Annotated in this window: 84 protein-coding genes and 1 other RNA gene; 24 read left to right on the forward strand and 61 right to left on the reverse strand. The window is 37.2% G+C overall.

Annotation, left to right across the window (positions count from 1 at the left end; all coding sequences use genetic code 11):
• Nucleotides 1–150: 150 nt before the first annotated feature.
• From E2R67_RS07835 to paeA, 5 genes are all read right to left on the reverse strand, one after another.
• Nucleotides 151–1182, reverse strand: a complete 1032-nt coding sequence (locus tag E2R67_RS07835) for an extracellular solute-binding protein (protein ID WP_134290392.1) — start codon at nucleotides 1180–1182, stop codon at nucleotides 151–153.
• Nucleotides 1179–1955 (reverse strand): spermidine/putrescine ABC transporter permease PotC, encoded by a 777-nt coding sequence (gene potC, locus E2R67_RS07840; protein WP_134290393.1) that lies wholly within the window; start codon nucleotides 1953–1955, stop codon nucleotides 1179–1181. Before potC ends, E2R67_RS07835 begins: the two co-directional genes overlap by 4 nt.
• Complete coding sequence (gene potB / locus E2R67_RS07845; RefSeq protein WP_134290394.1) at nucleotides 1939–2811, reverse strand: spermidine/putrescine ABC transporter permease PotB; 873 nt, start codon at nucleotides 2809–2811, stop codon at nucleotides 1939–1941. Before potB ends, potC begins: the two co-directional genes overlap by 17 nt.
• Nucleotides 2795–3901: a spermidine/putrescine ABC transporter ATP-binding protein PotA gene (gene potA / locus E2R67_RS07850; RefSeq protein ID WP_208379498.1), complete on the reverse strand. Its 1107-nt coding sequence runs from the start codon at nucleotides 3899–3901 to the stop codon at nucleotides 2795–2797. The genes potB and potA overlap by 17 nt, the downstream gene beginning before the upstream one ends.
• 470 nt (nucleotides 3902–4371) lie before the next feature.
• Complete coding sequence (paeA, locus tag E2R67_RS07855) at nucleotides 4372–5658, reverse strand: polyamine export protein PaeA (protein WP_134290396.1); 1287 nt, start codon at nucleotides 5656–5658, stop codon at nucleotides 4372–4374.
• A 295-nt stretch (nucleotides 5659–5953) separates the two neighbouring features.
• Here paeA and E2R67_RS16620 point away from each other — a divergent pair, with 295 nt between their 5' ends.
• Complete coding sequence (locus E2R67_RS16620) at nucleotides 5954–6106, forward strand: hypothetical protein (RefSeq protein ID WP_166739343.1); 153 nt, start codon at nucleotides 5954–5956, stop codon at nucleotides 6104–6106.
• 360 nt (nucleotides 6107–6466) lie between these two features.
• On the opposite strand, the gene E2R67_RS07860 is transcribed toward E2R67_RS16620, so the two are convergent.
• The 6 genes from E2R67_RS07860 to E2R67_RS07885 all read right to left on the reverse strand — a co-directional run bounded on the left by E2R67_RS07860 (nucleotide 6467) and on the right by E2R67_RS07885 (nucleotide 15522).
• Entirely contained in the window at nucleotides 6467–8383 is a 1917-nt protein-coding gene (locus E2R67_RS07860) for a methyl-accepting chemotaxis protein (RefSeq protein WP_134290397.1), read from the reverse strand.
• A 225-nt stretch (nucleotides 8384–8608) separates the two neighbouring features.
• Nucleotides 8609–9004 carry a hypothetical protein gene (locus tag E2R67_RS07865; protein ID WP_134290398.1) on the reverse strand — a complete coding sequence of 132 codons (396 nt, stop codon included), beginning with the start codon at nucleotides 9002–9004 and terminating at the stop codon, nucleotides 8609–8611.
• A gap of 117 nt (nucleotides 9005–9121) precedes the next feature.
• Nucleotides 9122–12280, reverse strand: coding sequence for an efflux RND transporter permease subunit (locus E2R67_RS07870; protein ID WP_279587488.1), 3159 nt, complete (start codon nucleotides 12278–12280; stop codon nucleotides 9122–9124).
• A gap of 9 nt (nucleotides 12281–12289) precedes the next feature.
• Nucleotides 12290–13345, reverse strand: coding sequence for an efflux RND transporter periplasmic adaptor subunit (locus E2R67_RS07875; protein WP_134290399.1), 1056 nt, complete (start codon nucleotides 13343–13345; stop codon nucleotides 12290–12292).
• Between the two features lie 448 nt (nucleotides 13346–13793).
• Nucleotides 13794–14078 carry a hypothetical protein gene (locus E2R67_RS07880; RefSeq protein ID WP_134290400.1) on the reverse strand — a complete coding sequence of 95 codons (285 nt, stop codon included), beginning with the start codon at nucleotides 14076–14078 and terminating at the stop codon, nucleotides 13794–13796.
• Between the two features lie 496 nt (nucleotides 14079–14574).
• Nucleotides 14575–15522: a hypothetical protein gene (locus E2R67_RS07885; protein WP_134290401.1), complete on the reverse strand. Its 948-nt coding sequence runs from the start codon at nucleotides 15520–15522 to the stop codon at nucleotides 14575–14577.
• 939 nt (nucleotides 15523–16461) lie between these two features.
• Here E2R67_RS07885 and E2R67_RS07890 point away from each other — a divergent pair.
• Complete coding sequence (locus E2R67_RS07890; RefSeq protein ID WP_134290402.1) at nucleotides 16462–16884, forward strand: hypothetical protein; 423 nt, start codon at nucleotides 16462–16464, stop codon at nucleotides 16882–16884.
• 586 nt (nucleotides 16885–17470) lie between these two features.
• Here the strand turns inward: E2R67_RS07890 and rnpB are convergent.
• Together rnpB and rsmI are read right to left on the reverse strand one after the other, a co-directional pair.
• An RNA gene (rnpB, locus tag E2R67_RS07895) (RNase P RNA component class A) lies at nucleotides 17471–17843 on the reverse strand.
• Nucleotides 17844–17891: 48 nt separating this feature from the next.
• Nucleotides 17892–18752 (reverse strand): 16S rRNA (cytidine(1402)-2'-O)-methyltransferase, encoded by an 861-nt coding sequence (gene rsmI / locus E2R67_RS07900; protein ID WP_134290403.1) that lies wholly within the window; start codon nucleotides 18750–18752, stop codon nucleotides 17892–17894.
• A gap of 199 nt (nucleotides 18753–18951) precedes the next feature.
• Between rsmI and E2R67_RS07905 the strand changes: the two genes are divergently transcribed.
• From E2R67_RS07905 to E2R67_RS07920, 4 genes are read left to right on the forward strand one after another with little or no spacing between them, the layout of a single operon-like run.
• Nucleotides 18952–21114 (forward strand): penicillin-binding protein activator, encoded by a 2163-nt coding sequence (locus E2R67_RS07905; protein WP_134290404.1) that lies wholly within the window; start codon nucleotides 18952–18954, stop codon nucleotides 21112–21114.
• A complete protein-coding gene (locus E2R67_RS07910; protein ID WP_134290405.1) occupies nucleotides 21083–21451 on the forward strand; it encodes a YraN family protein in 369 nt (122 codons plus the stop codon). Before E2R67_RS07905 ends, E2R67_RS07910 begins: the two co-directional genes overlap by 32 nt.
• A gap of 10 nt (nucleotides 21452–21461) precedes the next feature.
• Nucleotides 21462–22046 (forward strand): D-sedoheptulose-7-phosphate isomerase, encoded by a 585-nt coding sequence (locus tag E2R67_RS07915; RefSeq protein WP_134290474.1) that lies wholly within the window; start codon nucleotides 21462–21464, stop codon nucleotides 22044–22046.
• A 7-nt stretch (nucleotides 22047–22053) separates the two neighbouring features.
• Nucleotides 22054–22644, forward strand: a complete 591-nt coding sequence (locus E2R67_RS07920) for a BON domain-containing protein (RefSeq protein WP_134290406.1) — start codon at nucleotides 22054–22056, stop codon at nucleotides 22642–22644.
• A gap of 83 nt (nucleotides 22645–22727) precedes the next feature.
• On the opposite strand, the gene E2R67_RS07925 is transcribed toward E2R67_RS07920, so the two are convergent.
• The 12 genes from E2R67_RS07925 to E2R67_RS07980 form a co-directional block, all read right to left on the reverse strand.
• Nucleotides 22728–22955 (reverse strand): zinc ribbon domain-containing protein, encoded by a 228-nt coding sequence (locus E2R67_RS07925; RefSeq protein WP_134290407.1) that lies wholly within the window; start codon nucleotides 22953–22955, stop codon nucleotides 22728–22730.
• A 3-nt stretch (nucleotides 22956–22958) separates the two neighbouring features.
• Complete coding sequence (gene der / locus E2R67_RS07930) at nucleotides 22959–24428, reverse strand: ribosome biogenesis GTPase Der (RefSeq protein ID WP_134290408.1); 1470 nt, start codon at nucleotides 24426–24428, stop codon at nucleotides 22959–22961.
• A 73-nt stretch (nucleotides 24429–24501) separates the two neighbouring features.
• On the reverse strand, nucleotides 24502–25692 hold the full coding sequence (gene bamB, locus E2R67_RS07935) for an outer membrane protein assembly factor BamB (RefSeq protein WP_134290409.1): 1191 nt from the start codon (nucleotides 25690–25692) through the stop codon (nucleotides 24502–24504).
• Between the two features lie 11 nt (nucleotides 25693–25703).
• Nucleotides 25704–26384, reverse strand: coding sequence for a YfgM family protein (locus E2R67_RS07940; protein WP_134290410.1), 681 nt, complete (start codon nucleotides 26382–26384; stop codon nucleotides 25704–25706).
• Between the two features lie 37 nt (nucleotides 26385–26421).
• Nucleotides 26422–27699 carry a histidine--tRNA ligase gene (hisS, locus tag E2R67_RS07945; RefSeq protein WP_134290411.1) on the reverse strand — a complete coding sequence of 426 codons (1278 nt, stop codon included), beginning with the start codon at nucleotides 27697–27699 and terminating at the stop codon, nucleotides 26422–26424.
• A gap of 240 nt (nucleotides 27700–27939) precedes the next feature.
• On the reverse strand, nucleotides 27940–29049 hold the full coding sequence (ispG, locus tag E2R67_RS07950; protein WP_134290412.1) for a flavodoxin-dependent (E)-4-hydroxy-3-methylbut-2-enyl-diphosphate synthase: 1110 nt from the start codon (nucleotides 29047–29049) through the stop codon (nucleotides 27940–27942).
• A 56-nt stretch (nucleotides 29050–29105) separates the two neighbouring features.
• Nucleotides 29106–30110 carry a helix-turn-helix domain-containing protein gene (locus E2R67_RS07955; RefSeq protein WP_134290413.1) on the reverse strand — a complete coding sequence of 335 codons (1005 nt, stop codon included), beginning with the start codon at nucleotides 30108–30110 and terminating at the stop codon, nucleotides 29106–29108.
• Nucleotides 30103–30885, reverse strand: coding sequence for a type IV pilus biogenesis/stability protein PilW (pilW, locus tag E2R67_RS07960; RefSeq protein WP_134290414.1), 783 nt, complete (start codon nucleotides 30883–30885; stop codon nucleotides 30103–30105). Before pilW ends, E2R67_RS07955 begins: the two co-directional genes overlap by 8 nt.
• Nucleotides 30886–31029: 144 nt before the next feature.
• Nucleotides 31030–32148 carry a dual-specificity RNA methyltransferase RlmN gene (gene rlmN / locus E2R67_RS07965; protein WP_134290415.1) on the reverse strand — a complete coding sequence of 373 codons (1119 nt, stop codon included), beginning with the start codon at nucleotides 32146–32148 and terminating at the stop codon, nucleotides 31030–31032.
• 189 nt (nucleotides 32149–32337) lie between these two features.
• Nucleotides 32338–32568: a FeoC-like transcriptional regulator gene (locus E2R67_RS07970; RefSeq protein ID WP_134290416.1), complete on the reverse strand. Its 231-nt coding sequence runs from the start codon at nucleotides 32566–32568 to the stop codon at nucleotides 32338–32340.
• Between the two features lie 9 nt (nucleotides 32569–32577).
• On the reverse strand, nucleotides 32578–34866 hold the full coding sequence (gene feoB, locus E2R67_RS07975) for a Fe(2+) transporter permease subunit FeoB (RefSeq protein WP_134290417.1): 2289 nt from the start codon (nucleotides 34864–34866) through the stop codon (nucleotides 32578–32580).
• A 1-nt stretch (nucleotide 34867) separates the two neighbouring features.
• Entirely contained in the window at nucleotides 34868–35092 is a 225-nt protein-coding gene (locus tag E2R67_RS07980; RefSeq protein ID WP_134290418.1) for a FeoA family protein, read from the reverse strand.
• Nucleotides 35093–35323: 231 nt separating this feature from the next.
• On the opposite strand from E2R67_RS07980, the gene yciH reads away from it, so the two are divergent.
• Nucleotides 35324–35650, forward strand: a complete 327-nt coding sequence (gene yciH, locus E2R67_RS07985; protein WP_134290419.1) for a stress response translation initiation inhibitor YciH — start codon at nucleotides 35324–35326, stop codon at nucleotides 35648–35650.
• 83 nt (nucleotides 35651–35733) lie between these two features.
• Here yciH and E2R67_RS07990 read toward each other — a convergent pair whose 3' ends face one another.
• The 4 genes from E2R67_RS07990 to coaE all read right to left on the reverse strand — a co-directional run bounded on the left by E2R67_RS07990 (nucleotide 35734) and on the right by coaE (nucleotide 37786).
• Complete coding sequence (locus E2R67_RS07990; protein WP_134290420.1) at nucleotides 35734–36078, reverse strand: HopJ type III effector protein; 345 nt, start codon at nucleotides 36076–36078, stop codon at nucleotides 35734–35736.
• Nucleotides 36079–36093: 15 nt separating this feature from the next.
• Complete coding sequence (yacG, locus tag E2R67_RS07995) at nucleotides 36094–36288, reverse strand: DNA gyrase inhibitor YacG (protein WP_134290421.1); 195 nt, start codon at nucleotides 36286–36288, stop codon at nucleotides 36094–36096.
• A gap of 80 nt (nucleotides 36289–36368) precedes the next feature.
• Nucleotides 36369–37106 (reverse strand): cell division protein ZapD, encoded by a 738-nt coding sequence (locus E2R67_RS08000; protein ID WP_134290422.1) that lies wholly within the window; start codon nucleotides 37104–37106, stop codon nucleotides 36369–36371.
• An 80-nt stretch (nucleotides 37107–37186) separates the two neighbouring features.
• Nucleotides 37187–37786 (reverse strand): dephospho-CoA kinase, encoded by a 600-nt coding sequence (coaE, locus tag E2R67_RS08005; RefSeq protein ID WP_134290423.1) that lies wholly within the window; start codon nucleotides 37784–37786, stop codon nucleotides 37187–37189.
• Nucleotides 37787–37913: 127 nt separating this feature from the next.
• Here coaE and nadC point away from each other — a divergent pair, with 127 nt between their 5' ends.
• Both nadC and E2R67_RS08015 read left to right on the forward strand, forming a co-directional pair.
• Nucleotides 37914–38768, forward strand: coding sequence for a carboxylating nicotinate-nucleotide diphosphorylase (gene nadC / locus E2R67_RS08010; RefSeq protein WP_134290424.1), 855 nt, complete (start codon nucleotides 37914–37916; stop codon nucleotides 38766–38768).
• A gap of 72 nt (nucleotides 38769–38840) precedes the next feature.
• Nucleotides 38841–39728: a DNA ligase gene (locus E2R67_RS08015; RefSeq protein ID WP_134290425.1), complete on the forward strand. Its 888-nt coding sequence runs from the start codon at nucleotides 38841–38843 to the stop codon at nucleotides 39726–39728.
• Nucleotides 39729–39773: 45 nt separating this feature from the next.
• Here the strand turns inward: E2R67_RS08015 and mutT are convergent, their stop codons facing one another.
• From mutT to E2R67_RS08030, 3 genes are all read right to left on the reverse strand, one after another.
• A complete protein-coding gene (mutT, locus tag E2R67_RS08020; RefSeq protein ID WP_134290426.1) occupies nucleotides 39774–40160 on the reverse strand; it encodes an 8-oxo-dGTP diphosphatase MutT in 387 nt (128 codons plus the stop codon).
• Between the two features lie 96 nt (nucleotides 40161–40256).
• A complete protein-coding gene (secA, locus tag E2R67_RS08025) occupies nucleotides 40257–42971 on the reverse strand; it encodes a preprotein translocase subunit SecA (protein WP_134290427.1) in 2715 nt (904 codons plus the stop codon).
• Nucleotides 42972–43012: 41 nt separating this feature from the next.
• A complete protein-coding gene (locus E2R67_RS08030) occupies nucleotides 43013–43942 on the reverse strand; it encodes a M23 family metallopeptidase (protein WP_134290428.1) in 930 nt (309 codons plus the stop codon).
• Between the two features lie 28 nt (nucleotides 43943–43970).
• Here E2R67_RS08030 and E2R67_RS08035 point away from each other — a divergent pair, with 28 nt between their 5' ends.
• Nucleotides 43971–44432: a DUF721 domain-containing protein gene (locus tag E2R67_RS08035; protein WP_134290429.1), complete on the forward strand. Its 462-nt coding sequence runs from the start codon at nucleotides 43971–43973 to the stop codon at nucleotides 44430–44432.
• Between the two features lie 70 nt (nucleotides 44433–44502).
• Here the strand turns inward: E2R67_RS08035 and lpxC are convergent, their stop codons facing one another.
• From lpxC to mraZ, 16 genes are all read right to left on the reverse strand, one after another.
• Nucleotides 44503–45432, reverse strand: coding sequence for a UDP-3-O-acyl-N-acetylglucosamine deacetylase (gene lpxC, locus E2R67_RS08040; RefSeq protein ID WP_134290430.1), 930 nt, complete (start codon nucleotides 45430–45432; stop codon nucleotides 44503–44505).
• A 65-nt stretch (nucleotides 45433–45497) separates the two neighbouring features.
• The gene (ftsZ, locus tag E2R67_RS08045) at nucleotides 45498–46742 is read right to left on the reverse strand and encodes a cell division protein FtsZ (RefSeq protein WP_134290431.1); all 1245 of its coding nucleotides are present in this window, start codon (nucleotides 46740–46742) and stop codon (nucleotides 45498–45500) included.
• Nucleotides 46743–46776: 34 nt separating this feature from the next.
• On the reverse strand, nucleotides 46777–48021 hold the full coding sequence (gene ftsA / locus E2R67_RS08050; protein WP_134290432.1) for a cell division protein FtsA: 1245 nt from the start codon (nucleotides 48019–48021) through the stop codon (nucleotides 46777–46779).
• A 59-nt stretch (nucleotides 48022–48080) separates the two neighbouring features.
• Nucleotides 48081–48818 (reverse strand): cell division protein FtsQ/DivIB, encoded by a 738-nt coding sequence (locus E2R67_RS08055; RefSeq protein ID WP_134290433.1) that lies wholly within the window; start codon nucleotides 48816–48818, stop codon nucleotides 48081–48083.
• 3 nt (nucleotides 48819–48821) lie between these two features.
• Complete coding sequence (locus E2R67_RS08060; RefSeq protein WP_134290434.1) at nucleotides 48822–49742, reverse strand: D-alanine--D-alanine ligase; 921 nt, start codon at nucleotides 49740–49742, stop codon at nucleotides 48822–48824.
• Nucleotides 49742–51202, reverse strand: coding sequence for a UDP-N-acetylmuramate--L-alanine ligase (murC, locus tag E2R67_RS08065; RefSeq protein ID WP_134290435.1), 1461 nt, complete (start codon nucleotides 51200–51202; stop codon nucleotides 49742–49744). The genes E2R67_RS08060 and murC overlap by 1 nt, the downstream gene beginning before the upstream one ends.
• Nucleotides 51203–51221: 19 nt before the next feature.
• On the reverse strand, nucleotides 51222–52289 hold the full coding sequence (gene murG, locus E2R67_RS08070; RefSeq protein WP_134290436.1) for an undecaprenyldiphospho-muramoylpentapeptide beta-N-acetylglucosaminyltransferase: 1068 nt from the start codon (nucleotides 52287–52289) through the stop codon (nucleotides 51222–51224).
• Nucleotides 52282–53556, reverse strand: a complete 1275-nt coding sequence (ftsW, locus tag E2R67_RS08075) for a putative lipid II flippase FtsW (protein WP_134290437.1) — start codon at nucleotides 53554–53556, stop codon at nucleotides 52282–52284. The genes murG and ftsW overlap by 8 nt, the downstream gene beginning before the upstream one ends.
• A gap of 4 nt (nucleotides 53557–53560) precedes the next feature.
• Nucleotides 53561–54886: a UDP-N-acetylmuramoyl-L-alanine--D-glutamate ligase gene (gene murD, locus E2R67_RS08080; RefSeq protein WP_134290438.1), complete on the reverse strand. Its 1326-nt coding sequence runs from the start codon at nucleotides 54884–54886 to the stop codon at nucleotides 53561–53563.
• Nucleotide 54887: 1 nt separating this feature from the next.
• The gene (mraY, locus tag E2R67_RS08085; protein WP_134290439.1) at nucleotides 54888–55970 is read right to left on the reverse strand and encodes a phospho-N-acetylmuramoyl-pentapeptide-transferase; all 1083 of its coding nucleotides are present in this window, start codon (nucleotides 55968–55970) and stop codon (nucleotides 54888–54890) included.
• A 50-nt stretch (nucleotides 55971–56020) separates the two neighbouring features.
• Nucleotides 56021–57487, reverse strand: a complete 1467-nt coding sequence (locus E2R67_RS08090; protein ID WP_134290440.1) for a UDP-N-acetylmuramoyl-tripeptide--D-alanyl-D-alanine ligase — start codon at nucleotides 57485–57487, stop codon at nucleotides 56021–56023.
• Nucleotides 57484–59040: a UDP-N-acetylmuramoyl-L-alanyl-D-glutamate--2,6-diaminopimelate ligase gene (gene murE / locus E2R67_RS08095; protein ID WP_134290441.1), complete on the reverse strand. Its 1557-nt coding sequence runs from the start codon at nucleotides 59038–59040 to the stop codon at nucleotides 57484–57486. The genes E2R67_RS08090 and murE overlap by 4 nt, the downstream gene beginning before the upstream one ends.
• Nucleotides 59040–60872 (reverse strand): peptidoglycan D,D-transpeptidase FtsI family protein, encoded by a 1833-nt coding sequence (locus E2R67_RS08100; protein WP_134290442.1) that lies wholly within the window; start codon nucleotides 60870–60872, stop codon nucleotides 59040–59042. The genes murE and E2R67_RS08100 overlap by 1 nt, the downstream gene beginning before the upstream one ends.
• A complete protein-coding gene (gene ftsL, locus E2R67_RS08105; RefSeq protein ID WP_134290443.1) occupies nucleotides 60869–61180 on the reverse strand; it encodes a cell division protein FtsL in 312 nt (103 codons plus the stop codon). Before ftsL ends, E2R67_RS08100 begins: the two co-directional genes overlap by 4 nt.
• A complete protein-coding gene (gene rsmH / locus E2R67_RS08110; RefSeq protein WP_134290444.1) occupies nucleotides 61180–62127 on the reverse strand; it encodes a 16S rRNA (cytosine(1402)-N(4))-methyltransferase RsmH in 948 nt (315 codons plus the stop codon). The genes ftsL and rsmH overlap by 1 nt, the downstream gene beginning before the upstream one ends.
• Nucleotides 62127–62588, reverse strand: a complete 462-nt coding sequence (mraZ, locus tag E2R67_RS08115; protein ID WP_134290445.1) for a division/cell wall cluster transcriptional repressor MraZ — start codon at nucleotides 62586–62588, stop codon at nucleotides 62127–62129. The genes rsmH and mraZ overlap by 1 nt, the downstream gene beginning before the upstream one ends.
• A gap of 300 nt (nucleotides 62589–62888) precedes the next feature.
• Between mraZ and rsfS the strand changes: the two genes are divergently transcribed.
• The 6 genes from rsfS (at nucleotide 62889) to E2R67_RS08145 (ending at nucleotide 68700) form a co-directional block, all read left to right on the forward strand.
• Nucleotides 62889–63215: a ribosome silencing factor gene (gene rsfS / locus E2R67_RS08120; protein WP_134290446.1), complete on the forward strand. Its 327-nt coding sequence runs from the start codon at nucleotides 62889–62891 to the stop codon at nucleotides 63213–63215.
• Nucleotides 63215–63685, forward strand: a complete 471-nt coding sequence (gene rlmH, locus E2R67_RS08125) for a 23S rRNA (pseudouridine(1915)-N(3))-methyltransferase RlmH (RefSeq protein WP_134290447.1) — start codon at nucleotides 63215–63217, stop codon at nucleotides 63683–63685. Before rsfS ends, rlmH begins: the two co-directional genes overlap by 1 nt.
• Nucleotides 63686–63741: 56 nt before the next feature.
• The gene (gene mrdA / locus E2R67_RS08130) at nucleotides 63742–65568 is read left to right on the forward strand and encodes a penicillin-binding protein 2 (protein ID WP_445177034.1); all 1827 of its coding nucleotides are present in this window, start codon (nucleotides 63742–63744) and stop codon (nucleotides 65566–65568) included.
• 2 nt (nucleotides 65569–65570) lie between these two features.
• Nucleotides 65571–66674: a rod shape-determining protein RodA gene (gene rodA, locus E2R67_RS08135; RefSeq protein WP_134290449.1), complete on the forward strand. Its 1104-nt coding sequence runs from the start codon at nucleotides 65571–65573 to the stop codon at nucleotides 66672–66674.
• Between the two features lie 6 nt (nucleotides 66675–66680).
• A complete protein-coding gene (locus E2R67_RS08140; protein ID WP_134290450.1) occupies nucleotides 66681–67484 on the forward strand; it encodes a septal ring lytic transglycosylase RlpA family protein in 804 nt (267 codons plus the stop codon).
• 169 nt (nucleotides 67485–67653) lie between these two features.
• Complete coding sequence (locus tag E2R67_RS08145; RefSeq protein WP_134290451.1) at nucleotides 67654–68700, forward strand: alkene reductase; 1047 nt, start codon at nucleotides 67654–67656, stop codon at nucleotides 68698–68700.
• Nucleotides 68701–68776: 76 nt separating this feature from the next.
• On the opposite strand, the gene pmbA is transcribed toward E2R67_RS08145, so the two are convergent.
• A complete protein-coding gene (pmbA, locus tag E2R67_RS08150; RefSeq protein ID WP_134290452.1) occupies nucleotides 68777–70102 on the reverse strand; it encodes a metalloprotease PmbA in 1326 nt (441 codons plus the stop codon).
• 122 nt (nucleotides 70103–70224) lie between these two features.
• Here pmbA and yjgA point away from each other — a divergent pair, with 122 nt between their 5' ends.
• A complete protein-coding gene (gene yjgA, locus E2R67_RS08155) occupies nucleotides 70225–70734 on the forward strand; it encodes a ribosome biogenesis factor YjgA (RefSeq protein WP_134290453.1) in 510 nt (169 codons plus the stop codon).
• A gap of 111 nt (nucleotides 70735–70845) precedes the next feature.
• On the opposite strand, the gene tldD is transcribed toward yjgA, so the two are convergent.
• From tldD to E2R67_RS08195, 8 genes are read right to left on the reverse strand one after another with little or no spacing between them, the layout of a single operon-like run.
• Nucleotides 70846–72291 (reverse strand): metalloprotease TldD, encoded by a 1446-nt coding sequence (gene tldD / locus E2R67_RS08160; RefSeq protein ID WP_134290454.1) that lies wholly within the window; start codon nucleotides 72289–72291, stop codon nucleotides 70846–70848.
• Between the two features lie 14 nt (nucleotides 72292–72305).
• Entirely contained in the window at nucleotides 72306–73172 is an 867-nt protein-coding gene (locus E2R67_RS08165; RefSeq protein ID WP_208379499.1) for a carbon-nitrogen hydrolase family protein, read from the reverse strand.
• The gene (locus E2R67_RS08170; protein WP_134290456.1) at nucleotides 73165–77103 is read right to left on the reverse strand and encodes a YhdP family protein; all 3939 of its coding nucleotides are present in this window, start codon (nucleotides 77101–77103) and stop codon (nucleotides 73165–73167) included. The genes E2R67_RS08165 and E2R67_RS08170 overlap by 8 nt, the downstream gene beginning before the upstream one ends.
• Before the next feature lie 30 nt (nucleotides 77104–77133).
• Nucleotides 77134–78606 carry a ribonuclease G gene (rng, locus tag E2R67_RS08175; RefSeq protein ID WP_134290457.1) on the reverse strand — a complete coding sequence of 491 codons (1473 nt, stop codon included), beginning with the start codon at nucleotides 78604–78606 and terminating at the stop codon, nucleotides 77134–77136.
• Nucleotides 78596–79171 (reverse strand): Maf family protein, encoded by a 576-nt coding sequence (locus E2R67_RS08180; protein WP_279587489.1) that lies wholly within the window; start codon nucleotides 79169–79171, stop codon nucleotides 78596–78598. The genes rng and E2R67_RS08180 overlap by 11 nt, the downstream gene beginning before the upstream one ends.
• Nucleotides 79172–79176: 5 nt before the next feature.
• Nucleotides 79177–79659, reverse strand: coding sequence for a rod shape-determining protein MreD (gene mreD, locus E2R67_RS08185; RefSeq protein ID WP_134290459.1), 483 nt, complete (start codon nucleotides 79657–79659; stop codon nucleotides 79177–79179).
• A gap of 4 nt (nucleotides 79660–79663) precedes the next feature.
• Nucleotides 79664–80524 carry a rod shape-determining protein MreC gene (mreC, locus tag E2R67_RS08190; protein ID WP_134290460.1) on the reverse strand — a complete coding sequence of 287 codons (861 nt, stop codon included), beginning with the start codon at nucleotides 80522–80524 and terminating at the stop codon, nucleotides 79664–79666.
• 48 nt (nucleotides 80525–80572) lie between these two features.
• Nucleotides 80573–81610 carry a rod shape-determining protein gene (locus E2R67_RS08195; protein ID WP_134290461.1) on the reverse strand — a complete coding sequence of 346 codons (1038 nt, stop codon included), beginning with the start codon at nucleotides 81608–81610 and terminating at the stop codon, nucleotides 80573–80575.
• 525 nt (nucleotides 81611–82135) lie between these two features.
• Between E2R67_RS08195 and E2R67_RS08200 the strand changes: the two genes are divergently transcribed.
• The 5 genes from E2R67_RS08200 to E2R67_RS08220 all read left to right on the forward strand — a co-directional run bounded on the left by E2R67_RS08200 (nucleotide 82136) and on the right by E2R67_RS08220 (nucleotide 89058).
• The gene (locus tag E2R67_RS08200; RefSeq protein WP_134290462.1) at nucleotides 82136–82897 is read left to right on the forward strand and encodes an IS5 family transposase; all 762 of its coding nucleotides are present in this window, start codon (nucleotides 82136–82138) and stop codon (nucleotides 82895–82897) included.
• Nucleotides 82898–83044: 147 nt separating this feature from the next.
• Nucleotides 83045–84724 (forward strand): aminotransferase class III-fold pyridoxal phosphate-dependent enzyme, encoded by a 1680-nt coding sequence (locus E2R67_RS08205; protein WP_134290463.1) that lies wholly within the window; start codon nucleotides 83045–83047, stop codon nucleotides 84722–84724.
• A gap of 54 nt (nucleotides 84725–84778) precedes the next feature.
• Nucleotides 84779–87487 carry a glycosyltransferase gene (locus tag E2R67_RS08210; RefSeq protein ID WP_134290464.1) on the forward strand — a complete coding sequence of 903 codons (2709 nt, stop codon included), beginning with the start codon at nucleotides 84779–84781 and terminating at the stop codon, nucleotides 87485–87487.
• Between the two features lies 1 nt (nucleotide 87488).
• Nucleotides 87489–88367, forward strand: a complete 879-nt coding sequence (gene asd / locus E2R67_RS08215; RefSeq protein WP_134290465.1) for an archaetidylserine decarboxylase — start codon at nucleotides 87489–87491, stop codon at nucleotides 88365–88367.
• A gap of 64 nt (nucleotides 88368–88431) precedes the next feature.
• Nucleotides 88432–89058, forward strand: a complete 627-nt coding sequence (locus E2R67_RS08220; RefSeq protein ID WP_134290466.1) for a hypothetical protein — start codon at nucleotides 88432–88434, stop codon at nucleotides 89056–89058.
• Nucleotides 89059–89152: 94 nt separating this feature from the next.
• Here the strand turns inward: E2R67_RS08220 and aroA are convergent, their stop codons facing one another.
• From aroA to gyrA, 4 genes are all read right to left on the reverse strand, one after another.
• Nucleotides 89153–90445, reverse strand: a complete 1293-nt coding sequence (gene aroA / locus E2R67_RS08225) for a 3-phosphoshikimate 1-carboxyvinyltransferase (protein ID WP_134290467.1) — start codon at nucleotides 90443–90445, stop codon at nucleotides 89153–89155.
• 14 nt (nucleotides 90446–90459) lie between these two features.
• Nucleotides 90460–91566, reverse strand: coding sequence for a histidinol-phosphate transaminase (hisC, locus tag E2R67_RS08230; protein ID WP_134290468.1), 1107 nt, complete (start codon nucleotides 91564–91566; stop codon nucleotides 90460–90462).
• 77 nt (nucleotides 91567–91643) lie between these two features.
• Entirely contained in the window at nucleotides 91644–92732 is a 1089-nt protein-coding gene (gene serC / locus E2R67_RS08235; protein ID WP_134290469.1) for a 3-phosphoserine/phosphohydroxythreonine transaminase, read from the reverse strand.
• Nucleotides 92733–92842: 110 nt separating this feature from the next.
• A complete protein-coding gene (gene gyrA / locus E2R67_RS08240; protein ID WP_134290470.1) occupies nucleotides 92843–95569 on the reverse strand; it encodes a DNA topoisomerase (ATP-hydrolyzing) subunit A in 2727 nt (908 codons plus the stop codon).
• Nucleotides 95570–95925: 356 nt separating this feature from the next.
• Between gyrA and ubiG the strand changes: the two genes are divergently transcribed.
• Nucleotides 95926–96660: a bifunctional 2-polyprenyl-6-hydroxyphenol methylase/3-demethylubiquinol 3-O-methyltransferase UbiG gene (gene ubiG, locus E2R67_RS08245; protein WP_279587490.1), complete on the forward strand. Its 735-nt coding sequence runs from the start codon at nucleotides 95926–95928 to the stop codon at nucleotides 96658–96660.
• Nucleotides 96661–96826: 166 nt separating this feature from the next.
• Complete coding sequence (locus E2R67_RS08250; RefSeq protein WP_134290472.1) at nucleotides 96827–97513, forward strand: lysophospholipid acyltransferase family protein; 687 nt, start codon at nucleotides 96827–96829, stop codon at nucleotides 97511–97513.
• Nucleotides 97514–97786 lie beyond the last annotated feature (273 nt).

Raw genomic sequence — 97786 nt, forward strand, 5'->3', positions numbered from 1 at the left:
GCACAATTTAAGTTGGAGGGAAAACGTGAGCGAAGTTATCCGAGGTGTTTAAAAGCGTCTAAAAATCGATATCCAGTGGCGAAAAGTAAATATGCCGTTCACCTTAAGTGAACGGCATTACTCAAAGGAGCGGTTTTTATTGCTGTTAAATTATGATTTTGATTGTTTCAACATTTGCCAATATTTTTCATAAATAGCATTCGCCTCACCTAAATCACGATGGTAAGTTCCTTTTTTAATCACATCAGCTGGCGGAACGACCATTGGGTTATTACGCATTTCCTCACTTAATAAAGAAATAGTCGCTTTATTAGGTGTTGAATTACCCACTTCCTCTAATATAGTTTTTCCAATATCAGCACGCAATATGTAGTCGATAAGCTTATGCGCATTTTCAACATTCTCTGCACCTTTAGGGATAACTAAACTATCTACCCAAAGTGTTACACCTTCACTTGGATAAACATATTCCATGGTGCCCATTTCGCGTTGAGCCATATACGTTTCACCATTCCACATAACGCCAATAGGTACGTTACCTTGGATAAATGGAAGTTTAGGCGAATCAGATAAAAACAGTTTTACGTTAGGTAATAATTCTACCAAGGCTTCATAAGCTTGACGGATTTCATCTTCATTTGTTGTATTGTTTTCAAAGCCTTTAACTTTTAATGCCATGACAAAAATATCACGAACATCGTCTAGTAATAGAAGCTGATCTTTAAATTCAGGCTTCCACAGATCTTTCCATGATGTTATTGATTTCGCATCTATCTCATCAGTGTTAACGGCAACAGCAGTACTCCCCCAAAGGTAAGGAACGCTATATTTATTATCAGGATCGTAAGCTTGATTTAATAAATTAGGGTCAATATTACCCAAGTTTTTTAATTTGGACTTATCAATCGTTTGAATTAAATCTGCACGCTTCATACGTTCAATAAAATAAGTCGTCGGGACAGCTAAATCATAACCTTTACCATTCACTAATTGTAATTTAGCAAACATCGTTTCATTGCTATCAAAAGTAGCCACTTCCACTTTAATGCCAGTTTCTTTAGTAAATGATTTTAATACTTGATCTGGAATGTAATCAGCCCAGTTATACAAAACCACTTTTTCTTGCGCAACCACTGAAAAACTAATCAGCATTGTTGCTGTAAGTGTTAACCATTTTTTCATTTCCAACTTCCTCTTTTACGCAGTAATAGCTGCGATATCACAATTAAAACTACCGAACCTACAAATAGTAAGGTAGAAATAGCATTAACCTCTGGCGAGACACCAACACGCACCATGGAATATATTTTTAGAGGTAATATTTCATAGCCTGGTCCCGTTACAAAGGAACTTACAATCACATCATCTATTGATAACGTGAAACTTAATAACCAACCAGATGCTACTGCAGGCAGTATCATTGGTAAGATAACTTTACTAAACACTTGCCATTCATTTGCACCTAAATCACGTGCAGCTTCCGTTACCGACATGTCCATGCCTTTTAAACGAGAAAAAACACTAATGATCACAAAGGGCAAACAAAAGGTAATGTGGGCAATTAATAACGAGATATAACCTAACTCAATCCCTAATGTTATAAATAAAATAAGCAATGCAATTGCCATTACAATATCCGGAGTCAACATAGTCACAAACACTAATGAAGAAACCGCTCCTTTACCGTAAAAACGGTAACGTTGTAATGCCACTGCAGCTAACGTTCCAATGACAGTTGCCGCTGTTGCGCTTGTTAATCCAACTTGCAAAGTGTGCCAACCTGCTTGCATTAACGAGTCGTTCTCAAATAACTTTTCATACCAGTTAAAAGTAAACCCATTCCATTTATTGCCATAACGAGAGGCATTAAAAGAGTTAACCACTAAAATCATAATCGGCGTGTACACGTAAAGCAGTACCAACCCAATAAAACCTAATTTAAAAATTCGAGTCATTGATGCCTCCTTCACGGTTAGACATTTTAGTTGCACGGTAATAAAGCCAAAGCATGAAAGATAATAATAAAATCATTAAAACACTCAGAGCAGCACCAAAAGGCCAATCTCGTGTTTGGATAAATTGATTTTTTATCACATTACCTAATAAAGCATGCTTTGAACCGCCTAATAAATCAGATACAAAGAACATCCCCATAGCAGGTAAAACAACCATCAAGAACCCAGCAATAATTCCAGGCAAAGTTAATGGTAAAGTAATACGCAACAAACGCTGTTTTGTGGTTGCACCTAAGTCTTTAGCTGCATCAAGTAATCTAAAATCCAGCCTTTCCATAGAAGAATAAATAGGCAGAATCATAAAAGGTAACAGGATGTAACTTAATCCAAATATCACTGCAAATTGGCTGTACAACATATCCAATGGTTTATCTATCAATCCAATAAATTGAAGTGCTTCATTAATCAGCCCTTTTTTGCCTAATAAAAACTGAATCGCATAAATACGCACCAATGAATTAGTCCAAAATGGCACAATCAATAAGAACAGCACAATGCCACGCCAACGTTGTGGTAATCCCATCAAACACATTACAAAAGGGTAAGCTACCATTAAGCAGATCACCGCAGTGATCATGGACATTGATAACGAATCCCATAACAACGCAATAAAATTAGGATCAAAAACACTTTCCCAACCCGCTAAACTAAACTCAAATTTAATTAAAAAATCGACATCACGAGTTAAAAAACTGACCACTAATACCATTAAGCTTGGCACTAAAACAAACAATGCCAGCCAGCTTGTTGCTAGGCCAATTGCCCAAAAACGGAACTGGTTAAATTGTTTGTTCATATGGCAATACCACTTCCCAACCTGTTATCCATTGTAATGCGACTTTTTGACCTAAACGGTAATCAAAGTCAGGATCATCTTCATCAAAGAACTCACTCGCAATCACATTAGTTCCACTTGATAAACGGATATAGGAATCCAATGTTTTACCTTTATAGTTACATTCGTGAATATGCCCTTCGATATGCACAGTTCCTTCGGCTAATTGCGGCTTGGTTAAACGCACATCTTCAGGACGTAACAACACATGCACTTTATCGTCAGCAACAAAAGGATGATCCGTTTGTACAACCCAATCAGCACCTTCAGCTAATACTTCAACATGTTTATCATCAATTCGACGTACAACATGCCCATCAAATTGGTTAATTTCACCAATAAAACGTGCAACAAATAAATTAATCGGCGTTTCATATATTTCACGCGGCGTACCAATTTGCTGCACTTTGCCTTTGTTCAATACCACGATACGGTCAGACATTGATAACGCTTCTTCTTGATCATGTGTGACATAAACAAAAGTAATATTTAACTGACGTTGTAAACGTTTTAATTCTATTTGCATTTCTTGACGTAGCTTGTAATCAAGCGCACTTAAAGACTCATCAAGTAATAATAAACGAGGGCGATTCACTACCGCGCGAGCAATTGCAACACGCTGTTGTTGACCACCAGATAATTGGTCAGGTTTACGCTGAGCAAAACTTTCTAAGCGCACCATACTCAATGCTTCAAGTACTCTTTCATTAATCTCGGCTTTAGGCACTTTATGCATTAACAAACCAAAGGCAATATTGTCATAGACACTCATATGAGGAAATAAAGCGTAACTTTGGAACACCGTATTCACAGGGCGATGTTCAGCCTTAAGAATAGAGATATCGTTTTCATCAAGCATTACTTGCCCTTGGTCTTCTTTCTCAAAGCCAGCAATAATACGTAACACAGTGGTTTTTCCACAGCCCGATGGCCCCAATAGGGTTAAGAACTCACCATCGTAAATAGTAAGATCTAGCGTGTCTAACACTGTGTTATCTGCATAGGTTTTACTTACCCCGCGCAGTTGTAAAAGAGGTTTACACTCAGTCACATGCAATATTCCAAATATCGAGCCATATCGGCTGTTAAAATAATCTTAAGCAGTTGCTTAAGCCTTGTTTTCTCTAGTAAATTTAACGACGTATAAAAACGCAGCATGTGTGTTTTAAGCCATATTTATCTAGTCATATTTTGATCGGACGGATTATTGGTGAATAAGGCATCTAGGTCTATCAAATTATTTTTATCATCTTGATAAATAAAAGTGACCAGTGAATAAAAGAGTCATTTAAAGGGGGATTATTGAGCAAGCTAAAATCGATAAAGTGCCGAATACACTGGTTTTATTTGATTGCTTTAGAAGAGATATTGAAGTTAGTTGAGACGGGAAATAATTTAAAAAAGAAAATTTTTTAATAAAAATAATATCCGCCAATAAAAAAGGCTTAGAAAATTATGCAAAACATAACTTAGTAAGCCCTTGCCGCGATAAAAATTTTAATAAGCTTAAAATAAAAGGTCTTAATTCTTTACCTTCATTTTAGTCACTAAAACTTGTTCTACGCGAACACCTTCTAGGTCTAACACTTCAAACTTATAACCTTGATGAATAAAATTGTCTGTACGTTTTGGTAAGCGTTTTAAAATGTAAATCATAAACCCTGCGATGGTTTCGTATTGATTACGTTCAGGAAGATCTTCAATATCGAGGCTACGCATTACGTCGTTAATAGGTGTTAAGCCTTCTATTAACCATGATGCTTCATCCCTCTGCACAATTTGCTCTTCATCTTGTGGCGTGATCAATTCCCCCATAAAACTACTTAACAAATCTTTAACTGTAACGATACCAACCACAGTCGCGTATTCGTTAACAATGACAGCAAAAGGCTGAGTCGCCACTTTGAATGCGTTTAATGCTTCAGATAAGGTTAGCGTTTCAGGTAGATAGAAAATATCTTTATCAATCTGTGTTGGGTTAATTTGTGCAAGTTCACCTTTAAGTACCAAACGTAAAATCTCTTTGGATTCAATGCTACCCTGAATTTTATCTAAGCCACCGTCACACACTAAAAAATCATTATGTGGTTGTTCTATGATTTTTTGGCTTATATCGTCACTGCTATCATCTAAATCAAAATATATAATTTGATCGCGCGGTGTCATCGCACTACCAATAGTACGCAGCTCTAAATCAAATACATTACCAATCAATTGATATTCTTGTTTTTGCAAACTACCGTCTTCTGCGCCAGCATCCATCATGGCAACAATATCTTCAGTAGTCACTAATTCAGTACGCTCTGTTGGGAAATTAAGTAGGCGTAACATAATATTGGTTAATCCGTTAAATAAAAAAACGGCTGGCATTAATAAAAAGGTTATCCAGCGCATTAACGACACAATTCGTAATGCAACAGCTTCAGGCATAATAATGGCGAGTCGTTTAGGTAATAAGTCAGCAAACAAAATAAATAAAGAGGTCAAACAAATAAATGATAGGGTAAAACTAATTTCACTTAATAAAGGGCCTTGATAAAATAAGCTTATCATTTGTCGAATATAAGGTGTGAGAGCTTGCTCACCGATAATTCCACCCAGAATTGAAATACCGTTTAACGCAATTTGCATCATCGCAAAAAAGTTACCCGGTTGCTGCTGTAGCTTGATCACTTCAAGCGCTTTTAAGCTCCCTTCGTCGGCCATAACTCGTAATTTTATTTTTCTCGCCGCAGCAATTGAAATTTCAGACATCGCAAATATAGCACCAGCTACAATTAACAAAACAATACTTAATACATCACTCATCTTTTTACCTTTGATGATAATAGAACTAACACTACTTATGATCACACTTAAGTGAATCATTAACCGTTTTAAAGCGTATAAAAACAGGCGCATTATAGAGTGCAATTTCAGTTCAACAATGCTTATTTTTCAAAATAACATTTTAAATAATAAACAACTTTTTAATTGCTTGAATATAAAAATGAAATTAACATAACGCTCTTTCACACTTGACTTATCATTGATTTAATCAACTATTTACCCTCGCATTATTAACGGTAGTTATTTCAAGCTACTGTATCAATCAAGATAAAATATGAAAAACATGAATATGATGTTCGACTCTGTTGTTTTAACATTTACATTAACAGGTTGTGTAGTCACTTCTAACTTAACTGAAGATCAAAAAGCAGATTTAGTATCTTATCAAACACAATTAGCAAAGGTCTGTGTTGAATACGAAAAATGAAAAGGTGAGAGTGATGCTAGATGTCAGAATAATGCTGAACACACAACTGAAGTCATGCAAAAGTATTACTTGTAATAGAATGAAGATAATATAATTAAAAGTTGTAAAAATGTAAGCGCCGATGCTTACACGGAGTGTCTAAAAACACTCCAAAATAGCCATTATGTAGACTCAATTAATGAGTTAATTGAAAAAACTTATCTTCTATAACAAAAAAGAAGTGAAGATAACGATGATTTTGTTGTTTCTCGCCCTCTTTAAATAAAAACAACTCTAAAATAGATTTAAAATCTAGGGTTTGTTAAGAGAAAAAACTCAATATAGTAGATATTGAGTTTTTAATTAAAAGCCAAAGCCGTTTTAAAGCTTAAACTGACCTATAATATTACCAAGATTTTCATTAATTTTAGCAATATGATGGACCTCTTCATTTTGCCATTGGGCAATATCCGACAGAGTTTCTACCATGCCATGTAATTCAGTAATATTTTCACTAACCATTTGAATCACTCTATTTTGTTCATCTGCCGAACTAGAAATCTCAGTATTCATATCACTGATACCAGCAACATGTTCACTCAATGCTTGCAGTATTTTAGAAACAGACTCAGCATGCTCAACGGTTGTTTCACAAGTACTTTGTGTTCCATTAATCGCCGACACAACATTTGACGCCTCACCCTGTAAGCCATTGATAGCATTACCTATCTCAGTTGTGCTAGTTTGAGTGCGATTAGCTAATGCTCGAACTTCATCTGCAACAACAGCAAAACCACGCCCTTGTTCACCAGCCCTTGCTGCTTCTATAGAAGCATTCAATGCTAAAAGGTTAGTTTGTTCAGCTATGGCGCCTATAACTTCGACTATTGACTGGATACCTACTGTTTTTTGATCCATTTTTTTTACATCATCAGCTGCTTTTAATATTTCAGAAGCTAAAGTTAAGATTTGGTCCTGTGCTTTTTCAAGCATGCTATTAGCATCATTAGTGTTATTTTTAGCATCCATCGCTGAGCTTGCAGCAGACGTTGAATTGTCAGCAACCAAACTAGCAGAGGATGAAAGTTCCTCTACCGCGGTCACTATTTGATCTGTTTCAGAAGCATGCTGAGCTAAAACAGAGGAATTTTTTTCACTTTGTAAGTAGATTTTTTTAACACTTACCGTAAATTGTTCCGTTGAATTTTTCACTTCTTTCATCATCACTTGAAGCTGCTCTATAAAGCGATTGATACCTGATGCAATTTGACTAATATCATCATTCGAATGTACTTCTAAACGCTGTGTTAAATCACCATTGCCTTGCGATAAACCAGTAATTAACTCTCGAAGGGATAAAATAGGTTTGTAAATAAAATGCAAGCTTAATAACAATAGAGTTAATGAAATTACCGTTGTGACACATAATATGAGAAGTAATTGTTCAGTTGCCTCAGCAACGGGCGCAAACACTTTATCTCGCTCAACAACAACAAAGAAATTCCATTGTCCATCATTAACTAAAGGCATTTTCTCTATCATAAATAGTAAATTTTTGCCATGCATTACACGCTCTGCTACCAAACTTTCAGAAGACATTAAGTCCTGTAAAAAGTTATATATTGAAGAGTCTTCGATATACTCTTTAGGTACTACTTCTTCCATTGTAGATGCAATGATCAAACCACTTTTGTCCGTTACAAAATTAATAACACCTTCATCTTCTGTAATACTTTCTAAACGAGACTGTAAATTACTAAAGCGCACATCAGCGGTTAACACGCCATTTAGTAATGTATGAGATACCGCTAATATTGGATCACCACTTTTTGTAAAGAAAGGTTTACTATGAGATAAACCAGGAGAGGCTTTACTTTCTTTATACCAAGGACGGGTTCTTGGATCATATTTAGAAGTAATCCCAACACCACCAGGGAAAGTTTTACTCGATGGTTTTGATACGTACGAAGTACCATCTTCAAAGCCCATCGTTAATTTAGAAACATTACTTGCTTTCGCTGAAATCATTAATGCAGAAGGATAATCACTAGGCCCATACTTTTCCTTGATAAAAAGTTCTGAAACGGATGTTACTGTTTCTTCAGCCCTTTTAAATACAGACAAGATACTATCTGCTTCTTCACTAACCATATAACGCAGGTCACTAATAACATTTTCAGTTACTTGTTCTTTTATCATTTTATAAGAAAAAATTGCAGCAACTGATAATGAAAGCAACAAGACTAATGCTACTGTAATGATTAAATTCCCTTTAAAGCCTTGGTTAAAATGCTTCATAGAACTAAATCTCCATATTTATTCAATTATTTATAAAATAATAATATACCTAGATTACAATAACCTAATAATAAACTAATTAGATTTTATTTAATATCATCTAGTTCTCATATCTGCTTTCCAACACCTTCATAAACATTTTTCCACTAAAAAATAATAAAGCCAACTTTTTAAATACTTTAAAAGTTGGCTTATTGGTTTAGTAGATCGATCGTTCACTAATATTTACTCACAAATGGAGTTAATACTACGACTACTTGAAAAATTATTTAAATTAAGTTCATCACGTGCTTTATCCAATAAAGCGTAATCAAATTTACTTTCAAAATAGATAGAAATAGACAGTTCTGAAGTGCCTTGAGAATAACTATTTGGATTAATAGAAACATCTTGAGACAAGATCTTAAAATTAGCTAATTTGTGTTTTTTACTAAAATTATTCAGTTTATCAATTTGCTTTTTATAAACCTCACTGATTTTTTGATCCGAGTTAACGCTAGAAATAAAATAATAACTAATACTCATCATTTCAATTTCTTTACATTCTTTTTCTGCTTCAGCAGAAAATCCAACAGCTGGATATAAACTAAGCCCTAAGAGCAACGGCGCAATAAATTTCATGTTCTTTCCTTTTCTAATAACAATACATGTGAATATTGGCTGAACAATATCAATAGCCATTTACACAGTCAAATAAAACTAAAAATCATCCAAATAGATACACGTTATAACAGATGATTAGGTAGTCACATTATTCATTTCAATAGAAGGATCTGCTTTTACTAGATCAGCAGGCTCATGATTCGCATCACGATAATGACGACCTTTAGTTAGTCTGTCTCCTAATATCAATAAACAAGGCGTTAAAAATAATGTTAACAAGGTCGCAAAGCTCAACCCACCAGCTATCGCACTAGAAAGCTGTGTCCACCACTGAGTTGAAGGGGCACCAAAACTAATGTGTCTGCCAACTAAATCAATATTCATCGCTAAAACCATTGGCATTAAGCCTAATACGGTAGTAACTGCAGTCAATAAAACTGGACGCAAACGTAAACTCCCAGTTTCAAGCGCCGCCTCAAAGGGTTGATGCCCTTGACGACGTAAATCGTTGTAACAGTCAATCAAGACAATGTTGTTATTTACTACTATACCCGCCAAAGCAATAATACCAACACCAACCATCACAATACTAAAAGTTTGTTGGGTTATGAGTAAACCAAGTAAGACCCCTGCAGTTGAAAAAACTATCGCAGAAAGCACTAAACCAGCTTGATAAAGGCTGTTAAATTGTGTCACTAAAATTAATGCCATTAAAAAAATGGCAATAAAGAAAGCGCTTCCTAAAAAAGTACCTGTCTCATCCTGCTGTTCTTGTTCACCTTTAAAATTAAAACGAATATCCACAGGGAAGGTTTCATCTTTCAATTTTTGCTGCATTTCTATCACAAGATTGTTAAGCAAGAATCCAGAAGCAGGCTCTGCTTGAATTGTAATAACACGTCGGCTATCAACACGCTTTAAAGATCCTATTTTTTGTGCAGGCTCTAAGGTCACAAAATTAGAAAGTGGTACCAAGCCTTGTGTGGTATTAATTTTTAATTGTAATAGTTGGTCAAGGTTACGCTGCTCGGTTGGAAAACGAATACGAATATCCACTTCATCATCTGAAGAATCAGGACGAAATTCAGCCGCTTTGATACCACTTGTCACCATTTGTACAGCACTACCAATCACACTAATATTTGCACCATAACGCGCAGCTTCTTGGCGATCCACCGTCAAACGCCATTCAATCCCAGGTAAAGGTCTATTGTCTTCGATATTAATAAAACCACCTGTTTCTTCCATGGTTTCTCGAATTTTAATAACACTTTCAAAAATATGATCGTTATCTAATCCACTCACTAACAATTTAAAAGGCTTACCTTGGACAGGTCCGTTTTCTTCTTTTTTAAACTCCAATAAAATACCTGCAATATCGCTTGTTCTATCGCGCATATCTTGCAGAATAACCTCCGCTTTTCGACGCTGTTGCCAATCAACAAATTTAAACTGAATCACCCCAATAACATCTTCAGCTAATTGATTACTCGGCTGATTAAAGCTGCGTGCATAAACGGATTTAAGCTCAGTGTAATTTAATAGACGCTGTTCAACTTGAAATAACAGGGCATCTTTTTCATTAATTGATAAATCACCTCGAGCATGAATATGTACTTGAGCTGATTCAGGCTCGGTTTCAGGAAAGAATTCAATACCCGCATTAAACATTCCATAGGCCACATAAGTGAGAACGATAAACAATAAGGATGCTAATAATGTTTTAATGGGATGATGCAATAGTTTTTCAAGGATACGGCGATAGCCTTTATTGAAAGCCGTTTCAGGTAAATCAAACTCATTGTCTAATACATGAGTCACTTTTGAAGCGCCAATAATTCCGCCTAAAACAGGCATAAATAGCAATGCCATTAATAATGAAGCCGTTAAACAGAAGAGAACGGTAATAGGTAAGTACTTCATAAACTGCCCTATTACACCTGGCCAAAAGACTAATGGCATAAATACAACTAAGGTCGTTGCCGTTCCAGCAATAACAGGCCAAGCCATACGACTTGCAGCATAAGCAAAGGCCTCTTTAGCGGTTAAGCCTTGTTGTAATCGCCTGTCGGCTAATTCAATGACAACGATTGCACCATCTACCAACATGCCCACAACAAGAATTAAACTAAATAGCACTACCGTATTTAGTGTATAACCAAATAGGTTAAGCACTAAGATACCAACAAGAAATGATCCCGGAATAGCTAATCCGACAAGCAAAGAAGAACGAAATCCCATCGCTCCTAAAATAATTAACATCACTAATACAATCCCAGTGATCACATTATTTAACAAATCATCAAGCATGGTTTTTACTTGTTCAGATTGGTCGAGAATATAAGAATGCTTAAGTGCAACGGGCCATAATTTCTGATGTTCATCCACTAAAGCTTGCACTTCTTCTATGGTTTCGATGATATTTGCGCCCACTTTCTTTTTCACTTCTAATACCATCGCAGACTTGCCGCCGACTCTTGCAAAGCCTTCAGGATCTTTAAAGGTATTGCGGACCGTTGCAATATCTTTAAAGGTAACCACTTGGTCACCAACGATTTTTACAGGCATATTCAACATATCTTGAATATCGTTAATAACGCCGGGTACTTTTAGCACTTGACGACCATTATTGGTATCAATGGCACCTGCTGCCACTAAGGTATTGTTCAGGTTGATGGTATTTAATAATTCAGAGTAATCTATTTGGTAACTTTCCAGTGCTTGTGGATCAATGATCACTTCCATTAACTCATCTCGGTCACCACCGATATCGACTTCTAATACACCAGTTAACCCTTCAATATTATCTTTTAAATCTTTAGCAATACGTCGAACAATACGCTCAGGAACATCACCAGATAACGCTAAACTAAGCACAGGAAAAAGCGCCACATTAACTTCATGAATTTGTGGTTCGTCTGTCTCTGCAGGTAATTTACTTTTGGCTGTATCAACCTTTTCCCGAACGTCTAACAAGGCTTGGTCTGAATCAAAACCAGCATCAAATTCAAGCGTTACCGACGCATGGCCTTCGCCAGCGATAGCGCGCATTTCTTTAATACCTTCAATAGCTTTCAGTTCTTTTTCCATAGGGCGAACTAATAGACGTTCTGCATCCTCTGGAGAAATACCTTGATAGGTCATAGAGACATAAATAATAGGAATAGCAACATCGGGTTGTGATTCTTTAGGGATTGTCATAAAAGCAATCGCACCACTTGCTAATAAGAAAATCAAAATCATAATAGTCGTTCGACCACGGTCAACGGCAGCATTAATGAATGAACTAATCATAACTTTTCCTTAGCCTTGTTTAGTTGCATTCACAACTTGCCCTGTCACCACAAAATCTTGACCAAGGGTAATTAAATTAACCCTTTCAGGTAAGCCTGAGACCCAAATTTTATTAGCATCAGTACGAATTATGTCAACGAGATAAACCACCACTCTATTTTCATCATCAATACCTTTAACTTGTAAGCGACCTTGATTGTCTAAACTAAGAATTGAAGCACTGACTGAATGTCCGCTTATTTCTTTCACGGGAATAGATAAGGAAGCCGTCATTCCAACAATATGGCGATGAGCACGATTCTCAATGATGATTTCTACACGATAACTTCGAGTCTTGGCATCAGCAGTAGTAGAAATAAAGGATAACGCACCTGTTAATTGTTCACCATTACTTAATGTGGCAGTCACTTGTTGTCCAAGTGATAAACTTTCAACTTGCTGTTGTGGAACCATCGCAGTCATTTTTAATTTGAGATCGTCCACTAAGGATAGTATTTCATGACCACGTTCCACATAATCTCCAATTTCTACAAAACGGCGATCAAACACCCCGGAAAACGGCGCTTTAATATTGGTATTGTCAATATCATAATTGACTTTCTCAAGTGTCGCTTTAGCTGCTTCAACATTCGCTTGGGCAAGGCTTAAACTACTTTCTGATTCTAGCTTTTTAGCAAATAAGTTTTTAGTTGCAGCTAATTCTTGTTCTTGATATTTTAAGTTGGCGACAGCTTGTGCTCTGTCTGACAACAAGGTTTGTAATGATAACTTAGCTAATATTGTTCCAGCTTCAACGCGACTACCTAAGGTAATAGGTAAAGCAATCACTTTGCCTTCCACTTCTGTTTTCAATGAAATGATACGATTGGGTTCAATTTGCCCCTGTACCGTAATTAATTTAGCAACCGGTTGTGCATTCGACTCACTCACAACGACACTCATTAGCGTTTGATCTGCTTCTGACTTTTGAGTGTTAGTCACAGGTTCTTCTTGAGCAAGACCGGTTAACATCCAAACAACAAGAAGCCCCAAAAGAGCTAATGCTAACATGACAGACTTATTCATTTACTTCTCCAAATTCAGAACCTGATATATTGAACCATACCCAAGTTACCCAGTTGTAGTTAATTAATATTTCAATAAAACGTGTTGCTTATCATAGAGGTGGAACCATCAAATATCGACAAGATTAAATATACAATATTGTTTATGCTTGATAATACGAAGCATAGCCATCTAAGATCAATTGATTTATCGATCATTTTTATGACCAATGTTCATCTCAAGTGTTCACTTGTGAACGCTAGATTTAACCATTGAAATAAACGTAAAATATTTAGTGTCAGTATTTATAAAGTCATCAATAGTACACTAATTATAAAATTTTAAGCAATATGAATAAGTGGTAAATAACGCTTAGAAAAATTTAAGCCATTGTATAATTCAATGGCTTAAAATAATTCTAATGATGATGAGATGAAAAATAAAAATGAATAGAAATGAGAGAGTTTGGTTAAGCTATCGCACCTTTTAAATGAGATAGCACTATTTTTAAATACTCAGTTTTAAACTCGTCGCTACCAGGAAGACCAGGTAAAGTACAAAATTGATTGATATTGCCACTTTCAAGTGCAAGCTCAATTGTTGTAATGGTTTCATTTTGTGTCGTTGCATCAAATTCTTGCGTAAATAAATCATAAATATTGTACATATATTGATTAGCACGCGCGTCTTCTAGATTCCTTAAATGAAACAATGCGTACATTACTCCATTTAAACGACCGTTGCGTTTTTTCATTCTATACCTCATATAAATTAACAAACTTTAAAAATGATTTTTCAGGCTTGTTTATTTAAATAAAAAAATACATTAATTCACATTAAGATGAGATTCAATAGATTATACCAATCACGATAAATAGCTTATCTATTTTACTGGCTAAAACAGCTCACTTCTTCGTTATAAATTTCGTAAAGGGAACGACCATTTACGTCAATTTACGCCTTGAATTGAACAGTTTTTTCTTCGCAAAATTTAGATAACATATTTAACGCAATTGGTATTATTACGTTTTAATAACATAATCATTCAATGGGAAGCATTAACTGGATCAATTTCGAATGATTTATTAAATAAATACTGCAATGCATAGAGTTTGTTATGAACAACTAAACAAAAACTTATTCGTCTAGTTATAAAGGTGATTTGATAGATTAAAGCAGCCAAATTGAAAAATTAATAATCTTCAATATTGGCTGCTCATTATATATTTAGAAATAAAGCGACAAAGAGTTTACTCCCCTTCTTTGACAGCCTTTTCAAAACCAGTGATATCAAGCGAGTAACGATTACCATCGAGCCATTGTCCTGCACTCACTTTAGAACCTTCATAGGAAGGCTCTTCACCTGATAATTTACTAGCTAAGGTTTCTAGTGCTTCTTTCTTACTCCCCGCTAATACATAAAGATCAACTTTCTTAGCTTCATTATATTCAAAGCTACCTGCTGCTTGTGGAGTGACAGTCACTGAATATTTTTTACTTTGTCTTTTTGATTCTAAAACTTGATTCTTTTTAACAGGTGACTTTTGAATTTTCACAAGTTTAATGTTTTCATCAGATGATTTTTCTAGATCATCAGAAGCGGCTTTATTTGATGCTTTCGCTGTAGAAGCTTTCTTTTTAGTCGTCGTTTTAGCTTTAGAAGAAGCTGTTTTGGTTGCCACTGTTTTCTTTTTAGTTACAGCTGCCTCATCTTTTTTGGTAGCTTTAGTTGTTGTAGACTCATCTTTCGCAGCAGCTTTCTTACTAGCCGTTGTAGACTCATCTTTTGTAACCGTTTTTTTCTTGGTAGTGGCAGCTTTTTTCTTAGGTTTTGTAGCATCATCTTTTGCTACAGGTTCTTTCTTTTTAGTTGCCGCTTTTTTCTTCTTAACAGTAGGCGCTTCATCTTTCTCGGCGGTTGCCTTCTTCTTAGTCGCCGGTTTCTTTTTAGTGGCAGCTTTAGGCTTCGTTTCAGTTACCTTCTTTTTAGGCTCAATAATGTCATCTGTAGCCGAAGAAACTTCCGTTGTTACTGCATTTGAATTTTCCTGCTCAGGTATTTCTTCAAATTTATCAATAAAGCCTTCTGCTTGAGCAGGTTCCTGCGATGGCACTGTTTCAACTGAGGCTGTCTCAACTTCAGTTGCAGGAATAGGTTCCGACTTTTTAGCGAATAACTTTTTTAAAAACTTTAACATTACTTTCTCCTTGACGCCTCATTAAGAGGCAAAAAATATTGTTGTAAACGAATGAATATAATTCAAAGCTAATTAATTTTTATTTTAGTTTTTAGCATTTGAATCCTCGATTTTGTACTGTCTCTCCAATGTCCTTATTTAGAGTAATTAGTAGGTATTTTTTTATTTTGACAGATTAATGCAGTATTTTTTTTATCAATAATACTTTATTTAATAATATAACGATTAGACATCTATTTTTTACAGTCAGCGTGTTATAGATTTAACTTTAATTATCCAACAACAGATAGCTTTTGACACTAAATGTATAGTTGAAACAACTATCACTTTCAAATATTTAATGACAACACCAATCAGTTAAATTACTCAAACAGGTGAAATCACTATGTAATAATTAAGTTAATAATACGCGGCAAAATAAATAAATCAATTCACCGATTAGAAAGTAAAATCTAAGTCATATAATTAGGTAATTTGCTCTACAAAAACATCTAAAAAAATATAAAAATGAGCTAGATAAAAATTCAGTGTTTTCTTTTTTTGAATGTCATTTAAGTAAAGGCTTAGAATGATTATTCAGCGTCTCCCCAAAAGAATAAAAAACATAAAACATAAAACATAAAACATAAAACATAAAACATAAAACATAAAACATAAAAATACGATTTTTTACAAACCAGTATAGCGAAAAGCCCTGAAGTTTAAGATAATACTTATCTGATGCTATGACTTAATGAAATTGAAAACTACGCTGCTGTGACTTCAAGTCAATTCTTTTACATTGGAAATCAAAAGTAACTCATAATTAAAAGTAAATATAAACTACCTATATCACAATCAAAATATTAACTTACTTCAATAGCTTATATATAAAATGATAGGATTAAATTTATTACACGTTAAATCGTTAACTAAGCTTGATCTTCGGGGAAATTAACAATGCAATACATAGATCCATTTCCAGCACTATGTGAGTTCTGCCATACTAAATCAAACTATGCAGTTAAGGACCTACTTGCTTATAAAGCCAAATGTATTCAATGCGGTAAAGTATTAGAAAAGACAGCTAGCGGTATGCATGAATCTGAAAAAACACATAGAGTCGAAACCTGGCCAATGCATTTTATTTTTGATGGAATAGAAGCTTTTAATATCGATATTGATGATCTCAGCGATGAAGAGTTTGAGGCCATTAAAACCATTCAAGATTTTGTACAACTGGTTGAAAAGATAAAAGGCGAAAATATTACTAACAAAATCCAATCTATGAAAATGATCCAGCCTCTTTTACATCAAATAGAATTGAATAAGCTATTACAATACCAGCTTGAAGAATTAGCATTATTGGCGAACAACACTTAATCAATTTAACTTTTGTAATTAAAATTAGGGCATTCGACGATTGTCGGTAAAGCTCTGCAATCAGTCAGTGATTTATATAAACAACACGCTATAAATGAAAAAGCGGCTGTTTATATACAATAAACAGCCGCTTAAAATGGTTGGAGTTGGCCGATAAGCCGGGTTTTGTCGTGAATCGTCATCCGTTAATTGTCGGTAAAGCTCTGCAATCACCAAGTAATCAGAAATGTAAGTAGTAGAAATGAAAAAAGCTGCTATTTGATTGCTCAAATAGCAGCTCTTAAAATGGTTGGAGTTGGCCGATAAGCCGGGTTTTGTCGTGAATCGTCATTCGTTTATTGTCGGTAAAGCTCTGCAATCACTCTGAGATGTAAATAACCAATAACGCTATAAATAAAAAAGCGGCTGTTTATATGAAATAAACAGCCGCTTAAAATGGTTGGAGTTGGCCGATATGCCGGGGGTTGTCGTGAATCGTCATTCGATTACTGTCGGTAAAGCTCTGCAATCACCAAGTGATCAGAAATGTAAGTAGTAGAAATGAAAAAAGCTGCTATTTGATTGCTCAAATAGCAGCTCTTAAAATAGTTGGAGTTGGCCGATAAGCCGGGTTTTGTCGTGAATCGTCATTCGTCTAGGTCTGCAATCACTCACAGACTCAAGCAACCTACCCGCTTCCAGCATGGGCCATGCCTCAGGAAGCCTATTTGGTCTTGCTTCGGGTGGAGTTTACCTTGCACTAATGATTACCCATTAGCCGGTGCGCTCTTACCGCACCCTTTCACCCTTACCTACTAATAAATTAGCAGGCGGTCTCCTCTCTGCTGCACTTGTCGTTAGCTCGCGCTACCCAGGCGTTACCTGGCACCCTGCCCTTTGAAGCCCGGACTTTCCTCCCCCTCTAAAACCAAAACATCAAGATGTTAAGCGATAAAGGCGGCGACGATCTAGCCAACTCCGCGGCGGATTATACGGAAATGCGAACACATCACAAGTGTTAATGGGTGTTATAAATTCTCTAATCCCCATTTATATAAATCATTTTTTTTGAGGTTGTGGATTTCTGCAGTTATTGCCGCTGCTTTTTTAAGCGGAAGTTCTTTCTTCAATAAAGTTAAAGTATTAATCGCTTCCACAGATAAAGCTCCTTGAGCTTTACTTGCGCCTGCAATCATTAACACAAATTCACCACGACAATGATTGGTATCTTGATTTAGCCAATCTAACATTTCATCAGCAGGTAACACATAATAGGATTCGAACATTTTGGTTAATTCACGTGCGATGACTAATTGTCGCTCTGCCCCCATGATATTAATAATATGTTTAACCGTATCTTGAATACGACGAGGTGACTCATAAAAAATCATCGTTTGCGTTTCTTCAGCTAAAGCAGTCAATTTTTCTGTTTTTGCTTTTTCTTTTACAGGTAAAAAACCTTCAAATGAAAATCGATCAGAAGGTAAGCCTGCGGCAGAAAGCGCAGTAATGGCGGCACAAGCTCCAGGAACAGGAACAACATCAACTCCCGCTTCACGACATTCATTGACTAAATGATAACCTGGGTCACTAATTAACGGGGTGCCAGCATCAGAAATTAACGCAACGGATTGACCTGCTTTTATTTTTTCAATTAATACGCTACCGCGCTGACGTTCGTTATGATCATGCAATGGAAAAGTGGGTTTACTAATTTGATAATAGCTTAATAACTTGCCACTATGGCGTGTATCTTCTGCTGCAATTAAATCGACGCCTTTTAATATTTCGATGGCACGGTAAGTAATATCGCTGATATTGCCTAGTGGAGTAGCAACAATGTATAATTTTGCACTTACTTCGTTATTTAATTGGTCATTTTCAGGCATAATACGCTCTAATAAATTGTTAAGGATTGTTTAACTCAGTCTGCAATATTACACTATAGGTATCTTGATACCTAGATTGAAGTTATCTTGAAACTTAGTTTAATAAATAGATGTCAATATAGACTAACAAACAGATTGAATTTAATCGGAATTATCTGACAACAGATCTCAAATCGGCTTGATTAAAAAGGACAAAAATTTGAACGCTTCAACAATATCACTACGTGCCTTATACCTTCCCTGTATCGCTTTTAGCCTTTTAGTTATTTCTGCTTGTTCTAGCACAACTGAAGGCCCAAAAACACCACCTAAAATCTTTAACCAAGATGCGTCAGTTAAAGCCGAGGTATTACTTAAAAAGGCAGATGAAGCTAACGAAAATGAAAATACCGATTGGCAATTAGCTGCACTACAAGCCTTAACTGAAGAAAATCAATACGTTTTAGCCGATTCTGTAATTGAACATTTAAATAAAAAAACATTAACACCTAAACAGCAAAATGATTTTGCGTTATTGGTTGCTAACAATGAATATACAAAAAACCGCCTAGAGGTTGCATTAATTACCTTAAACAAAATCAACACTGATTTATTATCTGCTGATGCCTATTTACATTACTTAAAATTGAAATCGAGCATTTACATTCGTCATAAAAATCACCAAGCCGCAGTAGATACGTTATTAACATTAACCCCTCTACTAAAAAACAGTGATGAGATTCAGCAATATAACGATACCTTATTTATGCAATTGGTTGCCTTAAGCCCTGAGGTTTTAAATCAATTCCAAACAACTAATTTAACACTGAGCCGAGAGTCAGAAACAGAATCACTCGGCACTGGTGAAAACTCATTAGCAGAACGATTGGCTGCGATTGAAGCGGAAATGAATGCCAATACAAGCCCAAGTCAATTAACCGAAGAAGATATTTTCATTCAAGGTTGGTATGCACTTGCAAGCCTTTATCAGCGTTACCAATTACGTACAAATCAATTATTACGTTCTTTAGAAACATGGCAGAGTAATTACCCAACTCATCCAGCCTTAAGCAACATGCCGACGCCATTACGTAATATTTCAGAAACAAGCCCATATCGCCCAAGTAAAATAGCAGTGCTATTACCTTTATCTGGAAGATTCCAACAACAAGCACAGGCTTTGCAATATGGTATTAGTGATGCATTCTATAATCAGGTTGCGCTACATAAAAAATTAAAACTTGAAGAAGAAGCACTAAAAAACAATATTGCTCGATTATCTGAAAGTAACTTTAATGATAATGTTGTTGATGTGAATGCTTCTGAAGTAAAAAGTGATTTCGATTTCCCAGTACCAAGCTTATTGTTCTTCGATACCAATGAGTTAAGTATGGTTGAAATTGCTCAACAGCTTCAAGATCAAAATATTAATTTTGTTATTGGCCCACTGTTAAAGCCGAACTTAGAACAATTTTTACCTCTAGTAGAAAACATTCCAGTATTAATGTTGAATGCTTTACCTTCAGACAAAAAATTAGACAGTAACGGTGAGCCTAAATTACAAGGTTCTTCATTACACTATTCTTTTGCTCTATCGCCAGAAGGTGAAGCAGAACAAGCTGCGGAATTAATTTCTCAAAACAAACATAAAAAACCATTGATTCTAGCGCCACGTTCGAACTTTGGTCAGCGAGTTGCTGGTGCATTTGAAGCACGTTGGAATAAGCTTAATGTTGAACGCCAAGAGCAATCTGATAATGCCTTAGAAAGCTACCCAGCAGAAACTCACTACTTTACTAGCAAACCAGATTTAGCTCGTTTTATTGATACTACGCTGCAAACGAATAAAAGTAAGGAACGTATTAATCAAATCAAAGGCATTATCGGAAAACCTGTAGAAACAGAAGTTCGAAGCCGTCGTGATGTGGATGCTATTTATTTGGTGAGTGATCGCAGTGAACTGATTTTATTAAAACCTTTCATTTCTGTGTCTATTAGTCCTTTTGCACAACGCATTCCGCTTTATGCAAGCTCTCGTAGCCATGATGTAGATTTAACAAGTCAGCAAAACAAAGAACTATCTAACCTAACTTTTTCTGATATTGCTTTCTTAATGGATGATAAGAGCCAAATTAACCAAGAAGTACAGGCTATCTGGCCAAAACAACGTTTTAGCACTTTAAGACTCTTTGCCCTAGGTTTTGATAGTTACAATTTGATTGAGCAATTAAAACAATTACAAGTTATCGATGGTTATTACTTCCAAGGATTAACGGGTGAGTTAACTTTGGATAAAAGCAATACTATCAATACTAAATTGCAATGGGCAAAATACCAAAAAGGTAGTTTAGTTGAAGTTACCCCGCCTGCTTCAAGCCAGTAATTCCAGTGGCGTAAAATATGAAAAACAAGCCTTGGCGTTTCTAAAACAACAAGGTTTGTTACTCGTATGCCAAAACTTCTATTGCCGCTTTGGTGAAATAGATTTAATTATGTCAGAGCAAGACACATTAATATTTATAGAAGTTCGTTATAGAAAGAATCAAGAATATGGTGGTGCAGAAGCTTCTATCACTCGCCAAAAACAACAAAAAATTATTAAAACAGCTAAACATTATTTATCGCAATTAGAGTATGAACCTTATTGCCGTTTTGATGTGGTCACTATCAGTGAAAAAACAACTCAACCGCAATGGATACAAGATGCATTTCAAGAGTAACCAATAGATGATTAACGAAAAAATTAAAGCCCACTTTGCCGAAAGTATTCAAACTAAAATTGTTGCAGCAGAAGCCCTACCAGAGCAAATTGAATTAGCTGCCGTTATGCTTAAAGAATGTTTGATTAACGGCCACAAGTTACTGATTTGTGGAAATGGCGGTGCAGCAGGACTAGCTCAAATTTTTGCCTCACATTTATTAAATAAATACGAAACTGACCGCCCTGCTTTACCCGCCATCGCCATTACTTCAGATTCATCTTTAGTGTCTGCAATTGCTAGCGACAGTCACTTTGACCAAATCTATGCACGCCAAATTTCAGCCTTAGCCCAACCTGGCGATATTCTAATCACCATAAGTCATGGTGGTAACAGTCGTAATATGGTGAAAGCCGTTGAAACAGCATTAAGTAAAAATTTAAAAATAATTGCTTTAACCGGGGTTGATGGTGGTGAAATTGCAGGTTTATTGGGTACGGAAGATGTGGAAATCCGCGCTCCAAGTGATAAAGGAGCTCGTATTGAAGAAATTCACCTTTTAGTAGTGAACTCTTTGAGTGATTTGATTGACCAACAATTATTCCCACAATACTAGGAACATTATGAAATCCTTTCGTCCTCTTTTAACTATCTTGTTAAGTGCTTTGATATTACAAGGTTGTACTAAAAGCGTTTTAGACACAACAAAAACCGTGGTTAAAGCTGCTACGCCAGTGAATATTGGCACTTACAAACCAACACCTAATGACAGCGATTTATCAATTATCGCACTTGAAAAAATCATTGCCTCTGATGCCTACCAAAAAGGAATGCGCATTAACCTAGTCACAAATGATGGCCGAGTGTTATTAATTGGGCAAGTGGATACAGAAGAAAATCGCGCTAAAATTGAAAAAGAAGTGATCAGTATTAAAGGCGTAAAAGAGGTTTATAACCAACTACGTATAGGTAAACCTATCAGCCTAGTGCAACAAGCTAAAGATAGTTTAACGACGATTAAAGTAAAAGCCAAACTGGCAGGACACAATAAAATAAACGCGCTAAAAATCAAAGTAGTTACAGAGAATGATGAAGTATTTATTATTGGTACAGTAAGTAAAGAGACCGCTTATTACGCCACTTTTGTTACACGGCAAGTTACCGGTGTCGGTAGAGTGATTAAAGTCTTTCAGTTGTTACCTGATGAAGAATAGCTAATTTAATTGAATGATAGATACAAAAAAGGAGTGAAACATCACTCCTTTTTTATTACAACAACTTACTTATTCAAGCCGTTTCATTGCTCAATAAACGTATAAACAGCCGTAGATTTACTCTTTTGCTCATTACAATTATTACACCAGAAACTGACTGCACCACACGCTTTTAACCTTTGTAAAACATCGCCACATTGGTGGCAAGTAATTTCAATATTGAAATCACTATTGCAGCTTTCACAGTGGCGTTTTAACTCGCCACTACGCTCAAGTTCAGCATGACATTTGGGACAGTCTTGTGGTGTCATTATTTAGCTCTTTTTGTTGTTGTAATTCATCATTAGACGTTTACGTTTATACATTTGATGCGGTGTTAATTTATTACGGCGACCTTCAAATGGATTACTACCTTCTCTAAACTCAATACGGATTGGTGTTCCCATAATGCCTAAAGAACGGCGGAAGTAATTCATTAAATAACGCTTGTAAGAATCGGCTAATTTTTTTACTTGGTTACCGTGTATGACGATCAATGGCGGATTATACCCACCCGCATGTGCATAACGTAATTTAACACGACGAGCACCTACCATTGGTGGCTCATGATCTTCTGTTGCCATGCCCATAATACGCGTTAACATTGCCGTTGAAATACGTTTAGTTGAAGAAGTATAAGCTTCCTCTACAGATTCAAATAAATGTCCAACACCGGTTCCGTGCAATGCTGAAATAAAGTGAATTTTTGCAAAGTCGATAAAGCCTAAACGACGATCGAGTTCAGTTTTAACACGCTCTTTATCGTATTCGGTCATACCGTCCCATTTATTCACTGCAATCACTAATGAACGACCAGAGTTTAAAGTGTAACCTAATAAGCTTAAATCTTGCTCTGCAATACCATCTCGGGCATCAATGATTAACATAACAACGTTTGAATCTTCAATCGCTTTTAAGGTTTTAATCACTGAAAACTTCTCAACAGTTTCATGTACTTTCTTACGCTTACGTACACCAGCAGTATCAATTAATACATATTCGCGACCATCACGTTCCATTGGTATATAAATACTGTCACGAGTCGTTCCTGGCATATCGTATACAAGTACACGCTCTTCACCCAGAATACGGTTGGTTAGTGTTGATTTACCTACATTTGGACGACCAATTAAAGCAAGCTTGATAGGTAAAGCAGCTAAACGTTCTTGCTCTTTTGCAATTTCATCTTCGTCTTCATCATCAAGATCTAATGCAAATTCATATTCATCAACTTCATCTGAAACTAGGTTTTGTTCTTGGAAATCTTCAAGTGCCGCATCGATCATTTGGCGTACACCTTTACCATGTGCTGCTGCAATATGGTAAACTTCTCCTAATGCGAGTGCGTAAAATTCACCACAAACCGAATCAGCATCGATTCCATCAGTCTTATTAGCCACAACCATGACTTTTTTGTTTTGTTTACGTAAATGCGTTGCAATGGCTTCATCAGCCACCGTTAATCCTGCACGCGCATCAACAAGAAATAACACTGCATCTGCTTCTTCGATAGCAATTAATGATTGCTCAGCCATTAATGCATCAATGCCTTTTTCATCACCTTCAATACCACCAGTATCAATAACGATAAATTCAAGTTCTTCTACTTTAGCTTGACCATATTTACGGTCACGCGTTAAACCGGGGAAATCGGCTACAATCGCATCTCGAGTGCGTGTTAAACGATTAAAAAGAGTAGATTTACCCACATTTGGGCGACCTACTAAGGCGATGACTGGTAACATATTGGAATCCTATAAAACTAAAAAAGCCCCATGCAAAGCATAGGGCTACAAGTATAGCGCAAACCGCGTTAAATTATTCTACATTTAAGATCGGTTTTTCAATGGCAATCAATTCGCCATTACGTGTTTGTAAGTAAAGGTGAGTCGTCGTAGCGATAGGCTCTTTGTATAAACCACCTTCATCTAAATCTTGTTGTGCAACAAACTGACCAGTAAGGCGATCAAGCCAGTGTAAATAGCCCTCTTCGTCACCTACTACTATATATTCATTGGCAACCGTAACCCCTGTTACATTACGGTAAGCAAGTTCTTTGTTTACCCAGTGCTGCTGTCCATCATCGCGGTCTACAGAGAAAATGTAACCTCTATAATCAGTTAGAAAGATGTCTTGCCCACTTACAGTTAAGTTGCTAAAACCAGAGTATTTTTGAGACCAAATTTCGCGGCCAGTTAATAATTCGATAGCAACTAAGTTACCATTATAAGCTAATGCATAAACAATATTATTAAGCACAACAGGTTTCATATCAACATCAACTAAACGCTCAAGCTCTGTTGCACCATAAGGTCGAGCGATAGGTAATTGCCATCTACTTTGCCCTGTCATTAATAATGCAAGTGCCACATAGCCATCAGAGCGACCGTAAACGATCCCTCCCTGCGCAATGGTAGGTGTTGCATTACCACGTAATGTTAATTTAGGTTGAGAATTTGATAAGTGCCAAACTTGTTCGCCATTATCACTGTTCAATGCAATTAAATCACCACGGGAAGTATGAATAATTACTAATTTATTATCATAAACAGGTTGTGCTAGCACTTCACCAGAAACACGTGTAGACCATTTTACTTTACCGTCAGTGGCATTCAACGCAAACACTTCAGCGTTTTCAGTACCAATAAATAAAGTGTTATCGCCTAAACCCACCCCACCAGAAATACGTGGAGAAGTATTTAATAAATCAGATTCATTTGAAGTTAGGCTTGTCTTCCATAGCAACTTACCACGCTTGATTGAAAACGCTTTTACTGCACCGTTACGCGCTGCAACATAAACAGCTTTTTCATCAACCGCTGGTTGTAACTGTGAATAATAATCACCAATGCCATTCCCAACACTTTGAGTCCAAGCAATTTTTGGTTGATAAGTGGCTTCAAAGATCGGCAATACAGCAGCTTGATTTTCCTCATCAGAAGAAGAACAAGCACTTAACATCAAAGCGGTACTAGCAATGATGGTTATATTCTTAACCCATTTAATCATTATTTGTCTCTTTATTGCGCAGCGTCTAAATTAGGAGCTGAGGCAACATCTACTTTAGCAACGGCTAAATCATCTAACTGTAATTGTAAAACAGGATCAACACGGCCAATACTTGCATCGACAGCAGCTTGAAATGCTAAACGAGCTGACGCTAAATCACCTTGTTTTACATAAACAGTCCCTTTAGTTTGATTCGCTTTAACGATAAAACCTTCTTCTGTAATGTTATCTAGTGTTGCAATCGCTTGGTTATATTCGCCTAATTCAGCTTGTACTCGAGCTAAACGTAATTTGATCACTGGCATTAAAGGCTCGTAATCATTTGTTGCTAATAAATTAGTAAGCTGTGTTTTCGCTAGCTCAAAATTACGCTCTTTTACAGCTTCTTTGACTAATAATAAAGACGCTAACGTCGCGTAATTATTACCTTCGTTATCTGCAATAAAGGCTTGCATATCAGCCGCGCCTTGTTCAGAACTATCCGCTTCAAATTTCACTAAAACTTGTGCGAATTCACTTGAAGCTTGCTCTTGACCAGATAATGTAGCTTCACCGTAATAACGCCACCCCCACAGTCCAGCTAAACCAACAACAGCACCGACGATAAGCATGGTGCCATTCTCGCTCCACCACTTTTTAATCGCATCAACTTGTTGTTCTTCTGTTTCGTAACCTTCAATAATATCAACCACGTGTATTCCTTACTTAATCTATTTTTAATGAGTCTATTTACGCAAAGTAGGTAGGTAATACCTTAACTAAGCTGTCGATTGCAACGGTTTGTTGCTCAGAATTACCTTGTAAATCTTTAATTGTGACGCAGCCACTTTCTAATTCATCTTCACCTATAATTAAAGCAACTGAAGCGCCACTTTTATCTGCGCGTTTCATTTGTTTTTTAAAGTTCCCCGCGCCACAGTGATGCATCATTTTTAGGTGCGGTAATTGATCTCGAATTAACTCTGCCGCTTTAAAACCTGCGATATCCGTTCCTTCCCCTACTAAAATACTGTAGATATCGACATCACCTTTAACGTCACTATTTAGCGCTAATGTTTCAAGCATTAAAATAATACGCTCTAACCCCATTGCAAAGCCAACAGCCGGTGTTGCTTTACCACCAAGTTGTTCTACTAAACCATCGTAACGTCCACCAGCACAAATAGTGCCTTGAGATCCTAAGCTTGATGTCACCCATTCAAATACGGTGCGATTGTAATAATCTAAACCACGTACAATTTTTTCATTGATTACGTATTTAACGCCAGCTGCGTCCAAGTAAGCTTGTACTTTCGCAAAATGCTCTGCAGTTTCGTCACCAAAATAATCAGATAGTTTCGGTGCATCCACTAAAATAGCTTGAACGGCTTCATTTTTGCTATCCAACACACGTAAAGGGTTAGTTAACATACGACGTTTACTATCTTCATCTAGTTTATCTTCATGTAGCTTTAAGAACTCAACCAGTTTACCTTTGTAAATATTGCGCTCTTCGTTACTGCCTAATGAATTAAGCTGTAACTCAACATGTTCTTCAATGCCCAATGCTTTCCATAAGCGAGCAGATAATAAAATAACTTCTGCGTCAATGTCTGCGCTAGCAATACCAAATGTTTCAATGCCCACTTGATGAAATTGACGATAACGCCCTTTTTGCGGACGTTCGTGACGGAACATAGGTCCGATATACCACATTCTACGTTCTTGGTTATATAACAAACCATGTTCGTTACCAGCACGCACACATGATGCAGTGCCTTCTGGACGTAAAGTTAAACTATCACCATTACGATCATCAAAGGTATACATTTCTTTTTCAACGATATCTGTTACTTCACCAATCGAGCGTTTAAAAAGATGTGTACTTTCTACAATGGGCATACGAATCTCAGAATAACCGTAACTGCTTACTGTTTTTCTGATCAACGATTCTAATTTCTGCCAAACAGGAGTCTGTTCAGGAAGGGTATCATTCATACCGCGAATAGCTTGTATCTTCTTTGCCACAATGATTTCCGAATTTTGTAGATGAATAAAAACACACCTAAAGTGTATTTCCAATAAAATTGAGAGTTATTATAAGGAAGTTTGACGGTAGATGGAACAATCCAACTCGGCTTTGCGGGTTTTAATCTTAATAAAAAGCCCAAATATCAAAAACATTTGGGCTTATTGCTTGTTTTTAGTAAAAACGATTAGTTAACTTAAGCTTATTACATCACACAGTTTCAACTTAAGTTAAGAAAACTAACTTTTTATAATAATTTGGCTTGCATCAGTACGGCTAATACGCGCACGTATTTTCGCTTCTAATTGGTCAATCACATTATCATTATCAAAACGGTCACGTTGACGTGTACCATCTTCATAAAAACCGCTTTTATTTTTGCCACCCGTAATACCAATATCAGAGATAAGTGCTTCACCAGGACCATTTACAACACAGCCAATGATTGATACATCCATCGGCATAACCACATCTTCAAGACGCTCTTCTAATGCATTGACGGTTGCAATCACATCAAACTCTTGACGAGAACAAGTTGGACAAGCAATAAAATTAATACCGCGGCTGCGAATGCGTAATGATTTTAGAATATCAAAGCCAACTTTAATTTCTTCAACAGGATCAGCGGCTAATGAAACACGTAATGTATCTCCAATGCCTTGAGATAACAACATACCAAGGCCCACAGCCGATTTCACGCTGCCACTACGTAAACCGCCAGCTTCGGTGATCCCTAAATGTAGCGGTTGAATGATCTGTTTTGCAAGTAATTGGTATGACTCTACAGCGAGTAAAGCATCAGAAGCTTTTACACTAACTTTGAATTGGTCAAAGTTCAAACGGTCTAAGATATCCACATGACGCAATGCAGAATCAACTAATGCTTGTGCAGTCGGCTCTCCATATTTTTCTTGAATATCAGTTTCTAATGACCCGCCATTAACACCAATTCGAATAGGGATGTTATTATCACGCGCACAATCAACAACACTGCGTATACGTTGTTCATTACCAATATTACCTGGGTTGATACGTAAGCAATCAACCCCATATTCAGCGACTTTTAAAGCAATTCGATAGTCAAAATGAATATCAGCAATTAAAGGGATATTGCATTGCTTTTTGATTTCACGAAACGCTTCTGCAGCATTCATAGTAGGAACCGATATACGTACCATATCTGCGCCAACTGCTTCTAATCGTTTAATTTGAGCAACCGTGGCCTCCACATCTGTTGTTAATGTGTTAGTCATCGATTGAACTGTAATTGGGGCACCTCCACCCACAGGAACATTGCCCACCATGATCTGTTTAGATTCGCGGCGTATAATTGTAGAGGTATGACTCATTCTATTTTTACTCTTAAAGTTAACGGATTACTTAGTCGATTCTTCTTTAAACAGGTTTACTCTGGTAAAGAAAAGTTAGCCATTTTGCCTCGAACAAAATTATTTTCAACTAGTTGATCGTCATAATACATTACAACGGCCGTTGGATTACCTATTTTTAATGAAAATGGAGCGCTACCAACAAGGTCTAATTCTTTACCTGCTTGATATAAACCAAATGCAAGACGTTTACCTTTAGCATCTGTAACCACTGCCCAACTTTCTTCTTCAAATAACAATTTTAAAGGAGTCCCTTCAACGATAGGCTGTGCTTGTTCAACAACGGATTCGGGTTGAACAACCGGCGTAACGATAGCCGCAGTTTCAACGACATCTTCTACCACGACTTCTTTTACTTCAGGCGCGACGGTTAATGGTTTCTTGATATCTTCAACAGCAGGTGCGACTACAGCTTCAACGACATCTGGCACTGCAACATATTCTTCAGTTTCAAGTTCTTCAACTTCTTCTTCAACGACTTCAGGTTTTGATACTTCCTGAATGGTTTCTTCTACTTTTTCTGTGCTAGAAGATAGCTGTATAACTGCATTTTCTGATGTGCTTTGTGTAATACTTGGCTCTGATTCAGTAGCACCTTCGCTATCCGTTGAAGTATTGCCAAAATAAGTAACAGCAATACCGCCACCAACAATAAGCAATAGAGTCAGTAAAAGGATTTTCTTAGATAACTTTTGTTTATCTGTAAAAATATAAGTGTTTTGTAAACTAGTAACCGATTCTGATGGATGGCTTAATTTTTGAAATTCAGGATAGGATTCAACGTCAGGAAATTTTAGTTCTTTACTATAGTTAATCAAATAACCACGTAAATAAATTAGAGGGTAAATGCCATCAGAAATGACTTTATCTAAGTTATTCTCAAGATTTAAAATAACCGAGGCTTTTAAATTTAACCTCTGAGCGAGTTCATCCACTGATAAATTTGCAGCTAAACGGAAATCTTTTAGCGCTTGATCAAGTGGAATTGGCTGTTGTTCGTTATGTATATTTTCTTCAGTCATAATATTTTTTATTCACATAATTTAAAACTTGCGGAGTTCCAGGGAATAACTTGATAAGTTGCGCCCCATGCTTAGATACACTTGCTTCATTTCCTTCAGCATAACTCAAACGTACCCATTGCCACAAACTTTCTGCGGTTGGCTTTGAGTCACGCTGAAAAGTAATTAGATTTAATTTTGCAGCTTGGTATTTTTTTACAGTAATATTTAACTTTGCTAAAAACAAGTTTAAATTGATATTATTAGGATTATACGACAACGCATATTCTCCGTAATAAATTGCTTTTTCAAGGTTTTTAGCTTCTTCTGCACAAATTGCCGCATTCTGATATGACTCAGCAATACGCGTATAATTAGGTAATTTAATCGCAGTTAAAAAAGCTTTTTCAGCTTCTTTATAACGCCCTTGCCCACATAAAAAAGCGCCATAATTATGGTAAGTGTCACCATTATCTGGATCCACTAAAAGCGACTTATTATAAAATTCTTCAGCTTTTTTATTATCATTTACCTGTTGATAATAGTAAGCAAAAATACGTAATACATTCGCATCATCTGGCTGATACTGTAAGGCTTTATCTAAATTCTCTTTAGCTTGTTGTATTTGCTTATTTTGAAGATACAGCAAGGCTAACTTGATTCGGGTTTGTGCTGCAGCTTTTGCATCAAACTCTACTTTTAAGCCATTGGGATTATTTAAGGTTGTCGTTGTCTCGCTTGAGACGCAAGCAGACATTAACAAAGCAGCGAAAAGAGTACAAAATAAAAAACGCATACATTCCTCAATGGAGTTAAGCTGCTTACAAGTTCCCCTATAAGCATACTCATTATGGAGTAAGTTTACATTTGATCCATGACTTTTTAATCATTATTGAACTTCGATCATCTTACGTAAAAACAAATACCTGTTTTTACTCGATTAATTCTGTTTAATGTTTATATTTTCGCCATGTTGACGTTTATTCATTGTACGTTTGGTGCGATCAATAACATCACCAACCAATTGTCCACAAGCGGCATCAATATCATCACCACGCGTTTTACGTACAATAACAGTATAGCCATATTCCATTAATACTTTATTAAATCTATCTACACGGCTGTTACTTGGTTTGGTGTAATCATTCCCAGGGAATGGATTGAAAGGGATCAAATTAATTTTACAAGGAGTATCTTTTAATAAATGCGCAAGTTCATGTGCTTGATCCGTTGAGTCATTAACATGATCTAACAATAAATATTCAATGGTCACTTTGCCACGATTTGCATTTGATTTGCTTATGTAGCGTTTTACACCGGCCAAAAAGTCAGCAATGTTATATTTATCATTAATTGGCATCATTTTAGAACGTAATTCATCATTCGGCGCGTGTAAAGAAATCGCTAAAGCAACATCTATTTTATCACCTAAGATATCTAATGCAGGTACCACACCTGATGTTGATAATGTGACACGACGTTTAGAAAGTGCATAACCTAAATCATCTAACATCAGTTCCATTGCTGGTACGACATTATTTAGATTTAATAAAGGTTCTCCCATTCCCATCATCACTACATTAGTGATTGGTCGTGTTCCACTTTCTCCCATCACACCAATAATTTTAGCCGCACGCCATACTTGACCAATAATTTCAGACACGGTTAAATTACGGTTAAAACCTTGCTGTGCAGTTGAACAGAAGTCACAGGCTAACGCACAACCTACTTGTGATGAAACACATAAAGTCGCACGATCTTTTTCTGGAATATAAACCGTTTCAACTTCTTGGTTGCCAACTGTCATCGCCCATTTGATAGTGCCATCTTCACTGCGTTGTTCAACTTTAACTTCTGGCGCAATGATTTCTGCACGTTGCTTAAGTTTCTCACGTAATGCTTTATTAATGTTTGTCATTTGGTCGAAGTCATCACAGCCGAAATGGTAAATCCATTTCATGACTTGCTCTGTACGAAATGGCTTCTCGCCCATTTCTGTGAAAAAATCACGTAAACCTTGACGGTTTAAATCTAACAGGTTTACTTTTTTCTGACTCATGGATGCCTCGACTAGACTGATTCGGTATAAATTGGGTGTGGATTGTACATATTATGAGTAGACGATGCTAGTCACAAATTTGAACTAAAAAAATACCTGAGCAAGTTATTGCGTCAGGTATTTTTAATTTGGACCGATTTAACTAAAAACAAAGTAAAACTAAATCTTCAGGCTTGTCTTAAAAGCAACTTAAATAACCGCTGTCATTGGGATCACCTTTACTTCTTTCCAGCTATAAAAAACCTGAGCAGGAAGGTTTTCACCTCGGTTATTGATTGTTTTTTGTATATGACCATGTGCAATTAATATTTCAATCATTGGTGCTAATCCGCTTTGCTTCAAACGAAAGTGTTTTAATAAATCCTTTTCCTCAACACGCTGCTGTGTCTGTATATAATCTGATAATGCTTTTAATATCATACTCACAACCTATATCGCTTTGTGTTGATGATTAATAGTAATATCAGCAAGTAAATTGCCTTTGCTTTTAAGCCTAAACACCACCACAAACACAATCACAGCAGATGCTAATAAATAGGCCAAACTGCTTGTTGGATGCTGTGCAAAAGTAGCCACTTGGTAATAAGCAGCCGAGGTAATGTAGGCAATAGCCGTTGACCATATCGCAATAAAGCGAGCCCAATTTACACCAACTTCTCTTACAATTGCCCCCATCGCAGCTGCGCAAGGAGCGTATAAAAGAATAAACAGTAAATAAGCAAAGGCAGCCTCTTTGCTTACAAAGGCTTTTTGAATATTACTATAGATAGTCAAATCTACACCTTGATCTTCTGCTGCAGAAGCGAGATCCGCAACATCTCCGACATTAATACCTAATGGATCAGCAATATCAATTCCCATGAGATTTTCAGGGATAGTCGCCAAAGCAAAATTAAACTTATCTAATAGGCTTAATTCAGCTTCCTCTTCTTCTTCGGAACTTGAATAAAGATTATTTAACGTCCCTACTACAGCTTCTTTAGCAAATAATCCAGTAACAATACCTACAGTAGCAGGCCAATTTTCATTATTAATTCCGAGTGGTGATAAAACCGGTGTAATAATTTGAGCTCCTTGGCTAAGCAATGAGCTTTCACTATCTTGATGTCCAAAACTACCATCTAATCCGACTGAATTAAGCACATTCAAAATTGTCACAACGATCACGATAGTTTGACCCGCACCAAATACAAAACCTTTGAGTTTTTGCCATGTTTTAATGACAGTATTTTTGATTGTCGGAATTTCATAATCAGGAATATCTAAAAACATGCTACCACTTTTACCTGGTAAAATAGTCCGACTTAAAATATACCCAGTTAATACGGCAATAAGAATACCGATTAAATAAAGCAAAAATACAATGTTTTGGCCATTATCTGGAAAAAAGGCACTAGCAAATAACGCATACACAGGTAAACGAGCACCACAGGACATAAAAGGAGACATAACCACGGTTAATAAACGCTCGCGTTCTTTTTCTAATGTTCTTGCGGCCATTACCGCTGGTACAGTACAACCAAAGCCAACGATCATGGGAACAAATGATTTCCCTGGTAATCCTATGAATTGCATCGCGCGGTCAATAACAAAAGCTGCTCTTGCTAAGTAACCTGAGCCTTCCAATATAGCTAAAAATAAATACAAACAAGCAATAACAGGAATAAACGTCATCACAGTTTGAATACCATTACCAACACCATACGCAAGTACATTAATAATCCAATCAGGCGTATTGATAACGCCTAACCAATGGGCCGTTTCATCAACAAAAACGGCGCCTGCGGTAATATCAAAAAAGTCGATAAATGCACTACCAATATTGATAGCAAACATAAACATTAAATACATGACCAATAAAAATACTGGAATGCCTGTAAAACTATTCAGTGTGATCGCATCAATTTTTTCAGTTAATGTTTGGCTTAAATGTCCTTTGGTACGCACTGCCTGCTGAGTTAATTGATAAATATAGGTATAGCGAACATCGGCGATCTGTAAATCAAGATCAACACTTAACGTGTTTTTCAATTGTTTCACTTGTTCTTTTTCTGAGTCACTAAAATCTTTCATTACAGATTGGTCACCCTCAATGCATTTTATTGCAAGGGCTTTGTGATTCAATAAAGCAGAAGTTAAAAATTGCGAAGTGTTAGCAATAACACTCTCTAACTCAGCACCGTAATTTAACGAAAAATCATTTTCTAAATCATTAAGGTTGATATGATTTAGCGTATCAGTTAATTGTTTTACTGATTGTTGCTGCAATGCCGAAAGGCAAACAACCGGACAACCTAACTGTTTACTTAATAGTTTTTCATTAATGACAAGATGCTGTTTATCAGCCAAATCCATTTTATTAAGTACAACTAATACGGGCAAACCTAACTCTAATAACTGTAGAGTGAGATATAAACTTCTTTCTAAACAACTTGCGTCAATGATATTCAGTACCATATCAGGGCTGCTTTGCATAATATATTCAAAGGCGACTCGTTCATCTAAAGAAGAGCCTGACTGATCATTATCAAGATTATAAATACCCGGTAAATCAACGACATTTACAACGTCTTTATTAGATAATTTAAATTGTCCTGTTTTTTTCTCAACTGTCACCCCACTCCAATTGCCTACTTTTTGATGTGAGCCTGTGAGTGCATTAAAGAGTGTTGTTTTTCCTGAGTTAGGGTTACCAATCGTTGCAATATTTAAACTCATTTTAACGCTCCACTATAATTTGTTTTGCAACACTTTTACGTAATGCGATAGAACTATTTGCACAACGCACTGCAATGGGATCGCCTAATGGCGCAACACGTAATAATTGAATTTTTGCTTTAGGTAAAAAACCTAAATTGAGTAATTTTTTCCGCATCACGGGCTCAATAGCATTAATATTAATAATATTAGCTGTTTGCCCCACTTTTAATTCTGACAAGAACATTTAATTTCCCTACCCATAGGCGATCAAGATAATCAATAAGCATAAGCTTTGATGATGAAATTAATACAAATCATTATCACTTACAACAAGAGCAGATTAAAAGTATCAACTATAAACAGCGCAGTTGTTTTAGATCAATTAATAGAGAGTAGTAACCATTTTTATGGACGACTTTGCATCTTCAATAGGAACAGGTATAAACTACGAAAAAATAAACAAATAGGAACAATCATGGATTTTGGTGAATTAAATTTAGTGTATTCCACTGACGGCGGCAAGGTGGAGAAAACCAAGCAAACACAAAAAGCCCCTGAAGGTGATGGCATCATACGTTTGCACCGCGAAACTAAAGGTCGCAAAGGTAAAGGAGTTACGTTAATTAAAGGCTTACAACTTGATGAGAAAGCGCTCAAAGCATTAGCTAAAGATATTAAAAAGCGAACAGGTTGTGGTGGCACGGTGAAAGACTTCGTTATTGAGATCCAAACGGATCAACGGGAAGTGATAAAAACGGTGTTAGAGAAGAATGGTTACACGGTGAAATTAGCAGGAAGTTAGTGATTACCCAATGCTATAGCTATAAAAAGTAATTGAACGATTAAACAAGTAAAAAGCCCTTTAATCGTTCAAAGAAATCATTTTTATTTAGCGATTAATGCTTCCGCGCTAAATTGAATACCTGACCAACCGTTAATCATAAATTGGCGGATATTTTGGTGATCATTTGCATCAGGGTGACCTAATACATCATCGCGATAATAAGTACCAAAACAAGCTAGAGTTTTCGCTTCTGATAACCCATTAAGTTTAGCAAATGAAAACAACTTACAAGAGCCTGAATTTTCTCCTGCAGCATTACTTTGTTGCCCATTTGTAAATGCAACTTCAATAAAATCATAAAGATTTTCAATGACAGACATTGTTTCGGTAAATTCAATCGATTCAGGTTTTGTATCGAGTTTTTGTAAAAATTGTTCTAACGTCATGCTCTTCCCTTGTGCTTAATCTTCTTCAAAGTAGATGGTTTTATTTTGAGGTAAGTTTTCTGGGCTTACCGATTCACCTTTAATGCGTTTTTCTTCATCAGCCCACTCACCTAAGTCGATAAGCTGGCAACGTTTGCAACAAAAGGGACGGTATAAACTTTGTTTATCCCAAACCACCTCTTTTTGACAGGTTGGACAATTAACCTTCATTACATTTCCTTAAAAGTACTCAACATTATCTTAAATTTATCATACCTAGACGTTACAAATGCGATTAATCAACAAAAAAATTAACAAATAGTTTGCTCGAACTCGGTAATTGCCGCTTTGTTACGTCGGTTCTCCGCATTCGCATCCATAAAAGTAATAGAATAACGATGACGATGCCCAGAAATCATTGGGTAAACATTTAGGTTAAGATTAACTTTAACTTCAATAAATAAAGCATCTTCTACTTCACCTTGAAAGAAACCATTTTTTGCAAATTGTGTCGTTTTAACACCTTGAAAACGTTTCATTTTCAAAAACAAGGTAAGTGCACGTTCTAAGGGTCTAAAATAATCAAACCATTGTGACGCTTGTTCTCGCCTTGAGGTAATTGGGCGAGTGAGCCAGAAATGATATTCAGGTAAATCAAAATTACAACAGCCACCGGGTATAAAAAAGCGTTGTTTTAAAGCAATTAAAAAACGACTATTTTTAAAAAACTTAAGCTGTTTTGACATCCCGACCAATACATTAATTAATTCATCACTTTCTTTAATGTAGCTTTGAATCACTTCAGTATCAGCTTCTTTATAATTTAGCCATGTTTTCATTTTGTCTGAAAGGATACGTAAATCTTTAATCAGCTCGTGTCGAATATCATTACGATCAGATAGTTCTACTAATTCAAAAAGGGATTTAAAGTAAACAAGAATTTGGTTGTCATTTTCAAGTAAAAGACTTTTGTTTATTTGTGAAAAAAGTAATTCGAAACGGAAATAATCACGACTTTTTTCTGTAAGTGGGTATTCAAAAGAAATCATTTTAATACTTTTCATTTTATTAGGGAATTAAAATGCATTAAAACTAGTACGTCCAACAATTTCACTTCGAAAAAGGCATCTTACTCAAGAAGCGCTAAGAATTGCTGATGCAATAGACTAATGCGATGTTTTAAAGCAACGAGATCTGCACTATTGTTATCAAGAACATAATCGGCTTTTGCTAAACGTGCTTGCCTGCTTAATTGTGAATTCATAATGGCCTGTATTTGTGCGTCATTATTTCCATCACGTTGTGTTGCTCTTTTTATTTGATTTAATTCGGTCACATCAACAACTAAATTGTAATTGGTATATTGATTTAACTTATTTTCAAACAGTAACGGCGCTTCTAATATCACATATTGACTACGCGCTTCAGCAAGTTGAGTTAACATACTTTCCCGGATGAGAGGATGTAATAACTCATTGAGCCATTGCTTTTTTTCTTCACATTGAAAAATAATATCGCGCAACTTAGCTCTATCTAAAGCACCATTAACGTCTATGACTCCTGCCCCAAAAAAGAGTTCAATGTCATGCAACGCATTTTCTCCAGGTGCAACCACTTCACGAGCCACTTGATCAGCATCAATGACTTCAATTCCTAGTGCTTTAAATTCTTTGGCCACTGTTGATTTACCACTACCAATGCCGCCTGTTAAGCCAATTATTAAATTCATACTTTTATTCTCTCTATGATGATCTACTTTGATTGACACTTTTGTTAAAGTTAAGTCGTTAGATCATTGGTATTCGTAGACTGTTAAGGTAATATTCCACTTTTTTATCGCTGTATGGGAATTTACCATGGTTGAACAAGAAATTGCACAAAGTGTTACGTTAGCTTTAAATGAAGATTTGAATGGTCTATCAGCTGCTGAAGGCGATATTACCGCAAATCTGATCCCAGAAAATACACAAGCAGAAGCTGTGGTTATTACACGAGATGATGCTGTTTTTTGTGGTAAAGCATGGACACAAGAAGTGTTTCGCCAATTGGGTGATACTGTCAATATTACTTGGCATGTTGAAGATGGCGATCTTGTTAAAGCAAATAGTCCTTTATTTTCACTGACTGGCCCCGCAAGAACCTTGCTAACGGGTGAGCGTACCGCATTAAACTTCATTCAAACACTGTCTGGTATTGCGACTATTACCAAACAATATACAAGTCTTATTGCATCGACTAATTGTAAGTTATTAGATACACGTAAAACGCTACCAGGCTTACGTAATGCCTCTAAATATGCAGTTGTTTGCGGTGGTGGTCATAATCATCGTATAGGCTTATATGATGCCTATTTAATTAAAGAAAATCATATTATGGCTTGTGGTGGTATTGCAGAAGCGATTGCCTTTGCAAATAAACAGCATCCAGAACGCTGGGTTGAGGTTGAAGTTGAAAATATAGCTGAACTTAAACAAGCGCTAGATGCAGGTGCACAACGTGTAATGCTCGATAACTTCACTATCCCTATGATGTTAGAAGCCGTTTCAATTAATAAAGCGAATCCAGTTCAAGCCGATCTTGAAGTGTCTGGTAATGTTGATAGCAGTACAATTCTAAGTTTTGCAGAAACTGGCGTAGATTACATTTCCGTTGGAGCCTTAACCAAACATGTACATGCAGTGGACTTATCAATGCGATTTGTACAAAAATAAAGCAATTTATAAAAACCCTCCTACACTTTTAAATGCAGTTAAAATCATTTACAAAGTGTAGGAGAAATTGTTATGCCTTTATTGCCCATAAAACAGTTAACACAACATCACTCACTTCCCTTAACATCGCTTTTATTGTTCAGCCTGACACTCTTTACCTTTTCATCACTGACACCAAGTTATGCTCAATCTCCACCGATTCAACTCGCGACTCAATTTCGAGAGGATATTAATGTTAAAGAATATTACGTTAGCGAAAAGCTAGATGGCATTCGAGGTTATTGGAATGGTAGTCAGTTACTATCCAAACAAGGTAACCCTTTTACTGCGCCAGAGTGGTTTACTGAGTTTTTTCCTCATCAACCTTTAGATGGTGAGTTATGGATTGGTAGAGAGCAGTTTGAAGCCGTATCCAGTATTGTCCGCACACAGAACAATAATAATGCTGAATGGAAAAAGATAAAGTTTATGATCTTCGATTTACCAAGCAGCCAACAACCATTTCATGAACGAGTCGCTACAATGCAAAAAATAGTCGCTCAATCAAAAAGCCCTTATTTAAAGGTCATCGAACAAAAGAAAGTGGATAACAACAAAGCATTACAGCAACTATTAGATGATATTGTAAAAATGAAAGGTGAAGGTTTGATGTTACATCATCAAGATGCTTTGTATCAGGTAAAACGTAACCGAGACCTAATGAAGCTTAAAAAGTTTGAGGATGCTGAAGCCACTGTGATCGCTCACCTTCCAGGAAAAGGTAAGTTTGAAGGTATGCTAGGATCAATATTAGTAGAAACTGAGACAGGTATTCGATTTAAAATAGGCTCGGGTTTTAGCGATCAAGAACGTCAAAATCCTCCGCCAATTGGCAGCACAATCACTTATAAATTCACCGGAAAAACAAGTAACAACATTCCTAGGTTTGCCTCCTTTATGCGGATTAGGTACCCGTATTAAAGCAAGCATTTGTTAGATTAAAAACAACAAGGGCATGTATAAGTGTTAACTTAACTTCTTAATAACGCTTATATTTGCCTTTGGAAACTCATAGTTATCTAATTCAGCTAAACTAACCCATTTTAGCTCCTGACCTTCTAAGCCTTTTGCTTCACCTGTAAAATTATTTACTAAAAAGAAGTTCAAACTTAATGCTAATTGATCATATTGAAACTTTAATGAATCAAATAATGTGTACTCAATTGCTGTTAAACCAACTTCTTCTTTTAACTCACGGATCATCGCAACTTCAAGAGATTCTTCACCTTCAACTTTACCACCAGGAAACTCCCATTTACCCGCTAAATGTTGCCCCTTCTGACGACGAGTGATCAAAAACTGTTGCTGTTCATTTTTTACGATAGCAATGCTAATGGTTTCTTTTTTTTGCATAATCAGCTCTATTCCTTGATTGTGATAAAAAGATAGATAATAAAAAAGGTGGTCTTCAATGAAGTACCACCTTTATAGATAAGCCAGAATTATAAACTAACCTAGTTTACCATGACATTGTTTGTATTTTTTGCCTGAGCCACATGGACATGGGTCATTACGTCCGACTTTTTTATCATGACGAACGAATGTATCCGAACCTTCTTCCACAGACTCTTCTTCTTTCTCTGCGCCACCATGCTGATATTGAATATTCGCTTTCGCTTCTTCAGCACGACGTTGTTCTTCAATTGCTTCAGCTTCTTCACGGCTTTGAATTTGTACTTTAGACAGAATTTTAACCACGTCCGTTTTTAAATTCTCAAGCATAGCGATGAACAGTTCAAAAGATTCGCGTTTGTATTCTTGTTTTGGATCTTTTTGTGCGTATCCACGTAAATGAATACCTTGACGAAGATGATCCATTGCAGCTAAGTGTTCTTTCCAAAGCATATCGATGGTTTGTAGCATGACTGATTTTTCAAACCCTGCAATAATGCTTTCGCCCACTTGTTCTTTTTTCTCTTGATAAGCGGCTTTAGCATGCTCAACAATATTTTCGCGAATCGTTTCTTCTTGTAGATTTGCATCATCCGCTAGCCATTGCTGAACAGGTAAATCAATAGCGAAGTCTTGTTTTAGACGGCTTTCTAAGCCAGCTAGATCCCACTGTTCTGTTAACGAATGCAGTGGTACATATTCATCAATACAACTGTTGAATACATCATCCCAAATTAATGCGATATTTTCTGAAATTTCTTCACTATCCATCACACCGTTACGTTGTTGGTAAACGACTTTACGTTGATCATTCGCTACATCATCAAAATCTAGCAATGATTTACGCATATCAAAGTTACGTCCTTCAACTTTACGCTGTGCATTTTCGATTGCGCGGCTTACCCAAGGATGTTCAATCGCTTCACCGTTTTCCATGCCTAATTTTTTCATCATATTAGACACTTTTTCAGATGCGAAGATGCGCATTAATGAATCTTCCATCGATAGGTAAAAACGACTTTCACCAGCATCACCTTGACGACCAGCACGACCACGTAGCTGGTTATCGATACGACGAGATTCATGACGCTCAGTACCAACAATATATAAGCCACCTGCTTCTAATACTGCAGCTTGATCAGCTTTCCATGCGGCTGTTTCAGCTTCAATTTGTGCTTCAGTTAATTCACCTAATTTTTCAAGACGATTTTGTAAGTTACCGCCTAACACAATATCCGTACCGCGGCCGGCCATATTGGTTGCGATAGTCACAGAGCCTAACGCACCAGCTTGCGCAATAATATCAGCTTCTTTTTCATGGAATTTAGCATTTAACACACTATGTTTAATTTTTGCTTTATCCATCAACTGAGATAATAATTCTGAACTTTCGATAGAAACGGTACCGATCAAAACGGGCTGACGACGTTCTAAACGCGCTTTAATATCTTCAATAATCGCTTCATATTTTTCAAGACTGCTTAAGTAAACTAAGTCACCGCGGTCAATACGCGTCATAGGACGGTTAGTTGGAATAACGATCGTTTCTAAACCATAAATAGATTGGAATTCAAAAGCCTCAGTATCGGCTGTACCTGTCATCCCACCTAGTTTTTCATATAAACGGAAGTAATTTTGGAAAGTAATAGAAGCAAGCGTTTGGTTTTCATTTTGAATTTGCACACCTTCTTTCGCTTCAACCGCTTGGTGTAAACCTTCAGACCAGCGACGACCAGGCATTGTACGACCAGTGTGCTCATCAACAATAACAACCTCACCTTGTGCAGTCACAATATATTCAACATCGCGTTCAAATAGTGTGTGAGCACGTAATGCAGCATTAACATGGTGCAATAAGCTGATGCTTGAAGCTGAATATAACGATTCATTTTCTTCTAATAAACCACGCTCTTGTAGAATATTCTCTACTTTTTCTTGGCCACGTTCAGTTAATAACACCTGTTTACTTTTTTCATCAACAGTGAAATCACCTTCGCCAATATATTCTTCAGTATCTTCTTTATCTTGTTTTACAAGCAATGGAATAATGCTATTTAATTTAGTGTAAAGCGTTGCATCGCCATCAGTAGGACCAGAGATGATTAATGGGGTTCTCGCTTCATCGATTAAAATAGAATCCACTTCATCGACAATAGCAAAGTGCAAGCCGCGCATAACACGCTGAGAAGCTTCAAAGGCCATATTGTCACGTAAATAATCGAAACCAAATTCGTTATTTGTTCCGTAAGTAACGTCAGCCGCATACGCTGCAAGTTTTTCATCATGTGACATACCAGACAGGTTAATACCTACTGTTAAGCCTAAAAACTCAAATAACTGAGCATTCCATTCAGCATCACGTCGCGCTAAGTAATCATTTACTGTAATAACGTGAACACCATTACCCGTCAAAGCATTAAGGTAAGCAGGTAACGTTGCTGTTAATGTTTTACCTTCACCAGTACGCATTTCTGCGATTTTATTTTCATTTAAAACCATGCCGCCAATAAGCTGAACATCAAAATGACGCATTCCGAAAACACGTTCTGATGCACTACGTACAACAGCAAAAGCTTCAACTAAAATATCATCAACCGTTTCACCATTAGCGAGACGTTCTTTGAAGTAAACGGTTTTTGCTTTTAACTCATCATCAGATAAGGCTTTTATTTCAGGCTCAATCTTATTAATTTCATCAACAATTTTGCGCAAGTTTTTTAGATAACGGTCGTTTCGACTGCCTATTATTTTTGTTATTAGCGATGTGATCATTTTGCTTTTCTCATTATAAAAAATCGGATAAAAGTGGCGATTTAACTTGGTAATCTATGTATATATCTATTTGGATCTATTTGTCGGCCATATTTAATGACCTCGTAATGAACATGTGGCCCAGTAGAGCGACCTGTACTGCCCATCACAGCAATTTCTTGCCCTTTTTCAACAACCTCTCCAACAGAGACGAGTAAGGACTTAGCATGCGCATAACGTGTTACAAAACCACTACCATGATTGACTTCAACCATTAGGCCATAACCGCTACGCTGTTCTGATGCAGTCACCACACCAGCTGCAGCTGCAATAATTGGCATGCCAGAATAACCAGCAATATCAACACCACGATGACGGCGTAAACCTCCCGTAAAAGGATCGGTACGCGTACCAAAAGGTGAGGAAATCCAAGAACCTTTACCTAGAATTGGACGACCAGAAATAAATAACTCATTAACTAGATGGTGATTGTTTAATGTAATTTCAAGTTGCTCTAGGCGATTTTGAGTATTTTGCAGCTGATTTGAGAGCTGCCCTACACTTTTGCTTAAGGAGGATAACTCACTATTCGTTGTTAAAACAGAGGGATATAGCTTACTTAAAGGAATATTTTGATTAATATCAAACTCAAATTCTTCTTTTGGCAGTTTTGATTTTTCGATAATGCGCTGGCCAAGGTTATTTAGACGATTATTTTGAGCCTCTAACTCGCCTATTTGAGCGGCTAAAGCTCGTATTTGCTGATTAGTTTGAGATTGAATAGCTTGCAAGTATTGTTCTTTTATTAAATTTCTTTCGTTAATTGAATTGATTTTATATTGAGTAAGTTGTTGATGATAATGGGATTGTAATAACCAAGCACTTGTCATTAATATTGTAACGATCAAGACACAGATAAAAATAAATGTCGATCTTGTTATAGAAAATCCACGTTTAAATTCCTTCCCTTTATAAATAACCGTTATACTCATAAAACCTAATTCACTATTGATGGCTGCTATGACAACATATAAAAAACAACCGAGACCTATCTCATTGTTGCTTAAAAAAAATCACTACCAGCAAAGTACTTCATTAATTACTAAGTTGGATATGGTACTACAAAGCTATTTGAAACAACACAATATCAATGATTGCCGTATAGGAAATATTGAAAATGGGAGCTTGATTATAGAAAGTCCCACTTCTATTTGGTTACAACGCTTACAATTCATACGAAGTGAAATATTAACTGAATTACGTCAACATCACCCTTCGCTTACTAAAATCAAAATCAAAGTAAATCCTGATCTTGCTAAAGTAAGTCCATTACAACTTAAAAAAAATACATTAGTAAAAAAACGTGCTCAAAAAATGAGTAAAGATGTAGCAGACTCATTCTTAGTGTTAGCAGAAGATGCAGATCCTAAGTTAAAAAAAGCATTACAATCTTTAGCTAAATTTTCTACCGATAAAAACTAAAAAACCACTTTGTTTTCACAAAGTGGTTTTGGCTGTCTTAATACTGTCACATTAGTAAAGCATAATGCTATTAAGCAGGTACAAATACAGGATCAATATATTGTACTGGAGATTCGCTTACTGGCTCTTCAAAGGTAACCATTTCGAATGCTTCTTGATCAGCTAGCAACGCACATAACAGTTTGTTATTTAATGCATGGCCTGTTTTAAATGCTTTTAAATGACCTAATATTGTATAACCCGAAAGGTATAAATCACCAATCGCATCTAATACTTTATGTTTTACAAATTCATCATCATAACGTAACCCTTCAGGGTTTAGTATGCGGAACTCATCAAGACCAATCGCATTGTCTAAGCTTGCACCTAACGCTAAATTATTTGATTGTAAATACTCAACACTTTTCATAAAACCAAAAGTACGTGCGCGGCTAATATCTTTTACAAATAAGTCACCAGAAAACTGCATTTCAATATGTTGGTTTTGACCTTCAAAAACGGGATGATCAAAATCAATTTTAAAATCTAAACTGAAACCGTTATCAGAAGGTTGTAATTCAGCCCACTTGCCTTCAGCTTCATCTTCTACACGAACCGTTTTCTTAATACGAATAAATTTCTTCGGTGCATCTAATTCTTCGATACCCGCAGATTGTAATAAGAAAATAAACGGACTTGCACTACCATCCATAATTGGAATCTCAGGCGCGTCGACGTCAATAATAATATTATCAATACCTAAGCCAGCAAGTGCAGCAGATAGATGTTCAACAGTCGAAATCTTTTCGCCTTGATCATTCACTAAACAAGTACAAAGCAAAGTTTCTTGTACTGCTTGAGCATGTGCTTTAAAGCTAACAACTGGGTTTAAGTCAATACGACGATAAACAATACCGGTGTTCGCGGGGGCAGGATGCAACTCAATAGTTACTTTATTTCCTGAATGCAAACCAATACCAATTGATTTAACACTTTTTTTCAATGTACGTTGTTTGATCACTAAATGCCTCCGCTACCTATTATCTGCCGAATTATAGCAGTTTTGTGAGTTATCACAAATTATTCTTAATTATCTGCTTGACGTCTTAAAAAAGCAGGAATGTCTAAATAACTCTCAGTTCCTGTTTTTTCATCAACCTCAGTAATGATATCGGCAGGCTCCGGCTCAACTTTAGCTTTTTTTTCATCTGCATCGTCATTGACAACTTCATTTTCGTCTTCAGCCGTTGTTTCTACTGCACTTTCAACCGGTTCTTTTTTTGTTTCAATCGTTGGATTTTTAACAAAATTAACATCCGATTTGCGTTCACCGATACCCGTTACAATAACAGTAACGTGTAATTCACCACTATCAAGCGTTGGGTCAACCGTAACACCAATAATGTTATGCGAATCTTCAGAGGCAAATTGTTTTAATGCATCACCAACAATGTGGTATTCGTCCCAACTGAAATCAATACCAGCAACGATATGTACTAATACACCACGAGCATCAGATAAATCGACATCTTCCAATAATGGACATGAAATAGCTTCTTCAACAGCTTCTTCAGCTCGGTTCTCACCAGAAGAAACACCAATCCCCATTACAGCAGTAGTGCCTGCTTCAGTCATTACTGTGCGTACATCTGCGAAATCGATATTGATTGTACTTTCTTCGTTATTAATGATCGAAGAGAAACCTGAAACCGCATCATAAAGCACACCATTAGCAGCACTTAATGCATCTAAGAAAGAGATGCCTCGTGGTAATGATTTTTGCAATTTATCATTTGGAATAATCAATAGTGAATCGATATTTTCAGATAAACGTGCGACACCTTGCATTGCATAGTTCATACGTTTGCGGCCTTCAAATAAAGAAGGTTTTGAAACAACACCAATAGTTAGTGCCCCCTCTTCTTTTGCAATTTCAGCCACAACAGGACAAGCACCTGTACCTGTACCACCGCCCATACCTGCAGCAATAAAGACAACATCCGCGCCAGACACTAGCTCACGAATACGCTCTTTATCTTCCAAAGCAGATTTATAACCGATTTCCGGATTTGCCCCTGCGCCTAAACCATTAGTAATGTTTGCGCCAAGTTGTAAACGGATATCAGCTTTAGATGAACGTAATGCTTGAGCATCAGTATTCATTGCTATAAATTCAGCACCAGTTAACCCTTTTTCGATCATGTAGTTGATAGCGTTACCGCCGCCACCACCAACACCAATTACTTTGATAATGGCTTGGGCTGAATGATCTTCGTCGTCGATTATTTCAAACATTTGACTTTCTTCCACTTTATTTAGTTCTTGTGACATCGTTTGTTACCACCCGATTCATGAAACTTGATAACTAATATTCTTTTTTAATCCAGTTTTTTACTTTACTGAACAGATTTGTTAAACGGTTTCCTGAGTCAAGTTCTTCTTCACCCGTAAACACGTCATTTTTATATCTTAATAAACCTACTGCTGTTGAAAACGCTGGAGAATCTACATCTCCCGCTAACCCTTGAATATTTTCAGGCTTACCGATTCTGACTTGAATATTATCAAAAACGGCTTCGGCTGCTTCAACTAATCCTTCAATTTGTGCGGCTCCCCCAGTGATAACGACACCTGCAGCTAATTGTTGCTGCAAGCCTTCACGGGCAAACTTATCATTAATTTTGTATATTTCAGTTTTCACTAAAGTCAGCAACTCGGTATAACGAGGCTCTATAACATCAATTAATACCGAACGTTGCAAACTACGCGCGGCTCTACCGCCCACACTTGGTAATTCGATACTATCTTTATTAGTGACTGAAGCTCTATCTAAAGAGCCAAATTTAACTTTTACTTCTTCAGCAGACGTTGGCGGTGCACTGAATGCAATGGCAATATCATTAGTCACCGAGTTACCAGCATAGTCTAAAACCATACTATGTTGTAATGAGCCTGCAATATAAATGGATAAATCCATTGTACCGCTTCCCATATCAATCACACAAACACCCAGCTCTTTTTCATCTTCACTCAAAATTGCGGTACTTGACGCAACACCAGAAGACGTTAGTTGGTCAATGACTAAGCCACTTCGTTCAACTGCTTTCTCTAAATTTTTCACTAAATCGTTATGACAGGTGATTAAATGTACATTTGCCTTCAACTTTACACCAGATAAACCAATTGGGTTGTTAATGCGTCCCTGAGAATCGATTGAATATTCTTGTGGGATAACATGCAACAAACGTTGATCATCACGTATTTTTATTGAACGTGCATTATGAATAACACTTTCAACGTCATAAGCACTCACTTCGTGAGCATCAATTGCCCATGTACCTGCTTCATTCATTGATTCGATATGAGAACCTGAGATAGATAGGTTAACAGACGAAACCGTACAATCAGCCATATCTTCTGCTTGACGTAAAGCAAGCAGGATCGAATCAACCACTGCATCTAAATTTGTTACGGAGCCTTTATCAACACCTTTTGAAGGGGCCGTTCCAACACCAACGATGCTTACATTGTCATTTGCTAATAATTCACCGATTAAAACAACGACCTTATGACTACCGATGTCTAAACCAACTGTGTAATTACTTTCCATTCTTTTATCACCATTTCTCTATTTAAGAGAAGAATTAATTCAACTATGAGCGTTAATACTTATTTTGCTGTGTCTTTTTTCCAGCCAATAGCTAACCCGGTATCATAACGCAGGTCTATATAATCAACTGTTTTTATTTCATATTTTTTTGCAATCCGAGGAAACGCTTTAAGAAAAAGCTGAATACGCTCTAATTTTTGTTCTTTACCAAGCTTTAACGTAATACCATTTTTTAAAACCAACTCACTTGAGTTTCGTTTATCGCTGCTTAACGAAGCAATACGATATTGGCTCGGTTTTAATAATTGATTTAATTGTACATAAGTATTGAGTACTTCTTCTGACTTTTCATCTTCCCCATACAAGGCAACATAATGGTCCTTTTCACTAGGTACTACATCTACTATTTCACCAAAGCGATTTAATAACGCTTTTTGATTCCAAGAAGCTAAAATAGTTTGTTCTACAATATGTATTTTCAAGGTATCTGGCCAATGCTTTCGAATAGAAGCCGAATACACCCAAGGTTTATCTTCTAATTTCTTTTGTATTTCGGCAATTTCAACAGTGAAAAAATTCAATCTATTTTCTTGCTCTACCAATACATCGGTAACAACTTGCTCTGTAATATGAAGACGCTCACCCGTTAATATCAATGATGTTAATGGTAGCGACTGCTCATCAGTTAACCAGTTTTTTAATTTAAAAAAGGTACTCTGTACCGCATAAATCAACACCACAAAAATAAAGAAGCTTATCCATTTACTTATTTTAACTTGCTTTAATTTGTGCAACATAAATTATAACGTTTGCTCTAAAATAGTTACTACTAACTGCTCAAAGCTTATTCCAGCTTGTTTAGCCGCCTTAGGCACTAAACTTGTCTGTGTCATACCTGGCACTGTGTTCACTTCCAATAAAAACCAATTTTTATCATTGTCTCGCATAAAGTCAACTCGTCCCCAACCACTACAACCAATTGCTTTAAATGCTTTTTCTGCTAAATCATTAAGCTCAACTAATTCCTTATCATTTAAACCACAAGGACATAGGTATTGAGTTTCTGTTGATTGATACTTAGCTTGGTAATCATAAAAAGTATTACTAGTTTTCATACTAATAGCGGGTAATGCTTTCCCACCTAACATAGAAACCGTGAATTCATCACCCGTGATCCATGATTCTAATAAAACTTTATCATCGTATTTAAAAGCTTCGTTTAAGGCATCAATAAGTTGTTCAGGAGACTCTGCTTTTGCCATTCCAATGCTTGATCCTTCGTGGACAGGTTTTACCATTACAGTGCCCGACAAGTTTTTTAATATCTCAGCCGCTGAAGATGCTTCAAAATCATCTTTAACTATAATTTGATACGGTGCAGTTGGCAGTAAACCACTTTGCCAAATTTGTTTGGTTTTTGCTTTATCCATTCCAATCGCTGAACTTGAAACATCGCTACCTGTGAATGGAATATCTAACGCGCTTAAAAAACCTTGAATTACACCATCTTCACCACCGCGACCGTGTAATACAATAAACGCTCGGTCAAAACCTTGTGCTTTGATTTGTGAGATATCATCAAATTTAGGATCGATTGCATGTGCGTTAACACCCTGCTCAACCAATGCATTTAAAACAGCTTTACCGGAATTTAAAGAGACTTCGCGCTCTGCGCTATTACCACCGAATAATACAGCTACTTTTCCAAAATCAATCGCCATTAATTTGCACTCACTTGTTTCATTTTTTCAATATCTAATTTCAACTCAGCTAAGGTTTTCACCACGGCACCAATATTACCTGCCCCCTGTGTTAAAACCATATCACCTTCTTTGATAATATTAGCTAATATTCCTGGCAATGCTTCAGGTGAAGCCACAAAAATCGGTTCATTTCCGCTCTGTTGACGAATAGTTCGACATAATGAACGACTATCTGCGCCAGCAATGGGTGTTTCACCTGCGGCATAAACATCTAATAATAATAATTGATCAACCTGTGATAACACGCGAGCAAAGTCTTCATAAAGATCGCGAGTACGCGTATAACGATGTGGTTGATAGGCCATAATTAAACGTTTTTCAGGCCACCCTTCTCGTGCAGCATTAATCGTAGCTTGTACTTCTGTTGGGTGATGACCGTAATCATCCACTAACATCGCTTTTCCACGACCAGTTTCAAACTCTCCATATTGCTCGAAACGTCGACCGATCCCTTCAAATTTTTCTAGAGCAGATAAAATAGCGCTATCTTCAATATCATCTTCCATTGCAACAGCAATAGCCGCAGCAGCATTTAAGGCATTATGCTTACCAGGTAAATTCAATTGTAATGTTAAATCAGGTCTATTCGCTCTGTGTACGATAAACTCACTGCGATTTACAGACTGTTTAAAGCTAGAAATTCTAACGTCAGCCTGTTCATGGAATCCATAAGTCACACATTGACGAGCAAAACGAGGAATTAACTCTTCCACTACTTTGTCATCTAAACAAACAACGGCTGTCCCATAAAAGGGTAAATTTTGAATAAACTGAACAAAGGTATCTTTTAGTACTTCAAAATCACCTTGGTAAGTATCCATATGGTCAGCTTCAATGTTAGTCACCACTGACACCATTGGTTGTAAATGCAAAAATGAAGCATCGCTTTCATCCGCTTCTGCAATTAAATAACGGCTTTGTCCTAATTTGGCATTGGTACCTGCACTATTTAATAAACCACCAATCACAAAAGTAGGATCTAAATCAGCCTCACCATAAATACTCGCAATTAAACTGGTTGTCGTAGTTTTACCATGCGTTCCAGAAACAGCAACTCCATGGCGATATCGCATCAGTTCCGCTAACATTTCAGCACGACGAACCACTGGGATGCGCGCTTGTTGAGCCGCTAATAATTCTGGGTTTTCTGGGTTAATTGCTGTTGAAACCACAACGACAGAAGCGCCATAAATATTTTCTTGAGCATGACCAATAAATATTTCAGCCCCAATTGAACGCAATCTTTTCACAACTGTATTTTCAGCAATATCAGAGCCAGTGATCTTATACCCTTCATAGGCTAATACTTCTGCAATACCACCCATTCCTGCGCCACCAATACCAATAAAATGTATTTGTTTCACGCGTCTCATTTCTGGGATCATGGTACGAATTTCTGCTAATTCAATTTTTGTCATGGAATTCACTTTCATAAACTTATATTAAAGAGTTGCAAATATCAGCAACTTGCTCTGTTGCATCTCTCATTGCTACATTTTTGCAGTTTTTACTCATATTAACTAATAACTGCTTATTTTGACTTAATGTAGCCAAACAATCACTTAATTTACGTGCATTTAACTCCTTTTGAGGAATTAATATTGCGGCTTCTGCATCTACTAAACTTTGCGCATTTTTTGTCTGATGATCATCAACAGCATGCGGCAGAGGGATAAATATCGCCGGTAATCCTACCACAGCAACTTCAGCGACGGTTAACGCTCCCGCTCTACAAATAATAACATCAGCCCATTGATAAGCTTCTGCCATATCGGTAATAAAATCTTTTACTTGGTAATCAATCTTAGTTTCTGCGTAACGGGTTAGAACAGCTTCTGACGCATCTTTACCTGCTTGATGTAAAACCATCAGTTGCTCTTTATCAAAATGAAGTAGCGCTTCTGGTACGACTTCATTAAGTACTTTTGCTCCTAAGCTGCCACCAATAATAAGGACTTTTAGCATAGGCTCATCTACTGACAATGATTTCTCTTTTAAGTTTAAAAGTTCTTGTCTAACAGGGTTACCAACTAATAAAGCTTTTTCACCAGAAAACGAGCCAGCAAATCCCATTAATACTTTCTTAGCAAAACGAGCTAACAAACGATTGGTTAATCCCGCAGCTGCATTCTGTTCATGTAGCACGACAGGAATGCCCATTGTCCATGCAGCAATGCCACCTGGTCCACTCGCAAATCCCCCCATCCCTAAAACAAGATCAACTTTTCTGCTTTTTAACACTTTACGAGCTTGAAAAATAGATTTAATAATTTGAAAAGGCGCTGCAATTAAACGTTTAAGACCATTACCACGAACACCAGCAACGTCAATAAAGTCAATTTCATAGCCATGTTCAGGAACTAACCTTGCTTCCATTCGCGCAGCCGTGCCTAACCAACTGACTTTCCAACCTTCGCTTTTTAATTTATTAGCAACGGCCAAACCAGGGAATACATGTCCTCCGGTTCCACCAGCCATGACTAATAAAGTTTTAGATTTATGCATTCCGTTCAACCTCGATACCTTCGACTGATATTTTTTTCTGAGTCACTTTTTTACGACGAGGTTTTTTCTTAACTTCGTTTTTATCTGCTTTTTCTGATTGTAAGTTAGTGCGTGTTTCAAAATCTATTCGTAAAATCAAACCCACAGCAGTAGCAATCGTTATTAAACTAGAACCACCATAACTAATTAAAGGCAATGTAAGTCCTTTAGTCGGTGCAATACCCGATGCGGCTCCGACATTAACAGCCGTTTGAAAAGCAAACCAAATAGCAATTCCCACCGCAACATAACCTGCAAAGATAAGGTTTTGTTGTAACGCTTTTTTACCAATTGAGAAAGCTTTATAAACTAAAACGAACTCAAGAAGGATAACAAGGCTCACACCAACAAACCCCAACTCTTCAGCAAGAATCGCCATAATAAAGTCGGTATGGGCTTCTGGTAAATATTCCAGTTTTAACACCGAGTTGCCTAATCCTTCTCCAAACCATCCACCACGGCCAAACGCCATCAAAGATTGAGTTAATTGATAACTACGTCCAAAAGGATCTGCCCACGGGTCTAGAAAACCAAATACACGCGCCATACGATAAGGCGATGTAACAATAAGAAGTATGATCACTGACAATAAAGAAAAAGCGATACCAACAAAGGAAATGAGCCTTGCATTAGCAATAAATAACATTCCCATCATGATCACAACAATTACAACCGTTGACCCTAAATCTGGTTGCAACAGCAGTAATAGTGACAGTAAAGCCAGTACTGCTAAGGGCTTCATAAAGCCTTTAATGGTATCAACAACTTCTTTCTGACGACGGATAAGGTAACTAGCAATAAATAAAACGACTGATAGCTTCGCGAATTCAGAAGGTTGAACATTAAGTGGACCAATTCGTAACCAACGAGAAGCACCGTTAACTTCAGTGCCTATCACAGTTAATACCGCAATCAAACCAAGCGTAGAGCCCAATAAAATCAATGGTGTATATTTATGCCAACGATCAATAGGAATAGACACCACTGTTGCCAGAATAAACAAACATAAAATAATATAAATAAAATGACGCTTTAAGAATCTAAAGGGATCATCTGAAAGTGCGATACCTTCTGGCATTGATGCCGAAGCAACAATGACCAAGCCAATTCCCATCAAAGTAAACACTAAAACAAGTAATGACCTATCATATACGGGCACTTGCTTATCAATCGGTGTTTTTAAGGACGCGATAACTTGAGCTAATTTATCTGAAGGTGAATGTTGCATAGGGCTAAGCATCTCTAGACAAGGTTTCAACAAGTTCAATAAAATGATCACCACGCGCCATAAAGTTTTTATACATATCTAAACTTGCGCAAGCAGGACTCAAAATAGCCAAATCACCTTCCTTTGCATGAGACGCTATATAATTAACCGCTTCCCCCATGTCCGCAACAAGAACTGATTGACTATGTTGTAATGCAATTTGTTTCGCATCTTGTCCAAAACAAACAATTTTTCCTTCTATTTCAGCTAATGCAGGTTTTAATTCAGAAAAGTCAGCCCCTTTTCCATCACCACCTAAAATAACATGAACATTACCGCTAATTGTTTCAGATAACCCAACCAACGCAGCTTGGGTTGCGCCTATGTTCGTCGCCTTGGAATCATTAATCCAACGCACACCATTAACGCTTTTAACAAACTCACAACGGTGTCTGAGCCCCGTATAAGATTGTAGTGTTTCAAGCATCGCTGACATAGGTAAATCGATATGACTTCCTAATGCAATACTTGCTAGTGCATTCATCCAGTTGTGTTTACCACTTAATTTTAAAGCAGAACAAGCTAATAAAGGCTGTTGTTGATAACTTAAATAAGTTTCGCCTAGGTGCTCAACTAAACCGTAATCTTTACTATCAAAACCAAAACTAGTTTGAGGCTGCTTTTCGCTGAAAGTAAGTGAGTCATCACGGTTGATAAGGATAGATTGACTTTGTGCGTAGATTTTATGTTTTGCTTCAGTATAAGCTTGATAGTTAACATAACGGTCTAAATGATCTTCGCTTACGTTTAAAATAGTTGAAATATCAGCGTTAAGTGATTCAGAAGTTTCAAGTTGAAAGCTTGATAATTCAAGAATATAAAGTTCAAGATCAGGATTTAATAAATCTAATGCAGGTATACCAATATTGCCGCCAACACCCACTTTAACAGCGGCGCATTTAGCCATTTCACCTAATAAACTTGTCACCGTACTTTTACCATTTGAACCAGTGATAGTAACAAGTTTAGCATGTCGATATTTAGCAGTAGTAAGTTCACGCGCGAAGAGTTCGATATCACCAACTACTTCAACACCTGCTTGTATAGCGGCATCAATAGCAGGTGTAGAAATTGCGATCCCGGGACTCACCACTAACAAATCGAATTGACATAATGCTTCTTTATTGAGAGGTCCACAGATAAGCTTAGTGCTTGGTTCAAGCTTTTCTTTACCAGGCGGCTCTAAACGAGTGTCAAAAACAGTCACAGCCATATTTTTATTACGGTAAAAATTAACGCAAGATAAACCACTTGCGCCTAGCCCAATGATTGCAATTTCTTGCGCTTTCATATTAACGAACCTTCAGGGTAACAAGTCCGATCAACACTAAAACAATAGTAATGATCCAGAAACGAACAATAACTCGAGGCTCAGGCCATCCTTTCTTCTCATAATGATGATGAATAGGTGCCATACGGAAAATACGTTGTTTACGCATTTTGTAAGAGCCAACTTGCAGTATCACAGAAACGGTTTCTAATACAAAAATCCCACCCATGATCACTAATAAAAACTCTTGTCTAACCAATACGGCAATGACACCTAAAATGGCACCTAATGCAAGAGAGCCTACATCGCCCATGAATACTTGTGCAGGGTAAGTGTTAAACCATAAAAAGCCTAAACCTGCTCCCGCGATGGTGCCACAGATAATAACTAATTCGCTCGCTTCCGGAATGTAAGGGATAAATAAATAGTGAGAATAATTAACATTACTTGTTAAATAAGCGATTAAAGCAAAAGCAGAAGCGACCATAACCGTTGGCATAATAGCCAAACCATCAAGACCATCAGTTAGGTTTACTGCATTACTGCTTCCTACTATGGTGAAATAAACCAATGGAATAAACAACAAACCTAGGTAAGGCATATAATCTTTGAAAAATGGAACCACCAACGTGAGTTGCGCATCACTACTTGCCGTTGCATATAAAACAACACCAATAAGAATTGCAGTAGCTGACTGCCAAAAATATTTCCAACGAGGAATTAGACCATCAGGGTGTTTACGAACAACTTTTAAGTAGTCATCAGCAAAACCGATTGCACCAAAAGCAAGTGTCGTAAATAACACGATCCAAACATATAAATTGTCTAATTTAGCCCAAAATAAAGTGCTTAATACAATTGAAGCAAGGATCAAAACACCCCCCATGGTAGGTGTTCCTGCTTTACTAAAATGAGATTCAGGACCATCATCACGTACTACTTGACCAATTTGTTGGCTTTGTAAATAACGTATCAATTTAGGGCCAGCCCATAAAGAAAATGCTAATGCAGTCAATACAGCTAGGACTACTCTCACAGATAAGTATGTCAACACATTAAATATACTGTAATAACTTGAAAGGTATTCAGCTAACCATACAACCATCTTTAAATCCTATTTATAAAACTGTTTAATTAACAGTCAATTGAAATGACTTACGCGCTAAATTCATATTTAATGAAAGCAACAATGTCTTCCATTTTGGCGCTGCGTGAGCCTTTAACAAGCACAACTACTTTAGATGTTTCATTGCTTAAATAGCGATTAATGGCTGATTTAAGTTTTTCTTTATCAAAAAAATGCTCTGCGTCTTTTGTTTTCGAGGCTGCATTATACTCATTTGTTGCGTGTTGACTCAAATTTCCAACGGTAAATAGTCGTTCAATGCCCTGTTTTTGTGCATATTTACCAATTGTTTTATGTTCTTGCTCGGCAAATTCACCCAATTCCCCCATATCACCTAAAATAAGCAAGTGCTGACTTTGGTGCTGAGCTAACAAATCGATACCTGCAATAACTGACGCAGAATTAGCATTATAAGTGTCATCAATCACGGTTAATTCTTGAGAAACGACTGTACTATTAACACGTCCAGCAACTTGTTGAACATCATTCAAACCTTGTTGGATACTATCTAATGAACAACCTAAAGCGAGTGCCATAGTGCTTGCTGCTAATGCATTACTGATATTATGTTTACCTGGTAGGTTTAACTGAATGCTTACCGTTTGTATTGTTCTCGATTGTTGAACATTAAGCGTGAAATTAGCTTGGCCTAATTCATTAAATTGAATATCTGTTGCAAAGATATCAGGTGAAACAGAAGCTTTATTGCTTGTTTCTTTAGAAAACGTTAAAAATTGTTGTTTGTTTTTTTGTAAATTTTGCACAAAATCATTACAAAAATCGGCATCTAAATTCACAACGGCAATGCCAGATTCGGACAAGCTAGACCAAATTTCAGCTTTAGCCGTTGCCACACCTTGCAAAGAGCCAAACCCCTCAAGATGTGCAGGCATAATATTATTGACTAAAGCCACATCAGGTTTAGCAAGTGCTGAAGTATAAGCAATTTCACCGATATGATTCGCACCTAATTCAACAACGGCGAACTCATGTTGTTGCTCTAATCTCAATAACGTTAATGGCAAGCCAATATCATTATTAAAGTTACCCGCCGTGGCTAACACCTTCTCAGCGTCACCACAATGCACAGCAAGTATTGCACTAAGTAATTCTTTACAAGTTGTTTTACCGTTACTTCCAGTGATAGCAGCACATTTTAAGTGTGTTAACTGTTGTTTGATATAACTGGATAACAAGCCTAGTGCGATTCTTGTATCTTCTACTTCAATAACAAGATTATCGTGATTAATTGATAAATCATTACCCGCTTCAACTAATAAAACCGAGGCACCTTTATCAATCGCTTGTTGAAGCATCTCATGAGCATCAAATGAAGGCCCTTTTAATGCGATGAACAAATCATTTTCTTTGATCGTTCTTGTATCAGTGCTCACGCTATTAATGACAATCGTTTTGCAACTTTCAGCACTTAGGTAACCTATTTTACATTGTCCATTTGTTGCCTTGCATAGGTCATTAACTGAAATAGAGATCATAATATTGGTTCCTGATTGTTCTTATTGTGACTGCTCACTTTATTTTCGCTTTCTATCAATTCACTCAAACATTCACGGTCGCTATAGTGTACTTTTTTATCACCAAAAATTTGATAATCTTCATGCCCTTTACCTGCGACTAAAATAATATCATTTGCTTGAGCATTTTCTAAAAGATGCAAGATAGCTTGTTTTCTATCGTGGATCACAATGGCTTGTTCTGGGTGAATTAAACCTTGTTTGATATCTTCGACAATAGCTTGCGCATTTTCACTACGCGGATTGTCATCAACAATAATCACTTGGTCTGCGCCTTGCTCTGCGGCTTTAGCCATTTCTGGTCGTTTACCTTTATCTCTATCACCACCACAACCAAATACAGCGACAATACGACCTTGTTGCTTATGAGATTGTAATGCTTTTAATGCATTTTTTAGGGCATCGGGAGTATGTGCATAATCAACAACAAAAGTCACTTGCTGCTTAGCAAAAAAGTATTGCTCCATTCGTCCAGGGACAACCGTTAATTTAGCCGCAGCATCCTGAACATCTTGGATGCTATATCCATCCGCCAATAATGCACAGCAAACAGCTGCAATATTTGAAACATTAAACGCCCCATAAAATGGCGCATTAATAACACCAACTCCCCAACTTGAAATAAATTGAAAAGCAATCCCTTGAGTTAAATATTGCACTTCGGTTATTTTAAAATACTGCTTAGATGATTTTTCATCTGCACTAAAGCCATAGGCAATAGCATCAAGATGTCTTGTTAACCAATCTTTTCCAGTATCATCATCTGCATTAATAATTTTGTGCTTTAATGGGAATTCTTTAAATAATTTCTCTTTAGCATCTGCATAAGCTTGCATGGTGCCATGGTAATCAAGGTGGTCACGAGTCAGGTTAGTAAAAATAGCGGTATGAAATGGAACAGCAGAAACTCTGCCTTGTAATAAACCATGTGATGACACTTCCATGATCGTATGTTGAGCGCCTTGCTCTTGATAATTTTGTAATTCTCTACAAACAGAAATGGCATCTAAAGTTGTATTTAAACTTGCTTGCAATTGTCCATATAAGCCATTACCAATTGTGCCCATCTGTGCACATTGATTGCCTAATAATTCATAACTATTCGCTAACAAACTTGCGATGGTTGTTTTACCATTAGTCCCAGTAACTGCTGTAATTTGATGTGTTTGAGATTGCGGGAAATAAAAGCGTATTGATATTGCACTAAGATATTTGCCTAATTGAAATATTTGTATAACAGGAATGTTTTGTTCAATGCGAACGGCACCATTAGCAGTAATGTCATCAGTTTCAGACAATACAGCGGCAGCACCTGCTTGAATGGCTTTTGCTATATAAATACGGCCATCAGTAACCGCACCTTGTAATGCAACAAAAAGGTCACCGTCCTTTACAGCTCGGCTATCTAATGTCATTCCTGAGATTGCTTTCGTTGATGGAATAGTTAGCCATGGAGCCAGTAACCAATCGACTGTACAGTGTTTTCCGTCCTGCTGCACAGTCTCGTTTACCATTACTTAGCCTCCAAATAGGTATAGCTTTGATCCCCGCCATCAGGCAATACATGTGACAATAATAAGGTACTTTTCATGACAGCAGAAAAAACAGGTGCGGCAACGTCTCCCGCATAATATCGATCACCTTGAGGCTCATTGATCATCACAGCAATCGCAAATCGAGGACGCGTTGCAGGCGCTAAACCAGCAAACACTGCAACATAATCGTCACCATACCCACCCGCTTCGGCTTTTCTTGATGTCCCTGTTTTACCTGCAATACGATATCCATCCACTTTCGCTTTTGGAGCCGTACCACCTTTTTCACTAACACCTTCCATCATTTCAACAACTTCAAGAGCAATATGTTTAGGAACGACCTGCTCACCCACAATAGGCGCATTACTTTTTACGATAGAAAGCGGATATTCCATACCACCACTGCCTAAAATGGCATAAGCTTTTGCAAGTTGTAAAGTAGTAGAGGTGATCCCATATCCAAAGGACATAGTGGCTAATTCAAAATCAGACCAACGATGACGAATAGGTAAACGACCGATATTTTCTCCGATCAAACCAATCCCCGTATCATTACCTAACCCAAAATCTGCAAAAGTTTGTTGTAACTCTTCAGGGCCTAAGCGTAATGCTAATTTACTTACTCCCATATTGCTTGATTTCTTTAATATTTTTGCTAAATCCATTTTCCCATAATTATGGCTATCTCGAACACGTCGACCACCTAAACTCATCCAACCAGGAGACGTATCAATAACTTCATCAATATCCGTTTTGTTATGAATTAATGCGCTTGCCACCACCAATGGTTTAACGGTTGAACCCGGTTCAAAAGTATCTGTAATCGCACGATTACGTAATTTATAAGCTTGATACTGGGTTCTATCATTAGGGTTAAACGAAGGATAATTAGCCATGGCAAAGATTTCACCATTATTAATATCAATCACAACAATTGAACCAGAAGTAGCGTGATTCATTTTAATTGCACGCTTTAGTTCACTATAGGCAACGGCTTGAACACGTTGATCTATGGTTAATTGTAAATTGCCCGCTAATTTTTTCTCTTTTAATACTTCAATATTATCAATGACATTACCAAGGCGATCTTTACGGACACGTTTTGTACCCGTTTGCCCTTGTAAATAAGCATTGTAACTTTTCTCAATTCCCTCAATACCTTGCGCATCTAAATCAGTTAATCCAAGGATATTTGCATTGATTTCGCCAGTTGGATAAAAACGATGTGATTCTAATTGGCTTGCAATACCAGATAACTTCAATTGCTTAATGTACTGAACAATAGGATCATTAACTTGACGCTTCAAATAAGCAAAACGAGAATTTGGTTTTTGAATCGCTTCAGCAATGGTTTCTATTTCAATCCCTAGCACTTCAGCTAATGCAGGCCATTTTTTAGATTCGTAAAAATATTCTTTTGTATATCTTTCAAGGCCTGTTTTAGGGTTGACAACTTTACTTTTTTTCCACTCTTCGCGTGTAAAAGCAAATTCTTTTTTAACTTCTTTAGGATCGACCCAAATCGCATAAGCAGGCACACTAATAGCGAGCTCTTCGCCGTGTCTGTCTTCAATATTACCGCGATGAACCACTGATTTTGTGACACGTAAACTACGTTTATCTGCTTGGTTAGTTAAATATTCTGGCTCGATGACCTGAAGAAATGCAAGGCGAGAAATCAACGCCACAGCGATCATGCTAATGCCAACGGCCACAAAAAGATATCTACCCGAGGAATAGCTCAGGTAGACTTTTTTCTTACGAGTCTGCGAATTTACTTTAGCTTTTGAAACACTGCGTCTTTTATTCATTGAATTTCCACTAATACACTGTTTTCTTTTGTTGGCTGTGCCATTGACAGCTTTTTATCTGCAATAGAACGAATCCGACTATGTTCATCAAGGGTATGCTCTTCAATAAGCAAATTACTCCACTCTATCGTCAGGTTATCTTTCTGTTGCGATAGGAATTCCTTTTTTGTAACTAATTCACGCGTTTGATGGGTTATATAAATGTTATATAATGCACTGATTAATATAACTATTCCCAAAATCACCAAGCCAATATGACGACGTAAATCAGCCAATATCAACATTAATAAGTTATCGCGAATCTCCATCAACTAACCTCTGGTTGACGTAATTTAACTGCGACACGTAACACTGAGCTACGTGAACGCGGGTTTTTATCCACTTCTTCAGCACTCGGTTTGATTGCTTTACCCACTGATTTTAAATTTTTTCCTGCTTGCATTTGCGCATCGGTTAAAGGTAATCCAGCGGGATACTCCGGTCCTTTCTCTTGCTTACGAATAAAACGTTTTACAATACGATCTTCTAGTGAGTGGAAGCTAATCACTGATAGCTGTCCACCAATGGCTAACACATCCAATGCACCATCGAGTACTTTATGGATCTCTTCTAATTCACTATTAATATAAATTCGAATGCCTTGGAAACTGCGTGTTGCAGGATGTTTTTTCTTCTCTCGTTTAGGACATAAACGTTCAATCAGCTGTGCTAATTGCAACGTACGAGTAAATGGAGTTTCAACTCTATCAGCAACAATGGCTCTCGCGATTCGATAAGCAAACTTTTCTTCACCAAAGGTTTTTAACGCCCAACCAATATCATCAACATCAGCTTTAGCTAACCAATCTGCAGCACTAATGCCTGATGTTGGATCCATACGCATATCCAATGGGCCATCACGCATAAAACTAAAACCACGCTCAGCATCGTCTAATTGTGGTGATGAAACACCTAAGTCCAATAACACACCATCAATTTTTCCAGCTAACCCAAGTTCTTTAACGTAATCAGCTAAACCAGAGAAAGGACCGTGCACAATATCAAAACGTGGATCTTCTAACTTTAAAGCTTCAGCCGTTGCAATAGCTCTTGGATCTCGGTCGATCGCAATTAAACGACCATTAGGCCCTAGCTTTGATAAAATATGTCGAGAATGACCACCACGGCCAAATGTTCCATCGACGTAGATACCATCTGGTTTTATAGCGAGCCCTTCAACAGCTTCGTCTAATAATACGGTTATATGCTCACTCATTAGAACGAGAACTCCTTAAGAGAATCACTTAATTCCATGCCTAACGACATATCACTTTGTAGATCTTGCTGTACTTGTTGATGCCACACTTGCTCATCCCATATTTCAAATTTGTTCAACTGCCCTACTAACATTATTTTTTTATCTAATTTCGCATGTTGTCTTAATGTTGGTGCAATTAAAGTACGACCATTCTTATCTAACTCACATTCTGTGGCATGACCAAGAATTAACCGTTGGATGCGTCTCTCTTGTGGATTGGTACTTGATAAGCCTCTTAACTTCTCTTCTATCAATAACCATTCATGTAACGGATACAGCAACAAACAATTTTGAGACTGAAAATCAATAGTGCATACAAGCTGCCCCTGACAGGTATCGGAAAGCCAATCGCGGTACCGAGTCGGCACTGCAATTCTTCCTTTAGTGTCAAGATTGATGGCATTTGCACCACGTAGCATGATTATTTCATTCCGTTATTTATGAATTACATCTGCAATTTATCAAGAAAAAGATCCACAAAACGACACTTTCTCCCACTTTTAACCACTCAGTCTAATAAAATTCCTCATTATTGCAAGTAATGGATCTTTTTAAATACAGATCTGAATCACAAAATGATCTGGGTGGCGTTTAAATTCATTTGCTTATAAGTTAAATAAAGAGGTGAAATTATTCTCAAAAGGCGACCAATTAATAAGTTGCGTGATATACTTCCCCGCTTGAAACAATTTAACTAATAACTTCGGAAGGACATTCCCTTGCAAGACGAACAATTAAAAGCATTTATCATCAATCAACTTGAAGAGATGAAAGCAAAAGAAATAGTAACAATTGATGTAGCTGGTATTTCAGATATCACTGATACATTAATCATTTGCACAGGTACATCAAAACGCCACGTACGCTCAATTGGTGAGCAAACTGCATTAGCTGCTAAAAATGCAGGTGAAGTACCATTAGGTGTAGAAGGCCTTGAAGGAAGTGAATGGGTATTAATTGATATGGGCAATGTCGTTGTACATGTTATGCAAGATGAAACACGTCAATTCTACCAACTAGAAAAACTATGGACTGAATCAGTCTAATGAAGATTCAGCTAATTGCAGTCGGTACTAAAATGCCAGACTGGGTTGAAAAAGGTTATCTTGAATACGCGCGACGTTTTCCAAAAGAAATGCAACTTGAATTATTAGAGATTAATGCAGGAAAACGTGGTAAAAATGCTGATATTAAACGCATTTTGAAAAAAGAAGGCGAGCTAACCTTGGAAGCGATTCCTAAAGGTAACAAAATAGTCACCCTCGAAGTAACAGGTAAACCTTGGACAACAGAGCAATTAGCTGGAGAGATGACAAAATGGCAGCATGATGGACGCAATATTAGTCTGTTGATCGGCGGGCCAGAAGGTTTGGCTCCAGAATGTATCAAACAGTCTGAACAACGTTGGTCTCTTTCAGCCTTAACATTACCGCACCCTCTGGTTCGGATCATAGTCGCTGAAAGTTTATATCGTGCATTTACCTTAACAATTAATCATCCGTATCATAGAGAGTAGTTGTGAGAATCAAACGTAATAGCATACGCGACCACAGCGCAGAATCAGAATTAGTCATGCGCAGAACCATTGCGGTTTTTGTCGCGATTTTATTTGCTATCGGCATTTTAATTACTAATTTATATTACTTACAAATTAGCTCATTCAACAATTATAAAACACGTTCTAATGACAACCGAATCAGTGTGCAAACCATCGCACCTAATCGTGGACTCATTTATGATCGCAACGGCGTGGTTCTTGCTGAAAATCGATCCGTCTATAGCCTTCAAGTTATTGTAAGAAATACAAAAACATTACAAGATGATATTAAACGCTTAACGTCATTGCTTTCCCTTACCGAAACAGAGTTACTTAACTTTAAAAATAATAATCGTAATTCACGTTCATTTAAACCAATCACTATTCGAGATCAGTTAACACCTGAAGACGTCGCCCTCTTTACAGTTAACCGTCATCATTTTAAAGCCTTTTCTATTCATGCCAGTTTTAAACGTTATTATCCATTTGGCGATGCCTTTACCCATGTTTTAGGTTATATAGCAAAAATTAATAGCCGAGATTTAGAACAAATTGAAAAGCGTGGTGAAGAAATTCGTTATCGCGGTACCAAGTACATTGGTAAGCTAGGTATTGAAAAATTCTATGAAGATCTATTACATGGACAACCCGGTCAACGACAAGTTGAAGTAGATAGCTGGGGTAAAGTCATTAGAACCTTGGATTTTACTGCCCCTGTCCCAGGAAAAGATCTTAAACTCAACATCGATATTGACTTACAACTTAAAGCACAGTCTCTATTAAAAGACATGCGTGGTAGCATTATTTTAATGGAAGCAAAAACAGGTGCTATCTTAAGTTTAGTCTCGGCACCCAGTTACGATCCAAACTTATTCGTATCGGGTATTAGTCAAAAACAATATCAAGGTTTATTAAAATCAAAAGATAGACCACTGATAAACCGAGCAACTCAGGGACGTTACCCTCCAGCTTCAACGATCAAACCACAAATGGCGCTTCTAGCACTTGATGAAAAAGTGATCACAGAAACAACCACTATTGTTGATCCAGGTTGGTGGATAGTACCAAACAGTAAACGTCGTTTCCGAGATTGGAAAGCTTGGGGGCACGGTATCGTAGACGTATTCCACGCAATAGAACAAAGTTGTGATACCTTCTTCTACGAAACCTCTTATAACTTAGGTATTGACCGTATTGAACCCTTTATGCGTTTATTCGGCTTTGGTGAATACAGTGGTTTAGATATTGCCGAAGAAACTAAAGCGATCATGCCTTCACGTTCTTGGAAGAAAAAACGTTTTAAAGATCCTTGGTACGATGGCGATACAATTTCTGTTGGTATCGGTCAAGGTTACTGGACAGTTACGCCTATCCAATTAACCAAGGCAACGGCGATTTTATCAAGACGTGGCAACAGCATTGTCCCACATCTATTAAAAACGATTTCCTCGGCAACGGATTCATACTCTCCAGTGCATGAGTCAAAACAACCCATTAAACTAGAAAGTGATAACTATTGGAATATCGCACTAGATGCGATGCAAGGTGTAACAAGTAAAAGAACGGGTACCGCTTATAAAGCGTTTAAAGGCGCAAAATATACTGTTGCTGGTAAATCAGGGACTGCGCAAGTTATTAATATCGCAGAAGATGAAACTTATGACGCAGAAAAAATTAATGAACGTCATCGTGATAACGCAATGTTTGTTGCTTTTGCCCCATTTGATTCGCCTGAAGTTGTTGCTACGGTAGTATTAGAAAATGCGGGTGGAGGTAGTAGTCATGCAGCTCCAATCGTACGTCAATTGTTTGATGAATATTTCAAGAAAAGTGCCCCTAAAGCACCAGCAACGGACTTTTAATTATGTTAAGCCCTCAATCTCAAAGAAGTATATTTAACCGCTTGCATCTTGACCCTTATCTATTACTCGGGTTGTTTGCTTTAATGGCGATCAGTTTAACCGTTTTATACTCGGTAGCTGGTTATCCAATGGTATATCGTCAAATAATACGTTTAGTGGTCGCTTTGGCTGCGATGTTTGTTATCGCTCAGATACCGCCCGAATGGTATCAAAGATGGGCTCCAGCTATTTATATAGGCTGTATTTTATTACTAATTGCAGTACTTGTTATTGGCCATACAGGTAAAGGTGCACAACGATGGTTAGATTTAGGTTTTACTAAATTTCAGCCTTCAGAGGTAATGAAGCTGATCATGCCATTGATGGTTGCCTATTATGTTAGTGAATTCACCCTGCCGACACGATTTAGACAAGCAATTGTGGCACTACTAATAGTCATTGTTCCAACATTATTAATTGCTAAACAACCAGATTTAGGAACCTCTATATTGGTTGCTTCATCGGGAATATTTGTACTATTTCTATCAGGTATTTCATGGGTTTACATTGGTATTGCCTTTGCATTAATACTCGCTTTCATCCCTATTCTTTGGTTTTTCTTAATGCATGATTACCAACGCGGCCGAGTGCTCACTCTGCTGAATCCAGAAGCGGATCCATTGGGCGCGGGCTATCATATTATTCAATCCAAGATAGCCATTGGTTCCGGTGGTTTCTGGGGTAAAGGTTGGCAACAAGGAACACAATCACAGTTAGAGTTCTTACCTGAGCGCCATACTGATTTTATCTTCTCAGTTTTCTCTGAAGAGTTTGGTTTTGTGGGTGTTTTATTGTTATTAAGTATCTACCTTTTAATTATTGGACGTGGACTGTGGATTGCTAACCAAGCACAAGATGCATTTACCAAACTGATTGCTGGTAGTATTATTCTTACTTTCTTTGTTTACGTATTTGTAAACATTGGCATGGTAAGTGGCTTATTACCCGTTGTTGGTGTTCCATTACCGATTGTCAGCTTTGGAGGAACGTCAATTGTGACCTTGCTTGCAGGCTTTGGGATATTAATGTCCATCCAAACTCATAAACGCTTTAATATAAAACGGTAATAATTAATGAAAAAGATCATCTCACTGTGTTTTATTTGTGTGTTATTAAGCGCTTGTAGTAATAACAATCGCTACCAATATAGTGATGATCATGCCCCTTCAGATATTCCACCATTAGGGCATATTGAAGATGTTAATCCACGTTATGAACCTTATTCTCGTGGCGGTAATAGAAATTACACGGTACGTGGCATTCGTTATAAAGTAAAAAAAGGGATCACAGAGCTAACTCAGCAAGGTGGTGCTTCTTGGTACGGTAATAAATTTCACGGTCATTTAACTTCTAATGGTGAACGCTACAATATGTTCGCGATGAGTGCCGCGCATAAAACCTTGCCTTTACCAAGTTACGTTCAAGTTACTAACTTAGCAAACAACAAACAAATCATTGTACGCGTAAATGATCGCGGTCCCTTCCATGAAGGTCGTATTATTGACCTTTCATATGCCGCAGCGAGAAAACTAGATATGTTGCAAGCAGGCACAGCACAAGTAGAGATAAAGTTATTACATTTTAATAAAGATGATGAAGTTGATTTATTAGCTGAAAAACGTCAGCAAACACAAACGACCAATGAAGCTTTTAATATTCAATACTTAGTCACAGCAGATGCCGAAAAAGCAGCTTTATTCTCAAAGCAACTAGCCGATCAACATCAAGTACCTAGCTTTTATGCTCAGCAAGATAAATTGTATTACTTACGTTTAGGCCCTTTAAGCAATGTATTACAGGCTGAAAATATACTAGAAGAAGTGAAAAAACATTATCCACAAGCTTATATATTACCTAACGCATCGATAAGTAAATAATCTTGTCACTGACATAAGCCTCTTTCCCCATCAAGAGGCATTATCAAACGACTTCCAATAACCACTTCTCCCCTCACAAAAAAACTTGAACAAATGTTCACGCAATCCTTGAATATTGATAAACAGCCCTCATTATATCTTTACGTATTTATTTTATTAAGGTTCTAACATGTCAATTGATCTACTTACTCCCTTTAAGTTAAACAGCAAAATCGAACTTAAAAATCGAGTCTTAATGGCGCCATTAACTCGCTGTATGGCTGACGACAACCTAGTTCCCACTCAAGCAAGCGTTGACTATTATGCTCGCCGTGCCGATACCGGTTTAATTATTAGCGAAGCAACCATAATTCGACCTGATGGCCAAGGTTACCCAAATACACCAGGCTTATTTTCACAAGCACAAATTGAAGGCTGGAAAAAAGTAACAGACGCAGTACATAACAATGGCGGAAAAATGTTTGCACAACTTTGGCATGTAGGCCGTGTTGCACATCCTCATTTCTTTGGTGGTGGTGATGTACTTGCACCGTCAGCACTTGCAGCTGAAGGCTCTGTTCCACGTATGCGTGAACTTACTTATGTGGTGCCTAAAGCAGTAACCCTTGAAGATATTAATCAACTCATTAAAGATTATGTAAAGGCCGCTGAAAACGCGATAGAAGCAGGTTTTGATGGAGTAGAAATTCATGGTGCGAATGGATATTTAATCGACCAATTTTTGCATCACGATACCAATCATCGTGAAGATGAGTACGGTAAAACACCAGAGAACATGTCACGTTTTGCACTACAAATTGTGGATTCTATTATTGAAGCGATTGGTGCTGAAAAAACAGCGCTTCGAGTTTCTCCAGGTGCTTACGTTAACATTAAAGAAAATGCGCAAGACCAGGCAGTCTTTGATTATTTATTACCTCAACTGGAACAAAGAAACTTAGCTTATTTACACGCTGGTATTTTTGATGACAGTACTCGTTTTGACTCTTTACAGGGCAAAACAGTGTCTGAATTTTTACGTGCAGGTTATAAAGGGACTTTAGTGGGTGTAGGTAGTTATAGTTTTGAAACTGCTAAAGCAGCGATTAACAATGAACACTTTGACTTAATTGCCATTGGACGTCCATTAATTGCAAATCCAGATTACATTAGTAAAGTAACAAATGGTGAAACATTAGTGGAATATAACGAAGCCATGTTAGCTGAATTGAAATAGTGTTAAAAAATATCGTTAGCTAAAACAATCAAGACAATCTAGCAATAACTAGATTGTCTTTTTATTAGCTATTCGCTTATTCCCCTGCTATTTTCATTTTTTCAATTAAAATAGAGCCGGTTTTTAAACTACTTCTTGGGTCGATATCGGATCCAATTGCACTAATGTCCATAAACATCTCTTTTAAGTTACCTGCGATTGTAATTTCATGAACAGGATAAGCAATCACTCCATTTTCTACCCAGAAACCTGCAGCACCACGAGAGTAATCTCCAGTCACCATATTAACGCCCTGTCCCATTAGTTCAGTGACGAATAAACCCGTTCCCATCTCTTTTAAAAGACCAGCTAAATCTAAACCTGAGTCTTTAACAAACCAATTATGAATACCACCAGTATGCCCAGTACTTTTTAATCCCATTTTTCGAGAAGCGTATCCCGTTAAAAGATAGGTTTGTAAGAAACCATTATCGATAATATCGCGCTTAATAGTACGTCCACCTTCGCTATCAAAAGGAGAACTCGCAATACCTTTAATTACATGTGGGTCTTCTGTAATAGACATCCAATCGGGGAAGATTTGAGTGTTAATTGAGTCCAACAAAAATGACGATTTTTTATATAAACTACCACCACTAATTGCACCAACCAAATGACCAAAAAGCCCGCTCGCCATCTCAGGACAAAAAAGCACAGGGCTTTCTTGCGTTGGTATTTTGCGTGCGCCTAGGCGTTCCACTGTGCGTTTAACCGCTTGTTCTGCAACCCATTGAGCAGATAACAAGTCATTCATATCACGCGCACTGGTATAACTATAATCTCGTTGCATTTCATCGTTTTCTTGCGCAATTAACACACAACTTAAACTGTGGCGACTACTTCCATAGCTTTCCAAGAAACCGTTACTATTACCGTAAACTTGCAAGCTCGTATGGCTATTTACACCTGCACCATCTGAATTAACAATGCGCTTATCTAAATTCAATGCAATATCTTCACACTGTTTAGCTAATGCTAATAATTCGTCAGTATTTTTATTACTTGCATGATAAAGATCTAAATCTAAAGGATTAGTTTCTAAGCAGCTTTTATCTAATAAACCTGCAAAAGGGTCTTGGCTTGTGTACTTTGCAATATCAACCGCTGCTTTAACGCTTGCTGCAATTGCTTCTTCACTTAAGTCAGCAGTGGATGCACTGCCTTTACGATGATCAACATAAACGCTGATCCCCATTGCTCCATCATGATTAAATTCAATATTCTCAACTTCCCCTAAACGGGTGTTAACAGAAATGCCTGCGCTTTTTCCGAGGGAAATTTCAGCTTGGCTAACTCCCAAATCATTAGCAATATTAAGAGCTGTATTCACAGCATTTTCTAACAACTGTTTCTGTTCAATCATGTAAAGGCACCGCAATGTAAAATATTAAGATGCGAAATAATAACATGGATTAAGGCAAGCATCTTGCGATGATGGTATGATGCGCTTAATTATTTAATCCCTAATGTGATAAACCATAAGCTATGAATAAAAAAGTTGAAGAAATTCTTGAAGAAGAAGAAATCAGTAAGTCACAAATTAAACGTGAAGCTGAAGCATTAAAAGATATTGGCAGACAGTTAGTTGCCTTAAATGCAAAACAATTAGCACAAATTCCAGCAAGCGATACGCTAATGGAAGGCATTAAAGTGGCTCATAAAATAGCGACTAAACATGAAGCGCTACGCAGACAGTTACAGTACATAGGCAAAGTGTTACGTACTGAAGACATGGAAAAAATCACTGCTAAATTAGATATTCTTAATGATAATAACCGTAAAAGAACGCATGCTATTGCGCACTTAGAGTTGTTAGCAGAGCAATTAATTGAACTAGGCGATACCAAAATTAACGATGCATTAGCAATGTACCCACAATTAGAGCGTCAAAAATTACGTCAATTAGTTCGCCAAGCGAATAAAGAAAAGAAATTAGAAAAGCCAGCGAAGACAGCAAAAGAATTATTTGTATACCTAAAAACACATTGTTTATAAGCTTGCCAAGCGAATATTCAAAGCAATAAATAAAAAAGTCCGAATAGATAATCTATTTCGGACTTTTTTATAACTTTCAAAAACTAGCTGTTAGACCCAAGTTTCTGCGCGCTAATTTGTACCACCAACGGTTAGTTGATCAATCTTCAAGGAAGGCTGCCCAACACCAACAGGAATACTTTGCCCTTCTTTGCCACACACACCTACGCCAGGATCTAAGCTCATATTATTAGCGACCATTGAGACTTTTTGCATCGCATCAAACCCGTTACCAATTAATGTTGCACCTTTAATAGGAGCTGTAATTTTACCGTCTTCGATCAAATAAGCTTCAGATGCTGAGAATACAAATTTACCTGACGTGATATCCACTTGACCACCACCAAAATTAGGCGCGTAAATTCCCTTCTTAACGCTTTCAATTAACTCTTGATGTTCATATTCACCGTTAAGCATAAAGGTATTCGTCATACGCGGTAAAGGTAAGTGTGCATAAGATTCACGACGTCCATTACCCGTCGGGTCAACACCCATTAAACGTGCGTTTAACTTATCTTGCATATAACCTTTTAGGATACCGTTTTCGATAAGCACATTACGTTGCCCTTTAGTGCCTTCATCATCAATATTCACAGAGCCACGACGATCTTTAATACTACCATCATCAATAATCGTACAATGCTTAGAAGCAACTTGCTGTCCAATTTTTCCAGAGAAAGCCGATGAACCTTTACGGTTAAAATCTCCTTCCAATCCATGACCAACCGCCTCATGTAATAAAACACCTGGCCAACCAGCACCTACAATAACAGGCATAGCGCCAGCTGGTGCAGCAATAGCATCAATATTAACTAAGGCTTGTCTGATAGCTTGTCTCGCGTATGAAAAGGCTTTCAATTCGCCTTCTTGCGTATCGGTAAAGTAATCGAGATCGAAACGACCTCCGCCACCTGCACTACCTCGTTCGCGCTTGCCATTTTTTTCAACTAATACAGAACAACTAAAACGAATTAATGGACGAATATCAGAAGCTAAAGTGCCATCACTGGCCGCCACTAATATTTCTTCATAGACAGCGTTTAATGACACAGTCACTTCACTCACTGAGGGTTCTAAAGCACGAGCAAAAGTATCAACTTGTTTCAACAACTCAATTTTTTTATCGCGGCTCATGCTTTGCAGAGGATCATTTGAAGTATAATAAATAGGTTGTTTAGTTGGCATAATCAATTTAACAGATCGTTCTTGACCTGAATTTGCAATACTTTTAGCTGCATTGGCCGCTTCTGAAATTGCTTGTTTAGAGATATGGTCAGAATACGCAAAGCCTGTTTTTTCACCTGAAACAGCACGAATACCAATGCCCTTTTCGATGTTATAACTACCTTCTTTAACAATGCCATCTTCTAATAACCAAGATTCGTGACGGCTTGCTTGAAAATAGAAATCTGCATAGTCAATTTGTGCTCCAGATATTTGGCTAAGCTGTGATTCAAGATCACTGATTTGCATATCCGCTGGGGCTAAAAAATTGTCTGCAACTTGTTGAAAAGACATTAAAGATCCTTATCTTATTTAAATTCTTGTGTGCACTTGAACCGTTTATGTTGTTGTACAGGCATTTTTGTTCTTACTTCTTGTAGCTTTTTATTATCGAAATCAGCTTGAACGATAGCACAGCCGATTGTTGATTGTACTAACACTTCGCCCCAAGGGTCGATAATCATTGAATGCCCATAGGTAGCACGAGTTTGATAATTGGGATGCGCTGTAAAATGTTCACCACCTTGATTAGCTGCGACAAAATAGCATTGTGTTTCAATAGCACGAGCCTGTAAAAGCGCTTTCCAATGTGCTTCACCTGTTACCTTAGTAAAGGCCGCAGGCAGCATAATAATATCAGCACCGCATTCTCTTAATGTTTGGAATAAACCAGGAAAACGTAAATCATAACAGATTGCGAGACCGATTTTGGCAAAACCGCAATCTACTACTTTCACTTCTTGACCTGCAATAAACGTATCTGATTCACGATAAGAACCATGTGAGTCTGCAACATCAGCATCAAAAAGATGGATCTTATTATAATGTTCAATCAATTCACCCTCTGGTGAATACACCAAACTCGTTGTATATATTTTTTCTTGTTGCTCACTTTGAATAGGAAAGCTGCCACAAATAAGGGTGCACTGATATTGTTTCGCTAAATTTGCTAAACGAGATTGAATTGGTCCGTCACCAAGCACTTCGGCAACCGCTAAATACGCTTTTCTATCGGCAAAACAAAGTGCGTTTTCAGGCAATAAAACTAAATGATGGCAACCTTCTTTAAATTTAGGTAACTGTGCAAGCTGTGTTTGAATTTGTGCAAAATTAGCATCTACATTATCATCACTAATAATTTGAATAGCAGTGAGTTTACACTGTTGATTATTCATCATCACTACCTTGGCTTATTTGGTTATCTTCAATTTCTTCTAAAACGGCACTATTTTGTAATTTTATTTTGCCTTTCTCGCTGCTTTCCATTTTAACAACAGGATCCATAATGGAACCTTTAATAGAAAAATCAACACGGATAATCGTATCAACAACTGGCTCTAATATTTTAGTTAACATCAACACCGCTGCACCTGTTAATGGGTTTACAGCAAAAGCCGCTAATACAGGCAAACTAGAGGTCACAGCCGGACTATAACTTAACCGATAATTAACATTAAGATTAGGTAAATCAATTAATCCACCACCCGATATTTTACCCGCCGAGCCATCTAAATAAAAATCATCACTCTTCACAACACCATTATTAATATTCGCAGAAAGAGATAAATCATCAAACCCTAACCCTTTAGAAAATACGTTTCCATATTCTAAATTCAAACTACGACGTATCGCGTCAAGGCTTAAGAAACTTAGTAATCGAGCACCATTATCATCCACTTCAGTGATCATGCCATCTTCTAAATCCGCAGACATCACTCCGCTTAATGATTCTAAATTAAATTGCCATGGCGCACCGATCCAGTTTAACGCGCCACTTACTTCTGCTTGGTCATAAATGACAGGGGTCGCATAACCTAAACGGTGAATCAAGCTAGTATCACTATTCACTTTACTATCAACAATAATATTGGTGCGACGTTGATCCCATACACCAGACATATTGGTGAACTGATCATCTCCACCTAATTTGACATAATCGATGGTGTAACGTGATTGACTTGGAAAAACATGAGCAGAGAGAGCTGAGAAGTCCATTTTTTGATAAATACAACTGTCACATTCTAAAAAGACTTCAGGATAATCCTCTCGTAGATTTTCACTACGCTCATCAAACAAAGAGTCTTCTTTTTTAAACAAAGTATTCACTGCGTTTTCAACATCAAAGAACTGGAAATTCATTTGTTTTATGTTGATATCAAATCGATCTGGAATCCCTTTACGAAATTCAACATTAGTTACTAGGTCACTAGCACTCGTATTAATATTCCAAAAATTATCAATACGAGTGATGGTTGAATTAAAATTAAGTAATGGCTCTTCAAATAGCTCTGCTTGCTTAATATTCACATAAATATCATCAATATTGAATAACGGTTGTGGATCTTCTTCAACTGCTTTTTCTAATGATGGGTCACCCAATATTAATTTTTGTAAAGTGGGAGTCCAAGCCGTTAAGCTTATTTTATCTTCATTAACTCGAACGACTTGTTTTGTATAATCAATAGGTCGTTTTTTATCATTGCCAAAACCAAAATAAGCGTAGGGAATATGAACATTTTCTGTTTGATAATCCAACCCACCTAATAATTTAACTTTATTACTTATTTCTACGTCCCACTTGGCACTTAACTCATTGCCACTAAAGTTAACTTTACTTGGCCAGACTTGTAACGCATTTTTATTGTAAGGAATTGGTAATTGGCTTTTCATTCCTTGTAATGGAGAAGAGAAGTTTAAGTCGAAGTTATACCCTCCTTCAGAAAATTGTGTAAAAACAGCTTCACCTAACCAATCAAAGGTACCGCTTAATTGATAAAGAGAGAGTTCTTGAGGTCGATTCAATGTCAAAGCAGCAGCGTCCCATTGCCCTGAGAAGTCCATATTAACTTTATATTCATTTTCTAGAGGCGTTGTAAAAAACGAGAAATCAATAGGTTGCTCAAATAACTTACCTGTTAACCCTTTGCCAATCAATTCTCCATCGGTAAAGTTAAGTACGCCTTGCACCTGTTTTAGTGGGATCGCTAACTCTTCCCCAAGTTTAATATCAACATCATTGCTTAATAAGTTAATAGTACCTGAAACAACAGGATCTCCGTTTGCAGCAGTCAATGGAATAGTTAATGCAATATCTCCACTTATTTTATCGTTAACATGAATGATTTTTAATGCTTCCCCCACACTGTCTTTAAGTGGCGTATCAATAAAATATTGTGAGACAATTTGTGCATCTTCTTCAACTTGTCCGTTAATAGAAATCACACCATCTGCGGTTAAATGGTCGATATAACCAACTAACGAATCCAGTTTAATATCACCCAATTTAGCTTGCTGACTTGTCATGGATAGGCTGTCGTTTTCAAACAACACATCTAAATCTAAAGAATTTAACCCTTTCCATCCTTCGTAAAAATTATATTGAGCGTCTTTTACAGGGATAAATGCTTGGAAAATCCCATCGTTTTGCTGATAAGGGTAAGCCGATAAACTCCCGTACCAAAGTACTTTAGCGCCTTCTATTGAGCCTTTTTGCATCGTTGGTTGTAAATAATCGAAAACATCTTCGCCCATGGCAACAATAGGGAAGTAATGCTGTGCTTTTGAAGCATCGTTTAAGGACGCATAAGAATACAAACTTAAAAAAGGCTCGAGATCAGTTGCTTGTTGATTAGGTATAAATAACGAAAATTGGCTTAAACTTGTCAATTCATCGGTCACCAATGACACTTTATCACTTTGTAACTGCACACCTTTCTCATTAACCAACCAGTCGAATTGAAGCTCGGCATTATGCACCGGCATTGGTCGATTAAATTGCCCATCAAAGAGAATATTCTGTGCAGGTATCATTATTGAGGCTTTACCTGAATTTTTGTTGCTCGCGATATCAATATTGGCATCACTAATACCAGGAAAAACACCTACAGCCTGATTATTAAAAGCGTCAATTTGGGCTGCGATGGTTAATTCACCGGGTTGATCTACCGTCACCTTAATCGTTTTTAATTCACCACCAATTTCTAATTGATTAACCGTTTCAATATCCGCTTCTGGAGCGTTTGAGAATAAAAGCGCAAAAGGAACAATCGTATTTAAATTAACGCCATTAATATCAAATTCACCAGACTGTCCGCCAATCCCTGCTCCAGAAAGCTTAACATCAGCCCAAGGCACATAATTGTATTCTAGATTTAAATCATAACTATCAAATAACCAGTTTTTATCTTGATAGGAGAATTGTAATAAACCATCATTTAATTTCCAATCATGTGACTGCCCCAATAGAGACCAATTAATTTGTGAGCTTCCCCATTCAAGTAATAGATTTTTAGGACCATTAAAATCAAACTCACTCCATAATTTAAATGACACATTGGCCGCTTTTAATTCAGCTAAAGGGTTAATTTGAGGCTGTAAGTAATCGGTTATATTTAAGTGTTCAGCATGCGCATAAAGGTTGGCTATAAGTTGATCATTCGCACCATTTGCATCACCAGTAATATCAATCAAAAACTCCAAAGTATTCTCACCTAAGGTATCAGGTAATGAAGCTTTACCAACGCCTTGGTGATGCGAACCATTATTCAACCAAGTTAGATCTTCTACATAAATAGTCTTTTGGTTTGAAAGGTGATCGGTAAAATTTAGCTGACTCTCTTTAATCGAGAATGAGCTCAAACGAGAAAGAAAGATATTCTTAAGTGAGTCAATAGTGACGGCCGTTGAATTTGCATCAGTGGAATTACTTTCAAAACGATCAAGACGATAAGAGGATTTTAGAACTAAATTGGCGCCTTTTAATGAAATATCATTAAACACTAAGGTTTGCTGTTTAATACTATTAAGGAAGTCGAGGTGTAGGAAAAGATGATCTAATTTTAATTCAAAGGGTAAAAGAGGCGCATCAACAAAGTTTACATTTTTTAACGTGAGCACTAGTCCAGAAAAATCAACACCCGCCGAGATTTCATCAACACTGATATTAATATCGTGCTCAGCAGCAATCCATTCGATTAATTTAACTTTATAGGTGTTTACGTCGGTACTAGCAACACGTGCTGCCGTTAATAACAAAGCAATAAGAATTAAATGAGCGGCAATGCAAGCGCATAGCCACCTAAAGCATTTAACAATAAACTTTCTCAAAAGTGTTCATCCATCAAACTCAATCCCACTTTACATCATAACTACATCAAATTGCTCAGGCCCATATAAGGGCTCAGCGTGAATTTCAACACGCTTTTGCATAAATACAATTAACTCACCCAAGTTATGTGATTCGTCTCCCTGTAAAGCCTCAGCAACGGCAACAGAAGTATAAACAACAAAACGTTCAACATCATAGGCGCGGTCAACACGAAGAATTTCTCTTAGCACTTCATAACAAACCGTTTCAACTGTCTTAACATAGCCGCGACCATTACAAGTTTTACATTCACCACAAAAAATATGCTCTAAGCTTTCATGAGTCCGCTTACGCGTCATCTCAATTAACCCTAGTGGAGAGAAATCATTAATATTGGTTTTAACACGATCTTTTGCTAAGGCTTGCTCTAAACTATTGAATACACGACGACGATGATCTGCCGACTTCATATCGATAAAATCAAGAATAATAATGCCACCTAAATTACGTAAGCGTAACTGACGTGCAATCGCCAGTGTCGCTTCAACATTAGTATTAAAAATCGTTTCTTCAAGGTTACGATGACCAACAAAAGCACCAGTATTAATATCCACTGTTGTCATCGCTTCAGTTTGATCAATGATTAAATAACCACCTGACTTTAGAGGTACTTTTCGCTCTAGTGCACGTTGCACTTCATTTTCAACATCAAACAAATCAAAAATTGGACTGGCACCTTTATAATGCTCAATCTTACCTTCTAATTCTGGAATAAACTCAGTACTGAATTCAGACAATTCCTTAAAACTAAGTTTTGAATCGATACGTACCCTATCAATCTCACTGCCGACAAAGTCGCGTAATATACGGAAAGCTAACCCAAGATCTTGATATAACAATTTATTTTTAGATTCTGTGCGCTGTTTACGAGTGATGACTTTGCGCCAAACGCGTTGTAAAAAAGCAGCATCGTTTCTTAACTCGACTTCAGGAGCGCCTTCAGCCGCAGTACGGATAATAAATCCACCTAATTCATTAAGACATGATTGTGTTATATCCTTTAAACGATCGCGCTCTTGTGCACTGTCAATTCGCTGTGAAACACCAACATGCTGACTATCTGGCATAAATACTAAATAACGAGAAGGCAAAGTAATATCAGTCGTTAAACGCGCCCCTTTTGTACCTAACGGGTCTTTAACAACTTGTACAATAATATTCTGTCCGGGTCTTACCAGTGTTGCAATATCAGCGACTTTGAATTTTTCTTTCTCTGCACCAGCGACACATTCAGTGTGTGGCACAATATCTGAGGCATGCAAAAAAGCGGCTTTCTCTAAACCAATATCAACAAACGCGGCTTGCATACCGGGTAAAACTCGAGTGACTTTCCCTTTGTAAATATTCCCTGCAATTCCTTTGCTTGCTTGACGTTCTATATGTAATTCTTGTAACACGCCACCTTCAATTAAGGCGACACGTGTTTCCGTCGGAGTAATATTCATCAATAGTTCAACAGACATTGGATACTCCTTTAAATGATTTTATAAGCTCTGCGGTTTCATAAAGAGGAAGACCTACCACCGCGCTATAGCTACCTGAAATATGTGTAACAAATTGACCTGCGATCCCTTGAATACCATAACCACCGGCTTTATCTTGTGGTTCACCGGTTTCCCAGTAATCTGAAATTTCTTGTTCTGTTAACGCTTTGAATGTCACCGCTGTCGTCACTAATTTAACAGACTGTTTTTGTTTACTGACTAAAGCAACGGCAGTTAAAACTTGATGAGTATTCGCAGACAACAAATCCATCATTTGCTTAGCATGCTGTTTGCTTTTAGGCTTTTCCATCACCACTTCTTCACAAAGGACGATGGTATCAGCACCTAACACAACACCTTGATGCTTATTTTTTTCTAATCCTGCCAATGCTTTTTCTAACGCTAAGCGTTGCACGTAAGCTTGACTCGTTTCATCATCTTGCTTGGTTTCATCAATCTCAACGCTGATATGTTCAAATTGGACATCTATTTGTGATAATAATTCAGCTCGTCTAGGTGAATTGGAAGCGAGGAATAAGGTCATCAGAATTAAGAAACCTTAAATTGAAGACGTACAAAACGCATAAATACAAAGAAACATGGCCAGATAAGCATAGAAGTAAAGATTGACCAAAAATATGACTGGTGCAGTACTATGACTTGTATGCTTGAAGCAATCCAATACAAGGACACTTTAAGCACAAAAACAAACACGCCCATTAATAGAGTGGTTTGAAATAAAGTAAAGTTTCTAAAGCGTTGGAAGTTAATGCTAGTGAAATAAGCCAACAATGAAAATAGCAAAGCATGCATCCCCAAAGTAGAGCCTAATAATAGATCTAACATAATACCTAAAATGAAGGTATGGCCTATATTGACTCGGTGCGGCAATGCAATGATCCAATAAAATATCACTAACACCATCCATTCGGGCCTAAATGCATTTAATGAGACAGGCAATGGAAAAATCGCTGCAACAAGGCAAATGAAGAAAGTAAAATATATAATTTTATAACTATTAAATGGGGACATTTAGTTATTCCGGTGAGTCTAACGTTAAATCAGCACCAGCTAACGGATCATCGTTCCAAAGTAATAATAAGTAACGGCTTTTATCTAATTCTGCAGCAGGTGTTGCAGTTACATTCGCGTACAATTCACCTTCTTGGTATTCAAAACGGCTAATCGTCGCCACAGGATAACCCGCAGGGAAATGACCACCCAAACCAGAAGTCACTAGTACATCACCTTCTTTTAAATCCGCATTACTTTGTACAAAAGGCACCGTCAGTTTATCCCATGCACCACTACCATGAACGATAGCAACCGCATCATTACGTTGCACTCGAACAGGAATACCATGACTAGCATCAACGATTAAAACAACACGACTAGTAGTACTACCGACTTGAGAAACTTGTCCAATTACGCCTTTTTCATTGATCACAGGTTGATCAAGATAAACGCCATCAAGGGCACCTTTATCAATTAACACTTGGTGTGTGAAAGGGTCAGAGCGTAAACTCATCACTTCTGCGATCATACGTTTATTTTTAAACTGCTTCTTAGAGTTTAATAATTCACGTAATTGTTCATTTTCTTTTTGTAATTCGCCGAGCAAGAGACGATCGGCTTTTAGATGTAGGTTTTCTTTTTCAAGTAATGCGTTTCGCTCCATCAATACCTGTCTCGTAGTCAGACTTTCTGAGGCAGCACTAAACATTTTTTGTGGTGCATCAGCAACATATTGAATAGGGGAAACAATAGAATTTAAATAAACTCTAGCAGAAGAGAAAATATTGAATTGGCTATCAGCGATCAGCAAAATAATACAAAAAGCTATCACGAAGGATAGCCTTAATATATAAGAAGGACCACTAGCAAAGATTGTCTTCATTATTATTTTTATTGAATCTTAACGCAGACCTAAGCCTGCATATTGATATCAATCTCCGTTAAAGACGTCACCACCGTGTGTATCCATCATCTCTAACGCCATACCGCCGCCACGAGCTACACAAGTAAGTGGGTCATCAGCTATAATCACAGGGATACCAGACTCTTCAGATAATAAACGATCTAGTTCTGATAATAGTGCACCACCACCAGTTAACACCATGCCTTGCTCAGCGATATCCGCTGCTAATTCAGGTGGCGTTTTCTCTAGTGCAAGCATAACCGCTTGTACGATACCACTTAATGGCTCTTGTAATGCTTCTAATACTTCATTGCTGGTTAGAATAAAGCTGCGAGGAACACCTTCAGCAACATTCACACCACGAACTTCAATTTCTTTGATTTCATTAATTGGGTAAGCAATTGCAACGCTGTGTTTAATACGCTCAGCAGTGATTTCACCAATCGTACAACCGTATTTACGACGAACATAGTTGATGATAGCTTCATCAAACTTATCACCACCAATACGAACAGAAGCAGAATAAACAACACCGTTTAATGAAATAACAGCGACTTCAGTAGTACCACCACCGATATCGACAACCATTGAACCTTTTGCTTCAGATACAGGCATACCAGCACCAATCGCTGCAGCCATTGGCTCATCGATTAAGAATACTTCACGAGCACCTGCCCCCATTGCTGATTCACGAATTGCACGACGCTCAACTTGTGTAGAGCCACAAGGAACACAAACTAAAACACGTGGACTAGGACGCATGAAACTATTGTTATGTACTTGTTTGATAAAGTACTGCAACATTTTTTCAGTGATGTAAAAGTCAGCGATAACACCATCTTTCATCGGGCGGATTGCCTGTATGTTACCAGGTGTTTTACCTAGCATTTGCTTTGCAGCAGTACCTACAGCAGCAACTCTTTTTCCAGTTTTGTCCAAGCGAATGGCAACAACTGAAGGTTGGTCCAATACAATGCCTTGATCTTTAACATAAATAAGGGTATTTGCGGTTCCTAAATCGATTGATAAATCGTTAGAGAACATTCCTCGAAACATTTTAAACATGAAGATTTCCAAAAGAAGCCAATAAAAGTAGTTTCTACTCTACCAACACCCTAAAAATTCAGCAAGAAAAGAAAGTAAAAACCTTGCTTAAACTGTTATACAGTGACAGATATGGTCATTTTTCGAGCTGTATTTGTGATTATTTAGTGATCAACTTTGAATTCATTGTAATTTTTATTAGAAAAACTTGATTTTAGATTCTTAAAATTAAACTTTAATTTCTAAACTATTAAAGTTCAATACGAAAATAATAATTAATATAAAAACGAAACTTAAGTTTATCTCTAGTTCAATTTGATAGAAATAAGATGACTAATATGAATAATAAATATTTAGTATTTAAATCAGAAAATATATTTATAAAACAAAGCTGTTGAATTAATAAATAAAAACTGGCTAAATTCTAAATGTAGTTATGAACTTGTTTAACAAAGCACACTCAAAGACACTTATAACCTTTATATATACGTTTTATATTTATTTTCATCGAGTCATTCACCCTCTAGCCATACAAAGAACAACATCATGCCTAGAATTATGTTAACCGATAACAGGTGGTTTTTACTACTTCAAATAATGAAAAGTACTGGCCGAGTATATAATAAACCCGAACACAAAATGACCTTTGAAGGTATTCTTTATCGGTTGCGTACAGGTCTTCCATGGCGTGACTTGCCGCCAGAATTTGGTGATTGGAGTACGGTATATCGTCGTTTTAACCTGTGGTCTAAAAAAGGCATATTAAATTTAATATTCAACGAGTTAGCGAATAATGCTGACTTTGAATGGATATTTATTGATGGCTCTATTGTACGTGCTCATCAACATAGTTCAGGGGCTGCGACTACAGAAAACGAATGCATTGGTAAAAGTCGAGGTGGTAATTCTACCAAAATACATTTAGCAGTAGATAGTGGCGGCTTACCCGTTTATTTTGAGCTATCAGAAGGACAAAGACATGACATAGTTCATGCAGAAAACTTGGTTCAAAGTCTATCAGACGTGAAAACTGTTATTGCAGATAAAGGTTATGATAATGATAATTTTCGTGCTTTTATTAGCTTAAATGCTGACAAGAGCATCATTCCTAAAAGAAACTATGGTGCTGATATAGCAAAAGATACTACGGATTGGTGTTTATATAAGCATAGACACTTAGTTGAAAATGCTTTCGCAAGAATTAAACATTATCGAGCTATTTCAACTGGATATGACAAATTATCGCGGAATTATGCGAGTATGTTATCACTAGCATTTTTAATGATGTGGCTACCAATGCATTACTGAACAAATAATATACAGCAAAGATCAACACGCCCTAGTCAGTTTATAAAAATGTCACTGTCATAAAAATGCACATAAAATGACATAAAAAATTCAAACTAAGCTGTTAACTTCATGTAAACCAATTGTTAACTGCGAGTGAAGTAACTAATGAATTTTCTTTATTTAATCGTGACAGTAAGCTGTGCATGGCTACTCTACAAATTATTAATTCGCTTACAATTATCGCGAGCAAAACATAGGTCTTTAAGGGGCCATAGTAAATGGTCAAGACGTATTGCACGCCAATTACCTTTCTTTAGTTATGAAGGAGATGAATTTTTTAACAGTGATGGCGCACCAGCTGACATTGTACTCTTACGAAAATCAGCATTAATTGCATTAAATAATGTCTTAGAGAAACAATCACCACTAACATTAGACTATTGTGAATCCATTGAACCTAGTATTTCAGACGTACGCTTTACTAGTCATTACCGTTTTCCCTACCCCTACCGCAATGCATTGCCACGTGCTTTTAAATTAGGTTCAATTGCCGACGAAACATCGGGGTCGAAAGTCAAAGATCTTGACGGTAACTGGCGATATGACTTAACCGGATCTTATGGCGTGAATGTATTTGGTTATGATTTTTATAAGCAATGTATGGAAACAGGCATAGAAAACACCAAAGCATTAGGCCCAGTATTAGGCACTTATCATCCTTTGATCGCTGAAAACGTTGAAATGATCAAAGAAATATCGGGTTTAGATGAAGTTTCTTTTCATATGTCAGGTACGGAAGCAGTAATGCAAGCCGTTAGATTGGCCCGTTATCACACTGGAAAAACACATTTGGTGCGCTTTTGTGGGGCTTACCATGGTTGGTGGGATGGTGTACAGCCGGGTATTGGTAACACCCGAAAAAACAACGATGTTTACACCTTAGCAGACCTCAGCGAACAGAGTATAAAAGTATTAAGTACTCGAAAAGATATTGCCTGCGTCTTAATTAACCCCTTGCAAGCTTTTCATATTAATGCAGATGCACCATCAGATGCTTCGCTTGTCGCTAGTGATCGTCAAACTCATTTTGATAAACAGCAATACAGCAAGTGGTTACAACGACTGCGAACAGTATGTACTCAGCATAATATTGTATTGATATTTGATGAAGTATTTACTGGTTTTCGCTTAGGTTATCGTGGCGCTCAAGGTTTTTATGGCGTTCAAGCCGACATGGTCACTTATGGTAAAACACTTGGTGGTGGTTTACCCGTAGGGGTCGTAACAGGCACTCATCAACTAATGAAACGTTTCCAAGATGATAAGCCCGTTAACGTTTCACTTGCGCGCGGCACTTTTAACTCACATCCTTATGTCATGGGCGCGATGCATGCCTTTTTAAAACGTATTCAAAGCGATTCCATACAACAACAATATCAACAATCAGAAGCTCTTTGGGATCAACGAGTAGCTTACTTTAATCAATGTTTAAGCGAACAAAACTTACCACTGAAAATCACCAATATTCACTCGATTTTATCCGTTCAATATACCTTACCCAGTCGTTACAACTGGATGCTCCAATTTTATCTAAAGAAAAATGGCATCGAATTAAGTTGGACAGGAACAGGAAGGTTGATCATGAGCTTTAGTTTTACCGATGATGAATTCAACGAAGTAGTGGAGTGTTTTATAAAGGCAGCTCAACAAATGCAACAAGACACTTGGTGGTGGCAATCCCCTTTATTAACCAATAAAAACATAAAACGCCAATTTATGGTGGATATGTTAAAGACTAAATTTCCAATACTCAGCAAATTATTACCTAGCCCCTTGGCTACATAAAATATCTGATAACCAATAATTAATCTATATAATTTAAAACAAGGTAAAGTGAATTTGTCTAAATATACTCACAACACACAGGAATATGATTTCCGAAAATCGCTTGAATCTGAATTTGAACAGTTTATTGATCAACAATCAAAGCGCTTTGATCATGAAAACTGTTTAAAAATAGATTTACATTGTCATGACCATAACAGTGATATACCTGACGAATTATGGGGACGAATTTTACGCTTACCAGAAACCTGGTTAAAAACAAAGAAGCTGGTTAAAGCTTTAAAAGGAGCTGGTAGTGAGGTTGTCACAGTCACTAACCACAATAACGCAAGATCTTGTTGGGATTTAATCGACAAAGGAATTGACACCTTAGTCGGTGCTGAATTTACCTGTTATTTTCCTGAATACGAACTCTTCATTCACGTATTAGCTTATGGGTTTACCAAGCAACAGGAAATCGAACTGAATAATAAACGCCAAAATGTTTATGATTTTGTGCGTTATACTGCCGAGCAAGATATTCCAGTTATTTTGCCTCATCCTTTATATTTTTATACCAGAAACGAAAAAATTGATTTATCACTATTTGAAAAATTAGCAGTTATGTTTTCTCGTTTTGAAGTCCTTAATGGGCAACGAGATTTATGGCAAAGCGTATTAACACTAAATTGGATAGAGAGCTTAACGCCCGATAAAATTCATCAATATGCACTAAAACATAAGCTCAACCCAGCCTCTTTTGGCGTTGACCCAAATAAACATAAGGTCTTCACTGGTGGTTCAGATGACCATACAGGAATCTTTGCAGGTCAATGTGGCTCTCGCTTGTATATACCTAACTTACAAGAGAGATTGAAAACAGAAAGTCCCTCTCAACTTGCACTAGAAGCAATAAAGTTAGGTAATATTGCGCCTTTTGGTAAAGTTGCTGAAAATCAAAAACTTAATATTTCTTTATTAGATTACTTTTCACAAGTCGCCACTAAAATTAAAGACCCTGGTTTATTACGCATTTTATTACATCGAGGTTCTACATGGGATAAAGTCGGTTGCTTTGCTATCAGTAACGCAATGTTAGAAATGCAAAAGCACAAAAAAACCATGAAATTTTTCGATTTTGTACATGATGCATTACAAGGAAAAAAACCCAATAAATTGCTTAAATGGCAAGTTACTAAAGACTATAAATTTTGCATCACCAAACTAGAACAAATAGCTGATGCAAAACGTAATCAGCCTGATCAGTTTATAGAAATCGCGAACAATGCAATGAGTGAACTCTTTACTCACTTAAACTTACTCATTGCAAAACGTGTCACTGCCGCTATTAAAGACAACAAAGGGGTTTTATTAGACAGTTTTTCAGCAGAAGAGTTAACTCGAAAACTGGAGGTTCCAAGTCAATTAACCGCTTTATTTTTAGGTGGCAATAAACGTAAAGATAATATGAGCAACATCAATATGAGTAAGGTGTTTGATAATTTATCATTCCCTGTGTTGATTAGCTTTATTCTGGCAGGGTCAAACTTAGCTTCAACACGAGTTCTCTATCAAAACCGTCATTTATTAAATCAATTTGCTCAAAAATTAGGTAAAAATGAGCATAGCAAGCGCGCGTTATACCTAACCGATACATTACTCGATAAAAATGGTGTTTCGACTTCTTTGTCTGGAAAATTAAAAGAAATTCAACATTCAAATTTACCTATCGATTTCTTAATTTGTCATAGTGAAGCAACATCAGATTCACACTTACATGTTGTCAAACCCATTGCTGAATTTAATGTGAAGCGTTATGGCGACCAACAAATTCGTATTCCCGATTTAATGGAAATAGCGCGTATCTTTTATGAAGGTGGTTACGATCGCATAGTGTGTTCAACAGAAGGTCCAATGGCATTTATATCCTTGTTTATACAACAAATGTTTAATGTACCAAGTTATTTTTTTATGCATACCGATTGGATAGACTTTATTAAACACACTACCGACCTTAACCAATATGAGCGAGATAGAGTAAGGCGTTTAATGCGTGCATTATACAATCGTTATGATGGTATTTTTGTACTTAACCAAGAACATAAGCAATGGTTAACTGGGCATGAAATGCAACTAGCAGAAGATAAAGTATTCTTAACGGCACATCATACTCAAGCGCGCAACCAGCAAGCAACAGCTATTGATAAGTCAGAATTAATACCAGGTGCAAACCAAGATACTCCCGTATTATTTATTGCATGTCGTATTAGCCAAGAAAAGGGCTTATTTGATTTGCCAGAGATCATCACATTGGCAAAACAACGTCTGCCCAACCTTAAAATTGTTATTGCAGGCTCTGGACCTGCCACCGAAGAGCTAAAGGAAAGACTACCTGAAGCAATATTCCTAGGTTGGCAAAGCAAAGCACAACTAGCTTCCTTATACCTGGGTTTAGATCTATTTATATTCCCATCGCGCTTCGATACCTTCGGTAATGTCATTCTCGAAGCATTCGCACATGGCATGCCTACCCTCGCATACAACTGCAAAGGTCCGAAAGATATTATCCAAAATCAGGTCAATGGTTACCTAGTAGAAACGATTCCTGAGATGGCGGATGCAGTAGTGAACTTCTTCACAGATAAAAATAGCCAAGAAACAATGCGTCAGAAAGCCCTGCAACGTGCACAACAATATCAGGCAGAGCCTATTATGCAGCAATTTTTAAGTGACCTTGGGTTAGATCAACGAAGCACTTATACACAACAAAAAACGGTAGCTTAATATGCAGATAAATAAACCACCGTTAACAACAAAAGAGCAACTGAATTTTTTGTTAACCAATCGTATTCCAAGGCGTTGGTTAACATTAATGATGGGCCGATATAGTGCAATTGAAAGCCCTTTATTAACAAAAATATCAATTGCTATTTGGCAGTTATTTGCTGAAGACTTACGTTTACAAGACGCTAAAAAAAGCCATTTCACTAGTTTAGGAGAATGTTTTACCCGACAGTTAAAAGAGGGTTTGCGTCCTATTAATTCACAACCTGAAATGGTAACTAGCCCCTGTGATGCAATTATTGGAGCACATGGGTACATTAAGGATAACGAAGTATACCAAGCAAAAGGTTTCCCATATTTACTGAGTGACCTTATACCAGACTCAGCATTAGCAGATAAATACCGCAATGGGACATTTGTTACATTGCGCCTTAAATCGAGTATGTATCACCGTTTTCATGCGCCAGTAAAGTGCACTGTTAACCAAGTTAACTATCAAACAGGTGATACGTGGAACGTTAATCCAATCGCGCTTAAAAAAGTAGAAAAGTTGTTCTGTAAAAATGAACGTGCGGTAATTGAACTTCAACTTGAAAATAGTACATCCAGTATCACCCTTGTACCCGTTGCCGCTATCTTAGTTGCGAGTATGAAATTTCATTTTTTACCACACACCTTAGATCTGCGTTATCAAGGCGAAAACATTATTCCTTGTAATGCAAGCTTTGATAAAGGCCAAGAAATGGGATATTTCCAACATGGCTCTACCATCATTGTTTTTGCTAGCGAAGGTTACCAATTATGCGATCACATTGAAGAAGGCATGATGATTAAAATGGGTGAAGCTTTATTAACCAACACACAAATAACTAATACGTAACAGTGCGACACATTCAACATAACTTTTTTAAACATTATTTATTTTTATTAATTAAGGAAACTGTATGACTTTTTTTGAAGAACTACAAAAACAACGCTGGGATGATCATCGCTACTATCATCATAATCGTATCAACCAATTTTTGCATTTATTAAGTGCTTGTTGTTTTCTTGGTAGTTACATTTTGGTTTTTTACTACCCTGCAGCTGCTGCATTAGTAGGTTGGCTACTAGCCATGGTTCTACGTCAAACCGGGCACTTTTTCTTTGAACCACAAACTTATGACCAAGTTAATAATGCAACTCATGAGTACAAAGAAAGTATAAAAGTAGGTTATAACTTAACCCGTAAAATGGTGCTACTCTCAATCTGGGTTTTAGTACCGGTTGTATTGTATTTTAAAGTTGATTTTTTTGGGTTATTCCAACCTTTCACCAGCTTTTCTGAGTTTATTAATAATATGGCCATCATATGGTTATTTGTTGGACTAGGCGCCATTGCTTTCCGCACATTACATTTATTCAAATTAATGGGGGTACAAACAGGGCTTGTATGGATGAGCAAGATTATCACCGACCCTTTCCACGATATTAAAATCTATCACAAATCACCTTATTACATTTTAAAAGGTGAAATGTACGATAATATGGATGAATGGTATCAAGATAGAACCTTTGAAAATAAAGCTTAAACGGCGCTAGTAGAAACCGATCTCTGCAATACAACCAATAAAAAACCCTAGCAAGCTAGGGTTTTTTATTGGCTTCAAACTTGATGTATTGAATCTATAAACTCACTAAAGCTAACTTCTCAAAGTAGTCAGGGAAGGTTTTAGACGTACATTTAGGATCGTTAATTGTCACAGGTGTTCCGCTTAACGCGACCAATGAAAAACACATCGCAATACGATGATCATCATAAGTATCTATTTCAGCATGTTTGATTTGAGCAGGTGCAGTCACCTCAATAAAGTCATGACCTTCAACCACTTCTGCGCCGACTTTACGTAGCTCAGTTGCCATCGCATATAAACGGTCAGTTTCTTTCACACGCCAGTTATAAACATTAGTGATTTTAGTGGTACCTTCAGCAAATAAGGCGGCAACGGCAATGGTCATCGCAGCATCAGGAATATGGTTCATATCCATATCAATCGCTTTTAATTCACCTTTACTCGCTTTAATATAATCATCACCCCATTCAATATTGGCGCCCATTGCTTCTAGTGCATCAGCGAATTGAATGTCACCTTGTACAGATTTTTTACCAATACCCGTTACTTTAATGCTTCCACCGCCAATGGCAGCCGCCGCTAAAAAGTATGAAGCCGATGATGCATCACCTTCCACTAAATATTGTCCAGCAGCTTGGTAAGTTTGACCGCCTTTAATATTAAATACTTGGTACTCACCCCCGACATTATCAACTTCAACACCAAAATCTTGCATAATTTGTAGTGTGATTTTAATGTAAGGTTTTGAGACTAGCTCACCTACTATTTCAATGCTTGTATCTTCTGATGCCATTGGCGCAGCCATTAAAAATGCCGTTAAGAATTGGCTTGATACGCTGCCATCAATAGTGATTTTTCCACCTTTCAGCCCGGTACCTTTGATTTTTAATGGTGGGTAATTTTCATTTTGTAAATAAGTCACGTCTGCACCAGCTTGTTGAAGTGAATCAACTAAAGAACCGATAGGACGTTCAAACATGCGAGGCTCACCGGTTAAAGTATATTCACCTTGGCCTAAACATAAAGCGGCACATAAAGGGCGCATTGCTGTTCCAGCATTACCTAAAAACAACTCAAGATCACCTAATGCTTGAGTGTTAAACGCGTGCCCTAACCCTTCAACAACACATTGTTTTTTATCTGCTGATAATTGATAGTTAACGCCTAATTTTTTTAACGCGTTAAGCATATGACGAATGTCATCACTATCTAATAGGTTAGTTAACGTCGTTGTTCCCTTTGCTAACGCAGCTAATAGTAAAGCGCGATTAGATAGGCTTTTTGACCCAGGTAAATTAATTTCGCCATCGACTTTTTTAATCGGGTTTAATAATAACTGTTCCATTGTATTTTGTTCTCTTATTTCAAGTTTAAAACGTGTGTTAACGCTTGTTTAAATCGTTGATTTTCAGCTTCCGTGCCGATACTAATACGCAAATGCTGTGGTAAACCGTAGCCCGTAATTGGACGTACAATCACCCCTTCTAATAATAATTTTTGATAAACCTCATCACCTGATTGCCCAACATTCACTGTGATAAAGTTCCCCATAGATGGAATATAATCTAATTTATTCGCTTCAAAGAAGGCACATAAATCTTTCATACCCGCATTATTTAAATTAACGCTATCTACAAGGTATTGCTGATCTTTTAAAATCGTTTCAGCGGCTTTTAATGCTAATGCATTACAATTAAATGGCTGACGCACACGATTCAAGATATCTGCGATATCAGGATGTGAAATACTATAACCAACACGTAAACCAGCTAAACCATAAGCTTTAGAGAAAGTACGTGAAACAATTAAATTAGGAAACTCAGCAATCCAAGCAATAGCATTACCACGGCGTTGTTCCGCGGCATATTCAAAGTAAGCTTCATCCAACACCACTAACACATCACTTGGCACTTTAGTTAAAAATGCTTTAATTTCATCTTGCTCTAAAAAAGTACCTGTAGGATTGTTTGGATTAGCAATAAAAATCAATTTAGTATTATCAGTAATCGCAGCAGCCATCGCCGTTAAATCATGACCGTAATCTTTTGCTTTAACCACTACCGCTTTAGCACCGATGGCTTGTGTTACGATTGGGTAAACGACAAAAGCATGTTCAGCAAACATCACTTCATGGCGAGGTTCAACAAATGCACGCGCCACTAATTCTAATAAATCATTAGAGCCATTACCTAAAGTTACTTGATTGATTTCAACCGAGTATTTATCTGCTAAGGCTTGCTTTAAATAAAATCCATTAGCATCAGGATAACGTGTTAATTCAGTTAATTCTTTTTGCAAAGCCGCTTTAACCGAGTCACTTAACCCGAGTGGGTTTTCATTAGATGCTAGTTTCACGATATTAGTAATGCCTAATTCGCGTTCTAATTCATCTGTTGGTTTGCCAGCTTGGTAAGGATGTAATTTTTGCACCCCTGGATTGGCCAAGCTTAAAAAATCACAACTCATATCAATTCCTTCAAAGAAGCCATTAGTTGTGAGTGATCAGTCATGGCCTGATCACTGCAACTAAAAACTAACGACTTTTATGCATATTTCTTTTCAAACGCATTCATAAAATCAACCAAGGCTTGAACGCCTTCAATTGGCATTGCGTTATAAATACTGGCACGCATTCCACCCACCAACTTGTGACCTTTTAAGGTCAATAGTCCAGCTTCTTTGGCTTCCGCTAAGAAAGTCCCATTTAAACTGTCATCGGCTAAAGTAAATGGAATATTCATACGACTACGCACACTCGCATCCACATTGTTTGCATAGAATGGTGAATCATCAATGGTTTTATATAACAATTCAGCTTTCGCAATATTGCGTTTTTCAATTTCAACCAAACCGCCTTGCGCGAGTAACCACTTAAATACTAACCCGGCCAAATACCAAGAATAAGTCGGTGGCGTATTATACATTGAGTCAAAATCACTTAATGTTTGATAATCAAAAATAGTTGGAATAGCTTCACGCGCTTTACCAACAAGATCTTCACGAACAATGACAATCGCTAAACCCGATGGGCCGATATTTTTTTGTGCGCCTGCGTAAATCAATCCAAATTTTGATACATCAATAGGACGCGACAAAATGGTTGAACTCATATCTGCAATTAATGGCACCACACCAGTTTCAGGCGTATCAAAAATTTCAATGCCTTCAATGGTTTCATTCGGGCAGTAATGCACATAAGCCGTACCGGCATTAATGTTCCATTCAGAGCAAGGTTTCACTGAGATTTTGCCATCATCAGTGGTTTGCATAATATCGGTTTCTTTAATTCTTGCGTGCTTTTTAGCTTCAACAACAGCAGACTTAGACCATTGACCCGTTAAGATATAATCAGCGTCTAACTTATCACCTAATAAATTAAGTGGAACAGCAGCAAACTGACCTCGTCCACCACCATGACAAAATAAAACTTTGTAATTATCAGGAATAGACATTAATTCACGTAAATCAAGCTCAGCTTGCTTCGCCATTGCCATATACTCAGGGCTACGGTGACTTACTTCCATGACAGAAATACCTGACTCCTGCCAATTACAAAATTCGCTTTGTGCTTGCTGCATCACTGCTTCAGGTAACATGGCAGGTCCAGCACAAAAGTTATATTTCTTTGTCATTACTCACTCTCTTATTAAGAAGATCTTTAACCATTGATAACGATATTATTACATAGCTTAAAACAAAATAAGCGGCTATTCGCCGCTTATTTTATTGTGAAGCACTATTGCTATTCAGGAGTTTCAGTTGCCTGTTCATCTACAGTATCAACTGCATCTGATTGGCCTTCCTGCTCACTGTTTTCAGTAGCTGAAGCATTTTCCTCTTCATCACCTTCATAAACAGGTAAATCTTTCATTTCTTCGATGCGTTGTAACGCTACGATTTTTTCATCATCACGAGTTTTAATTAACGTGACACCTTGAGTGTTACGTCCAACAATCGATACACCACTAACTGGCGTACGTACTAATGTACCTTTGTTAGAAATCAACATGATTTCGTCATTTTCATCAACTTGAACCGCGCCAACCACTTTACCGTTACGCTCGCTCACTTTAATAGAAATAACACCTTGTGTCGCACGACTCTTAGATGAGTAATCCGCTAATGCAGTACGTTTACCGTAACCATTTTCAGTCGTTGTTAAGATATGGCCTGTTTCGTTAGGCACAATCAGAGAAACAACTTTGCCGCCTTCGTTTAGCTTGATACCACGAACACCCGTTGCAGTACGACCCATTGGACGAACACCTTTAAATTTAATCTCAGGGTTGCCGTTTTCATCTAATACTGGGTTACCTGCTTCATCCGTAACCACACTCTCTTCAGCTTCTTTAAAGCGAACCACTTTACCCGCATCAGAGAACAACATGATTTCATTCGTTCCATCAGTTAATGCTACACCGATTAGTTCGTTATCATCATTTAAGTTAATCGCAATTAAACCACTTGAACGTGGACGACTGTAAGCACTTAATGCTGTTTTCTTAACCGTACCGTTTGCTGTTGCCATAAATACATATTTATCATCTTCGTATTCACGTACTGGCAAGATTGCAGTAATACGTTCGCCCTCTTCAAGCGGCAAGATATTGACAATCGGACGACCACGCGCTTGACGAGAAGCTAATGGTAGTTGGAATGTTTTCAGCCAGTACAAACGACCGCGTGTTGAGAAACAAAGGATCGTATCATGTGTACTTGCCACTAATAGTTTCTCGATGAAATCTTCATCTTTCATCTTAGTCGCCGCTTTACCTTTACCACCACGACGCTGTGCTTCGTAATCTGATAATGGTTGGTACTTAACGTAACCTTCGTGAGAAAGTGTGACTACTACGTCTTCTTCAACGATTAAATCTTCCATACATAAATCTGATTCAGATTCAGTAATTTCTGTACGACGTTTATCAGCAAAGTTATCACGTACTTCTTCAAGCTCTTCTTCAATCACTTCCATCAAACGTGCAGGACTTTCAAGAATGAATAATAAAGCAGCAATGATTTCTAATAGCTCTTTGTATTCGCCTAATATTTTCTCGTGCTCAAGACCTGTTAATTTGTGTAGGCGTAAATCAAGAATCGCTTGTGCTTGGATTTCAGTCATAAAGTATTGGTTATCACGGATACCAAACTCAATCGCTAATCCATCAGGGCGAGCCGCATCAACACCGCTTGCTTCTAACATTGCAGCAACATCACCTAAATCCCAACCGCGTGATTGTAGACCTAGTTTCGCTTCAGCTGGTGTAGGAGAGTTACGGATCAATTCAATAATTGGTTCAATGTTAACTAATGAAATTGCTAACCCTTCAAGGATATGTGCACGATCACGTGCTTTACGTAATTCAAATACAGTACGACGTGTTACTACTTCACGGCGATGTAGAATAAACGCTTCTAGCATTTCTTTAAGGTTAAATAGTTTTGGCTGACCATGGTCCAATGCAACCGCATTAATACCAAATGTCACTTGCATTTGTGTTTGTGCGTAAAGATTATTTAGAATAACTTCACCCACTTCACCACGCTTAACTTCAACCACCATACGCATACCGTCTTTATCAGACTCATCGCGTAATGCACTAATCCCTTCAATTTTTTTATCTTTAACAAATTCAGCGATTTTTTCAATCAAACGCGCTTTGTTAACTTGGTAAGGAAGCTCATGAACCACAATGGTTTCACGACCTGTCTTTTCATTAATTTCAACTTCCGCTTTTGCGCGCACTTTAATTTTGCCGCGACCGGTTTTGTAAGCTTCAATAATACCTTTACGACCATTGATAATACCAGCCGTCGGGAAATCTGGTCCCGGGACATGTTCAATCAATTCATCAATGGTAATATCTTCATTTTTAATTAACGCTAAACAAGCGCTGATCACTTCACCTAAATTATGTGGCGGAATGTTTGTTGCCATACCAACCGCAATACCTGAAGAACCATTGATTAATAGGTTAGGAATTTTAGTAGGTAATACTTCTGGAATGAATTCAGTACCATCATAGTTAGGTACGTAATCAACTGTTTCTTTTTCTAAATCGGCTAATAATTCATGCGCTAATTTCTGCATACGGATTTCCGTATAACGCATCGCCGCCGCACTATCACCATCGACAGAACCAAAGTTACCTTGGCCGTCAACTAACATGTAACGTAAAGAGAAGTCTTGCGCCATACGTACAATTGTATCGTAAACCGCTGTGTCACCATGTGGATGGTATTTACCGATTACATCACCAACAACACGTGCTGATTTTTTATAAGGTTTATTCCAATCGTTACGTAGGATATTCATCGCGAACAAAACACGGCGATGTACAGGTTTTAGACCATCGCGTACATCAGGTAATGCACGTCCTACGATCACGCTCATTGCATATTCAAGATAAGAATTTTTTAATTCATCTTCGATATTAATTGGAGAAACGTCAGAAGCAAAATCGCTCATAGAAAGTTAAATCCTTAAATTAGTGGAAACAGACTAAATTTAGTAAGAGATCGATAGTAACATAAAAGTAGTTAAGCAGAAGGCTTTTAATTGACAAAATCGCCTGAGAATCGTTTTATGGGACAATTTGAGGCATTTATCAACAAAGCGCTCATTTATCATACAAATCCATTTTTTGCTTAAAACGCTTAAAATCGCAAAAATAAATTCACCCTCACTATAATTATCACGTTATACTCTGCTTTCTCATTGGTTCTTCATTTGTTCTCTATAGTCGCAAGGTCACAAACATGTCTGAAAACACAATTTCTTATAATAATCATCAAGTTGAAAACGAATCAAACACAGATTCAACAATACAAAATGACACCTTTGAAGGCAATGTTGACCAGCAAGAGATAGAAAAATTTTCAGCAATGGCAGAACAATGGTGGGATTTAGAGGGCGACTTTAAACCTTTACACCTACTTAACCCTACGCGTTTAGACTATATAGAAGTAGGCGTAGAAGGTTTATTCGGCAAGAAAATAGTCGATGTCGGTTGTGGCGGCGGTATCTTAGCTGAAAGCATGGCATTGCGTGGTGCAGAGGTTACAGGTATCGACATGGCACACGCTTCATTACAAATCGCCCGTTTACACGCCTTAGAAACCGCAAGTGAAATGACCTTGCAAAAACCTAATTACGAAAAAACCACAGCAGAAAGCTTTGCACAAGCCCACGCAGGTGAGTTTGATGTGGTCACGTGTATGGAAATGTTAGAGCATGTTCCTAACCCAGCATCAGTGATCCAAGCCTGTTGTGACCTAGTAAAACCTGGCGGCACTGTGTATTTCTCAACCATTAATAAAACATGGAAAGCTTACCTAATGATGATTGTAGGCGCAGAGCATGTATTAAAATGGGTACCAAAAGGCACACATGAATATGAGAAATTTATCCGCCCTTCGCAATTATTAGGCGCCATTGATGCAACTCAGCTTAAGTGTGATGATTTATGTGGCGTGGAATACAGCCCGTTTAACAATGATTTTAAAATCACCAAGAATGTAGATGTGAATTATATGTTGAAGTGTACAAAGGTAGGTTAGTTCGTTTCCTTTATTCCCACTGTTATCAGTGGGAATAACCTCTTTCATATTTACCTTCTTTCAACTCATATCGCTCGATCTTTCATTAAATACCACAATTAAACATTCATTGCTTATCTCATGTATGATGCCTGCATTATCATGCTATTAAGCAATAGGAATTCAATTGACACTACACCGAATCAAAACAGCCCTTTATGCGCTTTATTTAACCAATAAATTTGGTTTTAAACTAAGAGGTGAACACAGTGCCAATGAGGTCACAAAACTACGTTTAGAATATGCAGAAACGCTACTCTCACATTTAAAAATAAGTATTAATGTTGAAGGAGCAAATAAGATCATTAAAGGACAACCCTACCTTATCGTCTCAAATCACCGCAGTATCATTGATCCTTTAATTGCCGAAATAGCACTAAAAGGCACCGAGATTAACGGTTTATGGATAGCTAAAAAAGAGCTTTATAACTCATTCTTTTTTGGCATGTTTACCAGAAATGCAGGCACAGTATTACTAGATAGAGAAGCTAAAACAATGAATGGCTTTTTCACAGAAATAAAGAAAAGAGTTAAGACTGGCTATTCTATTTGCGTATTTGCAGAAGGCACACGTAACCAAACAGCGGAAACCTTAGCAGAGTTCAAAGAAGGCGCACAAATTATCGCAATGAAAAACAGGTTACCCATATTACCTGTTTATATACAAACGAACGCCAATCAAGCATTAGAGTCTTCGTTACAAAATACTGATGAAGATCTAACAGCGAGTATTATTGTTGGTGATGTGATTGATTACAAAGATCGATCAGATACGCTACAAGCGCTTTATAAATCACGATTTGATCTTGATTAGTGGTGGTTGAAGCTGCCTAGTTTGGTATGATTTGATATTAGCTCGTCTGCGCTCGTCGTGGCTTTTTTGTGTTTATTAGCTTTGGTTTTCGCCCTGACGGCGAGTTCATTTTCTTTATACGAATAAAGAAAACGGAACCAAAAGAAAATCGCTGTATGAGTTATAAACATAGGTGACACTTTGTTGCTTATACATAGGTAACAATTTCTTAAACTATAAGTACCCAAAATAAGGAGGTACTTATGCCTTGGAATGAGTTGAACCTAATGGACA

Origin of the sequence: Psychromonas algicola (assembly GCF_004378355.1) — a bacterium.
Classification (GTDB): domain Bacteria; phylum Pseudomonadota; class Gammaproteobacteria; order Enterobacterales; family Psychromonadaceae; genus Psychromonas.

Bases quoted from the DNA above. Each gene is read 5' to 3' on its own strand.
- E2R67_RS07990 (WP_134290420.1), bottom strand. From the start codon at position 36,078: ATGACGTTAGAACAATTTTTACAAAAACTCGATACAAAACCTGAATCG.
- mraY (WP_134290439.1), bottom strand. From the start codon at position 55,970: ATGGTTGTATGGTTAGCTGAATACCTTTCAAGTTATTACAGTATATTT.
- murE (WP_134290441.1), bottom strand. From the start codon at position 59,040: ATGGTAAACGAGACTGTGCAGCAGGACGGAAAACACTGTACAGTCGAT.
- secA (WP_134290427.1), bottom strand. From the start codon at position 42,971: ATGATCACATCGCTAATAACAAAAATAATAGGCAGTCGAAACGACCGT.
- feoB (WP_134290417.1), bottom strand. From the start codon at position 34,866: ATGAGTTTAAATATTGCAACGATTGGTAACCCTAACTCAGGAAAAACA.
- E2R67_RS08200 (WP_134290462.1), top strand. From the start codon at position 82,136: ATGCCTAGAATTATGTTAACCGATAACAGGTGGTTTTTACTACTTCAA.
- E2R67_RS08195 (WP_134290461.1), bottom strand. From the start codon at position 81,610: ATGTTTAAAATGTTTCGAGGAATGTTCTCTAACGATTTATCAATCGAT.
- E2R67_RS07890 (WP_134290402.1), top strand. From the start codon at position 16,462: ATGCAATACATAGATCCATTTCCAGCACTATGTGAGTTCTGCCATACT.
- mutT (WP_134290426.1), bottom strand. From the start codon at position 40,160: ATGCAAAAAAAAGAAACCATTAGCATTGCTATCGTAAAAAATGAACAG.
- E2R67_RS08060 (WP_134290434.1), bottom strand. From the start codon at position 49,742: ATGGCGATTGATTTTGGAAAAGTAGCTGTATTATTCGGTGGTAATAGC.
- hisC (WP_134290468.1), bottom strand. From the start codon at position 91,566: ATGAGTTGTGATTTTTTAAGCTTGGCCAATCCAGGGGTGCAAAAATTA.
- E2R67_RS08000 (WP_134290422.1), bottom strand. From the start codon at position 37,106: ATGATTTCTTTTGAATACCCACTTACAGAAAAAAGTCGTGATTATTTC.
- E2R67_RS08100 (WP_134290442.1), bottom strand. From the start codon at position 60,872: ATGAATAAAAGACGCAGTGTTTCAAAAGCTAAAGTAAATTCGCAGACT.
- E2R67_RS16620 (WP_166739343.1), top strand. From the start codon at position 5,954: ATGAAAAACATGAATATGATGTTCGACTCTGTTGTTTTAACATTTACA.
- ispG (WP_134290412.1), bottom strand. From the start codon at position 29,049: ATGAGTCATACCTCTACAATTATACGCCGCGAATCTAAACAGATCATG.
- murD (WP_134290438.1), bottom strand. From the start codon at position 54,886: ATGAAAGCGCAAGAAATTGCAATCATTGGGCTAGGCGCAAGTGGTTTA.
- pmbA (WP_134290452.1), bottom strand. From the start codon at position 70,102: ATGATTGAACAGAAACAGTTGTTAGAAAATGCTGTGAATACAGCTCTT.
- rsmI (WP_134290403.1), bottom strand. From the start codon at position 18,752: ATGCCTGAAAATGACCAATTAAATAACGAAGTAAGTGCAAAATTATAC.
- E2R67_RS07955 (WP_134290413.1), bottom strand. From the start codon at position 30,110: ATGACTGAAGAAAATATACATAACGAACAACAGCCAATTCCACTTGAT.
- nadC (WP_134290424.1), top strand. From the start codon at position 37,914: ATGGTTGAACAAGAAATTGCACAAAGTGTTACGTTAGCTTTAAATGAA.
- E2R67_RS07865 (WP_134290398.1), bottom strand. From the start codon at position 9,004: ATGAAATTTATTGCGCCGTTGCTCTTAGGGCTTAGTTTATATCCAGCT.
- rodA (WP_134290449.1), top strand. From the start codon at position 65,571: ATGTTAAGCCCTCAATCTCAAAGAAGTATATTTAACCGCTTGCATCTT.
- E2R67_RS08015 (WP_134290425.1), top strand. From the start codon at position 38,841: ATGCCTTTATTGCCCATAAAACAGTTAACACAACATCACTCACTTCCC.
- E2R67_RS08220 (WP_134290466.1), top strand. From the start codon at position 88,432: ATGACTTTTTTTGAAGAACTACAAAAACAACGCTGGGATGATCATCGC.
- E2R67_RS07920 (WP_134290406.1), top strand. From the start codon at position 22,054: ATGAAATCCTTTCGTCCTCTTTTAACTATCTTGTTAAGTGCTTTGATA.
- E2R67_RS07875 (WP_134290399.1), bottom strand. From the start codon at position 13,345: ATGAATAAGTCTGTCATGTTAGCATTAGCTCTTTTGGGGCTTCTTGTT.
- E2R67_RS08165 (WP_208379499.1), bottom strand. From the start codon at position 73,172: ATGAATAATCAACAGTGTAAACTCACTGCTATTCAAATTATTAGTGAT.
- E2R67_RS08145 (WP_134290451.1), top strand. From the start codon at position 67,654: ATGTCAATTGATCTACTTACTCCCTTTAAGTTAAACAGCAAAATCGAA.
- E2R67_RS08030 (WP_134290428.1), bottom strand. From the start codon at position 43,942: ATGAGTATAACGGTTATTTATAAAGGGAAGGAATTTAAACGTGGATTT.
- tldD (WP_134290454.1), bottom strand. From the start codon at position 72,291: ATGTCTTTTCAACAAGTTGCAGACAATTTTTTAGCCCCAGCGGATATG.
- E2R67_RS08140 (WP_134290450.1), top strand. From the start codon at position 66,681: ATGAAAAAGATCATCTCACTGTGTTTTATTTGTGTGTTATTAAGCGCT.
- aroA (WP_134290467.1), bottom strand. From the start codon at position 90,445: ATGGAACAGTTATTATTAAACCCGATTAAAAAAGTCGATGGCGAAATT.
- E2R67_RS07885 (WP_134290401.1), bottom strand. From the start codon at position 15,522: ATGTTAAAGTTTTTAAAAAAGTTATTCGCTAAAAAGTCGGAACCTATT.
- mrdA (WP_445177034.1), top strand. From the start codon at position 63,742: ATGCGCAGAACCATTGCGGTTTTTGTCGCGATTTTATTTGCTATCGGC.
- E2R67_RS07860 (WP_134290397.1), bottom strand. From the start codon at position 8,383: ATGAAGCATTTTAACCAAGGCTTTAAAGGGAATTTAATCATTACAGTA.
- E2R67_RS08180 (WP_279587489.1), bottom strand. From the start codon at position 79,171: ATGACCTTATTCCTCGCTTCCAATTCACCTAGACGAGCTGAATTATTA.
- ftsL (WP_134290443.1), bottom strand. From the start codon at position 61,180: ATGGAGATTCGCGATAACTTATTAATGTTGATATTGGCTGATTTACGT.
- ftsA (WP_134290432.1), bottom strand. From the start codon at position 48,021: ATGGAAAGTAATTACACAGTTGGTTTAGACATCGGTAGTCATAAGGTC.
- E2R67_RS08205 (WP_134290463.1), top strand. From the start codon at position 83,045: ATGAATTTTCTTTATTTAATCGTGACAGTAAGCTGTGCATGGCTACTC.
- paeA (WP_134290396.1), bottom strand. From the start codon at position 5,658: ATGAGTGATGTATTAAGTATTGTTTTGTTAATTGTAGCTGGTGCTATA.
- asd (WP_134290465.1), top strand. From the start codon at position 87,489: ATGCAGATAAATAAACCACCGTTAACAACAAAAGAGCAACTGAATTTT.
- E2R67_RS07925 (WP_134290407.1), bottom strand. From the start codon at position 22,955: ATGACACCACAAGACTGTCCCAAATGTCATGCTGAACTTGAGCGTAGT.
- bamB (WP_134290409.1), bottom strand. From the start codon at position 25,692: ATGATTAAATGGGTTAAGAATATAACCATCATTGCTAGTACCGCTTTG.
- murC (WP_134290435.1), bottom strand. From the start codon at position 51,202: ATGACAAAAATTGAATTAGCAGAAATTCGTACCATGATCCCAGAAATG.
- serC (WP_134290469.1), bottom strand. From the start codon at position 92,732: ATGACAAAGAAATATAACTTTTGTGCTGGACCTGCCATGTTACCTGAA.
- E2R67_RS07880 (WP_134290400.1), bottom strand. From the start codon at position 14,078: ATGAAAAAACGCAACGGTCGTTTAAATGGAGTAATGTACGCATTGTTT.
- gyrA (WP_134290470.1), bottom strand. From the start codon at position 95,569: ATGAGCGATTTTGCTTCTGACGTTTCTCCAATTAATATCGAAGATGAA.
- potB (WP_134290394.1), bottom strand. From the start codon at position 2,811: ATGAACAAACAATTTAACCAGTTCCGTTTTTGGGCAATTGGCCTAGCA.
- E2R67_RS07835 (WP_134290392.1), bottom strand. From the start codon at position 1,182: ATGAAAAAATGGTTAACACTTACAGCAACAATGCTGATTAGTTTTTCA.
- ftsW (WP_134290437.1), bottom strand. From the start codon at position 53,556: ATGCAACATTCACCTTCAGATAAATTAGCTCAAGTTATCGCGTCCTTA.
- mreD (WP_134290459.1), bottom strand. From the start codon at position 79,659: ATGTCCCCATTTAATAGTTATAAAATTATATATTTTACTTTCTTCATT.
- rlmN (WP_134290415.1), bottom strand. From the start codon at position 32,148: ATGAGTCAGAAAAAAGTAAACCTGTTAGATTTAAACCGTCAAGGTTTA.
- rsmH (WP_134290444.1), bottom strand. From the start codon at position 62,127: ATGAGTGAGCATATAACCGTATTATTAGACGAAGCTGTTGAAGGGCTC.
- ftsZ (WP_134290431.1), bottom strand. From the start codon at position 46,742: ATGTCACAAGAACTAAATAAAGTGGAAGAAAGTCAAATGTTTGAAATA.
- yacG (WP_134290421.1), bottom strand. From the start codon at position 36,288: ATGAAGGTTAATTGTCCAACCTGTCAAAAAGAGGTGGTTTGGGATAAA.
- yjgA (WP_134290453.1), top strand. From the start codon at position 70,225: ATGAATAAAAAAGTTGAAGAAATTCTTGAAGAAGAAGAAATCAGTAAG.
- yciH (WP_134290419.1), top strand. From the start codon at position 35,324: ATGGATTTTGGTGAATTAAATTTAGTGTATTCCACTGACGGCGGCAAG.
- E2R67_RS07870 (WP_279587488.1), bottom strand. From the start codon at position 12,280: ATGATTAGTTCATTCATTAATGCTGCCGTTGACCGTGGTCGAACGACT.
- der (WP_134290408.1), bottom strand. From the start codon at position 24,428: ATGTTACCAGTCATCGCCTTAGTAGGTCGCCCAAATGTGGGTAAATCT.
- murG (WP_134290436.1), bottom strand. From the start codon at position 52,289: ATGCATAAATCTAAAACTTTATTAGTCATGGCTGGTGGAACCGGAGGA.
- rng (WP_134290457.1), bottom strand. From the start codon at position 78,606: ATGTCTGTTGAACTATTGATGAATATTACTCCGACGGAAACACGTGTC.
- mraZ (WP_134290445.1), bottom strand. From the start codon at position 62,588: ATGCTACGTGGTGCAAATGCCATCAATCTTGACACTAAAGGAAGAATT.
- rlmH (WP_134290447.1), top strand. From the start codon at position 63,215: ATGAAGATTCAGCTAATTGCAGTCGGTACTAAAATGCCAGACTGGGTT.
- E2R67_RS08055 (WP_134290433.1), bottom strand. From the start codon at position 48,818: ATGTTGCACAAATTAAAGCAAGTTAAAATAAGTAAATGGATAAGCTTC.
- mreC (WP_134290460.1), bottom strand. From the start codon at position 80,524: ATGAAGACAATCTTTGCTAGTGGTCCTTCTTATATATTAAGGCTATCC.
- E2R67_RS07980 (WP_134290418.1), bottom strand. From the start codon at position 35,092: ATGTTCTTGTCAGAATTAAAAGTGGGGCAAACAGCTAATATTATTAAT.
- E2R67_RS08035 (WP_134290429.1), top strand. From the start codon at position 43,971: ATGACAACATATAAAAAACAACCGAGACCTATCTCATTGTTGCTTAAA.
- E2R67_RS08090 (WP_134290440.1), bottom strand. From the start codon at position 57,487: ATGATCTCTATTTCAGTTAATGACCTATGCAAGGCAACAAATGGACAA.
- E2R67_RS07970 (WP_134290416.1), bottom strand. From the start codon at position 32,568: ATGATATTAAAAGCATTATCAGATTATATACAGACACAGCAGCGTGTT.
- potC (WP_134290393.1), bottom strand. From the start codon at position 1,955: ATGACTCGAATTTTTAAATTAGGTTTTATTGGGTTGGTACTGCTTTAC.
- pilW (WP_134290414.1), bottom strand. From the start codon at position 30,885: ATGCGTTTTTTATTTTGTACTCTTTTCGCTGCTTTGTTAATGTCTGCT.
- coaE (WP_134290423.1), bottom strand. From the start codon at position 37,786: ATGAATTTAATAATTGGCTTAACAGGCGGCATTGGTAGTGGTAAATCA.